Origin of the sequence: Pseudomonas sp. LH1G9 (assembly GCF_002949975.1) — a bacterium.
Lineage (GTDB): Bacteria > Pseudomonadota > Gammaproteobacteria > Pseudomonadales > Pseudomonadaceae > Aquipseudomonas > Aquipseudomonas veronii.
In genome coordinates this window covers 4,822,931-4,938,273 of record NZ_CP026880.1, presented here as the reverse complement: position 1 = coordinate 4,938,273, position 115,343 = coordinate 4,822,931, and the positions used below count along the sequence as shown (strand labels likewise).

At 62.4% G+C, this 115,343-nt stretch carries 98 protein-coding genes and 7 pseudogenes (2 of these 105 running past the window's edge); 49 read left to right on the top strand and 56 right to left on the bottom strand.

The genetic code is table 11. From position 1 onward, the window contains the following. The 4 genes from C5F70_RS22855 to C5F70_RS22840 all read left to right on the top strand — a co-directional run. On the top strand, positions 1 to 376 hold the final stretch of the coding sequence (locus C5F70_RS22855; protein ID WP_104904589.1) for a DUF3999 domain-containing protein. It extends 977 nt beyond the left edge of the window; 376 of the gene's 1,353 nt are visible here — the last part of the coding sequence; its start codon lies off the left edge, out of view; its stop codon occupies positions 374 to 376. A 108-nt stretch (positions 377 to 484) separates the two neighbouring features. Further along, on the top strand, positions 485 to 1,495 hold the full coding sequence (locus C5F70_RS22850) for a class 1 fructose-bisphosphatase (RefSeq protein WP_046490869.1): 1,011 nt from the start codon (positions 485 to 487) through the stop codon (positions 1,493 to 1,495). A 185-nt stretch (positions 1,496 to 1,680) separates the two neighbouring features. After that, entirely contained in the window at positions 1,681 to 1,935 is a 255-nt protein-coding gene (locus C5F70_RS22845; protein WP_104904097.1) for a hypothetical protein, read from the top strand. A 30-nt stretch (positions 1,936 to 1,965) separates the two neighbouring features. Beyond that, on the top strand, positions 1,966 to 2,535 hold the full coding sequence (locus C5F70_RS22840) for a lipocalin family protein (protein ID WP_017849913.1): 570 nt from the start codon (positions 1,966 to 1,968) through the stop codon (positions 2,533 to 2,535). An 84-nt stretch (positions 2,536 to 2,619) separates the two neighbouring features. Here C5F70_RS22840 and C5F70_RS22835 read toward each other — a convergent pair whose 3' ends face one another. Next, a complete protein-coding gene (locus C5F70_RS22835; protein WP_104904096.1) occupies positions 2,620 to 3,984 on the bottom strand; it encodes a formimidoylglutamate deiminase in 1,365 nt (454 codons plus the stop codon). A 108-nt stretch (positions 3,985 to 4,092) separates the two neighbouring features. Here C5F70_RS22835 and hutC point away from each other — a divergent pair, with 108 nt between their 5' ends. The 21 genes and pseudogenes from hutC to C5F70_RS22735 all read left to right on the top strand — a co-directional run bounded on the left by hutC (position 4,093) and on the right by C5F70_RS22735 (position 27,993). Then, a complete protein-coding gene (hutC, locus tag C5F70_RS22830) occupies positions 4,093 to 4,842 on the top strand; it encodes a histidine utilization repressor (protein ID WP_017849911.1) in 750 nt (249 codons plus the stop codon). Next, positions 4,839 to 5,399, top strand: coding sequence for a HutD family protein (locus C5F70_RS22825; protein ID WP_104904095.1), 561 nt, complete (start codon positions 4,839 to 4,841; stop codon positions 5,397 to 5,399). The genes hutC and C5F70_RS22825 overlap by 4 nt, the downstream gene beginning before the upstream one ends. 408 nt (positions 5,400 to 5,807) lie before the next feature. Continuing rightward, positions 5,808 to 7,493: a urocanate hydratase gene (gene hutU, locus C5F70_RS22820; RefSeq protein WP_046384993.1), complete on the top strand. Its 1,686-nt coding sequence runs from the start codon at positions 5,808 to 5,810 to the stop codon at positions 7,491 to 7,493. Positions 7,494 to 7,642: 149 nt separating this feature from the next. Continuing rightward, a complete protein-coding gene (locus C5F70_RS22815; protein ID WP_104904094.1) occupies positions 7,643 to 9,115 on the top strand; it encodes a cytosine permease in 1,473 nt (490 codons plus the stop codon). 68 nt (positions 9,116 to 9,183) lie between these two features. Beyond that, the gene (locus C5F70_RS22810) at positions 9,184 to 10,149 is read left to right on the top strand and encodes an ABC transporter substrate-binding protein (RefSeq protein WP_017849907.1); all 966 of its coding nucleotides are present in this window, start codon (positions 9,184 to 9,186) and stop codon (positions 10,147 to 10,149) included. Positions 10,150 to 10,220: 71 nt separating this feature from the next. Beyond that, on the top strand, positions 10,221 to 11,072 hold the full coding sequence (locus C5F70_RS22805; protein WP_017849906.1) for a proline/glycine betaine ABC transporter permease: 852 nt from the start codon (positions 10,221 to 10,223) through the stop codon (positions 11,070 to 11,072). Then, positions 11,069 to 11,893: a glycine betaine/L-proline ABC transporter ATP-binding protein gene (locus tag C5F70_RS22800; RefSeq protein ID WP_017849905.1), complete on the top strand. Its 825-nt coding sequence runs from the start codon at positions 11,069 to 11,071 to the stop codon at positions 11,891 to 11,893. Before C5F70_RS22805 ends, C5F70_RS22800 begins: the two co-directional genes overlap by 4 nt. 136 nt (positions 11,894 to 12,029) lie before the next feature. Then, positions 12,030 to 13,553 (top strand): histidine ammonia-lyase, encoded by a 1,524-nt coding sequence (gene hutH, locus C5F70_RS22795; protein ID WP_104904588.1) that lies wholly within the window; start codon positions 12,030 to 12,032, stop codon positions 13,551 to 13,553. Between the two features lie 19 nt (positions 13,554 to 13,572). Beyond that, positions 13,573 to 15,111 (top strand): histidine ammonia-lyase, encoded by a 1,539-nt coding sequence (hutH, locus tag C5F70_RS22790; protein WP_017849903.1) that lies wholly within the window; start codon positions 13,573 to 13,575, stop codon positions 15,109 to 15,111. Between the two features lie 144 nt (positions 15,112 to 15,255). Next, a complete protein-coding gene (gene hutI, locus C5F70_RS22785) occupies positions 15,256 to 16,461 on the top strand; it encodes an imidazolonepropionase (protein WP_104904093.1) in 1,206 nt (401 codons plus the stop codon). An 11-nt stretch (positions 16,462 to 16,472) separates the two neighbouring features. After that, positions 16,473 to 17,273 carry an N-formylglutamate deformylase gene (gene hutG, locus C5F70_RS22780; RefSeq protein WP_104904092.1) on the top strand — a complete coding sequence of 267 codons (801 nt, stop codon included), beginning with the start codon at positions 16,473 to 16,475 and terminating at the stop codon, positions 17,271 to 17,273. A 52-nt stretch (positions 17,274 to 17,325) separates the two neighbouring features. After that, positions 17,326 to 17,409, top strand: coding sequence for a hypothetical protein (locus C5F70_RS31235; protein ID WP_232591853.1), 84 nt, complete (start codon positions 17,326 to 17,328; stop codon positions 17,407 to 17,409). Between the two features lie 8 nt (positions 17,410 to 17,417). Then, positions 17,418 to 17,783, top strand: a complete 366-nt coding sequence (locus C5F70_RS22775; RefSeq protein ID WP_104904091.1) for a hypothetical protein — start codon at positions 17,418 to 17,420, stop codon at positions 17,781 to 17,783. Positions 17,784 to 18,120: 337 nt separating this feature from the next. Beyond that, positions 18,121 to 19,092 carry a prolyl aminopeptidase gene (gene pip, locus C5F70_RS22770; protein WP_017849899.1) on the top strand — a complete coding sequence of 324 codons (972 nt, stop codon included), beginning with the start codon at positions 18,121 to 18,123 and terminating at the stop codon, positions 19,090 to 19,092. Further along, on the top strand, positions 19,089 to 19,526 hold the full coding sequence (dtd, locus tag C5F70_RS22765; RefSeq protein WP_017849898.1) for a D-aminoacyl-tRNA deacylase: 438 nt from the start codon (positions 19,089 to 19,091) through the stop codon (positions 19,524 to 19,526). The genes pip and dtd overlap by 4 nt, the downstream gene beginning before the upstream one ends. Positions 19,527 to 19,849: 323 nt before the next feature. Beyond that, a complete protein-coding gene (locus C5F70_RS22760) occupies positions 19,850 to 21,529 on the top strand; it encodes a glucan biosynthesis protein G (RefSeq protein WP_186357264.1) in 1,680 nt (559 codons plus the stop codon). Next, positions 21,522 to 24,130: pseudogene (gene mdoH / locus C5F70_RS22755) on the top strand (glucans biosynthesis glucosyltransferase MdoH). Before C5F70_RS22760 ends, mdoH begins: the two are co-directional and overlap by 8 nt. 150 nt (positions 24,131 to 24,280) lie before the next feature. Then, a complete protein-coding gene (locus C5F70_RS22750) occupies positions 24,281 to 25,081 on the top strand; it encodes a transporter substrate-binding domain-containing protein (RefSeq protein ID WP_046384983.1) in 801 nt (266 codons plus the stop codon). Between the two features lie 220 nt (positions 25,082 to 25,301). Next, positions 25,302 to 26,099 carry a transporter substrate-binding domain-containing protein gene (locus C5F70_RS22745; protein ID WP_017849894.1) on the top strand — a complete coding sequence of 266 codons (798 nt, stop codon included), beginning with the start codon at positions 25,302 to 25,304 and terminating at the stop codon, positions 26,097 to 26,099. Between the two features lie 207 nt (positions 26,100 to 26,306). After that, entirely contained in the window at positions 26,307 to 27,266 is a 960-nt protein-coding gene (locus C5F70_RS22740; protein ID WP_017849893.1) for an amino acid ABC transporter permease, read from the top strand. After that, the gene (locus tag C5F70_RS22735; RefSeq protein WP_017849892.1) at positions 27,259 to 27,993 is read left to right on the top strand and encodes an amino acid ABC transporter ATP-binding protein; all 735 of its coding nucleotides are present in this window, start codon (positions 27,259 to 27,261) and stop codon (positions 27,991 to 27,993) included. The genes C5F70_RS22740 and C5F70_RS22735 overlap by 8 nt, the downstream gene beginning before the upstream one ends. A 3-nt stretch (positions 27,994 to 27,996) precedes the next feature. Here C5F70_RS22735 and C5F70_RS22730 read toward each other — a convergent pair whose 3' ends face one another. The 12 genes and pseudogenes from C5F70_RS22730 to ubiE form a co-directional block, all read right to left on the bottom strand. After that, positions 27,997 to 29,904 (bottom strand): methyl-accepting chemotaxis protein, encoded by a 1,908-nt coding sequence (locus C5F70_RS22730; protein ID WP_104904090.1) that lies wholly within the window; start codon positions 29,902 to 29,904, stop codon positions 27,997 to 27,999. Between the two features lie 142 nt (positions 29,905 to 30,046). Continuing rightward, positions 30,047 to 30,751, bottom strand: coding sequence for a methyl-accepting chemotaxis protein (locus tag C5F70_RS31635; RefSeq protein ID WP_371920079.1), 705 nt, complete (start codon positions 30,749 to 30,751; stop codon positions 30,047 to 30,049). Positions 30,752 to 30,952: 201 nt separating this feature from the next. Beyond that, a pseudogene (locus tag C5F70_RS31630) lies at positions 30,953 to 31,963 on the bottom strand (methyl-accepting chemotaxis protein); the annotation flags it as partial. Positions 31,964 to 32,044: 81 nt separating this feature from the next. Continuing rightward, positions 32,045 to 32,752 (bottom strand): 16S rRNA (uracil(1498)-N(3))-methyltransferase, encoded by a 708-nt coding sequence (locus tag C5F70_RS22720; RefSeq protein WP_046490843.1) that lies wholly within the window; start codon positions 32,750 to 32,752, stop codon positions 32,045 to 32,047. After that, the gene (tatC, locus tag C5F70_RS22715) at positions 32,749 to 33,543 is read right to left on the bottom strand and encodes a twin-arginine translocase subunit TatC (protein ID WP_017849888.1); all 795 of its coding nucleotides are present in this window, start codon (positions 33,541 to 33,543) and stop codon (positions 32,749 to 32,751) included. Before tatC ends, C5F70_RS22720 begins: the two co-directional genes overlap by 4 nt. Next, on the bottom strand, positions 33,540 to 33,950 hold the full coding sequence (gene tatB / locus C5F70_RS22710; protein WP_017849887.1) for a Sec-independent protein translocase protein TatB: 411 nt from the start codon (positions 33,948 to 33,950) through the stop codon (positions 33,540 to 33,542). Before tatB ends, tatC begins: the two co-directional genes overlap by 4 nt. Before the next feature lie 10 nt (positions 33,951 to 33,960). Continuing rightward, positions 33,961 to 34,239: a twin-arginine translocase TatA/TatE family subunit gene (locus C5F70_RS22705; protein WP_017849886.1), complete on the bottom strand. Its 279-nt coding sequence runs from the start codon at positions 34,237 to 34,239 to the stop codon at positions 33,961 to 33,963. A gap of 25 nt (positions 34,240 to 34,264) precedes the next feature. Further along, the gene (locus C5F70_RS22700; RefSeq protein ID WP_017849885.1) at positions 34,265 to 34,597 is read right to left on the bottom strand and encodes a phosphoribosyl-ATP diphosphatase; all 333 of its coding nucleotides are present in this window, start codon (positions 34,595 to 34,597) and stop codon (positions 34,265 to 34,267) included. A gap of 2 nt (positions 34,598 to 34,599) precedes the next feature. Then, the gene (gene hisI, locus C5F70_RS22695; RefSeq protein ID WP_017849884.1) at positions 34,600 to 34,992 is read right to left on the bottom strand and encodes a phosphoribosyl-AMP cyclohydrolase; all 393 of its coding nucleotides are present in this window, start codon (positions 34,990 to 34,992) and stop codon (positions 34,600 to 34,602) included. Positions 34,993 to 35,033: 41 nt separating this feature from the next. Beyond that, positions 35,034 to 36,638 (bottom strand): ubiquinone biosynthesis regulatory protein kinase UbiB, encoded by a 1,605-nt coding sequence (ubiB, locus tag C5F70_RS22690; protein WP_104904089.1) that lies wholly within the window; start codon positions 36,636 to 36,638, stop codon positions 35,034 to 35,036. After that, the gene (locus C5F70_RS22685) at positions 36,635 to 37,258 is read right to left on the bottom strand and encodes an SCP2 domain-containing protein (protein WP_104904088.1); all 624 of its coding nucleotides are present in this window, start codon (positions 37,256 to 37,258) and stop codon (positions 36,635 to 36,637) included. Before C5F70_RS22685 ends, ubiB begins: the two co-directional genes overlap by 4 nt. Further along, positions 37,258 to 38,028: a bifunctional demethylmenaquinone methyltransferase/2-methoxy-6-polyprenyl-1,4-benzoquinol methylase UbiE gene (gene ubiE / locus C5F70_RS22680; RefSeq protein ID WP_017849881.1), complete on the bottom strand. Its 771-nt coding sequence runs from the start codon at positions 38,026 to 38,028 to the stop codon at positions 37,258 to 37,260. The genes C5F70_RS22685 and ubiE overlap by 1 nt, the downstream gene beginning before the upstream one ends. Positions 38,029 to 38,172: 144 nt before the next feature. Between ubiE and C5F70_RS22675 the strand changes: the two genes are divergently transcribed. From C5F70_RS22675 to C5F70_RS22665, 3 genes are all read left to right on the top strand, one after another. Continuing rightward, complete coding sequence (locus C5F70_RS22675) at positions 38,173 to 38,448, top strand: polyhydroxyalkanoic acid system family protein (protein WP_017849879.1); 276 nt, start codon at positions 38,173 to 38,175, stop codon at positions 38,446 to 38,448. 104 nt (positions 38,449 to 38,552) lie between these two features. Then, positions 38,553 to 38,975: a phasin family protein gene (locus C5F70_RS22670; RefSeq protein ID WP_046384976.1), complete on the top strand. Its 423-nt coding sequence runs from the start codon at positions 38,553 to 38,555 to the stop codon at positions 38,973 to 38,975. A gap of 12 nt (positions 38,976 to 38,987) precedes the next feature. Continuing rightward, positions 38,988 to 39,857 carry a phasin family protein gene (locus C5F70_RS22665; RefSeq protein WP_017849877.1) on the top strand — a complete coding sequence of 290 codons (870 nt, stop codon included), beginning with the start codon at positions 38,988 to 38,990 and terminating at the stop codon, positions 39,855 to 39,857. A gap of 113 nt (positions 39,858 to 39,970) precedes the next feature. Here C5F70_RS22665 and C5F70_RS22660 read toward each other — a convergent pair whose 3' ends face one another. The 10 genes from C5F70_RS22660 to C5F70_RS22610 all read right to left on the bottom strand — a co-directional run bounded on the left by C5F70_RS22660 (position 39,971) and on the right by C5F70_RS22610 (position 52,923). Next, positions 39,971 to 40,591 (bottom strand): TetR/AcrR family transcriptional regulator, encoded by a 621-nt coding sequence (locus tag C5F70_RS22660; RefSeq protein ID WP_017849876.1) that lies wholly within the window; start codon positions 40,589 to 40,591, stop codon positions 39,971 to 39,973. A 28-nt stretch (positions 40,592 to 40,619) separates the two neighbouring features. Continuing rightward, positions 40,620 to 42,302 carry a class II poly(R)-hydroxyalkanoic acid synthase gene (gene phaC / locus C5F70_RS22655; protein WP_104904087.1) on the bottom strand — a complete coding sequence of 561 codons (1,683 nt, stop codon included), beginning with the start codon at positions 42,300 to 42,302 and terminating at the stop codon, positions 40,620 to 40,622. Positions 42,303 to 42,390: 88 nt separating this feature from the next. After that, positions 42,391 to 43,236 carry a poly(3-hydroxyalkanoate) depolymerase gene (gene phaZ, locus C5F70_RS22650; protein WP_017849874.1) on the bottom strand — a complete coding sequence of 282 codons (846 nt, stop codon included), beginning with the start codon at positions 43,234 to 43,236 and terminating at the stop codon, positions 42,391 to 42,393. A gap of 163 nt (positions 43,237 to 43,399) precedes the next feature. Beyond that, positions 43,400 to 45,079 (bottom strand): class II poly(R)-hydroxyalkanoic acid synthase, encoded by a 1,680-nt coding sequence (phaC, locus tag C5F70_RS22645; RefSeq protein WP_104904086.1) that lies wholly within the window; start codon positions 45,077 to 45,079, stop codon positions 43,400 to 43,402. Positions 45,080 to 45,328: 249 nt separating this feature from the next. After that, the gene (locus tag C5F70_RS22640; protein WP_046490835.1) at positions 45,329 to 45,706 is read right to left on the bottom strand and encodes a gamma-butyrobetaine hydroxylase-like domain-containing protein; all 378 of its coding nucleotides are present in this window, start codon (positions 45,704 to 45,706) and stop codon (positions 45,329 to 45,331) included. 147 nt (positions 45,707 to 45,853) lie between these two features. Then, positions 45,854 to 47,191, bottom strand: a complete 1,338-nt coding sequence (gene hslU, locus C5F70_RS22635) for an ATP-dependent protease ATPase subunit HslU (protein WP_017849871.1) — start codon at positions 47,189 to 47,191, stop codon at positions 45,854 to 45,856. A 38-nt stretch (positions 47,192 to 47,229) separates the two neighbouring features. Beyond that, the gene (gene hslV, locus C5F70_RS22630; protein ID WP_010563201.1) at positions 47,230 to 47,760 is read right to left on the bottom strand and encodes an ATP-dependent protease subunit HslV; all 531 of its coding nucleotides are present in this window, start codon (positions 47,758 to 47,760) and stop codon (positions 47,230 to 47,232) included. Between the two features lie 272 nt (positions 47,761 to 48,032). Further along, a complete protein-coding gene (locus C5F70_RS22625) occupies positions 48,033 to 48,734 on the bottom strand; it encodes an SPOR domain-containing protein (RefSeq protein ID WP_017849870.1) in 702 nt (233 codons plus the stop codon). Between the two features lies 1 nt (position 48,735). Beyond that, entirely contained in the window at positions 48,736 to 50,472 is a 1,737-nt protein-coding gene (gene argS / locus C5F70_RS22620; protein ID WP_017849869.1) for an arginine--tRNA ligase, read from the bottom strand. A 231-nt stretch (positions 50,473 to 50,703) separates the two neighbouring features. Then, positions 50,704 to 52,923, bottom strand: coding sequence for a primosomal protein N' (locus C5F70_RS22610; protein WP_017849867.1), 2,220 nt, complete (start codon positions 52,921 to 52,923; stop codon positions 50,704 to 50,706). 225 nt (positions 52,924 to 53,148) lie between these two features. Between C5F70_RS22610 and rpmE the strand changes: the two genes are divergently transcribed. From rpmE to C5F70_RS22595, 3 genes and pseudogenes are all read left to right on the top strand, one after another. After that, positions 53,149 to 53,379 carry a 50S ribosomal protein L31 gene (gene rpmE / locus C5F70_RS22605; protein WP_017849866.1) on the top strand — a complete coding sequence of 77 codons (231 nt, stop codon included), beginning with the start codon at positions 53,149 to 53,151 and terminating at the stop codon, positions 53,377 to 53,379. Between the two features lie 14 nt (positions 53,380 to 53,393). Then, positions 53,394 to 53,477, top strand: a pseudogene (locus tag C5F70_RS31230) (thermonuclease family protein); the annotation flags it as partial. Positions 53,478 to 53,732: 255 nt separating this feature from the next. Next, positions 53,733 to 55,001 (top strand): malic enzyme-like NAD(P)-binding protein, encoded by a 1,269-nt coding sequence (locus C5F70_RS22595; protein WP_017849864.1) that lies wholly within the window; start codon positions 53,733 to 53,735, stop codon positions 54,999 to 55,001. A 199-nt stretch (positions 55,002 to 55,200) separates the two neighbouring features. On the opposite strand, the gene C5F70_RS22590 is transcribed toward C5F70_RS22595, so the two are convergent. Continuing rightward, on the bottom strand, positions 55,201 to 57,663 hold the full coding sequence (locus tag C5F70_RS22590) for a penicillin-binding protein 1A (RefSeq protein WP_371920078.1): 2,463 nt from the start codon (positions 57,661 to 57,663) through the stop codon (positions 55,201 to 55,203). A 220-nt stretch (positions 57,664 to 57,883) separates the two neighbouring features. Here C5F70_RS22590 and pilM point away from each other — a divergent pair, with 220 nt between their 5' ends. From pilM to C5F70_RS22530, 11 genes and pseudogenes are all read left to right on the top strand, one after another. Then, complete coding sequence (gene pilM / locus C5F70_RS22585) at positions 57,884 to 58,537, top strand: type IV pilus biogenesis protein PilM (protein ID WP_104904587.1); 654 nt, start codon at positions 57,884 to 57,886, stop codon at positions 58,535 to 58,537. Then, positions 58,534 to 59,088, top strand: a complete 555-nt coding sequence (locus C5F70_RS22580; RefSeq protein ID WP_104904085.1) for a PilN domain-containing protein — start codon at positions 58,534 to 58,536, stop codon at positions 59,086 to 59,088. The genes pilM and C5F70_RS22580 overlap by 4 nt, the downstream gene beginning before the upstream one ends. Next, a complete protein-coding gene (locus C5F70_RS22575; RefSeq protein WP_104904084.1) occupies positions 59,085 to 60,056 on the top strand; it encodes a pilus assembly protein PilP in 972 nt (323 codons plus the stop codon). The genes C5F70_RS22580 and C5F70_RS22575 overlap by 4 nt, the downstream gene beginning before the upstream one ends. A 141-nt stretch (positions 60,057 to 60,197) precedes the next feature. Further along, positions 60,198 to 61,451 (top strand): annotated as a pseudogene (locus tag C5F70_RS22570) (type IV pilus secretin PilQ); the annotation flags it as partial. Positions 61,452 to 61,455: 4 nt separating this feature from the next. Next, positions 61,456 to 61,974 (top strand): shikimate kinase AroK, encoded by a 519-nt coding sequence (gene aroK / locus C5F70_RS22565; protein WP_026140392.1) that lies wholly within the window; start codon positions 61,456 to 61,458, stop codon positions 61,972 to 61,974. A gap of 125 nt (positions 61,975 to 62,099) precedes the next feature. Beyond that, complete coding sequence (gene aroB / locus C5F70_RS22560; RefSeq protein ID WP_017849857.1) at positions 62,100 to 63,200, top strand: 3-dehydroquinate synthase; 1,101 nt, start codon at positions 62,100 to 62,102, stop codon at positions 63,198 to 63,200. A 10-nt stretch (positions 63,201 to 63,210) separates the two neighbouring features. Next, on the top strand, positions 63,211 to 64,773 hold the full coding sequence (locus C5F70_RS22555) for an SPOR domain-containing protein (protein ID WP_046490816.1): 1,563 nt from the start codon (positions 63,211 to 63,213) through the stop codon (positions 64,771 to 64,773). A gap of 351 nt (positions 64,774 to 65,124) precedes the next feature. After that, the gene (gene gltB / locus C5F70_RS22545) at positions 65,125 to 69,570 is read left to right on the top strand and encodes a glutamate synthase large subunit (RefSeq protein WP_046384965.1); all 4,446 of its coding nucleotides are present in this window, start codon (positions 65,125 to 65,127) and stop codon (positions 69,568 to 69,570) included. Positions 69,571 to 69,602: 32 nt separating this feature from the next. Beyond that, positions 69,603 to 71,021: an FAD-dependent oxidoreductase gene (locus C5F70_RS22540; protein WP_017849854.1), complete on the top strand. Its 1,419-nt coding sequence runs from the start codon at positions 69,603 to 69,605 to the stop codon at positions 71,019 to 71,021. A 241-nt stretch (positions 71,022 to 71,262) separates the two neighbouring features. Next, positions 71,263 to 72,330, top strand: coding sequence for a uroporphyrinogen decarboxylase (hemE, locus tag C5F70_RS22535; protein WP_017849853.1), 1,068 nt, complete (start codon positions 71,263 to 71,265; stop codon positions 72,328 to 72,330). 198 nt (positions 72,331 to 72,528) lie between these two features. Beyond that, on the top strand, positions 72,529 to 73,038 hold the full coding sequence (locus tag C5F70_RS22530) for a cytochrome b/b6 domain-containing protein (protein ID WP_104904081.1): 510 nt from the start codon (positions 72,529 to 72,531) through the stop codon (positions 73,036 to 73,038). An 11-nt stretch (positions 73,039 to 73,049) separates the two neighbouring features. Here C5F70_RS22530 and C5F70_RS22525 read toward each other — a convergent pair whose 3' ends face one another. Then, on the bottom strand, positions 73,050 to 74,318 hold the full coding sequence (locus C5F70_RS22525) for an MFS transporter (RefSeq protein WP_104904080.1): 1,269 nt from the start codon (positions 74,316 to 74,318) through the stop codon (positions 73,050 to 73,052). A gap of 124 nt (positions 74,319 to 74,442) precedes the next feature. Between C5F70_RS22525 and C5F70_RS22520 the strand changes: the two genes are divergently transcribed. Next, a complete protein-coding gene (locus C5F70_RS22520; RefSeq protein WP_017849850.1) occupies positions 74,443 to 75,357 on the top strand; it encodes a LysR family transcriptional regulator in 915 nt (304 codons plus the stop codon). Positions 75,358 to 75,465: 108 nt separating this feature from the next. Here the strand turns inward: C5F70_RS22520 and C5F70_RS22515 are convergent, their stop codons facing one another. Genes C5F70_RS22515 through C5F70_RS22420 form a run of 20 tightly spaced genes read right to left on the bottom strand, consistent with a single transcriptional unit; the run spans position 75,466 to position 92,766 of the window. Next, positions 75,466 to 75,861 carry a hypothetical protein gene (locus tag C5F70_RS22515; RefSeq protein WP_104904079.1) on the bottom strand — a complete coding sequence of 132 codons (396 nt, stop codon included), beginning with the start codon at positions 75,859 to 75,861 and terminating at the stop codon, positions 75,466 to 75,468. Positions 75,862 to 75,888: 27 nt separating this feature from the next. Then, positions 75,889 to 77,115, bottom strand: coding sequence for a beta-ketoacyl-ACP synthase (locus tag C5F70_RS22510; protein ID WP_046384962.1), 1,227 nt, complete (start codon positions 77,113 to 77,115; stop codon positions 75,889 to 75,891). Beyond that, on the bottom strand, positions 77,115 to 77,843 hold the full coding sequence (gene fabG, locus C5F70_RS22505; RefSeq protein WP_104904078.1) for a 3-oxoacyl-ACP reductase FabG: 729 nt from the start codon (positions 77,841 to 77,843) through the stop codon (positions 77,115 to 77,117). Before fabG ends, C5F70_RS22510 begins: the two co-directional genes overlap by 1 nt. Beyond that, positions 77,840 to 78,301, bottom strand: coding sequence for a hotdog family protein (locus C5F70_RS22500; protein ID WP_017849846.1), 462 nt, complete (start codon positions 78,299 to 78,301; stop codon positions 77,840 to 77,842). The genes fabG and C5F70_RS22500 overlap by 4 nt, the downstream gene beginning before the upstream one ends. Beyond that, positions 78,298 to 79,464, bottom strand: coding sequence for a beta-ketoacyl-[acyl-carrier-protein] synthase family protein (locus tag C5F70_RS22495; protein ID WP_102617208.1), 1,167 nt, complete (start codon positions 79,462 to 79,464; stop codon positions 78,298 to 78,300). The genes C5F70_RS22500 and C5F70_RS22495 overlap by 4 nt, the downstream gene beginning before the upstream one ends. Then, entirely contained in the window at positions 79,461 to 79,943 is a 483-nt protein-coding gene (locus C5F70_RS22490) for a hypothetical protein (RefSeq protein WP_017849844.1), read from the bottom strand. Before C5F70_RS22490 ends, C5F70_RS22495 begins: the two co-directional genes overlap by 4 nt. Continuing rightward, a complete protein-coding gene (locus C5F70_RS22485; RefSeq protein WP_104904077.1) occupies positions 79,940 to 80,674 on the bottom strand; it encodes a class I SAM-dependent methyltransferase in 735 nt (244 codons plus the stop codon). The genes C5F70_RS22490 and C5F70_RS22485 overlap by 4 nt, the downstream gene beginning before the upstream one ends. Next, complete coding sequence (locus C5F70_RS22480; protein WP_026140390.1) at positions 80,671 to 81,918, bottom strand: NAD(P)/FAD-dependent oxidoreductase; 1,248 nt, start codon at positions 81,916 to 81,918, stop codon at positions 80,671 to 80,673. The genes C5F70_RS22485 and C5F70_RS22480 overlap by 4 nt, the downstream gene beginning before the upstream one ends. A gap of 33 nt (positions 81,919 to 81,951) precedes the next feature. Further along, a complete protein-coding gene (locus C5F70_RS22475) occupies positions 81,952 to 84,282 on the bottom strand; it encodes an MMPL family transporter (RefSeq protein WP_104904076.1) in 2,331 nt (776 codons plus the stop codon). Next, a complete protein-coding gene (locus C5F70_RS22470) occupies positions 84,254 to 84,940 on the bottom strand; it encodes an outer membrane lipoprotein carrier protein LolA (RefSeq protein WP_046490798.1) in 687 nt (228 codons plus the stop codon). Before C5F70_RS22470 ends, C5F70_RS22475 begins: the two co-directional genes overlap by 29 nt. Next, a complete protein-coding gene (locus C5F70_RS22465; RefSeq protein WP_104904075.1) occupies positions 84,934 to 85,362 on the bottom strand; it encodes a thioesterase family protein in 429 nt (142 codons plus the stop codon). Before C5F70_RS22465 ends, C5F70_RS22470 begins: the two co-directional genes overlap by 7 nt. Continuing rightward, positions 85,355 to 86,896 carry a histidine ammonia-lyase gene (gene hutH, locus C5F70_RS22460; protein WP_104904074.1) on the bottom strand — a complete coding sequence of 514 codons (1,542 nt, stop codon included), beginning with the start codon at positions 86,894 to 86,896 and terminating at the stop codon, positions 85,355 to 85,357. The genes C5F70_RS22465 and hutH (C5F70_RS22460) overlap by 8 nt, the downstream gene beginning before the upstream one ends. Continuing rightward, positions 86,880 to 87,815, bottom strand: coding sequence for a glycosyl transferase (locus tag C5F70_RS22455; RefSeq protein WP_017849837.1), 936 nt, complete (start codon positions 87,813 to 87,815; stop codon positions 86,880 to 86,882). The genes hutH (C5F70_RS22460) and C5F70_RS22455 overlap by 17 nt, the downstream gene beginning before the upstream one ends. Continuing rightward, positions 87,812 to 88,546, bottom strand: coding sequence for a glycosyltransferase family 2 protein (locus C5F70_RS22450; RefSeq protein ID WP_079442695.1), 735 nt, complete (start codon positions 88,544 to 88,546; stop codon positions 87,812 to 87,814). Before C5F70_RS22450 ends, C5F70_RS22455 begins: the two co-directional genes overlap by 4 nt. Next, the gene (locus tag C5F70_RS22445; RefSeq protein ID WP_104904073.1) at positions 88,539 to 90,209 is read right to left on the bottom strand and encodes an acyl-CoA synthetase family protein; all 1,671 of its coding nucleotides are present in this window, start codon (positions 90,207 to 90,209) and stop codon (positions 88,539 to 88,541) included. Before C5F70_RS22445 ends, C5F70_RS22450 begins: the two co-directional genes overlap by 8 nt. Continuing rightward, positions 90,206 to 90,751 (bottom strand): membrane protein, encoded by a 546-nt coding sequence (locus C5F70_RS22440; RefSeq protein WP_017849834.1) that lies wholly within the window; start codon positions 90,749 to 90,751, stop codon positions 90,206 to 90,208. Before C5F70_RS22440 ends, C5F70_RS22445 begins: the two co-directional genes overlap by 4 nt. Further along, positions 90,748 to 91,002, bottom strand: a complete 255-nt coding sequence (locus C5F70_RS22435; RefSeq protein WP_017849833.1) for an acyl carrier protein — start codon at positions 91,000 to 91,002, stop codon at positions 90,748 to 90,750. The genes C5F70_RS22440 and C5F70_RS22435 overlap by 4 nt, the downstream gene beginning before the upstream one ends. 9 nt (positions 91,003 to 91,011) lie before the next feature. After that, positions 91,012 to 91,281: a phosphopantetheine-binding protein gene (locus tag C5F70_RS22430; protein ID WP_102617199.1), complete on the bottom strand. Its 270-nt coding sequence runs from the start codon at positions 91,279 to 91,281 to the stop codon at positions 91,012 to 91,014. Beyond that, a complete protein-coding gene (locus tag C5F70_RS22425) occupies positions 91,259 to 92,071 on the bottom strand; it encodes a 1-acyl-sn-glycerol-3-phosphate acyltransferase (protein ID WP_104904072.1) in 813 nt (270 codons plus the stop codon). Before C5F70_RS22425 ends, C5F70_RS22430 begins: the two co-directional genes overlap by 23 nt. Continuing rightward, positions 92,047 to 92,766, bottom strand: a complete 720-nt coding sequence (locus tag C5F70_RS22420) for a beta-ketoacyl synthase chain length factor (RefSeq protein WP_017849830.1) — start codon at positions 92,764 to 92,766, stop codon at positions 92,047 to 92,049. Before C5F70_RS22420 ends, C5F70_RS22425 begins: the two co-directional genes overlap by 25 nt. Positions 92,767 to 93,104: 338 nt before the next feature. On the opposite strand from C5F70_RS22420, the gene C5F70_RS22415 reads away from it, so the two are divergent. Further along, entirely contained in the window at positions 93,105 to 93,875 is a 771-nt protein-coding gene (locus tag C5F70_RS22415) for a ParA family protein (RefSeq protein ID WP_017849829.1), read from the top strand. Positions 93,876 to 93,988: 113 nt separating this feature from the next. Here C5F70_RS22415 and trxC read toward each other — a convergent pair whose 3' ends face one another. Next, complete coding sequence (trxC, locus tag C5F70_RS22410; RefSeq protein WP_104904071.1) at positions 93,989 to 94,423, bottom strand: thioredoxin TrxC; 435 nt, start codon at positions 94,421 to 94,423, stop codon at positions 93,989 to 93,991. A 238-nt stretch (positions 94,424 to 94,661) separates the two neighbouring features. Here trxC and C5F70_RS22405 point away from each other — a divergent pair, with 238 nt between their 5' ends. Together C5F70_RS22405 and C5F70_RS22400 are read left to right on the top strand one after the other, a co-directional pair. Then, the gene (locus C5F70_RS22405) at positions 94,662 to 94,958 is read left to right on the top strand and encodes a type II toxin-antitoxin system HigB family toxin (RefSeq protein ID WP_017849827.1); all 297 of its coding nucleotides are present in this window, start codon (positions 94,662 to 94,664) and stop codon (positions 94,956 to 94,958) included. Beyond that, the gene (locus C5F70_RS22400; RefSeq protein WP_017849826.1) at positions 94,955 to 95,356 is read left to right on the top strand and encodes a type II toxin-antitoxin system HigA family antitoxin; all 402 of its coding nucleotides are present in this window, start codon (positions 94,955 to 94,957) and stop codon (positions 95,354 to 95,356) included. The genes C5F70_RS22405 and C5F70_RS22400 overlap by 4 nt, the downstream gene beginning before the upstream one ends. Before the next feature lie 6 nt (positions 95,357 to 95,362). On the opposite strand, the gene selO is transcribed toward C5F70_RS22400, so the two are convergent. The 5 genes and pseudogenes from selO to C5F70_RS31620 all read right to left on the bottom strand — a co-directional run. After that, positions 95,363 to 96,826 carry a protein adenylyltransferase SelO gene (gene selO, locus C5F70_RS22395; protein ID WP_046490784.1) on the bottom strand — a complete coding sequence of 488 codons (1,464 nt, stop codon included), beginning with the start codon at positions 96,824 to 96,826 and terminating at the stop codon, positions 95,363 to 95,365. A gap of 48 nt (positions 96,827 to 96,874) precedes the next feature. After that, positions 96,875 to 100,258: a mechanosensitive channel MscK gene (mscK, locus tag C5F70_RS22390; RefSeq protein WP_104904070.1), complete on the bottom strand. Its 3,384-nt coding sequence runs from the start codon at positions 100,256 to 100,258 to the stop codon at positions 96,875 to 96,877. A 49-nt stretch (positions 100,259 to 100,307) separates the two neighbouring features. Further along, entirely contained in the window at positions 100,308 to 102,050 is a 1,743-nt protein-coding gene (locus C5F70_RS22385) for a potassium/proton antiporter (protein WP_017849823.1), read from the bottom strand. Between the two features lie 216 nt (positions 102,051 to 102,266). Next, positions 102,267 to 102,866: pseudogene (locus C5F70_RS31625) on the bottom strand (methyl-accepting chemotaxis protein); the annotation flags it as partial. 303 nt (positions 102,867 to 103,169) lie between these two features. Continuing rightward, positions 103,170 to 103,826: pseudogene (locus C5F70_RS31620) on the bottom strand (MCP four helix bundle domain-containing protein); the annotation flags it as partial. Positions 103,827 to 104,168: 342 nt separating this feature from the next. Between C5F70_RS31620 and C5F70_RS22375 the strand changes: the two are divergent. After that, positions 104,169 to 104,399, top strand: coding sequence for a hypothetical protein (locus tag C5F70_RS22375; protein ID WP_017849821.1), 231 nt, complete (start codon positions 104,169 to 104,171; stop codon positions 104,397 to 104,399). Continuing rightward, complete coding sequence (locus C5F70_RS22370; RefSeq protein WP_017849820.1) at positions 104,396 to 104,689, top strand: cell division protein ZapA; 294 nt, start codon at positions 104,396 to 104,398, stop codon at positions 104,687 to 104,689. The genes C5F70_RS22375 and C5F70_RS22370 overlap by 4 nt, the downstream gene beginning before the upstream one ends. Here C5F70_RS22370 and C5F70_RS22365 read toward each other — a convergent pair. Together C5F70_RS22365 and putA are read right to left on the bottom strand one after the other, a co-directional pair. Next, on the bottom strand, positions 104,686 to 106,488 hold the full coding sequence (locus C5F70_RS22365) for an acyl-CoA dehydrogenase (RefSeq protein ID WP_017849819.1): 1,803 nt from the start codon (positions 106,486 to 106,488) through the stop codon (positions 104,686 to 104,688). The two genes, C5F70_RS22370 and C5F70_RS22365, sit on opposite strands and share 4 nt — an antisense overlap. A 165-nt stretch (positions 106,489 to 106,653) precedes the next feature. Further along, the gene (putA, locus tag C5F70_RS22360; RefSeq protein ID WP_017849817.1) at positions 106,654 to 110,607 is read right to left on the bottom strand and encodes a trifunctional transcriptional regulator/proline dehydrogenase/L-glutamate gamma-semialdehyde dehydrogenase; all 3,954 of its coding nucleotides are present in this window, start codon (positions 110,605 to 110,607) and stop codon (positions 106,654 to 106,656) included. A gap of 462 nt (positions 110,608 to 111,069) precedes the next feature. On the opposite strand from putA, the gene putP reads away from it, so the two are divergent. After that, the gene (gene putP, locus C5F70_RS22355; RefSeq protein ID WP_104904069.1) at positions 111,070 to 112,554 is read left to right on the top strand and encodes a sodium/proline symporter PutP; all 1,485 of its coding nucleotides are present in this window, start codon (positions 111,070 to 111,072) and stop codon (positions 112,552 to 112,554) included. An 83-nt stretch (positions 112,555 to 112,637) separates the two neighbouring features. Here putP and C5F70_RS22350 read toward each other — a convergent pair whose 3' ends face one another. From C5F70_RS22350 to C5F70_RS22340, 3 genes and pseudogenes are all read right to left on the bottom strand, one after another. After that, complete coding sequence (locus C5F70_RS22350; RefSeq protein WP_017849815.1) at positions 112,638 to 113,012, bottom strand: hypothetical protein; 375 nt, start codon at positions 113,010 to 113,012, stop codon at positions 112,638 to 112,640. Further along, a pseudogene (locus tag C5F70_RS22345) lies at positions 113,002 to 113,950 on the bottom strand (hypothetical protein). The gene C5F70_RS22350 and the pseudogene C5F70_RS22345 overlap by 11 nt, the downstream one beginning before the upstream one ends. 299 nt (positions 113,951 to 114,249) lie before the next feature. Beyond that, positions 114,250 to 115,343: the 3' portion of an O-acetylhomoserine aminocarboxypropyltransferase/cysteine synthase family protein gene (locus C5F70_RS22340; RefSeq protein WP_104904068.1), read on the bottom strand. It continues 184 nt past the right edge of the window; the window shows 1,094 of its 1,278 coding nt (coding positions 185–1,278); its start codon lies beyond the right edge, outside the window; it ends in the stop codon at positions 114,250 to 114,252.

Sequence of the window (115,343 nt, the reverse complement as noted above, 5' to 3'; positions counted from 1 at the left end):
GTTGCAGGTGGATGAGCGCGGCGGCGGCCTGGGCACCGCCGCGCCGACCCTGCGGGTTGCCGTGCGCGCCACTCAGTTGGTGTTCCTGGCGCGGGGCGAGCCGCCGTTCACCCTGGCGCTGGGGAATGCCTCGGCCAAGGCGGCGAACCTGCCGCTGTCGACCCTGATCCCCGACTACAGCGCCGAGCGCCTCAACACCTTGGGGCAGGCCACGGTGGCGGGGGACGTCAGGGTCACGTCGCCAGCGCTCGTGGCCGCTGTCGACACCGAACCGAACTGGAAAAAACTCGGACTCTGGGCCGTATTGCTGCTCGGTGTGGCGGCGCTGGGGGCCATGGCTTACAGTTTGCTGCGCAAGCCTGCGGCAGCACGTTAAATAACGTCCATGAACTCTATTGGGTTTAAATCCTCTGATAGGAGGAAATACGCCCCGACTCGCGTTAAACTGCGCGGGTTTTTAGCCCCCCATACATCGGAGCCTTCCATGTCCCGCGTTACCCTGAGTCGCTATTTGATCGAGCAGACCCGCAGTAACAACACGCCTGCCGATCTGCGCTTCCTTATCGAAGTGGTGGCGCGTGCTTGCAAGGAAATCAGCCACGCCGTGTCCAAAGGCGCGCTGGGTGGCGTCCTCGGCAGCATGGGCACTGAAAACGTCCAAGGCGAAGTGCAGAAGAAACTCGACGTGATCTCCAACGAGATCCTGCTCGAAGCCAACGAATGGGGCGGTCACCTGGCCGGCATGGCGTCCGAAGAAATGGACAATGCCTACCAGATCCCGGGCAAATACCCGAAAGGCGCCTACCTGCTGGTGTTCGACCCACTGGACGGCTCGTCCAACATCGACATCAACGCCCCGGTCGGCACCATCTTCTCGGTGCTGCGTTGCCCGAACGAACACCTGAGCCAGAACGAAGCCCTGAACGAAAAGGCCTTCCTGCAGCCGGGCACCCAGCAGGTTGCCGCCGGTTATGCGATCTACGGCCCGCAGACCATGCTGGTGCTGACCCTGGGCGACGGCGTCAAAGGCTTCACCCTGGACCGCGAAATGGGCAGCTTCGTGCTGACCCACGAAGACATCGTGATTCCTGCTGCTACCCAGGAATTTGCAATCAACATGTCCAACCAGCGCCACTGGGAAGAACCGGTCAAGCGCTACGTCAGCGAGTTGATGGAAGGCGAAGAAGGCCCGTTGAAGAAAAACTTCAACATGCGCTGGGTCGCGGCGATGGTGGCTGACGTACACCGCATCCTGACCCGCGGTGGCGTGTTCATGTACCCGCGTGACAGCCGCGAGCCGTCCAAGCCGGGCAAGCTGCGCCTGATGTACGAAGCCAACCCGATGTCGTTCCTGGTTGAACAGGCGGGCGGTGTGTCCACCGACGGCCACCAGCGCATCCTCGACATCCAGCCCGAAGGCCTGCACCAGCGCGTGGCGGTGTTCCTGGGTTCGAAGGAAGAAGTCGAGCGCGTGACCGGCTATCACCAGAAGTAAGTGCGGCGAGGGAGCAAGCTCCCTCGGCACGTTCAAGACGTGAAGTCTTGAACGATGAGAAGCCCCGAAACGTTTCAGCGTTTTCGGGGCTTTTTTGTTTTCGTTCGTCGGGAACCAGACACCTGTTTTCCCTTCTAAGCTTCTGGCAGACCCCCAACCTGCCTCGTCCCTCCAGGAGTTATTCCATGTCGTTACGCCGTCTCGCTTTGCTGGCCTTTTGCGTGCTGTTGGCCGCTTGCAGCAGGGTCAATCAGGAAAATTACGCGAAGCTGTCGGCTGGCATGGCCAAGGCCGAAGTGGAGTCGTTGCTGGGTAAGCCGACCGATTGTTCCGGCGCGCTGGGTATGTCCAGCTGCACCTGGGGCGATAAAAACAGCTTTATCAGCGTTCAATATGCCGGTGACAAAGTTCTGATGTTTTCCGGGCAAGGCCTGAAGTAAACCGGGGCGAAAGCCTGCGGGAGAAGAAGAATGATGCGTTTTGTTGTGTTCCTTTGCGCCAGCCTGTTTTTGGCGGGCTGCGCCAGCCATTCTGGCGATGATCTGCAACCCAAGACTGCGGGTAACGTCAACCTCAAGCGTTACCAGGGCACCTGGTATGAATTGGCGCGATTGCCGATGTACTTCCAGCGCAACTGCGCGCAGTCCGAGGCCCGCTACACCTTGTTGCCGGATGGCGATATGTCGGTGTTCAACCGCTGCCTGACCAGCGACTGGAAGTGGGAAGAAGCCAAGGGCACCGCTACGCCGCAAGTGCCGGGCAAGACCGACAAGCTCAGGGTGGAATTCAATAACTGGTTTACCGCGCTGTTGCCGGGCGTCGCCAAGGGCGACTACTGGGTGTTGTATGTCAGCGATGATTACAAGACTGCCCTCGTCGGCAGCCCAAGCCGGCGCTATATGTGGATCTTGTCGCGCACGCCGACGGTCAGCGCCGACACCCGTGAAGACCTGCTGAGCAGGGCACGGCAGCAGGGTTATGACACCACACGTTTGATCTGGCGCACGTCGGACAAGCAGATGGCGAAGACCTCGCAATAACTCTGGATCAGCACAAATCCAATTGTGGGAGGGGGCAAGTCGAATCGTCGCACCGCCCCTCCCACATTTGTTATGGGTTGCCTGTTAACCGAGTAACTCTCTCAACACCTGGGTAAACGCCCGGCTGCTCTCTTCTTCAGCGGCATGCCGCCCGTCGCGCACCACCCACTTGCCGTTGACCAGCACATCGCGCACCTGGCGATCGCCACCGGCGAACAGCCAGCGATTGAGAATCCCGTCTTCGGTCGCCGTCGCCAGGTACGGATCGTTTCCGTCCAGCACCAGCCAATCGGCGCGCTTGCCCACTTCCAGCCGCCCAATCGGTTGCCCCAGCGCCTGGGCGCCGCCGTCCAGTGCGGCATCGAACAGCGTGCGGCCGACCATCGGTTGGTCGTGGCGATACAGGCGATTGCGCCGCTGATCGCGCAGGCGTTGGCCGTATTCCAGCCAGCGCAGTTCTTCCACCACGCTCAGCGACACATGGCTGTCGGAACCAATACCCAGGCGCCCGCCTTGAGCGAGGAAATCCACCGCCGGAAAAATCCCGTCGCCCAGGTTGGCTTCGGTGGTCAGGCACAAACCGGCAATCGCGCGGCTGTTGGCCATGCGCGTCACTTCCTCGGGGTCGGCATGGGTGGCGTGTACCAGGCACCAGCGCTCATCGACGTCGACGTTGTCATACAGCCATTGCAGCGGGCGTTTGCCGCTCCAGGCCAGGCAGTCGTCGACTTCTTTCTGTTGCTCGGCGATGTGGATATGCACCGGGCAGGCCTTGTCGCTGGCAGCCAGCACGTCTGTGATCTGTTGCGGCGTGACGGCGCGCAGGGAGTGGAAGCACAAGCCCAGTTGCTGCGCCGGCTGTGCGGCGAGGATCGGTTTCAGGCGCGCCTGCAGCTCCAGATAATGTTCGCCGCTGTTGATAAACCGCCGCTGGCCTTCATTGGGTGCCTGGCCGCCAAACCCGGAGTGGCTGTAGAGCACCGGCAGCAATGTCAGGCCGATCCCGCTGCTGGCGGCCGCCTGGCTGATCTGCCGCGACAGTTCCGCGCGGTCGGCATATGGCTGGCCGCTGACGTCGTGGTGGACGTAATGAAATTCCGCGACCGAGGTGTAACCGGCCTTGAGCATCTCGATATACAACTGGCGCGCGATGATCTGCAGTTGCTCCGGATTGATCTTGCCGACCATGCGGTACATCAGCTCGCGCCAGGTCCAGAAACTATCGTTCGGGTTGCCGGCCACTTCGGCCAGGCCCGCCATGGCGCGCTGGAATGCATGGGAGTGCAGGTTCGGCATGCCCGCCAACACCGGGCCCCTGAGCCGTTCGGCACCGTCTGCGCTGGCATTGGCCGCGACGTGAGTCAGCAGGCCATCAACGCCGACTTTAAGGCGTACATCGTTGGCCCATCCATCAGGCAGCAGTGCGCGTTCGGCAAAGAAAACGGACATGTTCAGGGCACCCCGGTCGTGTGTTTATTTGTATATACATATACAGACGTTTGCCTGCTCGGTAAACTCCGGCAATCTATGCATCTTTTTCCCCTGCAAGGATTCCCCGTGCCGACTCCGCCCGCCAAGTCTTCACTGGCTGCCCACCTGGACGAAAGTCCGGCGCCCTTGTATGCCCGCGTCAAACAAATGATCAGCCAGCAGATCCTCAGCGGCAACTGGCCGCCCCATTACCGCGTGCCGTCGGAGAGTGAACTGGTCAGCCAGCTGGGTTTCAGCCGCATGACCATCAACCGCGCCCTGCGTGAACTCACCGCCGAAGGGCTGCTGGTACGCATGCAAGGCGTCGGCACGTTCGTCGCCGAGCCCAAGAGCCAGTCGGCGCTGTTTGAAGTGCATAACATTGCCGATGAGATCGCCGCCCGCGGCCATCGGCATACCTGCCAGGTCATCACCCTGGGCGAAGAGGCGGCCGGTTCCGAGCGCGCCGTCGCCCTGGAAATGCGTGAAGGCGGGCGGGTATTCCACTCGCTGATCGTTCACTTTGAAAACGATATCCCGGTGCAAATCGAAGACCGCTTCGTCAACGCCCTGGTCGCGCCGGAATACCTGCAGCAGGATTTCACCCAGCAAACCCCCTACGCCTATTTGAACCAGGTCGCACCGTTGACCGAGGGCGAGCATGTGGTCGAAGCGATCCTCGCCGATGCCGCCGAGTGCAAGTTGCTGCAGATCGAACCGAGCGAGCCGTGCCTGTTGATTCGTCGACGCACCTGGTCCGGTCGCCAGCCGGTGACCGCCGCGCGCTTGATCCACCCCGGTTCCCGCCACAGCCTGGAAGGACGCTTCAGTAAATGAGTGCAGTGACCGTCTGGCGCGCCGCCAATTACGTGCGTATGCCGTGGAAAAACGGCGGCGGCAGCACCGAAGAAATCAGCCGCGATGGCGGCCATGGCCTGGAGGGCTTTGGCTGGCGCCTGTCGATTGCCGATATCGGCGAGTCGGGCGGGTTTTCCTCCTTCACCGGCTATCAACGCGTGATCACGGTGATCAACGGTGCGGGCATGGTCCTGACCGTGGACGGCGAGGAGCAGCGGGGGTTGTTGCCGCTGCAAGCGTTCGCGTTCAAGGGCGACAGCCAGGTGTCGTGTCGCCTGATCAGTGGGCCGATCCGCGATTTCAACCTGATCTATTCACCCCAGCGTTACCATGCGCGGTTGCAGTGGGTCGATGGGGTGCAGCGCTTTTTCAGCACCGCGCAGACGGTGCTGGTGTTCAGCGTGGCCGATGAGGTGACGGTGCTCGGCCAGGTGTTGGGTCATCACGACTGCCTGCAGCTGGACGGTAACGCTGGTTTGCTGGATATCTCCGTCACAGGCCGCTGCTGCATCATCGAATTGACCGCCCGCGGTTAAAAAATGTGGGAGGGGGCTTGCCCCCGATTGCGGTGGGTCAGCTACAGATAAGCTGACTGGTCCACCGCTATCGGGGGCAAGCCCCCTCCCACATTTGTTTCTCCACTGTTCTTGCGATCTGTTTCCGGCCTTCCGCACCACTTTGTTACCGAACGCCCCAGCGTGGCGCAAACTCACAGCGTTGCCGTCAAACCTCCCCCGCTGCAAACCGCCCTCGTAAGAAATTCCATCACGCCTCGAAGCCTTAATTTCCAAGGCTCCCACGCGTTCGCCAAAAAAATCCCCACGACTCACTCATTAAGTTGGCCGTTCGATTGCATATGCTTGTATGTACAAGTAAAGGTGTGTGCGTAAGAGTCGACTTCGCACGCATCCAGTTCGCGCATCGATCGCTGAGGAGTTCTGGTTGTGACCGATTTTTCTAACGCTAAGCCTACAAAATACCGAGACGTCGAAATCCGCGCCGCGCGCGGTAACACGCTCACCGCCAAAAGCTGGCTGACCGAAGCGCCGCTGCGCATGCTGATGAACAACCTTGACCCGCAAGTGGCCGAAAACCCGAAAGAGCTGGTGGTGTACGGCGGCATCGGCCGTGCGGCGCGTAACTGGGAGTGCTATGACCAGATTGTCGAGAGCCTCACCAACCTGAACGATGACGAAACCCTGCTGGTGCAGTCAGGCAAACCGGTCGGTGTGTTCAAGACCCACCGCAATGCCCCGCGTGTGCTGATCGCCAACTCCAACCTGGTGCCGCACTGGGCCAGTTGGGAACACTTCAACGAACTGGATGCCAAGGGCCTAGCCATGTACGGCCAGATGACCGCCGGCAGCTGGATCTACATCGGCAGCCAAGGCATCGTCCAGGGCACCTACGAAACCTTCGTCGAGGCCGGTCGCCAGCATTACGACAGCAACCTCAAAGGCCGTTGGGTACTGACCGCCGGCCTCGGCGGCATGGGCGGCGCGCAGCCGCTGGCCGCGACCCTGGCCGGCGCATGCTCGCTGAACATTGAATGCCAGCAGGTCAGCATCGATTTCCGCCTGAACAGCCGTTATGTCGACGAACAGGCCAGCGACCTCGACGACGCCCTGGCGCGCATCGCCAAGTACACCCAGGAAGGCAAAGCGATCTCCATCGCCCTGCTGGGCAACGCCGCCGAAATCCTGCCGGAACTGGTCAAGCGCGGCGTGCGCCCGGACATGGTCACCGACCAGACCAGCGCCCACGACCCTCTCAACGGCTACCTGCCGGCCGGCTGGACCTGGGACGAATACCGCGCCCGCGCCAAGACCGAACCGGCGGTCGTGATCAAGGCCGCCAAGCAGTCGATGGCCGTTCACGTCAAAGCGATGTTGGACTTTCAGAAACAAGGCATCCCGACCTTCGACTACGGCAACAACATCCGTCAGATGGCGCAAGAAGAGGGCGTGGAAAACGCGTTCGACTTCCCAGGCTTCGTACCGGCCTACATCCGCCCGCTGTTCTGCCGTGGCATCGGCCCGTTCCGCTGGGCTGCGCTGTCGGGCGACCCGCAAGACATCTACAAGACCGACGCCAAAGTCAAAGAGCTGATCCCCGACGACGCGCACCTGCACAACTGGCTGGACATGGCCCGCGAACGCATCAGCTTCCAGGGCCTGCCGGCGCGTATCTGCTGGGTCGGCCTGGGCCAACGCGCCAAGCTGGGCCTGGCGTTCAACGAAATGGTGCGCAGCGGCGAGCTGTCCGCGCCGGTGGTGATCGGCCGCGACCACCTCGACTCCGGCTCGGTGGCCAGCCCCAACCGCGAAACCGAATCGATGCAGGACGGCTCCGACGCCGTGTCCGACTGGCCGCTGCTCAACGCCTTGCTCAACACCGCCAGCGGCGCGACCTGGGTCTCGCTGCACCACGGCGGCGGTGTGGGCATGGGCTTCTCGCAGCACTCGGGGATGGTGATCGTCTGCGACGGCACCGACGAAGCGGCCGAGCGGATTGCCCGCGTGCTGCACAACGACCCGGCCACCGGGGTGATGCGTCATGCCGATGCGGGTTACCAGATCGCGATCGATTGCGCCAAAGAGCAGGGCTTGAACCTGCCGATGATCAAGTAACGACTGGCTCGGTTTCTGTGGGAGCTGGCTTGCCTGCGATTGCATCACCGCGGTCTACCCGAAAGACCGCGTCGCCCGCATCGCAGGCAAGCCAGCTCCCACAGAAGAGCAATCAGTACCCAAAACAATCCATCAGAGGTTGAACACACATGGCTGCAAATGACGCGCGTGCAAGCACCACCCCGTTGATCGAAAGGCGTTCGATCGACTACATCCCGGAAGCGGAAAGACACGGACGTCTGTTTAGCCAGTTCACCCTATGGATGGGCGCCAACCTGCAAATCACTGCGATTGTCACCGGGGCACTGGCCGTGGTGCTGGGCGGTGATGTGTTCTGGTCGTTGATCGGCCTGTTGATCGGCCAACTGCTCGGCGGCAGCGTCATGGCGTTGCACGCGGCGCAAGGGCCCAAGCTTGGCCTGCCGCAGATGATCTCCAGCCGGGTGCAGTTCGGGGTTTATGGCGCGGCCATCCCGATCGTGCTGGTGTGTTTGATGTACCTGGGTTTCACCGCCACCGGCACCGTGCTTTCCGGTCAGGCGCTGGGCCAGTTGTTCGGCGTCAGCGACAGCGTCGGTATCCTTGTCTTTGCCAGTGTCATCGTGCTGGTCACGGTGCTCGGCTACCGCGTGATCCACTTCATCGGCCGGGTTACCAGCGTCATTGGTGTGATTGCCTTTGTCTACCTGTTCAGCCGTCTGATGAGCCAGGCCGACATTGGCGCGCTGCTGCAAATCCGTCACTTCAGTTGGAGCAGCTTCCTGCTCGCGGTGTCGCTCGCAGCCTCCTGGCAAATCGCCTTCGGCCCTTACGTAGCGGACTATTCGCGCTACCTGCCGAGCCAGACGTCCTCGCTGAAAACCTTCCTGGCCGCCGGCGCGGGGTCGGTGATCGGCGCACAGGTGGCGATGGTCCTCGGCGTGTTTGCCGCCGCCCTGTCCAACGGACAATTCGCCGGTCATGAAGTGGCCTACATCGTCGGTTTGGGCGGTACGGGGGCCACCGCCGCGCTGCTGTATTTCAGCATCGCGTTCGGCAAGGTCACCATCTCCACGCTGAACTCCTACGGCAGCTTCATGTGCATTGCCACCATCATCAGCGGCTTCCGGGGGCGCCTGCAGGTCACGCGCTTGCAGCGTCTGGTTTTTGTGCTGGCCATCGTCGGTACGGCGACTCTGATCGCGTTGCTCGGCCAGCACTCGTTCCTCGGTGCGTTCAAGTCTTTCATCCTGTTCCTGCTGGCGTTCTTTACGCCCTGGAGCGCGATCAACCTGGTGGACTACTACTGCATCACTCGCGAGCGTTATGACGTGACGGCGCTGGCCGATCCGGACGGGCGTTATGGGCGTTGGAACCTGCTCGGTATCAGCGTCTATGTGTTCGGTGTGCTGGTGCAATTGCCGTTCATCTCCACCAAGTTCTACACCGGTCCGCTGGTGGCCGCCCTGGGTGATGTGGATATTTCCTGGATCATCGGTCTGATAATTCCCGCAGCTCTGTATTACGTGTGTGCGAAAAAATGGCACAGCGCCGTGCCCGATCAACTGATTCTGCCGGTCGAGCAGGACAGCGTTGTACCTGCCCCAGCCAGCGGCGCCAGTCGCTCTGCGGCGCGGGCCTGATTGGACGTGGACCGGGCAGGATGCCTCTTGACTGCCGTAAGCCAACTCATGATTAGGAGCGTCACACAATGAAATCGAACAAGACCCTGCTGACCACATTGCTGTCCATGGGCTTGCTGGCAAGCGCCGGTGCCCAGGCGGCCGGTTGGTGCGAGTCCGGTAAGCCGGTGAAATTCGCCGGCCTGAACTGGGAAAGCGGCATGTTGCTCACTGACATCCTGCAAACCGTTCTGGAAAAGGGCTACGACTGCAAGACCGACAGCCTGCCGGGCAATTCGATCACCATGGAAAACGCCCTGAGCAGCAATGATATTCAAGTGTTTGCCGAAGAGTGGGTCGGCCGCAGCGAGGTGTGGAACAAGGCCGAGAAGGCCGGCAAGGTCGTCGGTGTCGGCGCGCCGATTGTCGGTGCGATCGAAGGCTGGTATGTGCCGCGTTACGTGATCGAAGGCGATGCCAAGCGCAAGCTGGAAGCCAAGGCGCCGGGCCTGAAAAACATCGCCGACCTGGCCAAGTACGCCGCGGTGTTCAAGGACCAGGAAGAGCCGTCCAAAGGCCGCTTCTATAATTGCCCGGCCGGCTGGACCTGCGAGTTGGACAACAGCGCGATGCTCAAGAGCTACGGCCTGGAGAGCAGCTACACCAACTTCCGTCCTGGCACCGGCCCGGCGCTGGATGCGGCGGTGCTGTCGAGCTACAAGCGCGGCGAGCCGATCCTGTTCTACTACTGGTCGCCAACGCCGCTGATGGGCCAGGTCGACCTGGTCAAGCTGGAAGAAAAACCCGGCGTGGATAAGAGCGTGAGCATCAAGGTCGGCCTGTCCAAGACCTTCCACGAACAGGCACCGGAACTGGTGGCCGTGCTGGAAAAGGTCAACCTGCCGATCGACCTGCTGAACCAGAACCTGGGGCGCATGGCCAAGGAGCGAATCGAGTCGCCGAAACTGGCGAAACTATTCCTCAAGGAACACCCTGAAATCTGGCACGCCTGGGTGAGCGAAGACGCCGCCAAGAAAATCGACGCGGCCTTGTAGGTCATGCGCGCCCGACTACCCTGAGGGGCAGCCGGGCGCCTGGCCACAACCCACTGGATCGAGAGCACGCTATGTTTCCTGAAAGTTTTACGTTTTCCATTGCCAACTGGGTCAACGGTTGGGTGGATTCGCTGGTGACCAACTACGGCGATGTGTTCCGGCACATCTCCGACACCCTGCTATGGGCCATCGTCAACCTCGAGGGCCTGCTGCGCGCCGCGCCCTGGTGGCTGATGCTGGCCATCGTCGGCGCCGTGGCCTGGCACGCCACGCGCAAGGTGGTGACCACCGCGGTGATCGTCGGCCTGTTGTTCCTGGTGGGCGCGGTCGGCCTGTGGGACAAACTGATGCAGACCCTGGCCCTGATGCTGGTCGCTACGCTGATCTCGGTGCTGATCGGCATTCCGCTGGGCATCCTGTCGGCGCGCAGCAATCGCTTGCGTTCGGTGTTGATGCCGCTGCTCGACATCATGCAAACCATGCCCAGCTTCGTGTACCTGATCCCGGTGCTGATGCTGTTCGGCCTGGGCAAGGTGCCGGCGATTTTCGCCACGGTGATCTACGCCGCGCCGCCGCTGATCCGCCTGACCGACCTGGGGATTCGCCAGGTCGACGGCGAAGTCATGGAAGCCATCAACGCCTTCGGCGCCAACCGCTGGCAACAGCTGTTCGGCGTGCAACTGCCGCTGGCGCTGCCGAGCATCATGGCCGGCATCAACCAGACCACCATGATGGCGTTGTCGATGGTGGTGATCGCCTCGATGATCGGCGCCCGCGGCCTGGGCGAAGATGTCCTTGTCGGCATCCAGACCCTCAACGTCGGCCGCGGCCTTGAAGCCGGGCTGGCCATCGTGATTCTCGCCGTGGTCATCGACCGCATCACCCAGGCCTATGGTCGTCCACGGCATGAGGCGAGCAAATGACTACTGTCAGCAAAATCGAAGTGAAAAACGTCTTCAAGATCTTCGGCAACCGCGCCAAGGACGCGCTGGCGCTGATCGGCCAGGGCAAGACCAAGGATCAGGTGCTGGCCGAGACCGGTTGCGTGGTCGGCGTCAACGACCTGTCCCTGAGCATCGGCACCGGCGAGATCTTTGTGATCATGGGCCTGTCGGGTTCGGGGAAATCGACCCTGGTGCGCCACTTCAATCGCCTGATCGACCCCACCAGCGGCGCGATCCTGGTGGACGGCGAAGACATCCTGCAACTGGACATGCAAGCCCTGCGCGAATTCCGTCGACACAAGATCAGCATGGTGTTCCAGAGCTTCGGCCTGCTGCCCCACAAGAACGTGCTCGACAACGTCGCCTACGGCCTGAAAGTGCGCGGCGAAACCAAGCAGGTCTGCACCGAGCGCGCGCTGCACTGGATCGAAACCGTGGGCCTCAAAGGCTACGAAAACAAATACCCGCACCAGCTCTCCGGCGGCATGCGCCAGCGGGTCGGCCTGGCCCGCGCCCTCGCGGCGGACACCGACATCATCCTGATGGACGAAGCCTTCAGCGCCCTTGACCCGCTGATCCGCGCCGAGATGCAGGACCAGTTGCTCGAACTGCAAAAGACCCTGCACAAGACCATCGTGTTCATCACCCACGACCTCGACGAGGCGGTGCGTATCGGCAACCGCATTGCGATCCTCAAGGACGGCAAGCTGATCCAGGTCGGCACGCCGCGGGAGATTTTGCATTCGCCGGCGGATGAGTATGTGGATCGGTTCGTTCAGCGGCGGGCGGCGGTGGTCTGATCCGGATTATGGGGTGGGGCTGCTGGCCTCATCGGGAGCAAGCTCCCTCCCACAGGGGGATGCATTCCAAAGGTGGGAGAGGGCTTGCTCCCGATAGGGCCAGTAACGCTGCACAAGAACTCAAGAAGGTATGAAGATGTCCCAGGCAGCAAAAATCATCATCGCCGACACCCCCCTGCGCTGGCAGGACGTGGTCGCCGTGGCCCGCTTCGGTGCGGTGCTCGAACTCTCGGGCCAGGCCTGGGCGCGCATCGACAATGCCCAGGCCATTGTGCAACGCATCGTCGCCAGCGGTGAGCGCGCCTACGGCGTGAACACCGGCCTGGGCGCGTTGTGCAATGTGCCGCTGGAGGGCGCGCAACTGAGCCAACTGTCGCGCAACACGCTGTTGAGCCACGCCTGTGGCGTCGGCCCGGTGCTCAGCGACGAACAGACCCGCGCGATCATCTGCGCGGCGATCATCAACTACAGCCACGGCAAATCCGGCCTGCATCCGCAGGTGGTGCATGCGCTGCTGGCGCTGCTCAACCACGGCATCACGCCGCAAGTGCCGTCCCAGGGTTCGGTGGGTTACCTGACCCATATGGCCCATGTCGGCGTGGCGTTGCTGGGAATTGGCGACGTGAGCTACCACGGCCGGATCGTCCCGGCGCAACAGGCCCTGAGCGCAGAAGGCTTGCAGCCGGTGGTGCTCGGTGCCAAGGACGGCCTGTGCCTGGTCAACGGCACGCCGTGCATGACCGGCCTAAGCTGCCTGGCCCTGGCCGACGCTCATCAACTGTTGCAATGGGCCGACGTGATCGGCGCCATGAGTTTCGAGGCCCAGCGCGGCCAGATCGATGCCTTCGACGCTGAAATCATCGCCCTCAAACCGCACCCCGGCATGCAGCAGGTCGGTATCAACCTGCGTGCGTTGCTCGACGGCAGTGAAGTGATCGCCAGCAGCCAGGGCATCCGCACCCAGGACGCGCTGAGCATCCGCTCGATCCCGCAGATCCACGGCGCGGCGCGCGACCAGGTGGAACACGCGACCCGCCAGATCGAGACCGAACTCAACAGCGCCACCGACAACCCGCTGCTGCTCGGCACGCCACACAGCTACCGCGTGGTGTCCCAGGCCAACCCGCACGGGCAGTCCGTGGCGCTGGCCGCTGATATGCTGGCGATTGCCATGGCCGAGATCGGCTCGGTCGCCGAACGTCGCCTGGACCGCCTGATCAACCCCCACGTCAGCGGCTTGCCGGCGTTTTTGGTGAGCGACCCGGGGGTCAACTCCGGGATGATGATCGTGCAGTACGTCGCCGCTTCCCTGTGCGCGCAGAACCGCCAGTTGGCGCAGCCGGCGGTGCTCGACAATTTCGTCACCTCGGGCCTGCAGGAAGATCACCTGAGCATGGGCACCAACGCCGCGCTCAAGCTGCACCAACTGTTGGCCAACGTTACCCAGATCCTCGCTATCGAGTACCTGCTGGCAGCCCAGGCCTTCGAGTTTCTCAAGGACCAGCGTTTCGGCGCGGGCACCGACCGCGCCTGGCGCTTGTTGCGTGAACAGGTCGCGCCTTACGCGCAAGACCGCTGGCTGGCGCCAGACATCGCGACCGCCGCCGCGTTGCTCAAACACAGCACTTTGCTGCAGCAGACTTTTCCCGAATTGCACTGAACAATAATTTCCAAGGAGCATGAATGTGACTGCGCTAACTCTGATTCCGGGCCAACTGAGCCTTGCCCAACTGCGGGCCATCTACCAGCAGCCGGTAACGATCAATCTGGATGACAGCGCCACTGCGCAGATCGACGCCAGTGTGGCCTGCGTGGAGCAGATTCTCGCCGAGAACCGCACCGCCTACGGCATCAACACCGGTTTCGGCCTGCTGGCCTCGACCCGCATCGCCAGCGAAGACCTGGAAAACCTCCAGCGTTCCCTGGTGCTGTCCCACGCCGCCGGCGTCGGTGAGCCGATCAGCGATGCGCTGGTGCGGCTGGTCATGGTGCTCAAGGTCAACAGCCTGAGCCGTGGGTTTTCCGGGATTCGCCGCCAGGTGATCGACGCGCTGATCGCGCTGATCAACGCCGAGGTGTACCCGCACATCCCGCTCAAAGGCTCGGTCGGTGCCTCCGGTGACTTGGCGCCCTTGGCCCATATGTCCCTGGTGCTGCTCGGCGAAGGCAAGGCGCGCTACCAAGGCGAATGGCTGGAGGCGACTGCTGCGCTGAAAATCGCCGGTCTCACCCCGCTGACCCTGGCCGCCAAGGAAGGCCTGGCGCTGCTCAACGGCACCCAGGTGTCCACGGCGTATGCGCTGCGGGGCTTGTTCGAGGGCGAGGATCTGTTCGCCGGTGCCCTGGCGTGCGGCAGCCTCACTGTGGAAGCGGTGTTGGGTTCGCGCTCGCCGTTCGATGCGCGCATTCACGCCGCGCGCGGCCAGCGTGGGCAGATCGATTCGGCGGCGGCTTACCGCGACCTGCTGGGCGAAAGCAGCCAGGTGTCGCAGTCGCACCAGAACTGCGACAAGGTGCAAGACCCTTATTCCCTGCGCTGCCAGCCACAAGTCATGGGCGCCTGCCTGACCCAGTTCCGCCAGGCCGCCGAGGTGCTGGTGATCGAGGCCAACGCGGTGTCGGATAACCCGCTGGTATTCGCCGCCGAAGGCGACGTGATCTCCGGCGGCAACTTCCACGCCGAACCGGTGGCCATGGCCGCCGACAACATGGCGCTGGCCATCGCTGAAATCGGCTCGCTGAGCGAGCGGCGTATTTCGTTGATGATGGACAAGCACATGTCGCAACTGCCGCCGTTCCTGGTGGGCAATGGCGGGGTGAACTCCGGTTTCATGATTGCCCAGGTGACCGCTGCGGCACTCGCCAGCGAAAACAAGGCACTCGCCCATCCCCACAGCGTCGACAGCCTGCCGACCTCGGCCAACCAGGAAGACCATGTGTCGATGGCTCCGGCTGCGGGCAAGCGCTTGTGGGAAATGGCTGAAAACGTTCGCGGCATCCTGGCCGTGGAATGGCTGGCGGCGTGCCAGGGCCTGGACCTGCGCGAAGGCCTGAAGACCTCGCCGAAGCTGGAAAAAGCGCGCGCCACCCTGCGCGGCAAAGTGGCGTTCTACGACAAAGACCGCTTCTTCGCCCCGGACATCATCGCCGCCACTGAACTGCTCGCCAGCCGCTGCCTGAATGAACTGGTGCCGGCCAAGTTGCTGCCGAGCCTTTGAAAAACCCTCCGCCCCTGTAGGAGCGAGCTTGCTCGCGAAGAACCCCCAGGCGCCGCGAGCTATCAAGTAGCACGCGTTATCGTTGAGGTTTTTCGCGAGCAAGCTCGCTCCTACAGGCAACAGCGACCACCTTGGGAGGCATTGATGAAAGTCCTTTGGCAACACTGCCACATCGCAACCATGGCCCACGGCAATTACTCGATCATCGAGGATGCCGCCCTGGTCACTGCCGGTTCGCTGATCGAGTGGATCGGCCCGCGCAGCGAAGTGCCGGCTGCGGATTACGCCCAGGTGCATGACCTGCACGGCGCGTGGGTCACCCCCGGGCTGATCGACTGTCACACCCACACGGTGTTCGGCGGTAACCGCAGTGGTGAATTCGAGCAACGCCTTCAAGGCGTCAGCTACGCCGACATCGCCGCCCAGGGCGGCGGTATTGCCAGCACCGTGCGCGCCACCCGCGCCGCCAGCGAGGATGAACTGTTCGAAAGCGCCCACAAGCGCCTGCGCAGTTTGCTGCGCGACGGCGTGACCACGGTGGAGATCAAATCCGGCTACGGCCTCGACCTGGTCAGCGAGCGCAAGTTGCTGCGGGTGATTCGGCGCCTCGGCGACGCGCTGCCGGTCAGCGTGCGCGCCACCTGCCTGGCCGCCCATGCGTTGCCGCCGGAGTACAAGGACCGCGCCGACGCCTACATCGATCACATCTGCAGCGAAATGCTCCCGGCCCTGGCCGCGGAAGGGCTGGTGGACGCGGTGGATGCGTTTTGCGAATACCTGGCGTTCTCGCCGGCGCAGGTGGAGCGTGTGTTCAAGGTCGCGCGGCAACTCGGCCTGCCGGTGAAGCTGCACGCCGAGCAACTGTCGTCGCTGCACGGTTCCAGCCTGGCCGCGCGTTACCAGGCGCTGTCGGCGGATCACCTGGAGTTCATGACCGAAGACGACGCCATCGCCATGGCCGCTGCCGGCACCGTCGCGGTGCTGCTGCCGGGCGCGTTCTACTTCCTGCGCGAAACCCAACTGCCGCCGATGGAGGCCCTGCGCAAGCACGGCGTGAAGATAGCCATCGCCAGCGACCTCAACCCCGGTACTTCACCGGCCTTGTCGGTGCGCCTGATGCTGAACATGGCCTGCACCCTGTTCCGCATGACCCCGGAAGAAGCCCTGGCCGGCGCCACCCAACATGCCGCCACCGCGCTGGGCATAGGCGATACCCATGGCTCGCTGGAAGTGGGCAAGGTCGCCGACTTTGTCGCCTGGCAGATCGATCGTCCCGCCGACCTGGCCTACTGGCTGGGCGGCGAGCTTGAAAAACGCGTCGTGCGCCACGGCGTCGATGTCACTGTTTAAGGAGTCGCACTGTGGATAACGTTCTGAACTTCAAACAAGGCCGCGTGCCGCTGCTGATCAGCATGCCCCACGCCGGCCTGCGCCTGACGCCTGCCGTGCAGGCCGGGCTGATCCCCGAGGCGCAAAGCCTGCCGGACACCGATTGGCATATCCCCACGCTGTATGACTTTGCCGAAGAACTCGGCGCCAGCACCCTGGCGGCGGAGTACTCGCGGTTTGTCATCGACCTGAACCGGCCCTCCGACGACACGCCGCTGTACGCCGGCGCCACCACTGGTTTGTACCCGTCGATCCTGTTCGATGGTGTGCCATTGTTCCGCGAAGGCCTGGCGCCATCCAGGGAGGAGCGCGCCACCTACCTCGAGCAGATCTGGATGCCGTATCACCGCACCCTGCAAGACGAACTGGCGCGGCTCAAGGCTGAATTCGGCTACGCACTGTTGTTCGACGCACATTCGATCCGCTCGGTGATCCCGCACCTGTTCGACGGCAAACTGCCGGACTTCAACCTCGGCACCTTCAACAACGCCGCCTGCGATCCTGGGCTGGCCAGCCAACTGGAAGCCATCTGCGCCGCGCATCCGCAGTACACCCATGTGCTCAACGGACGCTTCAAGGGCGGGCATATCACCCGGCATTACGGCAACCCGGCGCAGAACATTCATGCCGTGCAGTTGGAGTTGTGCCAGAGCACGTACATGGAAGAGTTCGAGCCGTTCCGTTATCGCGAGGATCTGGCGGGGCCGACGCGGGGGGTGTTGAAGCAGTTGTTGGAGGGTTTCCTGGTGTGGGGGCAGAAGCGTTACTGCTGAAGCAGGTGGTCAGTTGGGCATTCGCCCACGATCTCCTGCAACCGTCATTGAGATGACTAAGGTGCGAGTGCTCATCAAATATGCAGAGTTCAACAATATGCCTATGTATATTTTGACGGCGTTTCCAATCCTTTGAGGCAGTCAATGGCTTACGGGTATCTAGAGAGCTTCATGTATGGTGAGGTGGCAGAGGGCGTAGGCGCATGGTTTGTCGACGCTGAATCAAACGTCGCGCCTACGGCGCTTTCGGATATTGTGAGGGGGTATGTTGATAACCGATCACGCTTCGCATCTTTTATGCTCAAAAGAGATATCGGACGCTACCTGAAAGCAAACCTCACCGCTACGGGCCTGAAAAACGCCGCTCCGTTTGACTATGAGCTTTGTTTTTCCGAGCAATATTTTGGCTGTAGTAATCAGCAGTTTTTGCAGCAGGTCTCTCAGTTACTTGATGTAAATCTCAAGCGCACTAAGTGGCGAAACGTAAAACGTTTTTTGAAATGGCGCTGAGATGCCATGTTGATGGTCTTGCTGCTTCTAAGGTCAGACTTCGCCCGCTGCGCGAAGACGGCTTTTTATATGACACACACCTGCAAGCGGCGGGCGTGAACGCTGTGCCGTACCCTGCAAAGGCCTGATCCATCGGCTGCCTGCCTGCGGGCGCAGAGCGAGGTGGAGGAGGGCGACCGGCTCTACAACGGCCTATTGGCTTACCTGGGTAGCGAACTGCTGACACAGGTCTAAGTGCTCAAGGACATGCTCATTGCACAATTCGGGTTTATAGTGCCAGACGGCAGAATAAAAGACGTCCCCCCAGGGATGAACCCGACCCCCTACGGAGCGCGCAATGCAGACTTGGTACCCGCAGATCAAACCCTACGCCCGGCACGATCTGGCCGTCGATGACACCCACACCCTGTATGTCGATGAAAGTGGCTCCCCCGAAGGCTTGCCCGTCGTATTCATCCATGGTGGCCCTGGTTCCGGTTGCGACGCCAACAGCCGCTGCTATTTCGATCCGAACCTGTACCACATCGTCACCTTTGACCAGCGGGGCTGCGGGCGTTCCTCTCCCCGCGCCAGCCTGGAAAACAACACCACCTGGGACCTGGTCGCCGACCTCGAGCGCATTCGCGAGCACCTGGGCATCGACAAATGGGTGTTGTTCGGCGGCTCCTGGGGTTCGACCCTGGCGCTGGCCTACGCGCAAACCCATCCCGAGCGCGTGCATGGCCTGATCGTGCGTGGGATTTTCCTGGCCCGGCCCCAGGACATCCGCTGGTTTTACCAGGAAGGCGCCAGCCGCCTGTTCCCGGATTACTGGCAGGATTACCTCGCACCGATCCCCCAGGACGAGCGCCACGACCTGCTCACCGCATACCACAAGCGCCTGACCGGCAACGACCAGATTGCCCAGATGCACGCCGCCAAGGCCTGGTCCACCTGGGAAGGGCGCATGTTGGGCCTGTGCCCGAACCCGCAGTTGATCGAGCGTTTCGCCGAGCCCCAGCGCGCGCTGTCGATTGCCCGCATCGAGTGCCACTACTTCACCAATAATTCCTTCCTGGAACCCGACCAACTGATTCGCGACATGCACAAGATCGCCCATCTGCCTGGCGTAATCATCCACGGCCGCTACGATATGATCTGTCCGCTGGATAACGCTTGGGAGCTGCATCAGGCCTGGCCGAACAGTGAACTGCAGGTGATCCGCGAGGCGGGCCATGCGGCGTCCGAGCCGGGCATCACCGATGCCTTGGTGCGCGCGACCGGCGAGATGGCGCGTCGTCTGCTGGACTTGCCGCCTGAAGAAGCATGAAGGGCCTGTTGCAACGGGTGCGCGGCGCCCGGGTCGAGGTCGCGGGCGAAATCGTGGGGGCGGTCGACCAGGGTTTGCTGGTGCTGGTGGCCGTCGAACCGGGGGATACTGTCGAGAGCGCCGACAAACTGCTGCACAAGCTGCTTAACTATCGGGTGTTCAGCGACGACGATGGCAAGATGAACTTGTCGCTCAAGGATATCGACGGCGGTTTGCTGCTGGTGTCGCAGTTCACCCTGGCGGCGGATACCAAAAGCGGGCTGCGGCCAAGTTTCTCTACCGCCGCGCCGCCGGCCCTGGGGGCGGCACTTTTTGCGCACTTGCTGTTACAAGCGCAACAATTGCATGGCAAGGTGGCGTCAGGGCGTTTTGGTGCGGATATGCAGGTTCATTTGGTCAATGATGGCCCTGTGACCTTCCTCTTACAGACATGAATGTATTAAAAACGACGTTAATGCCTAAAAACGCAGGGTTTCGCTACAAATACTTCGTTGTCCCTGATGCGTTGTCTCGCGGGCTACTAGATAATCGCGCGCTACGGGGATCAGCGTTGATTGGTCCATTTTTGACTTAGGTAGAGACTTGTCCGACAGCCTCAGGGGAATCATTTTGCCCCAGGGGAGTCGGAACAATGCTCGCCAACCTGGCATATAGATAGCTGGCCGTTGGTTTTTTGATCTGTTTTCGGCGAGGGTTGCTCGTGATTGTTAGTCCCTGTAATGCACCAAAATTGTCTGCCAAACGGTTACGAAACGCACTGGTGACGGGCTCCGCCCTGTTTTGCCTGTTCGGCGCGGGTCAACTGTGGGCATTCAGTCTGGATGATGTGTCGGCCAAGGCAAAAGAGCTGGCCGGGCAGAAATACGAAGCTCCGCGCAGCAATCTGCCGAACGAATTCCGCGAAATGAAGTTCGCTGACTACCAGAAGATTCGTTTCCGCAACGAAAAAGCCGAGTGGGCCGATCAGAACACCCCGTTCAAGCTGTCCTTCTATCACCAGGGTATGCATTTCGATACACCGGTGAAGATCAACGAAGTCACCGCCGACAGCGTCCAGGAAATCAAATACGACCCGACGCGCTTCGATTTCGGCGACGTCAAATTTGATCCCAAGGCCACTGAGCAGCTGGGTTATGCCGGTTTCCGCGTGCTGTTCCCGATCAACAAGGGCGACAAGCAAGACGAAATCATGACCATGCTCGGCGCCAGCTATTTCCGCGTCGTGGGCAAGGACCAAGTGTATGGCCTGTCCGCCCGTGGCATGGCGATCGATACCGCGCTGCCGTCCGGCGAAGAATTCCCGCGTTTCACCGAGTTCTGGATCGAGCGTCCGAAGCCGGGTGACAAGCATCTGGTGATCTTCGCCCTGCTGGATTCGCCGCGCGCCACCGGCGCCTATCGCCTGATCCTGCGCCCTGGCACCGACACCGTGGTCGACGTCAAGTCCCAGATGTTCCTGCGCGACAAGGTCAGCAAGCTGGGCGTTGCCCCGTTGACCTCGATGTTCCTGTTCGGCGCGAACCAGCCGTCCAAGGTCCTCAACTACCGTCGCGAGTTGCATGATTCCAGCGGCCTGTCGATCCACGCCGGCAATGGCGAGTGGATCTGGCGCCCGCTGAACAACCCTAAACACCTGTCGGTCAGCAACTTCACCGTGGAAAACCCACGTGGTTTCGGCCTGCTGCAACGCGGTCGCAACTTCAGCCACTACGAAGACCTGGACGACAACTACGACAAGCGCCCGAGCGCCTGGATCGAGCCTGAAGGCGACTGGGGCAAGGGTTCCGTCGACCTGGTAGAGATCCCGACCGCCGACGAAACCAACGACAACATCGTTGCCTTCTGGAGCCCGGAAAAACTGCCGGAAGTCGGCCAGCCGCTGGATGTTGCCTACCGTCTGCACTGGACCCTGGACGACGCCGCCTTCCATTCGCCGGACAGCGCCTGGGTCAAGCAGACCCTGCGTTCCACCGGCGACGTGAAACAGTCCAACCTGATCCGTCAGCCGGATGGCAGCGTCGCGTACCTGGTGGACTTCGAAGGCCCGGCCCTGAAGAAACTGCTGCCGGACGCCCCGGTGCGCAGCCAGGTGAGCGTGGGTGATAACGCCGAGCTGGTGGAAAACAGCGTGCGTTACAACGAGCACACCAAAGGCTGGCGCCTGACCCTGCGCATGAAGATCAAGGACCCAAGCAAGCCGACCGAAATGCGTGCGGCCCTGGTCCAGGACATCGTGCAGCCTGAGCCCGAGAAGGTCTCGACCCAAGTGCTCAAGGCTGACAAGGTTTTGGCCAAGCAGCACGAGAAACAAGCCAAGAAAGACGCCAAAGACAAGGAAGCCAAGCAGCCAGAAGCTGCCCCAGCCACACCGGAGCCGATCAAGACCGAGCAAGTCCTGACCGAAACCTGGAGCTATCAGTTGCCTGCCGATGAGTAATTCTCAAGTCCAGCCAGAGACTCTGTCCGAGTACCTGGCGCATCTGCCGATGACCGCAGAGCAGCGCGCCGAACTGGCGGGCTGCACATCCTTCAGCGAACTGCACGAACGTTTGTCGTCCAAGGCGTTCGATGCGCCGGTCGACGCCGCCCAGGCGTCGGTTGGCCGCCGGTTGACCCTCAGCACGGCCGAAGAGCTGGAGGACGCCGAAATGCTGGCGCTCGACGCCAGCGGCCGCGTGTGCCTCAAGGCGACGCCGCCGATTCGTCGGACCAAGGTGGTACCGGAGCCGTGGCGCACCAATATCCTGGTGCGCGGCTGGCGCCGGCTGACCGGCCGCACCAACCCGCCGAAGCCGCCGAAAGACGAGCGCGTGTTGCCGGCGGCGCGCTGGCGCACGGTCGGTTCGATCCGTCGCTACATCCTGCTGGTGCTGATGCTCGGCCAGACCATCGTGGCCGGCTGGTACATGAAAGGCATCATGCCGTACCAGGGCTGGTCGCTGGTCGACTTCGACGAGATCCGCAACCAGACCCTGCTGCAGACCGCGACCCAAGTGCTGCCATACGCCCTGCAAACCAGCATCCTGATCATGTTCGGGATCTTGTTCTGCTGGGTGTCGGCCGGTTTCTGGACCGCGTTGATGGGCTTCCTCGAGCTGCTGACCGGCCACGATAAGTACCGGATCTCCGGTAAAAGTGCCGGCCACGAGCCGATTCCGAAGAATGCGCGCACCGCGCTGGTGATGCCGATCTGCAACGAAGACGTGCCCCGCGTATTCGCTGGCCTGCGCGCGACGTTCGAGTCGGTCGCGGCGACCGGTGACCTGGACCGCTTCGACTTCTTCGTGCTCAGCGACAGTAACGACGCCGACATCTGCATCGCCGAACAGCAAGCCTGGCTCGACGTGTGCCGCGAAGCCGGTGGCTTCGGCAAGATCTTCTATCGCCGCCGTCGCCGTCGCGTCAAACGCAAGAGCGGCAACCTCGACGACTTCTGCCGTCGCTGGGGCGGTGACTACAAGTACATGGTCGTTCTCGACGCCGACAGCGTGATGAGCGGCGAATGCCTGACCAGCCTGGTGCGCCTGATGGAAGCCACGCCGGATGCCGGGATCATCCAGACCGCGCCACGGGCGTCGGGCATGGACACCCTGTATGCGCGCATGCAGCAGTTCGCCACCCGCGTGTACGGCCCGCTGTTTACTGCCGGCCTGCACTTCTGGCAGCTGGGTGAATCCCACTATTGGGGTCACAACGCAATCATCCGCATGAAGCCGTTTATCGAGCACTGCGCCCTCGCGCCGTTGCCGGGTAAAGGCGCGTTCGCCGGTGCGATCCTCTCCCACGACTTCGTCGAAGCCGCGCTGATGCGCCGTGCCGGCTGGGGCGTGTGGATTGCCTACGACCTGCCGGGCAGCTACGAAGAACTGCCGCCGAACCTGCTGGATGAACTCAAGCGCGACCGTCGCTGGTGCCACGGCAACCTGATGAACTTCCGCCTGTTCCTGGTCAAGGGCATGCACCCGGTCCACCGTGCGGTGTTCCTCACCGGCGTGATGTCCTACCTGTCGGCCCCGTTGTGGTTCTTCTTCCTGGTGCTGTCGACGGCGTTGCTGGCGGTGAACACCTTGATGGAGCCGCAGTACTTCATGGCGCCGCGCCAGTTGTACCCGCTGTGGCCGCAATGGCATCCGGACAAGGCGGTGGCGCTGTTCTCCACTACTATCGTGCTGCTGTTCCTGCCCAAGTTGCTGAGCGTCATCCTGATCTGGGCCAAGGGCGCGAAAGAGTTCGGTGGCAAGTTCAAGGTGACAATGTCGATGCTGCTGGAGATGCTGTTCTCCATGCTGCTGGCGCCGGTGCGGATGATCTTCCACACCCGCTTCGTCCTCGCCGCGTTCCTCGGCTGGGCCGCGACCTGGAATTCGCCGCAGCGTGACGACGACTCCACCCCCTGGGGTGAAGCGGTCAAGCGCCACGGTCCGCAAACCTTGCTCGGCTTCCTCTGGGCGCTGCTGGTGGTGTGGTTGAACCCGAGCTTCCTGTGGTGGCTGGTCCCGATCGTCGGTTCGTTGATGCTGTCGATCCCGGTGTCGGTGATTTCCAGCCGGGTCAAGCTGGGCCTCAAGTCCCGTGACGAGAGCCTGTTCCTGATCCCTGAGGAATACAATCCGCCGCAGGCGCTGCTGTCGACCGAGAAGTACACCCACGAAAACCGCTGGCACGCCCTCAATGACGGGTTCGTGCGTTCGGTGGTCGACCCGCAGCAGAACGCCCTGGCCTGCGCCCTGGCGACCTCGCGTCACCGTGAGGCGGAGCCGATCGAGTACCTGCGTGGCGAGCGCGTGCGCTATGCGTTGAAAGTCGGCCCGGCCGGCCTCAACAACGCCGAACGCCTGGCCCTGCTCAGTGACCCGGTGGCCCTGGCCCGCCTGCACGAGCAGGTCTGGAGCGAAGGGCATGCCGAGTGGCTGGGCGCCTGGCGTCAGTCCTTCAAGTCCGACCCGCACGCGCCATTGCTGCCGTTGCAACCGTTGTCGTCCCAGGCTCAACCGGCCTGATTCAGACGCCCCCGAGGGTTCTCCTCGGGGGCGCTTGAAGCGCTGGTCCTACAGCGTTTCCCGTCTCTTCCTTTGTGCTCTAACTCCTTGTTATTTCGAAACAAAAGTCCCTGGTTCGAGGCGTATTGCCGTGCCTGTGTCTGAGTTAGCATCGCCCCCCGAAATTTGACTCGAGCACAGGGGGATTCATGATCAAAAGGTATTGTTCGGCATTGCTGATGGGCGCTGTCGCATTGATTCACGGTGCTCTGGTGCAGGCCGGCGCGCTGGACGACGCCGTTCGGCGTGGCGTGCTGAAGGTCGGCACCACGCCCACTTACGTGCCGTTCGAGATGACCGATAAACAGGGGCGTATCGTCGGTTTTGAAGTCGACTTGCTGCATGCGATGAGCCGCGCCCTGGGGGTCGAGCTTGAACTGGTGGCGGTGCCGTACACCGAGTTGCTGTCGGGGCTGATGGCGAGGAAGTTCGATCTGATCGGCAGCGGCATGACCGTCACGCAGGAGCGCAACCTCAAGCTGAATTTCAGCGACTCGTTTATCGTGGTCGGCCAAACGGTGCTGCTGCACCCGCGCCTGGCCGGCAAGGTCGCCAGCATTGAAGACCTGGACGAGGCCGGCTACCGCATCGCCACCACCGAAGGCACTACCGCGCAGGCGGCGGCGCAGCGGTTTCTGGGGGCGGCTCGGCTCAGCAGTTTCGCCACGCCGGAGGAAGGGGTGCGCCAGGTGGTGAGCGGGGTGGCCGATGCGTTTATTCATGATGCGCCTTACAACCTGATCGCCATGACCCGGCCGGAAAACCAGGCATTGCTGGCGCTAGAGCAACCCTTCACCTACGAGCCCCTGGCGTTCGGCCTGAAAAAAGGCGATTACGACAGCCTGAACTGGATCAACCATTTCCTCAACCAAGTGGCCCAGGACGGCACCTACGATCGGCTGTACGACAAGTGGTTCAAGGACACCGACTGGATGGCCGAGGTCGACTGAAAGTCATACCTACTTACACATCAATCAATTGCCCTCGCCCGACAATGAAGTGTCTACGTCTGCGCTTTGCCGCAGTGCTGTAGGGCTATTCCGACATACCTCGACAACTATTACCGGTGAAACCTTTGTACCGGGCAGCGAGTGGGTTAGGATCGCACCCCGAAATGGTGCAGCCCTTTTTGCGCGCCGACTTCATAAGAATCGTTCAGGGGACTTGATGATGAAAAAGTATCTTTCGATGCTGCTGCTCGGCGTCACCGCGCTGGTCGCGGCCAATGTGGCTCAGGCCGGGGCCATCGATGATGCGGTCAAGCGCGGCACGCTGAAAGTCGGCATGGACCCGACCTACATGCCATTCGAAATGACCGACAAGCGTGGTGAAATCATCGGCTTCGAAGTCGACCTCCTCAAGGCCATGGCCAAGTCCATGGGCGTCAAGCTGGAGCTGGTGTCCACCGGCTACGACGGCATCATCCCGGCCTTCCTCACCGGCAAGTTCGATATGATCGGCAGCGGCATGACCCTGACCCAGGAACGCAACCTGCGCCTGAACTTCAGCGAACCGTTCATCGTGGTTGGCCAGACCCTGCTGATTCGCAAGGACCTGGAAGGCACCATCAAGTCCTACAAAGACCTGAACGACGAGAAATACCGCCTGACCTCCAAGCTCGGCACCACCGGCGAGATGGTCGCCAAGAAGCTGATCTCCAAGGCCAAGTACCACGGCTACGACAACGAACAGGAAGGCGTGCTGGACGTGGTCAACGGCAAGGCCGATGCCTTTGTGTATGACGCACCGTACAACGTGGTCGCCGAGAAGAAAGTCGGTAATGGCAAGCTGGTGTTCCTCGAAGAACCCTTCACCTTTGAACCGCTGGCCTTCGGTCTGAAGAAAGGCGATTACGACAGCATCAACTTCATCAACAACTTCCTGCACCAGATCAAGAACGACGGCACCTACGATCGCATCCATGACAAGTGGTTCAAGAGCTCCGAGTGGCTCAAGGACATGGAATAACGCCGGCTCCTATGGCTCCTGCTTTCTGTAGGAGCGAGCTTGCTCGCGAAGGCCGTCAACGATAACGCGGGCTTACTGAATAAACGCGGTGTCTTTGAGTTTTTCGCGAGCAAGCTCGCTCCTACAAAATGCCTTGACTGAATGGCATTAGGGCAAGCCCGCCCGCCACAAAGGCGGGGCTTACCCGACCCTTTTGGATGTTGAGTAATGAAACAGAAAAAAGCCCAATGGCCCTGGCACCTGCTGACCGTGGTCGTGCTGGTCGGCCTGGCGGGCGCCTTGTACTACGCCACGTCGCTGATGTCCTACGAATGGCGCTGGAACCGCGTACCGCAATATTTCGCCTATCAGGCCGAAACATCGCAGCGCGCGGCGGATATCTCCACCGTTGTCGAACTGGTGCGCAAAGGCGATGTGGCCGAAGTCACCCTGCGCAACGACGCGGGCACGGAGCAAAAGCTCAGCGTGGCCGACAACAGCCTGAAAGTGGCGCGCGGCGATGACGTGGCGGAAGGCGATGTAGTGGGCGTGACCCGGCAGTGGGCGCTGGGCCCGTTGATGTGGGGCTTGTGGACCACCTTGTGGCTGTCCTTCGTGTCCGGCGTGCTGGGCTTGGCGATTGGCCTGGCGACGGGCCTGTGCCGGCTGTCCAGCAACCCGACCTTGCGCGATCTGTCGACGATCTACGTCGAACTGGTGCGCGGCACGCCGCTGTTGGTGCAGATATTCATCTTCTATTTCTTTATCGGCACGGTGCTCAACCTGTCCCGGGAGTTTGCCGGGATCGCCGCGCTGTCGCTGTTCACCGGGGCCTATGTGGCGGAAATCGTCCGCGCCGGTGTGCAGTCGATCACCCGTGGCCAGAACGAAGCCGCGCGCTCGTTGGGCTTGAGTGCCAGCCAGTCGATGCGCCATGTGGTGCTGCCGCAGGCGTTCAAGCGCGTGCTGCCGCCCCTGGCCGGGCAGTTTATCAGCCTGGTGAAAGACACTTCGCTGGTGTCGGTGATCGCGATCACCGAGCTGCTCAAGAGCGGCCGCGAAGTCATCACCACTTCGTTTTCGCCGTTTGAAATCCTGTTCTGCGTGGCAGGCCTGTACCTGTTGATCAACCTGCCGCTGTCGAAAATGGCCAGCCGGCTTGAGCGGAGGCTCGCGCAAAGTGATTGAAGTCCGCGATCTGGTAAAAGTCTTCGACACCCGTGGCCATGTGGTGCGCGCGGTGGACCACGTCACCACCCAGGTCGCCAAGGGCGAAGTGCTGGTGGTGATCGGCCCGTCCGGCTCCGGCAAGTCGACCTTCCTGCGCTGCCTCAACGGCCTGGAAGAGTTCGATTCGGGGTCGGTGAGCATCGACGGCCTGCAACTGGCCGATCCGAAAACCGACGTGAACGCCTATCGCCGCGAAGTCGGCATGGTGTTCCAGCACTTCAACCTGTTCCCCCACATGACCGTGCTGGAGAACCTGTGCCTGGCGCAGAAAGTCGTGCGCAAGCGCGGCAAAAAAGAGCGTGAAGCCAAGGCCCTGGCGTTGCTGGAAAAGGTCGGCATCGCGCAAAAGGCCAACGAGTTTCCCTCGCGTCTGTCCGGTGGCCAGCAGCAGCGGGTGGCGATAGCTCGCGCGCTGGCGATGGAGCCCAAGGTGATGCTGTTCGACGAGCCCACCTCGGCCCTCGACCCGGAAATGGTCGGCGAAGTGCTCGACGTCATGAAAACCCTGGCCCTGGAAGGCATGACCATGGTCTGCGTCACTCACGAAATGGGCTTCGCCCGTGAAGTGGCGGACCGGGTGTTGTTCTTCGATCACGGCAAGCTGCTCGAAGACGCGTCCCCGGCCGAGTTCTTCGACGCGCCGAAAGACCCGCGGGCCCAGGCCTTCCTGCGCCAGGTGCTGTGAGCCTCAGAGCCTGAACTTGCCGACCAGTGTCTGCAAATCCAGGCTCAACTGGCTTAACTGAGCGCTCGCCACCGCCGTTTCTTCACTGGCGGTGGCGGTTTGCTCGGACACATCGCGCACCTTCAACACACTGCGATTGATCTCCTCGGCCACCGCGCTTTGTTCCTCGGCGGCGGCGGCAATCTGCGGGTTCATTTCCTGGATGACCGACACCGTGCGCGCAATGGCCGCCAGGGCGTCGCCGGCGTCGCGGGTCAGGCTGACGCTGTTGTCCGTCAGGCTGCGACTGCTGTCCATGATGTCCGCCACCTGCTGGGTGCCGGTATGCAGACGCAAGATCAGTCCTTCAATTTCCTCGGCCGATTCCTGCGTGCGCAGGGCCAGGCTGCGCACTTCATCGGCGACCACCGCGAAACCTTCCCCGGCACTGCCCGCGCGCGCCGCTTCGATGGCGGCGTTCAAGGCCAGCAGGTTGGTCTGCTGGGAGACTGACTTGATCACGTCGAGCACGCTGCCGATCTGTTGGCTCTCCTGCTGCAACGCCAGCATCGCCCGGCTGGACAGTGCCATTTCACTGGCCAGGTGGCCGATCTGCTCCACCGCCTGCGCAACCACTTTGTCGCCGAGGTGGGTCTGTTGGTCGGCTTCGCTCGCCGCGATCGACGCTTGCTCGGCATGCCGGGCGACCTCCTGGGCGGTGGCGAGCATTTCATTCATGGCCGTGGCCACCTGGTCGGTTTCGTCCTTTTGATTGTTGACCCCGGCGCGGGTTTGCTCAGTGACGGTGGATAGCTGCGTAGCCGCGCTGGCGATTTGCCGGGCGCTGTCGCCGATGCCGCTGATCAGGCCACGCAGGTTGCGGATCATCTGCGCCATGCTCTGCTGCAACTGGCCCAGTTCATCGCGGCGCTCCACGGCGGGGTTTTCGCTTAAGTCGCCCGCGGCAATGCGGTTGGCGACGGCCAAGGCCTCGCGCAGCGGCACGGCGATTTGCCGGGCGATCCACCAGGCCGCCAAGGCCCCCAGCAGCAGGGCGGCAAGGGTGACGCTGATCAGCAGGGTTCGGGTGTGCTGCGCTTCCCGGTCGCGTTTGAACGCCTGGCCCTGGCTGACCAGATCGCTTTGCGCCAGCAACTGATTGAGTTGTTGTTCAAAGCGGTTTTGCACGGTCTCGGTGTCGAGTTGTGCCTGCTTGAGCGTGGTCAGCAGCGCACGGTATTGCGCGAGGTCGGTTTTGAGCAGGGTGGCGTCCACGGGCAGGCTGGTGACGGCGACTTGAGCGACGTCCAGGGCGTCGAGGGCCTTGCCCACCGCTTCGGCATAGGCCTGCAACGACTCGGCGGCCCAGGCGGGGCTGCGCGCGCGATCTTCGGCCTGTTCCATGGCCTGGCGCAGATCTTCGATGGCGTCGAGCGCCTGCTGGTCTTGCTGGTCAGGCAGTTCGCTGGACAGTTGCGCGAGGGTGTCGCTGGCTTGCAGGGCGGCTTTTTGCAGCGGCGGCTGGGCGTTTTCCCGCTGTTCGATCAACGGCGGTAATTCCACCAGCACCGCTTTGAAGGCGGCTACCAGGCGTTCGGCTTCCTCGAGACGCTGCAGGTCGATCGGGTCTTTCATGTGTTTTGACAGGTAGTCGAGGTGCTGGTCGATTTTTTCGATCTGCCGCGTCATTTTGCCCAGGCTGGCCGTGTCGGTGAGCGTTCGGTACACGATGCGGTCGGCGCGCATGGCCTCCGCGTCGGCGGCCAGTTGGCCCAGCACCGTCAGGTTGCTGGAGCGGAACAGTGCGGCATTCAAGGCCTGCCAGCCTGACATGGCGATGATGAAACTGAGGACCAGCACCTGGCCAAAACCCAGGGCGAGTTTGAGTCGGACGCTGGCGTTGACCAGCAAGCGGGTCAGCCGAGGAAACATGATGAACCTCCAAATCTGAAAAAGCGCTGCGCAACAAGGCAAACGCTAAAACGATTTGGGGTGAGGGCGGGCTGATAAGCGTGTAGGAAATTTCACAAGATGCTGAAGTGCGGCGACCCGGATGGGTCGCCGCCCAGCCCGGTCAGATGCGGAAACGTCCGACCAGGGTTTGCAGGTAGATGCCCAGGCGCGCCAGTTCGGCGCTGGAGGCGGCGGTCTCTTCACTGGCCGAGGACGTCTGTTCCGACACATCGCGCACGTTCAGCACGCTGCGGTTGATCTCTTCGGCCACGGCGCTTTGTTGCTCGGCGGCAGTGGCGATCTGCGAGTTCATCGCCTGGATCGTCGATACGGTACGGGTGATGTTCGCCAGGGCGCTGCCGGCGCGGCGCGTCAATTCGACGCTGCTGTCGGTCAGCCCACGGCTGTTGTCCATGATGGTCGCCACTTGCTGGGTGCCCGTTTGCAAGCCGACGATCAGCTCTTCGATCTCTTCCGTGGATTTTTGCGTGCGCTGGGCCAGGCTGCGCACTTCATCGGCCACCACCGCGAAGCCGCGCCCGGCTTCACCGGCACGCGCTGCTTCAATCGCGGCGTTCAGCGCCAGCAGGTTGGTTTGCTGGGCCACCGACTTGATCACGTCGAGCACGCTGCCGATCTTGTCGCTTTCGCGCTTGAGATGGCCCATGGCCTCGGTGGAGTTGCCGACTTCGGTGGCCAGGCGTTCGATCTGGGCGATGGCTTCACCGACCACCTTGTCGCCTTCGCGGGCCTGCTGGTCCGCTGCCACGGCGGCTTCGGACGCTTCCTCGGCGTTGCGCGCAACTTCCTGCACGGTCGCGGCCATTTCATTCATGGCCGTGGCGACTTGGTCGGTCTCGATTTTCTGATTGTTGACCCCGGCGCTGGTCTGCTCGGTGACCGACGACAATTGCTCGGCGGCGCTGGCGATCTGGGTGACGCCGTCGCTGATGCCGCCGATCAATTCGCGCAGGCCTACAGTCATGCTTTGCATGGCCCGTTGCAGTTGGCCCAGTTCGTCCTGGCGCGTGGACGTCAGGTCGTGGCTCAGGTCGCCGGAGGCAACGCGCTCGGCCACCTTGAGGGTCTGATTCAGCGGGATGACGATCTGACGCGTGATCGCCCAGGCGGCCACCAGGCCAAAGATCAATGCCAGCACGGTGGCCAGCAGGAGCAGGTACTTGGCCTGGGCGGCATCGGTGTCGCGCACAGCGGTCTGGGAAATCGTCAGTTTATCGCTGCGGTTCAGCAGGACATCGCCTTGCGCGCTCATGGTTTTGAGTGCGACGGCGGTGGCCACCTGGGAATCGCGGAACTGGCTGACGGCGGCGCGATAGGCTTGCAGCGAGACACTGGCCTGCTGCAGGTTGGCCTGGTATTGCTCCTGCAATGAGCCTTGCAGTTCAGTGATCTTCTTCAGCGCGTTGTCGATGGCGTCGAGCGCGGGTTGCTCAGCCTCGACCTTGCCGCTGTAGGTGTAACCGCGGACCTGGAAGCGCGCTTGCTGGATCAGCTTGCTCAGGTCGACCACGCTATTGAACTGGGTGACGCTGTCGCTTTGCAGCAGGGATTTCTCGACTTCAGTCACCTTGAGCACCGCATTGTCGGCGGTATTGCCCAGCTTGCTGCGCGCATCTTCGCGGCTTGCGCCGGCTTGCGCCATATCGCTGAATGCGCGCTTGTATTGCTCCACGGCGGCCAATTGCTCATCGATCAGGGCGATGTCGGCAGGTTGTTCGATCAGCGTGCGGGCGGTCTTCATGCCGCTGTCCAGGCGGTTCAGCAGCTCGCTGACGGCCGCCGTGCCTTGTTCGCCACGGCGCATTTCATAGTCCAGGCGGGCGATACGCAGGTCTTTGGTCAAGACATTGAGGCTGGAGATATACCCCAGTTTGTCGCCGCGGCTGGCCACATCGCCCAGGCCGGTCCAGCCGGTGAAGGTGATCAACAAGGTGAGGAGCAACACCAGGCCAAAGCCTACGCCCAGTTTGTGGTTGACGCTGACATTCCCCAGCTTTTCGGCTAACCAACGATGCATGCTGCGAACTCCCGTGGAACAAGGCTTGGACTTATTCGACGGTTATCGGCAGCGCAGCAAGAATCTGTAGGAATTGGTTGGCTAGAACAGCCGGGCGAGCAGGGCGGTGACGGCGGTTTCCACGCGCAGGATGCGCGCGCCCAGTTGCACCGGTTGCAAGCCGGCCTTGCTCAGCAGGTCTACCTCATAGGGAATCCAGCCGCCTTCCGGGCCGATGGCCAGGGTTACCGGCTCGTCCAGACCGCGCGGGCACGGCGGGTAATCGCCGGGATGGCCGATCAGGCCGAGGGTGCCTGCGGTCATGGCGGGCAGGCGGTCTTCGACGAAGGGCTTGAAGCGTTTTTCGATGACGATTTCCGGCAGCACTGTGTCGCGCGCCTGTTCCAGGCCGAGGATCAATTGCTCGCGAATCGCCTCGGGCTCCAGGAAGGGGGTTTGCCAGAAGCTCTTTTCCACGCGGTAGCTGTTGACCAGCACGACCTTCGGCACGCCCATGGCGGCGACGGTCTGCAGCACCCGGCGCAGCATTTTCGGGCGTGGCAGGGCCAGCAGCAGGGTCAGCGGCAGTTTGGCCGGCGGCGGCAGGTCGAAGGCCACTTGCAGCTCGGCTTCGTGGGCTTCCAGGCGCAGCACTTGGGCATTGCCCATCAGCCCGCCGATACGCCCGACCCGCAGGTTGTCGCCCGCCGTCGCGCGGTGGACGTCCTGCATATGCACCAGGCGCCGGTCACGCAGGACCACCCGGTCGGCCGCGATAAAGTCGGCCTCTTCAAGCAGCAACAGGTTCACGGCTGGGTCGCTGGCGGCTGGTCGTTGTCGTCGGCGGCTTGGTCGTCGGGGTGTTCGCCACGCTTGGTGATCAGGCTGCTGAACAGGATGCCGATCTCGAACAGCATCCACATCGGCACGGCCAGCAGGGTCTGGGAGAAGATGTCCGGCGGGGTCAGGATCATGCCGACCACGAAGCAGCCGATGACCACGTAGGGACGGATCTTCTTCAGGTACTGCACGTTGACCACGCCGATCCACACCAGCAACACCACGGCCACCGGAATTTCGAAGGCCACGCCGAAGGCGAAGAACAGCGTCATCACGAAGTCGAGGTAGCTGGTGATGTCGGTCATCATCTCCACGCCGGCCGGGGTGGCGGCGGCGAAGAATTTGAAGATCAGCGGGAACACCAGGAAGTAAGCGAACGCCATGCCGGTGTAGAACAGCAGGATGCTCGACACCAGCAACGGCACCGCGATGCGCTTCTCATGCTTGTACAGGCCGGGGGCGATGAACCCCCAGATCTGGTGCAGGATCACCGGGATCGCCAGGAACAGCGAGACCATCATCGTCAGCTTCAACGGCGTCAGGAACGGCGACGACACGTCGGTGGCGATCATCGTCGCGCCGGCCGGCAGGTAATGGCGCAGTGGCGTGGAGACGAAGGTGTAGATCTGCTGGGTAAAGGCGAACAGCCCGGCAAAGATCACGAAGATCGCCGCCACGCAACGCAGCAGGCGGGTACGCAGCTCGGTGAGGTGTGAGACCAGTGGCATGTGCTGGTCGTTTTCCGGTTTATCAGCGCTCATGGGGCTCGCGGCGGCAATGTAGGGTCATGGGGAGCGGGCGGCGCGGTTGGCGTCGGCGCTGGCTCGGTTGGAGCGGTCGGGGTAGCGGGCGCTGCTTCAACAACGGGCGTGGGCGCAATGCTGTGTTCGGCCACCGGTGTCACTGGCTTTGCCTGCTCCTGCACCGGCGTCAGAATATTGCGCGCCTCCTGCTCCAACGACAGGATGTGTTCGTTGTGCAGTTGGCGGCGGATTTCGTCGGCGCCGATTTCCCGTTCAACTTCCTGTTTGATGGCGTTGAAACTGCGTTTCAGACGCCCGATCCACAAACCGGCCGTGCGCGCGGCGCCGGGCAGGCGTTCCGGCCCGAGTACCAGCAAGGCCACGAGGCCGACGAGCAGCAGTTCAGAGAAGCTGATACCAAACATTAGTCAGTGCTCACGAGTCTTTGCGGATCGGCTCTTCGACTTTTTCAGCCTGCACGTCGAAGGTGCGACGCTCGGTGATCGGCTGGGTCGCCTGCGGGTGGACCGGTTGGGCCGGCGGCACCGGGTTGGCGGCGGGTTCGGCGGGTTTTTCGTCGTCGTTCATGGCCTTGCGAAAGCCCTTGATCGACTCGCCCACGTCGGTGCCGAGGTTTTTCAGTTTCTTGGTGCCAAATACCAGAACGACCACCACCAAGATGACGATCCAATGTTTCCAGTCAAAAATGCCCATGCTGCAATTCCTCTGTAAAAGTTATTCAGGCGGACGGGCGCGAGGCCTTTTCGGCATGCCCGGACAAGCCGAAGCGACGGTCCAGTTCATCCAGCACGGCCTGCGGATGCTGCCCCAGTTGGGCGAGCATGACCAGGCTGTGGAACCATAGGTCGGCGGTTTCGTAGATCACATCGCTGCAGTCGCCGCTGATCTCGGCATCCTTGGCGGCGATGATGGTCTCGACGGATTCTTCGCCGAGTTTTTCCAGGATCTTGTTCAGGCCCTTGTGGTACAGGCTGGCGACGTAGGAGCTTTCGGCATCCGCGCCTTTGCGCTCTTCCAGCACCTGGGCCACACGGTTCAGGGTATCGCTCATGTTCAGTGTCCTGCCGAATAAATGGCGTGCGGGTCTTTGAGTACCGGCTCCACAACCTTCCACTCGCCGTTCTCGAACACGCGATAGAAGCAACTGTGGCGGCCGGTGTGGCAGGCGATGCCGCCGATCTGCTCGACCTTGAGGATCACCACGTCGGCGTCGCAGTCCAGGCGTATCTCGTGCAGGGTTTGCACGTGCCCGGACTCTTCGCCCTTGCGCCACAGTTTGCCACGCGAACGTGACCAGTAAATGGCGCGCTGCTCAGCGGCGGTGAGGCTCAGGGCCTCGCGGTTCATCCAGGCCATCATCAGCACGCGCCCGGTCTTGTAGTCCTGGGCAATGGCCGGCACCAGGCCGTCACTGTCCCACTTGATCTCATCCAGCCAGTCTTTCATCTTCGACTCCGGCAATTTGCGACAGTGTATAACCGGATTGGCTACCGACGCACGATCAGATAAACACCCACGGCGACTATGATGCCGGCCGGCCAGTGGCCCAGTTGATTCAGCGGCCCGCCGATAGCCAGCATCACCCCGCCGACCAGATGCGCGGCGCCCAGCAGGCGCAGGAACCAGTCGTCCTTGCGCGTGTGCCACGGCGGCGTCGGGTCTTTGGCGTGGGGCTGGGACATGCGTTCCAGCAGGTCGCGGGTCATGTTGGCCAGGTGCGGCAGTTGCTCCACCTGGCTCTGCAGGTTGCCCAGCAGGGTTTTCGGGCTGACCCGCTCGCGCATCCAGCGTTCGAGGAACGGCTGGGCGGTGTTCCACAGGTCGAGGTCGGGGTACAGCTGGCGGCCCAGGCCTTCAATGTTCAGCAGGGTTTTCTGCAGCAGCACCAACTGCGGCTGCACTTCCATATTGAAGCGCCGCGCGGTCTGGAACAGGCGCATCAGCACCTGGCCGAAGGAAATGTCTTTCAGCGGTTTTTCGAAGATCGGCTCGCACACGGTGCGGATCGCCGCTTCGAATTCGTTGAGCTTGGTTTCCGCCGGCACCCAACCCGAATCGATGTGCAACTGCGCCACGCGGCGGTAGTCGCGCTTGAAGAAGGCGAACAGGTTGCGCGCCAGGTAGTCCTGGTCTTCCGGGGTCAGGCTGCCGACGATGCCGCAGTCGATCGCAATGTACTGCGGGCTCCACGGGTTGAGGGTGCTGACGAAGATATTGCCGGGGTGCATGTCGGCATGGAAGAAACTGTCGCGGAACACCTGGGTGAAGAAGATCTCCACGCCGCGCTCGGCGAGCATCTTCATGTTGGTGCGCTGGTCGGCCAGGGTCGCGAGGTCGGTGACCTGCACGCCGTAGATGCGCTCCATCACCAACACTTTCGGGCGGCACCAGTCCCAATACACTTGCGGCACATACAGCAGCGGTGAGCCTTCAAAGTTGCGCTTGAGCTGGCTGGCGTTGGCCGCTTCGCGCAGCAGGTCGAGTTCGTCGTAGATGGTTTTTTCGTAGTCGGCGACCACGTCCACCGGGTGCAACAGGCGCGCGTCGGCGGAGAAGCGTTCGGCGGCGCGGGCGAGAATGAACAGCCACGCCAGGTCTTGGCCGATGATCGGCTTGAGGCCCGGGCGAATCACCTTCACCACCACTTCTTCGCCGGTCTTGAGCTGCGCCGCATGCACTTGCGCCACCGAGGCCGAGGCCAGGGGCTCGACGTCGAAACGGCTGAACACGTCGCTGATCTTCCGGCCCAACTGCTCTTCGATCAGCTTCATCGACTGCTGCGAATCGAACGGCGGCACGCGGTCCTGCAGCAGCATCAGTTCGTCGGCGATGTCTTCGGGCAGCAGGTCGCGACGGGTCGAGAGGATCTGCCCGAACTTGATAAAGATCGGCCCCAGATCCTGCAAGGCCAGGCGCAGGCGCGCGCCACGGCTCAGGTCCAGCGGCTTGCGCGGGAACCAGCGCCACGGCAACACATAGCGCACGGCAAGCAGGAACCACGGCAACGGCAGGGCGAACAGCAGGTCATCAAGGCGGTAGCGGATTACGACGCGCTGGATACGGAACAAACGGCGGACGGCGAGCAGCTTCATGCGTTATCGCTTGGATCAAGGGAACGGCTCAGGCGCTCGAAGCGGGCCTCAAGGCGTTCCAGGTCGATTTTGGCCTTGTCGAGTTCACGAAAGCGCGCTTGCGCTTCCCGTTGTCCGACCAGGGTGCGCGATTCTTCGCTCAGGTATTCGGCGAGGTTCTGGTTGAGGCTGGCGAACCCCTGCTGGTACCAGCGCGTGCGACTGCGCAGGTGGCCGCTGATCAACTGGGTGGGCACGGGGCCGATCCAGCGCGACAGTTCGTATTCCCAGTCCAGTTCCAGGTCCTGCAGCACGGCGGCCAGGTCCATCAGCACCGCGCTGTCGCCTTCCAGCGCCACTTCGGGGCCGTGGAGGATGGCGGTCTTGTTGCGGCTCAGCGCCAGGTGCAACAGGCTCGAGGCCGGCGCACGCAGGGTGCAGTCGGCCTCGGCGGCCCAATGGGTCGCGAGCAACAGGCCTTCGTCGCTGGGCAGGATAAACAGCTGCAAGGCGGGGTTCGTGCAGTCGACGGCGATGATCTTGCCGTTCAAGTGCGCCAGCCGCGCCAAGGCGGTGCTGTCCAGGCGCAGCACGCGGTTGACGCCGTGTTCGACGCTGGCGAGCAGGCCTTGGAACAGCATCAGGGCTTGATGCCGCGGTGCAGGGCGACGATGCCCGAGGTCATGTTGTGGTAGGTCACGCGGTCGAAACCGGCGTCCACCATCATCGACTTCAGGGTTTCCTGGTCGGGGTGCATGCGGATCGATTCGGCCAGGTAGCGATAGCTCTCGGCGTCGTTGGTGATCAGCTTGCCCATCAACGGCATGAAGGCGAACGAGTAGGTGTCGTAGACCTTGGACATCAGCGCGTTGGTCGGCTTGGAGAACTCCAGCACCAACAGCCGGCCACCGGGCTTGAGCACGCGCAGCATCGAGCGGATCGCGTCTTCCTTGTGGGTCACGTTGCGCAGGCCGAAGGCGATGGTCACGCAGTCGAAATGGTTGTCGGGGAACGGCAGCTTTTCCGCATCGGCCTGGACGAATTCGATATTGCCGGCCACGCCTTTGTCGAGCAGGCGATCGCGGCCGACCTTGAGCATCGAGCCGTTGATATCCGCCAGCACCACCTGGCCGGTCGGGCCGACCAGCTTGGAGAACTTGGCCGCCAGGTCGCCCGTGCCGCCAGCGATGTCCAGCACACGGTTGCCGGTACGCACGCCCGACAATTCGATGGTGAAGCGCTTCCACAGGCGGTGCATGCCGCCGGACAGCACGTCGTTCATCAGGTCGTACTTGGCCGCAACGGAGTGGAACACTTCAGCGACTTTCTGCGCTTTCTGGCTTTCCGGGACGTTCTTGAAGCCGAAGTGAGTGGTGGGTTCGGCATCGCTGCCTTTGCGCTGATCAGTCATATCGCTGTCACCAAAAGAGAATGCGGGACATGATAATCCCCAAGGCCTGCTTTGTCTTGGCAAGGCTGAAGGTAAGATAGGTGCTCACCGAGACCTTTTGCCGCATGGCAGGTGTTCAAGTCGTTATAAAGAGGAGTCGTTGCAATGGCCCGTATCACTGTTGAACGTGCACACACCCTGGGTAAAGAAGGCGCACGGGCGAAGGCCGAGAAGCTGGCACAGAAACTCCAGGATCAATATGGCCTGGAGCCTTCGTGGTCTGGCGATACGTTGAACCTCAAGCGTTCGGGGGTTAAAGGCACGGTGCAGGTTGCCGCTGATCTGTTGCGTATCGATGTGGAACTGGGCCTGCTGATGTCGGCCATGAGTGGCACCATCAAGACTGAAATCGAGAAAGCCCTGGATAAAGCCTTGGCCTGATCCGACTGTTGTTAGGGTGCCGATTCTAATTTTTCTGCCTACTTTGTGCCCAAGCCCTCAACTTCTGCGGGCCGTTCCTCCACCCTTTTTGCGTGAGGTGTTCCATGGCCAAAGTTACCCTGAAGAAAAAAATCGACGCCCCGAGCCACGCCCTGGACGAGGTTAAAACCTATGCCCGCAAGATCTGGCTGGCAGGCCTGGGCGCCTATGCCAGGGTCGGAAACGAGGGTGGCGCGTACTTCAAAGAGCTGGTAAAGACCGGGCAACATGTTGAAAGTAAAGGTAAAAAAGTTGCGGTTGAACAACTTGATGCTGCCAACAGTCAGATTGACCAAGTAAAGAGTAATCTCTCCAGCGTCAAAGGCCGGGTTGAAGTTCAACTGGATAAAGTTGAAAAAGCTTTTGACACTCGTGTTGCAAGTGCCTTGAATCGAATCGGCATTGCGTCTAAACATGACGTGGAGACACTCTCTGCTAAGCTCGAAGAGCTGACGGCATTGCTCGAACGTGTCGCGCGTAAACACTAAGGAGACATCGGGATGGCTGTTAAAAAGACTACTCAGAAAGAAGGCAGCTCGTGGGTCGGGAAAGTTGAAGAATATTCCCGCAAGATCTGGCTGGCTGGTTTAGGCGTTTACTCGAAGATCGACAGTGACGGCAGCAAACTCTTCGAGACGTTGGTTAAAGACGGCGAGAAGGCCGAGAAGTTGACCAAAAGCACCGTGGGTAAAAAAGTCGATGCGGCCAAGGCCAGCGCCGGTTCCGCCAAGTCGAGCATTTCCGAGACTTGGAACAAGTTGGAAGAAACTTTCGACAAGCGCCTTAACAGTGCGATTTCGCGACTGGGCGTACCCAGCCGTGCTGAAGTGAAAGCACTGCACAGCAAGGTCGAGACCCTGACCAAACAAATCGAAAAACTCACCGGTGCCAAAGTCGCCCCGGTGAAGGCTGCTGCGTCCAAGCCTGCCGCTAAAACCGCTGCCGCCAAACCGGCTGCGAAAACGGCCGCCAAGCCACTGGTCAAAGCCGCCGCCAAGCCGGCTGCCAAACCTGCGGCCAAAGCGCCAGCCAAAGCCGTGGCTAAACCTGCGGCCAAGCCAGCGGCGAAAGTTGCAGCGGCCAAACCTGCGGCCAAACCTGCCGCTAAACCAGTGGCCGCTAAAGCCGCTGCCAAGCCTGCTGCCAAACCCGCCGCTAAAGCGGTCGCCGCCAAACCTGCAGCGGCCAAACCTGCCGCCGCGAAGAAGCCGGTCGCCGCGAAAAAGCCCGCAGCAGCGAAGCCGGCCGTGGCCGCCAAGCCTGCGCCTGCGGCACTCGCCGCTTCCAGCGCCAACTCGGCAGCCGCGCCGACCGCTGCGCCTGCACCGACTGCCGCATCGGTAACCCCGACGCCATCCAGTCAGTCCTGATCTTTTCGGGGCACCTGAAAAAACGCCCGGCCTGTGAAGGTCGGGCGTTTTTATGATCGGTCAGTCCATTCGATTGCCGCACGGTTCTCGCGCAGTGCCTGTAAGGCACACGTTTAACCCGGATCGTCCATATAGCGCAGCGCCAGGCGCTCCGTGGTTTCCCGCGCCGCTGGCAACAGGTGCGGCGCGACCAGCATCATGATCTGGTAGACCACCACCTGCACCTCGCCTTCACGGTCGAGAATGCGTTGGTAGTCCAGGGAAAACAGCAGGGTCATGGTGATCTGCTCCACCAACTGGCCCAGCGCCTGGGTGCTGCTGACCAACTGCCCCGCCGCCTGCAGCCGTGCGAGTAATGACGCCAGGGTGCGCTTGAGCGCCGTGAGCAGGTGGCGAATGCCCCTTGCCAGTTTCGGCAGGCGTCCCGCCAGGTTCGACAGGTCCTGGAACAGGAACCGGTAATGGGCCATGCGCTCGACGATCAGGTGCAGGAACAGCCAGTAATCCTGGGCCTCCAGTTGCGCGCCCGGCGGTGGGTCGAGCAGGGGCGCCAGCTCACTCTGGAAACGCTCGAACAGCCCGAGCACCAGCGGTTCCTTGCCATGGAAGTGGTAGTAGAGATTGCCGGGGCTGATCCCCATTTCATTGGCCACCTCCATGGTCGACACGTTCGGTTCGCCCTTGTGGTTGAACAACAGCAGGGCACATTCAAGGATACGGTCGCGGGTTTTCATCCGGTCTTCTTAAATAGGATCGTTGAGCTCAGCGGACCCGCACGTATGTGCCTGGCGCTGCTTCCATCGGTGGGTAATTCTGGTTGCCCAGGGCGGTGAGGGTTTCGCGTTGTACGCCCGAGCGCGCTTGAATCCACGCCAGCCACTCGGGCCACCAGCTGCCTTCGACGTGGCTGGCGTCGTAGTACCAGGCGCGTGGGTCGCTGCTCAGCTTGAGGTTCTCGACGTAGTTGGCCTTGGGGTTGCCCGGCGGGTTGAGGATGCTCTGGATATGCCCGCTGTTGGACAGCACGAAGCGCCGCTCGCCGCCCAGCAACTGCGTGGAGCGGTACACCGCGTCCCATGGCGTGATGTGGTCGTTGATCCCGGCCACGCTGAAGCTGTCCACCGTGACCTTCTGCAAGTCGATGGGCGTGCCGCACACTTCCAGGCCACCGGGATGGCTCAGCGGGTTGTGTTTGAAGAAGTCCAGCAGGTCGCCATGCAGGGCGGCGGGTAGGCGCGTGTTGTCGTTGTTCCAGTACAGGATGTCGAAGGCCGGCGGTTCCTTGCCCAGCAGGTAGTTATTGATCCAGTAGTTCCAGATCAGGTCGTTGGGGCGCATCCAGGCAAATACCTTGGCCATGTCGCGACCGTCCAGCACGCCTTGCTGGTAGGAGCGGCGCTTGGCGGCTTCCAGGGTTTGCTCGTCGGCGAACAGGGTGGCGGGGCTGTCGATCTGGCTGTCGAGCAGGCTCACCAGATAGCTGGCGCTGGCGACGCGGCGCAACTGGCGCTTGGCTTGCAGGTGGCCTTGCAGCGCGGCGATGGTCAGGCCGCCGGCACAGGCGCCCATCAGGTTGACCTCGCGGGCGCCGGTGATTGCGCGGCAGACGTTGAGTGCTTCCTCCAGCGCGGCCACGTAGGTGGACAGGCCCCATTCGCGGTGGCGCACATCCGGGTTGCGCCAGCTGACGATGAAGGTCTGCAGGCTGTTTTTCAGGGCGTACTGCACGAAGCTGTTGGCCGGGCTCAGGTCGAAGATGTAGTACTTGTTGATTTGCGGCGGCACGATCAACAGGGGCTTGGCGTACTGCTTTTCGCTCATGGGCTTGTACTGGATCAGCTCCAGCAGTTCATTGCGAAACACCACCGAGCCTGGCGTGGTGGCGACGGTCTTGCCCACTTCAAAGGCGTGCTTGCTGACCTGGCGCGGCAGGCCGTTGTTGTGCAGCATGTCTTCGAACAGGTTGCTCACGCCGCGCACCACGCTGTTACCGCCGGAGTTGAGCAGTTCCTTGATGGCCAACGGGTTGAGCAAGGTGTTGGAGGGCGATACCGCATCGTTGATCAGGGTGAACGCGAAGTGCGCGCGGGCGCGGTCATCGGCGCTCAGGGTGCTGTCATCGATCCAGCTGCGGGTTTGCTTCTGCCAGCTCAGGTACGCCTGCAGGCTGCGTCGGTACAGCGGGTTGAGGGCCCAGGTCGGGTCGATGAAGCGGCTGTCGTGGGGGTTGGGTTCATGCACGGTTTCGCCCAGCAGCACGCGCCCCAATTGACCGCCCAGGGCCAGGGCATGACGAGCGGTATGCACCGGGTTGCGCAAGCCGTGGGCGGCGACGCTGCGCAGGGTCGACAGCAAGTCCCGGCCGCGCAGGCCGGTGATCGCATTTTGCGCATTGATGAACACGGCAGGGGTGGGCGCCGGGTTCGTCACGGGTCGTTCTCGCATGAGCCAACACTCCTTCGTCAAGTCATCAACAGGCACGCCAATTCAGAACCATAGTCGGTTCTCGGCAAGTTGCGCGGCGGTGTGGTCCTTACACCGCCGGACGGGGATGAATCACCGCGCGCAGGCGCTCCTCCTCGAGAAATTTCATGATGATCGGCGCCACGGCTTCGGCGCGAGTGATCAGGAACAGGTGGCCATCATCGATGATGTGCAGTTGTGCGTTGGGAATGCGCCAGGCGAGCATCCGCATGTTGATCAGCGGGATCAGCGGGTCGTCGTCCCCGGCCAGCACCAGGGTCGGCTGACGGATCTTGTGCAGCCAGTGGATGCTGGTCCAGCCCAGCCCGGCGAACAGTTGCCAGTAGTAACCCAGCTTGCCGGCCGAGCGCACTTTGCTCGCGTGTTCGGCGGCCAGGTTCGAATCGCGGCGGAACGAACCGCCATAAATCATCGGTGCAATACGCACCACGTGAGACGGCTGGATATAGCGCCGCGGGCTCGCCATCAGCCACAGCACTTTCGGCTTGCCCGGCACCATCACCGCACCGGCGGCGGTCGCGGCGAGAATCAGCTTCTTGCAGCGCTCCGGGTAGTCGTAGGCAAACTGCTGCGCCAACGCGCCGCCCCAGGACACGCCCACCGCATTCACCTGGCCGTAGTCCAGGTAATCGAGCATCCGCGCGGTGAGCTTGGCCAGGCCGGGAAAGCGATACGGCCGCTTGGGTGTCGACGAGCCGCCCACGCCCGGCACATCGAAGGCGATCACTTCCAGGTCCGGGTCCAGGGCCTGGACGAACGGAAACACCAGCTCGAGGTTGGCGCCGATGCCGTTGAAGATCAGCAGTGGCGTCAAGTGCGACTTGCCCGGGCGTACCGCCGTGCGGATGGTCTGGCCATCCAGGTCGATGGTGCGGAAGATGAACGGTTGCGGCATGCTCAAGCCCTGTGAAGTATTGCAGTCCGAGTGAGGTCAGTGTGGGACGGGGCTTGCTCCCGATGACGTTCGGTCAGTCAATGGATCTGGTGACTGATACACCGCTATCGGAAGCAAGCTCCCTCCCACATTTGATCTCATTTCAATCCCGAAAAAGTGTGCTCTAGCGTTCATGCACATAGGTACCCGGTGCCGCTTCGGCTGCGGCGTAGGTTTTATTGCCTAATGTCGTCGGTGCCTTCTTCAACTTGCCCGCCCGCTCCGCCTGCCACGCCTGCCAATGCAACCACCACGAGTCGGTGTGCTTGGTCGCATTTTCCTGCCATTCCAGCGGCTTGCCCGCCAGGCCGTCGCTGGTCTGGTAGCGCGCCTTGGGGTTGCCCGGCGGGTTGAGGATGCTCTGGATATGCCCGCTGCTCGACAGCACAAACTCCACCTTGCCGCCAAACAGCTGCGCCGACTTGTAGCAGGACTGCCACGGCGTGATGTGGTCGTTGGTGCCGGCCAATGAGTAGATATCGGCTGTGACCTGCTTGAGGTCGATCGGCGTGCCGCACACTTCCAGGGCATTGGCGCGCACCAGCGGGTTGTTCTTGAACAGTTCGATCAGGTCGCCGTGGAATGCCGCCGGCAAGCGCGTGGTGTCGTTGTTCCAGAACAGGATGTCGAACACCGGCGGCTCGTTGCCCAGCAGGTAGTTGTTGACCCAGTAGTTCCAGATCAGGTCGTTGGGGCGCATCCAGGCAAACACCTTGGCCATGTCGCGGCCTTCCAGCACGCCGGCCTGGTAGGAGTGGCGCTTGGCCGCTTCCAGCGTCTGCTCGTCGACGAACAGCGCCACCTGGGTGTCCAGGGTGGTGTCCAGCACGCTCACCAGCAGGGTCAGGGCGTTGACCTTCTTCTCCCCCAGCGCCGCGTAGTGGCCGAGCAGGGCGGTGCAGGTGATGCCGCCGGAGCAGGCGCCGAGCATGTTGATGTCTTGACTGCCGGTAATCACGGTGACCACATCGACCGCTTCCTTGAGCGCCTCGATATAGGTCGACAGGCCCCACTCGCGCTGGGCCTTGGTCGGGTTGCGCCAGCTGACGATAAACGTCTGCTGGCCGTTGCGCAGGCAGAAGCGCGCCAGGCTCTTATCCGGGCTCAGGTCGAAGACATAGAATTTGTTGATCTGCGGCGGCACCACCAGCAGCGGGCGTTCGTGGACCTGTTCGGTGATCGGCTTGTACTGGATCAGCTCCAGCACGTCATTGCGAAACACCACCGAACCTTCGCTGGTGCCCAGGGACTTGCCGACCTCAAACGCGCCCATGTTGACCTGGCTCGGCATGCCGCCGTTGTGAACCATGTCCTTGGCCAGGTGGGACAGGCCGTCGAGCAGGCTTTTGCCGCCGGTTTCAAAGAAGCGCTTGACCGCCGCCGGGTTGGCCGCCGTGTTGGAGGGGGCCATGGCTTCGGTCATCAGGTTGATCACGAAGTGACCGCGGCTGATGTCCTGTTCCGACAGGTTGCTGTCACCGATCCAGTCGTGCAGTTCCTTGCGCCACGCCAGGTAGGTTTGCAGGTAACGCTTGTAGAGTGGGTTCTGGCTCCAGGCCGGGTCGTGAAAGCGACGGTCATCGCTTTCGGGCACCAGCGCGGACTTGCCGAACATCACATTTTTCAATTCGACGCCAAAGTGGGCAACATGCTTGACGCTGTGCAACGGTTGTCTGATGGCTTGGCTCAGCACCATCTTCGCCGAGGCCAATAAGTCCTTTTTACGTAACGCGATGATCGGGTTCAGCCCCAAGGTGTTTTCCGAGGCCTGGCGTTTCAAGTCATCGTTATTCTTGTTACTCATCTACGACGCTCCATTGTCCGAAAGACGAGTACCGGGTACCGCTGCGCACCACGTTTCGATACACAACACAAGCCAGGTACTGCGACTCGGGTGACCGTTGATACCGCATCGTCAAATGCAGGGAACTTGCCAGTTCCATTGGTTACCCGAGTTTAATTTTTTTCGCAAGCGGGCCAATCGTTGGCCACAGGAGTGGGCATTCAAGCAGATGGAATTAGAAAATGCCCTCTAAAGCGCAAGAAGCCTGGACTAGAGCATCAGCCGCACGACTGACTGATCCGGGTCGCGGGTTTTTCCGGCTGCTTTGAGTTCGGCGAGGTAATCGGCCCACAGCGCGTCCTGACGCACGGCCAGTTGGTAGAGGTAGTCCCAGGTGAACAATCCGCTGTCGTGTCCGTCGTCGAAGATCAATTTCAGTGCGTATTGACCGGCCGGTTCGATCTTGCTCAAGCGCACGTTGAGCTTGCCGAATTGCAGGATCGGTTTGCCGTGGCCCTGGACTTCGGCGGAAGGCGAATGTACCCGCAGGAATTCGGCGGGCAACTGGTAGGCCTCGTCGGGCCCGTAGGTGAGGCCGAGGGTGTTGGAGGTTTTGTGCAGGTTTACAGCAGTAGGAAATTTCGACATTGATGAGATCCTGAATAAACCGGCTTCAAAATGTGGGAGGGGGCTTGCTCCCGATGGCGGTGTGTCAGTCAGCATACATCTGTCTGACCGACCGCTATCGGGGGCAAGCCCCCTCCCACATTGAAGCAAAGCAGTGCTGTGTGAGGCTTACAGGATATAGCGAGACAGATCTTCGTTCTGCGCCAATTCGCCCAAGTGGCTGTTGACGTAGGCGGCGTCGATCTGGATGGCTTCGCCATTCTGCGCACCGGCCAGGTCGCCGGCGCTGAACGACACTTCCTCGAGCAGGCGCTCCAGCAAGGTGTGCAGGCGACGGGCGCCGATGTTCTCGGTCTTCTCGTTGACCTGCCAGGCGATTTCCGCCAGGCGCTTGATGCCGTCCGGCAGGAACTCGATGGCGAGGCCTTCGGTTTTCAGCAGCTCGCGGTATTGCTCGGTGAGCGAGGCATGCGGCTCGCTGAGGATGCGTTCGAAGTCGCCCGGGGTCAGCGCCTTGAGCTCCACGCGAATCGGCAGGCGGCCTTGCAGCTCCGGCACCAGGTCGCTTGGCTTGCTCAGGTGGAACGCACCGGAGGCGATAAACAGGATGTGGTCGGTCTTGACCATGCCCAGCTTGGTGTTGACGGTGCAGCCTTCGATCAGCGGCAGCAGGTCGCGCTGTACGCCCTCGCGGGACACGTCGACGCCACCGGAGTTACCGCGCTTGGCCACCTTGTCGATCTCATCGATAAACACGATGCCATGCTGCTCGACTGCTTCCAGAGCCTTGGCCTTGAGTTCTTCCTCGTTCACCAGGCGCCCGGCTTCTTCGTCGCGCACCAGTTTCAGCGCTTCCTTGACCTTGAGCTTGCGGCTTTTCTTCTTGCCCTTGCCCATGTTGGCGAACAGGTTCTGCAACTGGCTGGTCATTTCTTCCATGCCGGGCGGCGCGGAGATGTCGACGCCGGACATTTCGGCGACTTCGATCTCGATTTCCTTGTCGTCCAGCTGGCCTTCACGCAGGCGTTTGCGGAACAGCTGGCGGGTGTTGGAGTCCGAGGCTGGCGCGGCTTCTTCGTTGAAACCCATGCGCGCCGGTGGCAGCAGGGCGTCGAGGATACGTTCTTCGGCGGCGTCTTCGGCGCGGTGGCTGACCTTGGTCATTTCCTGTTCGCGCAGCAGCTTCAAGGCAGCGTCGGCCAGGTCACGAATGATCGACTCGACGTCGCGGCCCACGTAGCCGACTTCGGTGAACTTGGTCGCTTCGACCTTGATGAACGGGGCATTGGCCAACTTGGCCAGGCGCCGGGCGATTTCGGTTTTACCGACGCCGGTCGGGCCGATCATCAGGATGTTCTTGGGCGTTACTTCAACGCGCAGTTCTTCCGGCAGTTGCATCCGGCGCCAGCGGTTACGCAGCGCGATGGCAACGGCGCGCTTGGCATCGTCCTGGCCGATGATATGGCGATTGAGTTCATGGACGATTTCGCGGGGAGTCATGGACATAATGTTTGGCGGTCCTCAAGCGGGAATAAGCCTACGGCTTACTCGGCGAGGTCCTGCTCCTCAATGGTGAAGTTGTGGTTGGTGAACACGCAGATATCGCCAGCGATACCCAGGGCGGTTTCGACGATTTCGCGGGCCGACAGGTCGGTTTTCTTCAACAGTGCGCTGGCTGCCGCTTGGGCATAGCCACCGCCGGAGCCCATGGCGATCAGGCCGTGTTCAGGCTCAACCACATCGCCGTTACCGGTGATGATCAGCGACGCGTCTTTGTTGGCGACGGCCAGCATGGCTTCGAGGCGGCTGAGGGAGCGGTCGGTGCGCCATTCTTTGGCGAGTTCGACGGCGGCGCGAACCAGGTGGCCCTGGTGTTTTTCCAACTGGCCTTCGAAACGCTCGAACAGGGTGAAGGCGTCTGCGGTGGCGCCGGCAAAGCCTGCGAGCACCTGGCCGTGGTACAGGCGACGCACTTTCTTCGCGTTGCCTTTCATCACGGTATTGCCAAGGGAAACCTGGCCGTCGCCGCCCATGACGACTTTGCCGTGGCGACGTACTGAAACGATGGTGGTCAAGGGGAGAGTCTCCACGCAGCGGGGCGAAAATGCCCTGGTGGGAACTGATATGGGGGTAGCGGGGATGATTTCAACCTTGGGAGGTTGGTACGGACGAATGGTGTCTATTGGTCTGACACCCTCTCGAGAACCGCCCAAAACCAATGTGGGAGGGGGCTTGCCCCCGATCGCGGTGTATCAGTCGCCGAAAATATTGACTGATCTATCGCTATCGGGGGCAAGTCGAATCGTCGCACCGCCCCTCCCACATTTTGATTGGTGTTGGCTTTAGGTCAGCGGCTCTGGCGCTGTTGTAACAACAGGTTGCTAAAGCCCGCGCCGGCCAATTGTTTCTGCGCCACGGTCAGTTGCTCGCGGTTGCTGAACGGGCCCACCAACACGCGATACCACGTCGCCTCCTTCACCGTGCCGGACTCCACCGTGACCGCCTGGCCCAGCAGGATGATCTGTGCACGCACGCGATCGGCGTCCGCCTGTTTCGGGAACGAGCCCGCCTGCAGGAAGAACTTGGTCACCGGCGCGGCCTTGGTGGTCGCAACCGGCGGCGGTGGCGGCGGGGTGATCCCGGCCAGCGCGGCCTGGGCCCGTGCCGTGTCGATTTTGGCCGCTTCCGCCGGGGTGACCGGCGTGGTCGGTACTTGCGGCGTCGGCAGGGTTTTCTCCGGCACGGCGTCGGGCGGCACGATCACTTCCGATTCCGGCAGCAGGGTGTAGAAGTCGTACTTGGGCTTCACCGGCGCGGTCGGGCTTGGCGCGGTCTTGTTGGCCTCGGCCATTTTCGTGGCTTTTTGCTGCTCCTGTTTGACCCGTTTGACGTCATCGCCCTGGCCGGGGTCCAGCTTCATCAGAAATACGATAAACGCGCCGACCGTGAGGCCGATGGCCATCCACAACCAGCCCGGAATGGGCTTCTTCGCCGGTGCCTGGTAGCGGCTGGCGCCGCGCTTGGGTGCAGGTTTTTTCTTGGCAGCCAACTTACATACGCTCCAGAGTTTCCAGGCCCAACAGTTCCAGGCCTTGCTTGAGGGTCCGTCCAGCCAGTGCGGCGAGGCGCAGGCGACTCTGCTTATGGGCTTCGTCGTCGGCGGTGAGGATCGGGCAGTTCTCGTAGAAGCTGGAGAACAGCCCGGCGACTTCGTACAGGTAGGTGCAGAGGATGTGCGGCGTGCCTTTCTCACCGACGCTGTTCAGCACTTCGCCGAACTGCGCCAGCTTGGCGCCCAGTTCCTGTTCCTGGGGCGCTTGCAATACGATCTGCCCTTGCACTTCGCTGAAGTCCTTGCCCAGCTTGCGGAACACCCCGGCCACGCGGGTGTAGGCGTACAGCAGGTACGGCGCGGTGTTGCCTTCGAAGTTGAGCATCAGCTCGAAGTTGAAGCTGTAGTCGCTGGTGCGGTGCTTGGACAGGTCGGCGTATTTCACCGCGCCAATGCCCACCACGCGGGCAATGTTGCGCAGGTCGGCGTCCGCCAGCTCTGGGTTCTTTTCCTTCACCAGGTTGTAGGCACGTTCCTGGGCTTCGTTCAGCAGGTCGATCAGTTTTACGGTGCCGCCGTCGCGGGTCTTGAACGGGCGGCCGTCGGCGCCGTTCATGGTGCCGAAGCCCATGTGTTCCATGTGCATCGGGTGCGTGACGAAACCGGCGCGGCGCGCCACTTCGAACACCTGCTGGAAGTGCAGGGCCTGGCGCTGGTCGACGAAATACAACGCGCGATCCGCCTTGAGCACGCCGCTGCGGTAGCGCACGGCGGCCAGGTCGGTGGTGGCGTAGAGGTAGCCGCCATCGGCCTTGACGATGATCACCGGCAGCGGCTCGCCCTCGGCGGTCTTGAATTCTTCGAGGAACACGCACTGCGCGCCGTTGCTTTCCACCAGCAGGCCTTTGGCCTTGAGGTCGTTGACCACGTTGATCAGGTCGTCGTTGTAGGCGCTTTCGCCCATGACGTCGGCCATGGTCAACTTGACGTTGAGCAGTTCGTAGATGTGCTGGCAGTGGGCCAGCGAGATATCGCGGAAACGCGACCACAGCTCCAGGCATTCCTTGTCGCCGGCTTGCAGCTTGACCACCAGGCCGCGGGCGCGGTCGGCGAACGCTTCGGATTCGTCGAAACGCTTCTTCGCGGCGCGGTAGAAGTTTTCCAGGTCCGACAGCTCGTTGCTGGTGATCGGGTTTTCCTGCAGGTAGGCCATCAGCATGCCGAACTGGGTGCCCCAGTCACCGACGTGGTTCTGACGGATCACGGTGTCGCCGAGAAACTCCAGCACCCGCGCCACGCCGTCGCCGATGATGGTCGAGCGCAGGTGGCCGACGTGCATCTCTTTGGCCAGGTTGGGCGCCGACAGGTCGATGGCCACGCGCTCGGCAGGGCCGGCCTTGCGCACGCCGATTTTGGCATCGGCCAGCGCCGCGTCCAGGCGCGAAGCCAGGGCCTCGGTGTTCTGGAAGACATTGATAAAGCCCGGGCCGGCGATTTCGGCCTTGCTCACCTGCGGGTCGGCCGGCAGCGCGGCGATGATTTTCTCCGCCAGGTCGCGCGGCTTCATGCCGGCCGGCTTGGCCAGCATCATCGCGATGTTGCTGGCGAAGTCACCGTGGGTCTTGTCGCGGGTGTTTTCCACCTGGATCGCCGGCGTCAGGCCTTCAGGCAACACACCTTCGTTGACGAGTTGGGTGAGGGCTTGTTGGATCAGCTGGCGAATGGTGTCTTTCATGGTGTTCTCTTTCGACCGCAAGCGGTGGCGCGCGATGCGCAGGTGGAAAAACTGGGCATTATCCGTGGCGAGGGCGGGCTTGCCAACCGTTCCAGACCTGCGGGGCTTTTTAAGGGCATCCTGCCCACTTGTAGGAGCGAGCTTGCTCGCGAAAATCGTCAACGATAACGCGGATATTCGGGTTTACGCGGCGCTCTCGGGGTTTTCGCGAGCAAGCTCGCTCCTACAGGGCTAGTACAAATCGACCGGGTCCACATCCAACGACCATCGCACCTGGCGACCGCTGGGCATTTGCTCCAGCGCAAGTAACCAGCTACTTAACAGCCGATGCAGCGGTGCGCGGGACGTTGCCTGCAAGAGTAGCTGAGCGCGGTAGCGTCCGGCGCGGCGTTCCATGGGCGCGGGCACCGGGCCGAGCAATTCGATGCCGCTCAGGCCCAACTCGCCGAGCAGGCGCTCGGCGGCGCTGCAGGCTTCATCGAGAAAACCTTCCGCCTGCCCCGGCTTGTGCGCCTCGGCGCGCAGCAGCGCGAGGTGGGCAAAAGGCGGCAGGCCGGCGGCGCGGCGTTCGCTCAAGGCCTGCTCGGCAAACGCGAAATAACCTTGTTCGGTCAGTTGGATCAGCAGCGGATGGTCGGCCAGGTGGGTCTGGATGATCACCTTGCCCGGCTCCTCGGCGCGCCCGGCACGGCCGGCGACCTGCACGATCAACTGCGCCATGCGCTCGCTGGCGCGGAAGTCGCCGGAGAACAAGCCGCCGTCGGCATCCAGGATCGACACCAGGGTCACCCGTGGGAAGTGATGCCCCTTGGCCAGCATCTGCGTGCCTACCAGGATGCACGGCTGGCCCTTCTGGATGGTGGCGAACAGCTGGTTCATCGCGTCCTTGCGCGAGGTGCTGTCGCGATCGACCCGCAGTACCGGGTAGTCCGGGAACAGAATGCCCAGGCGTTCTTCGGCGCGTTCGGTGCCCGCGCCGACCGGTCGCAGGTCGACTTTGCCGCATTGCGGGCAATGGCGCGGTACTCGTTCCACATGGCCGCAGTGATGGCAGCGCAACTCGCCATGGCGCTGGTGTACGGTCATGCGCGCATCGCAGCGTTCGCATTCGGACATCCAGCCGCAGTCATGGCACAGCAAGGTCGGCGCGAAGCCGCGACGGTTGAGAAACACCAGGACTTGCTGGCCGGCGGCGAGGGTCTGGCCGATGGCTTGTTGCATCGGCCCGGAAATACCGCTGTCCAATGGCCGGCTTTTTACATCCAGGCGTAGGAAGCGCGGTTGCTTGGCGCCGCCTGCGCGCTCATTCAGGCGCAGCAGGCCATAGCGGCCGGTGTAGGCGTTATGCAGGCTTTCCAGGGACGGCGTGGCCGAACCCAGCACGATCGGAATGTCTTCCTGACGCGCCCGCACCAGGGCCAGGTCGCGGGCGTGGTAGCGCAGGCCTTCCTGCTGTTTGTACGAACCGTCGTGTTCTTCGTCGATGATGATCAGCCCGGGGTTTTTCATCGGGGTGAACAGCGCCGAGCGGGTGCCGATAATAATGTCGGCCTCGCCGTCCCGCGCCGCCAGCCACGACTCCAGGCGCTCACGGTCGTTGACCGCCGAATGCACCAGGGCGATGCGTGCGTTGAAACGCTGCTCGAAACGCGCCAGGGTTTGCGGGCCGAGGTTGATCTCGGGGATCAGCACCAGCGCCTGTTTGCCCGCTTGCAGGGTTTCGCGGATCAACTGCAGATAGACTTCGGTCTTGCCGCTGCCGGTCACGCCGGCCAGCAGGAACGCGTGAAAGCAGTCAAAACCTGCGCGAATGGCTTCATAGGCCGCACGTTGCTCGGGGTTCAGCGGCAATTCCGGTTGGGCCAGCCAGTGTTCATGGCGCGGGTCCGGGGCGTGCTTGCGGATCTCGACCTGCACCAGGCCTTTGGCGAGCAGCAGGTCGAGGCTGTCTTTGCTCAGCATCAGCTTGCTCAAGAGCTGATGGGCCACGCCATGGGGATGCTGCGCCAGTGTCGCCAGGGCGTCACGCTGACGCGGGGCGCGGGCGATGCGCGGGTCGTCGAGACGGGCGCCGGGCACCGTCGACCAGAAGCGTTCCTGGCGCGCTTCGGCCAGTTCGCCCTGGCGCAGCAGCACCGGCAGCGCCCAGCTCAAGGTGTCGCCCAGGCTGTGCTGGTAATACTGGGCGGTCCACAGGCACAGCTTGAACAACGCCGGCGGCAGCGGCGGCGTGGTGTCGAGGATGGCCACGGCCGGCTTGAGCTTTTCCGCCGGCACTTCACTGTGATCGGCCACCTCCACCAGGATGCCGATCATTTCCCTGCGCCCGAACGGCACCCGCACCCGCATGCCTGGCTGCAACTGCGCCCGCAGCACGCCGGCCGGGGCCCGGTAGTCGAACAGGCGGCGCAGGGGCGAGGGCAGGGCTAGGCGCAAAATGGCGTCGGGCACGCAGGGGTTCTCTATAAAGGAGGGTGATGACGAAGGGCGGGAGCCTAGCAGACGAGGGATGCGTTGGGTATGCCGCGGTTTTCGGATGAAAGGGGCTTTGGTGTGCTGAATCGATGCAGAGCGGCGCTTGCGCGTTTAAAAAGGTCTGGTAGAATCCGCGGCCTAATTACGTGCGGTATTCGACAATGGTGTCGAGTGGCGGCACGCTAGCCTGAGGAAGTCACCATGAAAGCCGGTATCCATCCAGCGTACGAAACCATCGAAGTCACCTGCAGCTGCGGCAACAAGTTCGAAACCCGTTCGAACCTGTGCAAGCCACTGGGCACTGACGTATGCAACGAGTGCCACCCGTTCTACACCGGTAAGCAGAAAACTCTGGACACTGGCGGCCGTGTACAGCGCTTCGCAGATCGCTTTGGTGCTTTCGGCAAGAAGCCTGCTACTCCAGCAGAGTAAGGCTCAAAGGCCCTATGGGCTTTTGCCAGCTGTTGAAAAAGGCGTCCCTTGCGGGCGCCTTTTTTGTGCCCGCGATTTGGCTGGCGGCAGCCCAGGCCGGCCTCGGTCATCAGGCTTTGCTCGGCTAAGCAGGCACTCCAGCGCAGTTGCAGTGGTTGAAATCGACACTCGAGGAAAAATTGTAGACATTTTTCAAGTCGATTGTGAACAGTTGAGCCCTTGTGTCCCGTGGCTCTTGGCCGAAAGTCGTAGTGTACGGCGCTTGACACCGGTGACTGCCCAGTCTTGTAGGGGCTTTACGACACGAGTATCCTCGGCGGTCCGTCGACCAACAGTAAAAGCGGAATGCCGATATGTCTGATTTGAAAACTGCCGCTCTCGAATATCATGCCCTTCCTCGTCCAGGAAAGCTGAGTGTAGAGCTCACCAAAGCCACTGCCACCGCTCGCGACCTGTCGCTGGCCTACAGCCCTGGCGTTGCCGAGCCCGTCCGTGAAATCGCCCGTGACCCTGAGTTGGCGTACAAATACACCGGCAAAGGCAACCTGGTTGCAGTGATTTCCGATGGCACCGCGATTCTTGGCCTGGGTAACCTCGGCCCATTGGCTTCCAAGCCAGTCATGGAAGGTAAAGGCGTGCTGTTCAAGCGCTTTGCCGGCATCGATGTGTTCGACATCGAAGTCGATTCCGAGAGCCCGCAGGCTTTCATCGACACCGTCAAGCGCATTTCCATCACCTTCGGTGGCATCAACCTGGAAGACATCAAGGCACCTGAGTGCTTCGAGATCGAAAAGGCTCTGATCGAACAGTGCGACATTCCGGTATTCCACGATGACCAGCACGGCACCGCGATCGTTACCGCGGCCGGCATGATCAACGCCCTGGAAATCGCTGGCAAAACCCTGGCTGACGCCAAGATCGTCTGCCTGGGCGCTGGCGCTGCGGCCATCTCGTGCATGAAGCTGATCGTCAGCATGGGCGCCAAGCTGGAAAACATCTACATGGTCGACAGCAAGGGCGTGATCCAGTCCGAGCGTACCGACCTGAACCAGTACAAGGCGATGTTTGCGCATCCGTCCTCCAAGCGCACCCTGGCTGAGGCCCTCGACGGTGCCGACGTATTCGTCGGCCTGTCCGGTCCGAACCTGCTGAGCGCTGAAGGCCTGAAGGCCATGGCAGCCAACCCGATCGTGTTCGCCTGCTCCAACCCGGACCCAGAAATCGCGCCGGAACTGGCACACGCCACCCGCGACGACGTGATCATGGCGACCGGCCGTTCGGACTACCCGAACCAGGTCAACAACGTGCTGGGCTTCCCGTTCATCTTCCGCGGTGCCCTGGACGTTCGTGCCAAGCGCATCAACGAAGAAATGAAAGTGGCGGCCGCCAACGCCCTGCGTGAACTGGCCAAGCTGCCGGTGCCTCAGGACGTGTGCGATGCCTACGGTGGCGCCAAGCTGGAATTCGGTCGTGAGTACATCATTCCGAAACCAATGGACAAGCGCCTGATCACCGTGATCTCCGACGCCGTGGCCAAAGCTGCGATCGAGACCGGTGTGGCCACCCTGCCGTATCCGAAAAACTACCCGCTGCAAAGCGTGGATGATGTGTTCAACGGCTAAGCCGTTGTAGCGCACCAACCAAAAGCCCCGGCTCTTGCGAGTCGGGGCTTTTTGCTGTCTGGCTATAAACCCAAGGCCTGCGCAGAACCAAATGTGGGAGGGGGCTTGCCCCCGATGGCGGACTGTCAGTCAATGAACCTGGTGCCTGACACACCGCCATCGGGAGCAAGCTCCCTCCCACAGGGTTGACCGCATTGGTTTAGAACAGATCGATCGGTGCCGCCTCATCCGCCGGCAGCGGGCTGCCCGGCGCCACGCCATTGCCCAGCTCGTTGATCGACGGCGGAGTGTCCTCGCTCTTGAACAGCTCGAAGTACGCATTCGGCGTGCTCGGCGATGCTGCGCGGCCACTGACCGGGTCGATCCGCAGGCTGAGGATGCCTTCCGGTTCCGGCTGGGTATGCAGCGGCTTGTCCTTCAAGGCGGCGCCCATGTAGCTCATCCAGATCGGCAGCGCGACGGTACCGCCGAACTCGCGGCGGCCGAGGCTTTCCGGCTGGTCGTAGCCGGTCCATACGGTGGTCACGTAGTCGGCGTTGTAGCCGGAGAACCAGGCGTCCTTGGATTCGTTGGTGGTACCGGTCTTGCCCGCGATGTCCGCGCGGCCCAGGGCCAGTGCACGGCGGCCGGTGCCTTTCTTGATCACGTCTTCCAGGATGCTGTTGAGGATGTAGGTGGTGCGGCCATCCACCACGCGTTCGGCCACTGCCGGCGCCTGCGGTTCAGGCGCGGCGCTCGGGTTCGCCGCCGGCGTGACGCCTGGGGTCGGCTCGATGGTGATACCGCCGTTGCTCGGTGCGGCCAGGCCATCGCTGGCGGCCACGCCGTTGACCACATCACCCGGCACCCGTGGCGGGTTGGCGGTGAACAGGGTGTCGCCATTGCGGCTTTCGATCTTGTCGATCAGGTACGGCGTGATCTTGTAGCCGCCGTTGGCAAACGTGCTCCAGCCGGTGGCGATTTCCATCGGCGTGAGAGTCGCCGTCCCCAGGGCCAGGGACAGGTTCGGCGGCAGGTCCGCCTTGTTGAAGCCAAAGCGGGTGATGTAGTCGATGGTCTTGCCCACGCCCATCGCCTGCAGCAAGCGGATCGACACCAGGTTACGCGACTTGTACAGCGCCTCGCGGATGCGGATCGGGCCGAGGAAGGTGTTGGTGTCGTTCTTCGGACGCCAGACCTTGTCCAGGTACTCGTCGACAAACACGATCGGTGCATCGTTGACCAGGCTGGCGGCGGTGTAGCCGTTGTCCAGGGCGGCACTGTAGACGAACGGCTTGAAGCTCGAACCCGGCTGGCGCTTGGCCTGGGTGGCACGGTTGTAGTTGCTCTGCTCGAACGCGAAGCCGCCGACCAGGGCACGGATCGCGCCGTTCTGCGGGTCGAGGGAGACCAGAGCGCCTTGGGCGACCGGCACCTGGCTGAATTTCAGGCTGTCGTCCTTCTGGCGTTGCACGCGGATCAAATCACCCACCTGCGCCACGTCCGACGGCTGCTTGGGCATCGGCCCCATGCTGTTGGTGTTCAGGAATGGGCGCGCCCATTTCATGCTGTCCCACGCCACATGCGCTTCGCCGGTGCGGGTCAGTACCTGCACGCCGTCCTTCTTCACCTGGGTGACGATGGCCGGTTCCAGGCCGCTGATCGTGCGCTGTTTGCCGAGTTCGGTGGTCCAGGCGCTCAGGGTCTTGCCCGGCAGGCGCGATTCGGGGCCGCGGTAGCCATGGCGCTGGTCGTAGGTGATCAGGCCTTCATGCACCGCGTTGTTGGCGATTTCCTGCAAGTCGCTCGGAACGGTCGTGGTCACACGGAAGCCTTCGGTGTAGGCCTCGCTGCCATAACGGCCGACCATCTCAGCCCGTGCCATCTCCGCGATATAAGGGGCGTTCACTTCCGGGGTCGGTACGTGGTAGCTGGCGTTCAGCGGCTCGGCCACTGCGCTTTCATAGGCGCTCTGGCTGATTTTGCCCAGCTTGTACATGCGCCCCAGAATCCAGTCGCGCCGCTCTTTGCTGCGTGCCGGGTTGGCCAGCGGGTTGAAGCGCGAGGGCGCCTTGGGCAGGCCGGCAATCATGGCCATCTGCGCCAGGCTGGCGTCGCGAATCGACTTGCCGTAGTAGACCTGGGACGCGGCTTCGATGCCGTAGGCGCGGTTGCCCAGGTAGATTTTATTGACGTACAGCTCAAGGATCTCGTCCTTGGTCAGCTGCCGCTCGATCTGCAGTGCCAGCAGGATCTCGGTGGCTTTGCGTGAAAAGCTGCGTTCGCTGGTGAGGAAGAAGTTCTTCGCCACCTGCATGGTGATCGTGCTGCCGCCGGATTGAATGTGTCCGCTTTTTACCAATTGCGTGGCGGCCCGCACCAGGCTGCTGGGGTCGACGCCATAGTGGTTGGCGAAATTATCGTCCTCGGCCGACAGCAGGGCGTTGATGAAGTTGGGTGGTATATCCGCGAAACGAATCGGGGTACGGCGCATTTCGCCGAACTCTGCGATCAGTTTTTCATCGCTGCTATAGACCCGCAAAGGAATCTGCAACTGAATGCTTCTCAGGGCCTCTACGGAGGGCAATCCCGGACTAAGGTAGAGGTAGGCGCCGCTGAGGACGAGCAGCAGCCCGCAAACGATGGCGACAATGGAGTACCCGAAAAACTTCAGCAGACGAATCAAGGCTTTTGGATTTCCAGAGAAAAGAATGGGTTAGGCGCCGGGGCATGCATGGCAAACGATGAATCGACCCTGGCTGCAGATAAAAAGCGGGAAAAAACGCTGGGCATTAAAGCATTTTCGGCTTGGGGCGTCATTCGCGCCTCGCAAACAAGGCGACCGAATGCACGCTGCCACGCGCCAATCAGGCGGTATGACAGGGAAAGTTTTAGGGAGTTTTATGGAAAAGGGATTTTTCAGGCGAAAAGTCGATACCGTCCTGGGTGTCGACATCCAGGACACCGGCATCCGGTTGATCGAACTCGGCCACTCGCCCGCCGGTTACAGCGTGCAAAGCTACGCCACACAGGCGCTACCGCCCCAGGCGGTAGTCGACAGCAGCGTGCTCGACCTCGACGGCGTGGGGCAGACGTTGTCCCAGGCATTGGCCCGCTCGCGCACCTCGGCCCGCCAAGCGGCCGTGGCTGTGGCGGGAGCTTCGGTGATTACCCGGGTGATCGAGTTGGACGCGGGGCTCAGTGAGGAAGAAATGACCTGGATGATCCAGATGGAGGCCGACCAGTACATCCCTTATCCGCTGGATGAGATGGCCCTGGATTTCCAGGTTCGCGGGCCGTCGGCCCAGAACCTGGCGCGGGTTGATGTATTGCTCGCGGCGTGCCATAAGGCCCAGGTAGAGGCTCGGGTCGCGGTTTTGACCCTGGCTGGGCTGGTGCCGAAGGTGGTGGATGTGGAAGCATTTGCATTCGCACGCGCTTGCAGTCAGGATTTCGCCAGCTTCACGCCGGGCCATCGAGTCGATGGCGCACAATGGGCCGCGGATGCCCGCGGGATGGGAATTGCTTGCGGGTTGGCCCTGAGGAGTTTCGCTTGAAGACACTAATCAACCTTTTGCCCTGGCGCCAGGCGCTGGCGGAACGGCGGCGCAAATTCTTTCTGGGGTTGCTGCTGGCGTTTGCCTGCGTGGCGTTCGCAACCGTGTGGTTGGCCGATCAGGTGATCGACCGGGCGATCGATCGACAAGTGACGCGCAATAGCCACCTGGACAAGGACGCCGCCGTCCTCGACTCGCGCATCAAGACCATCGATGACCTGCAGGAACAAAGCCAGCAATTGGCGGAGCGCATGAAGGTCGTGCAGGACTTGAGCGAAGCCCGCTCGGCCGGTGCCCAGCTCTTGGATCAGTTGGCCCGCGCGGTGCCAGACGGCGTGCATTTGCACGAGGTCGTGGCGAAGGGCGATACGGTCAGCATCCGTGGCAGCGCCGATTCCAGCCAGGACATCGCCCAACTGATGCGCCGCCTGCAAGCCTCCGAAGGCGCCCATGCCACTCGGCTGCAACATGTGCGGATGGAAGATGGCCAGGGCAGCAACGAGTTTCAATTGATGGTGCGCCAGGGAGAGTCCGCCGAGGCTCAACCGTGAGCCTGCCCAGGCTCGACTTTTCCGCTCTCACCCACAACGCTGCGAAATGGCCCTTGCCCGCCAAGGTCGTGCTCGGCTGCGCGCTCGCCGGCCTGGTGCTGTGGGTGGGCGATGGGACGTACCTGAGCCCCTCGCGGCAACGGTTGCAGGCGGTCGAGGCGCAGGGCGTCGTCTTGCAGCGACAGGTGGCCCAGAAGGCTGGCCTTGCCGCCAGCCTGGAGGCGCGCAGCCAGCAGCTTCAGGCGATGCAGGCGCGTTTTGCCGGGCTGATGCAGCAGTTGCCCGGTGCGTTCGGGGTACCCGCATTGCTCGAAGATATCGCCCGGCTGGGGGCGGTCAATGGGGTGCTCGTCGACGCTATCGTGGTGTTGGATGAGCAGCCCCGGCCACTCTATATTGAGCAGCCGTTACGCCTGGGCGTCACCGGGGCTTATCACGACCTGGCGATGTTTGTGAGCGCTTTGGGCGGCTTACCGCGCATCGTCACGGTGCATGATGTGGCGCTTCGGGCTGATGGGGCAGGGTTGCGCCTGGAGTTGGTGGCCAAGACCTATCGCAATCCGTCGTCGGGCGGTCAGTCGACCCCGGCCGTCGAGCCGGGGCCGCGCTTTGTCTATGACGCGCTGGCCTTGCGTGATCCGTTCCAGCCGCGCGCCTTGCAGGTCGGTCACGTACCCGGCCGGCCCGCGCTCGCACCGGACCTCGGGCGTGCCCGCGGTGCCCTGGAAGGCATCGCCGTCGACCAGTTCGAAATGGTCGGCACGCTGTCCCGAGGCGCGCAGACCTTCGCTCTGCTGCGTGCCGCTGCCAGCGTCCACAGGCTGGCGGTCGGCGATTACCTGGGGCCGGACCACGGTCGGGTCACGGCTATTGATGAGGGCCATGTGGAATTGCTCGAATTGTTTCCCGATGAACAGGGCGCGTGGCTGGAACGCCCGCGGACCCTCGTGCTGAACGTCAACTCATAACGGAATCAAACAATGAAAAGGACTTTCTCGTCCTTCGGTGTGGCGCTATGGATAGCGTTCACGGCACCGATGGCTGCTGCTGTGCCCAATCGTGTGGATCTGATCCAGCTGCCGCCTCCCGGCGGTGCGGCATCAGGTACCTATACCGGCGACAAGCTGAACCTCAATTTCCAGAACATCGAGCTGCGCGCCGTGTTGCAGCAGATTGCCGATGTGGCGGGCCTGAATCTGGTCGCCAGCGACGATGTGCAAGGTTCGATCACCCTGCGGCTCAAGGACGTGCCTTGGGACCAGGCGCTGGACCTGGTGTTGCAAAGCAAGGGGCTGGACCAGCGGATAAAGGCCGGGGTGCTGTTGGTGGCGCCCGCCGACGAGTTGGCCGCGCGCGAGCTGCTGACGCTGGAGTCGCGCAAGCAGATGGCTGAACTGGCGCCATTGCGGCGCGAACTGTTGCAGGTCAATTACGCCAAGGCTGCGGACCTGGCCAAGTTGTTCCAATCGGTGACCGGCCTGGAAGGCGCCACCGACGAACGCGGCTCGGTGGCGGTGGATGACCGCACCAACAACATCATCGCCTACCAGACCGGCGAACGCCTGGAAGAGCTGCGACGCATCGTGGCGCAGCTGGATATTCCGGTGCGCCAGGTGATGATCGAGGCGCGGATTGTTGAGGCCAATGTCGACTACGACAAAAGCCTGGGCGTGCGCTGGGGAGGGCGGATCAATCGCGGCAACTGGGGCGCCGGCGGTGTCGAGAAACCTCCGGAGCCAGGCACCGAGCCTGTGGAAAACCCGTCCGGCTCGCCCTTTGTCGACTTGGGGGCGCTCACCAACACTTCTGGCCTGGGTGTCGCGTTTATCACCGACAACCTGCTGCTGGACCTGGAACTGACCGCGATGGAAAAAACCGGCAACGGCGAGATTGTCTCGCAGCCCAAGGTGGTCACGTCCGACAAGGAGCCCGCGCGCATCCTCAAGGGCACCGAGATTCCCTACCAGGAGTCCAGCTCCAGCGGCGCCACCTCGGTGTCGTTCAAGGAGGCTTCGCTGTCCCTGGAAGTCACCCCGCAAATCACCCCCGACGACCGCGTGATCATGGAGGTCAAAGTCACCAAGGATGAGCCGGATTACCTGAACAAGCTCAACGACGTACCGCCGATCAAGAAAAACGAGGTCAACGCCAAGGTGCTGGTCAGGGACGGCGAGACCATCGTCATCGGCGGAGTTTTCTCCAATACCCAAAGCAAAGTGCTAGATAAAGTGCCATTTTTGGGCGATGTGCCGTATCTTGGCCGCCTTTTCCGGCGCGATGTGCTGGCAGAAAAAAAATCCGAGCTGCTGGTATTCCTGACTCCGCGTATTATGAATAACCAGGCGATTGCTGTGAGTCGTTGATTCTGTGCGAAATTTGATTCTTGTAGGACCGATGGGGGCTGGAAAAAGCACCATCGGCCGTTTGCTGGCCAAAGAGCTGCGCCTGCCATTCAAAGACTCCGATAAGGAAATTGAAGTGCGCTCGGGTGCCAATATCCCGTGGATCTTCGATAAGGAAGGCGAACTGGGCTTTCGTGACCGTGAGCAGGCGATGATTGCCGAGCTGTGCGCTTGCGATGGCGTGGTCCTGGCGACCGGCGGCGGTGCCGTGATGCGCGAGGAGAACCGCCGGGCATTGCATGCCGGTGGTCGGGTGGTCTATCTGCATGCGTCGGTCGAGCAGCAGGTGGGGCGCACCGCGCGTGATCGCAATCGCCCACTGCTGCGCACCGCCGACCCGGCGAAGACCCTGCGGGATCTGCTGGCGCTGCGCGATCCGCTGTATCGGGAAATCGCCGATCTGGTGGTGGAAACCGATGAGCGGCCACCTCGGATGGTGGTGCTCGACATTCTCGAGCGCCTGCAACGGCTGCCACCCCGTTAAAGCCAGGCCCGAAATGCGCTATTCTCGGCGGCGCGTCATCACCCTGCGGGGTGTGGCGTAGAGCCATCAGGCGACGTCGGATCACGACGTTGCCGGTCGTTAATACATCTTCAACGCGGGGACACATGCAGACACTTAAGGTCGATCTAGGCGAGCGCAGCTACCCGATCCATATTGGCGAAGGTCTGCTCGACCAGCCCGAGTTGCTCGCACCGCATATTGCCGGGCGGCAAGTGGCGATCATCTCCAACGAAACGGTCGCGCCGCTGTATCTTGAGCGTCTGAGCCGCAGCCTGGCGGCGTACTCGGTTATCTCCGTGGTGCTGCCCGACGGCGAAGCCCACAAGAACTGGGAAACCCTGCAACTGATCTTCGATGGCCTGCTGACCGCACGCCATGACCGGCGCACCACCGTGGTCGCCCTCGGTGGCGGCGTGATTGGTGACATGGCCGGTTTTGCGGCCGCCTGTTACCAGCGCGGCGTGGATTTCATCCAGGTGCCGACCACCTTGCTGTCCCAGGTCGATTCGTCGGTGGGCGGCAAGACCGGCATCAACCATCCGCTGGGCAAAAACATGGTGGGCGCGTTCTACCAGCCCCAGGCTGTGCTGATCGACACCGCGACCCTCAACACCTTGCCCCCGCGCGAGCTGTCGGCGGGCCTGGCGGAAGTCATCAAGTACGGGCTGATCTGCGACGAGCCGTTCCTGACCTGGCTGGAAGAACATGTCGACGCCCTGCGCGCGCTGGACCAGGTGGCGCTGACCGAAGCGATCTCCCGTTCCTGTGCGGCCAAGGCGCTGGTGGTGAATGCCGACGAACGGGAGTCCGGTGTACGGGCCACCTTGAACCTGGGCCACACCTTCGGCCATGCGATCGAAACGCACATGGGCTATGGTGTGTGGTTGCATGGGGAAGCCGTAGCGGCTGGCACAGTGATGGCATTGGAGATGTCGCAACGCCTGGGCTGGATCAGCGCCCAGGAGCGGGATCGGGGCATCCGCCTGTTCCAGCGCGCCGGGTTGCCGGTGATCCCGCCCGAGGAAATGAGCGAGGCGGATTTCCTCGAACATATGGCGATAGACAAGAAAGTGATCGACGGTCGACTGCGACTGGTGCTGCTGCGCCGCATGGGCGAAGCGGTGGTGACCGACGATTATCCGAAAGAGATTCTACAGGCCACGCTGGGAGCGGATTACCGCGCCCTGGCCCAGCTTAAAGGTTAATAAGAGCCCGATGACTAGTTTGCATGCCGACGAGGCGTTCCTCGGCCATTACCAGTTAAGCCACGACCCCTTCGCTCCACGGGTGCCTGGTTTCAAATTCTTCCCTGCGCAGCGCAAGTCGGTGCTCGGGCAGTTGCATCACCTCGCGCGCTACAGCCAGCTGTTGCTGGTCGTCACCGGCCCGCTGGGCAGCGGCAAGACCCTGCTGCGCCAGGCGCTGGTCGCCAGCACTAACAAGCAATCGGTGCAAAGCGTAGTGGTGTCGGCGCGTGGCGCCGGCGATGCTGCGGGCGTGCTGCGTCAGGTGGCCCAGGCCCTGGACGTTGCCAGCGCTGAGCCGAATGCGATTCTCAAGCAAGTGGTGCAACTGGGCCTGACCGGCCAGGAAGTCTACCTGCTGGTGGACGACGCCGAGCAGCTTGACGAGTCGGCCCTCGAAGCGCTGCTGGCGCTGGCAGCGGGTACGCCGGAAGGTCGTCCGCATGTGTTCCTGTTCGGTGAATCGTCCCTGATCGCCGCTCTGGAGCAGATCAGCGGCGAGCAGGAGCTGTTCCACGTCATCGAATTGCAGCCGTATGAAGAGGAAGAAACCCGTGAATACCTGGCACAACGCCTCGAAGGCGCCGGGCAGGGCATCGAACTTTTCTCCGCTCAGCAGATCTCTGATATTCATGAAAGCTCCGACGGCTGGCCTGGCACCATCAACCAGGTTGCCCGCGATGCGATGATTGAAGCCATGATTGCCAGCCGCTCTGCGGTCAAGCGTCCAAAGATGGGGTTCACTATGCCTAAAAAGCACGTATTGGCTATTTCCGCCGTTGTCGTGGTCGCTGTCGCCGCCGCCTGGTTGATCCCGGGTCGCAGCAAGGCACCGACGCCTGCCGGCGCGCCAACCGAACAGGCGCAGTTACCACTGGGTAAACCCACGCCGAATGTCGAGTTCGCCAACTCCGGCCAACCGACCAACCTGCCGATGGTCGGTCAGCCTGTCATGCGCGGCCCGCTCGCCGAAGCGGCCGGCGGTATCTCCGAAGGCGACGACGGCGTGCCAGTGGAAGGCTCCAGCAGCACACCGCCGACCGTGACCACCACCGCGCCGCCAGTGGGCGTGCCTGCCGGTCAACCGGCGGCAAAACCAACGCCTGTGCCTGTACCTGCGCCTACGGTCGCGACCGCCAAACCGGCGCCCGTCGCCAAGCCGGTCGCGCCAGCGCCTGTCGCCAAGCCAGCTCCGGCCGCCAAACCGGCGGAAAAACCGGTGACTGTCGCCAAGGCCGGCGCCACCGGCAGCAGCTGGTACACCAGCCAGCCCAGCGGTAACTTCGTGGTGCAGATCCTCGGCACCAGCTCTGAAGCCAATGCTCAAGCCTTCGTCAAAGAGCAGGGCGGCGAGTACCGTTATTTCAAGAAGGTGCTCAACGGCAAGCCGCTTTACGTGATCACTTACGGCAGCTTCTCCAGCCGTGCCGCCGCCGATACCGCTATCAAAGCCTTGCCAGCGAAGGTTCAGGCTGGTAAACCTTGGCCTCGCACTGTTGCCAGCGTTCAACAAGAACTGGCAGCAACTCGCTGAAGATTCGGCGGCCTTACCCAGGCCGCCCTCCCGGCACCTCAAAAAAAACCGCAAGTGCGTGCAGCCCTCAAGGCCGCGCGCATTGTGGTGTCTGCGTCACAGTGGCTTTTGAGTCGTAGCGGTCAAAATTAAAAAAGTTTTGACTAGCACAGCATATCGCTTTAAACCTTTCATAAATGCGACATAGATTTGCGACATCTCGTCGCTAAATTTGTGAGCGTCTGTGTCGGTGTGTACAATGACCTCCCTTTTGCCCCTGCAAAGCCGGCGAACGTTCGGCGTGGAAGGTAACTGGTTGAATTGAAAAGAAATTTGCCTCGATATAAGAGGCAGCCTGGTGAGAAAGTGTCTATGAAAGCAGGTCTGTACCAACCCGATGAATTCAAGGATAACTGCGGTTTCGGCCTGATTGCCCATATGCAGGGCGAACCCAGTCATACCCTTTTGCAAACGGCCATCGAGGCCCTGACCTGCATGACCCACCGCGGTGGGATCAACGCCGACGGCAAGACCGGTGACGGTTGTGGCTTGCTCATTCAAAAGCCCGACCTGTTCCTGCGCGCCATCGCCAAACAGCATTTCGCGGTCGAGCTGCCCAAGCAGTACGCCGTGGGCATGGTGTTTTTCAACCAGGACCCGGTCAAAGCCGAAGCCGCTCGCGAGAACATGAACCGCGAAATTCTCGCGGCTGGCCTGCAACTCGTCGGCTGGCGCAAAGTGCCGATCGACACCAGTGTGCTCGGCCGCCTGGCCCTGGAGCGCCTGCCGCAGATCGAACAAGTGTTCATCGCGGGCGACGGCCTGAGCGACCAGGACATGGCGATCAAGCTGTTCACCTCGCGTCGTCGCTCGTCCGTGTCGAATGCCGCCGACACCGACCACTACATCTGCAGCTTTTCGCACAAGACCATCATTTATAAAGGCCTGATGATGCCGGCGGACTTGACCGCCTTCTATCCGGACTTGAGCGATGAGCGCCTGCAAACCGCGATCTGCGTGTTCCACCAGCGCTTCTCCACCAACACCCTGCCGAAATGGCCGCTGGCCCAGCCATTCCGCTTCCTCGCCCACAACGGCGAGATCAACACCATCACCGGCAACCGCAACTGGGCCGTGGCCCGTCGCACCAAGTTCGCCAACGATTTGATGGACCTGGAAGAGCTCGGCCCGCTGGTCAACCGCGTCGGCTCCGACTCCTCCAGCATGGACAACATGCTCGAACTGATGGTCACCGGCGGCATCGACCTGTTCCGTGGCGTGCGGATGATCATTCCGCCTGCGTGGCAGAACGTCGAGACCATGGACCCCGATCTGCGGGCGTTCTATGAGTACAACTCGATGCACATGGAACCGTGGGACGGCCCGGCCGGCGTGGTCATGACCGACGGCCGCTACGCGGTGTGCCTGCTCGACCGTAACGGTCTGCGCCCGGCGCGTTGGGTCACCACCACCAACGGTTTCATCACCCTCGCGTCGGAAATCGGCGTGTGGAACTACCAGCCGGAAGATGTGATCGCCAAAGGCCGCGTCGGTCCTGGCCAGATCCTCGCCGTGGACACCGAAACCGGGCAGATCCTCGACACCGATGCGATCGACAACCGCTTGAAGTCCCGTCACCCGTACAAGCAATGGCTGCGCAAGAATGCCCTGCGCATCCAGGCGACCATGGAAGACAACGACCACGGTTCGGCGTTCTACGACATCGACCAGCTCAAGCAGTACATGAAGATGTATCAGGTCACGTTCGAAGAGCGCGACCAGGTGCTGCGTCCGCTCGGCGAGCAAGGCTACGAGGCGGTCGGCTCGATGGGCGACGACACGCCGATGGCCGTGCTGTCCCAGCGCGTTCGCACGCCATACGACTATTTCCGCCAGCAGTTCGCCCAGGTGACCAACCCACCGATCGACCCGCTGCGTGAAGCCATCGTGATGTCCCTGGAAGTGTGTCTCGGCGCCGAGCGCAACATCTTCCAGGAATCGCCTGAGCACGCCTCCCGCGTGATCCTCAGCTCGCCGGTCATTTCCCCGGCCAAGTGGCGTTCGCTGATGACCCTGGAGCGTCCGGGCTTCGACCGCCAGATCATCGACCTGAACTACGACGAGAGCCTCGGCCTTGAAGCCGCGGTGCGCAATGTCGCGGACCAGGCCGAAGAAGCCGTGCGCGCCGGGCGTACCCAGATCGTGCTGACCGACCGTCACATCGCACCGGGCAAGCTGCCGATCCACGCCTCCCTGGCCACCGGCGCGGTCCATCACCGCCTGACCGAAAAAGGCCTGCGCTGCGACTCCAACATCCTCGTGGAAACTGCCACCGCCCGCGACCCGCACCACTTCGCGGTGCTGATCGGTTTCGGCGCTTCGGCGGTGTACCCGTTCCTCGCCTACGAAGTGCTCGGTGACCTGATCCGTACCGGTGAAGTGCTGGGCGACCTCTACGAGGTGTTCAAGAACTACCGTAAAGGCATCACCAAGGGCCTGCTGAAGATCCTGTCGAAGATGGGCATCTCCACCGTCACTTCCTACCGTGGCGCGCAGTTGTTCGAGGCCATTGGCCTGTCGGAAGAAGTCTGCGAGCTGAGCTTCCGTGGCGTACCGAGCCGCATCAAGGGTGCGCGTTTCGTCGACATCGAAGCCGAGCAGAAAGCCCTGGCGGCCGAAGCCTGGAGTGCGCGCAAGCCGATCCAGCAAGGCGGCCTGCTCAAGTTCGTACACGGTGGCGAGTATCACGCCTACAACCCGGACGTGGTCAGCACCCTGCAAGCCGCCGTGCAGCAGGGCGACTACGCCAAGTTCAAGGAATACACCGCGCTGGTGGATAACCGCCCGGTGTCGATGATCCGCGACCTGTTCAAGGTGAAAACCCTGGATACGCCGCTGGCCCTCAGCGAAATCGAACCGCTCGAGTCGGTCCTCAAGCGCTTCGACTCCGCCGGTATTTCCCTGGGCGCCTTGTCGCCCGAGGCGCACGAAGCCCTGGCCGAAGCCATGAACCGCCTGGGTGCGCGTTCCAACTCCGGCGAAGGCGGCGAAGACCCGGCGCGCTATGGCACCATCAAGAGCTCGAAAATCAAGCAAGTGGCGACTGGCCGTTTCGGTGTAACCCCGGAATACCTGGTCAACGCCGAAGTGCTGCAGATCAAAGTCGCCCAGGGCGCCAAGCCCGGTGAAGGCGGCCAGCTGCCAGGCGGCAAGGTCAACGGTCTGATCGCCAAGCTGCGTTATGCGGTGCCGGGCGTGACCCTGATTTCGCCGCCGCCGCACCACGACATCTACTCGATCGAAGACTTGTCGCAGCTGATTTTCGACCTCAAACAAGTCAACCCGCAGGCCCTGGTCTCGGTGAAACTGGTCGCCGAAGCCGGCGTGGGCACCATCGCCGCCGGTGTGGCCAAGGCTTATGCCGACCTGATCACCATCTCCGGCTACGACGGCGGCACCGGCGCTTCGCCGCTGACCTCGATCAAGTACGCCGGGGCACCGTGGGAGCTGGGCCTGGCCGAGACGCACCAGACCCTGCGCGGCAACGACCTGCGCGGCAAAGTCCGGGTGCAAACCGACGGCGGCCTGAAAACCGGCCTCGACGTGATCAAGGCCGCGATCCTCGGCGCCGAAAGCTTCGGCTTCGGCACCGCGCCGATGATCGCCCTGGGCTGCAAATACCTGCGCATCTGCCACCTGAACAACTGCGCCACCGGCGTCGCCACTCAGAACGAGAAGCTGCGCAAGGATCACTACATCGGCACCGTCGACATGGTGGTGAATTTCTTCACCTACGTCGCCGAAGAAACCCGTGAGTGGCTGGCCAAGCTGGGCGTGCGCTCCCTCGAAGAGCTGATCGGCCGCACCGATCTGCTGGACATCCTCGAAGGCCAGACCGCCAAGCAACAACACCTGGACCTGACGCCGCTGTTGGGCAGCGATCACATCCCGGCCGACAAGCCGCAATTCTGCCAGGTGGACCGCAACCCACCGTTCGACAAGGGCCTGCTGGCCGAGAAGATGGTCGAGATGGCCGCTTCGTCGATCAACGACGCCAGCGGCGGCGAATTCAGCCTGGACATTTGCAACTGCGACCGTTCCATCGGCGCACGCATCTCCGGCGAAATCGCGCGCAAGCACGGCAACCAGGGCATGGCCAAGGCGCCGATCACCTTCCGCTTCACGGGCACCGCGGGCCAGAGCTTCGGCGTATGGAACGCCGGTGGCCTGCACATGTACCTGGAAGGTGACGCCAACGACTACGTGGGCAAGGGCATGACCGGCGGCAAGCTGGTGATCGTTCCGCCTAAAGGCAGCGTCTACAAGACCCAGGACAGTGCCATCATCGGCAACACCTGCTTGTACGGCGCCACCGGCGGCAAGCTGTTCGCCGCGGGGACCGCTGGTGAGCGTTTCGCCGTGCGTAACTCCGGTGCCCACACCGTGGTGGAAGGCACTGGCGATCACTGCTGCGAGTACATGACCGGGGGCTTTGTCGCGGTACTGGGCAAGACCGGTTACAACTTCGGTTCGGGCATGACCGGCGGTTTCGCCTACGTGCTCGACCAGGACAACACCTTCGTCGACCGGGTCAACCACGAGTTGGTCGAGATCCAGCGGATCAGCGGCGAAGCGATGGAATCCCACCGTAACCACTTGCAGCACGTGCTGGACGAGTACGTCGAGGAAACCGGCAGCGAATGGGGTCGTAACCTCGCCGAGAACCTTGATGATTTCCTGCGTCGTTTCTGGCTGGTCAAGCCCAAGGCTGCCAACCTGAAATCGTTGCTTTCCAGCATCCGTGCCAACCCGCAGTGATATGCGCCTGAAGAGTTTGATGAGGTTTTAACATGGCTGAACGTCTGAATAACGACTTCCAGTTCATCGATGTCGGGCGCAAAGATCCGAAGAAGAAACTGTTGCGTCAACGCAAGAAAGAGTTCGTGGAAATCTACGAACCCTTCAAACCCCAGCAGTCGGCCGACCAGGCCCACCGCTGCCTGGGGTGCGGTAACCCGTATTGCGAATGGAAGTGTCCGGTACACAACTTCATTCCCAACTGGCTGAAACTGGTGGCCGAGGGCAACATCCTCGCCGCCGCCGAGCTGTCGCACCAGACCAACACCCTGCCGGAAGTCTGCGGCCGGGTGTGCCCGCAGGACCGTCTGTGCGAGGGTGCCTGCACCCTCAACGACGGTTTTGGCGCGGTGACCATCGGTTCGGTGGAGAAGTACATCACTGACACCGCCTTCGCCATGGGCTGGCGCCCGGACATGTCCAAGGTCAAGCCGAACGGCAAGCGCGTCGCGATCATCGGCGCGGGCCCGGCGGGCCTGGGCTGTGCCGACGTGCTGGTGCGTGGCGGCGTGACCCCGGTGGTGTTCGACAAGAACCCGGAAATCGGCGGCCTGCTGACCTTCGGCATCCCCGAGTTCAAGCTGGAAAAAACCGTGCTGAGCAATCGTCGTGAAGTGTTCACTGGCATGGGCATCGAGTTCCGCCTGAACACCGAAGTCGGCAAAGACGTGACCATGGAACAACTGCTCGCCGAATACGATGCGGTGTTCATGGGCATGGGCACCTACACCTACATGAAGGGCGGCTTTGCCGGCGAGGACCTGCCGGGCGTGTACGACGCGCTCGACTTCCTGATCGCCAACGTCAACCGCAACCTGGGCTTTGAAAAGTCGCCGGAAGACTTCATCGACATGAAAGGCAAGAAGGTCGTGGTGCTGGGCGGTGGCGACACCGCGATGGACTGCAACCGCACCTCGATCCGCCAGGGCGCCAAGTCGGTGACCTGTGCGTATCGTCGTGACGAAGCGAACATGCCAGGCTCGCGCAAAGAGGTGAAGAACGCCAAGGAAGAAGGCGTGAAATTCCTCTACAACCGCCAGCCGATCGCGATTGTCGGTGAAGACCGCGTCGAAGGCGTGAAGGTGGTCGAGACCCGTCTCGGCGAACCGGACGCCCGTGGCCGTCGCAGCCCCGAGCCGATCCCGGGTTCCGAAGAGATCATCCCGGCCGACGCCGTGGTCATCGCCTTCGGCTTCCGCCCAAGCCCGGCGCCGTGGTTCGAGCAGTTCCAGATCCAGACCGACAGCCAGGGCCGCGTCGTCGCCCCGGAACAAGGCCAGTACAAGCACCAGACCAGCAACCCGAAGATCTTCGCTGGTGGCGACATGGTGCGCGGCTCTGACCTGGTAGTGACGGCGATCTTCGAAGGCCGCAACGCCGCCGAAGGTATCCTGGACTACCTGCAGGTCTGACCCATTTCATCTTTGAAATGTGGCCAAAATGTGGGAGGGGGCTTGCCCCCGATAGCGGTAGTCCAGTTAAAGATACTGAGACTGACACACTGCAATCGGGGGCAAGCCCCCTCCCACATTTGGTTTTGATGTGCCCAAGAGATTGTCGTAAATCAACCCGATAGATAAAAGGCACGGCTCATCCCGTGCCTTTTGCGTCGCGCTCTGAGAAAATGCCCGTACTTTTTTTGCGGATGCCGACATGACTGCCCTCAAGAACGACCGTTTCCTTCGTGCCCTGCTCAAGCAGCCCGTAGACGTCACCCCTGTGTGGATGATGCGTCAAGCCGGTCGCTACCTGCCGGAATACCGCGCCAGCCGCGCCCAGGCCGGCGATTTCATGAGCCTGTGCATGAACCCGGAGTTCGCCTGCGAAGTCACCCTGCAGCCGTTGGACCGCTACCCGGAGCTGGATGCGGCCATCCTCTTCTCCGATATCCTCACCATTCCTGACGCCATGGGCCAAGGCCTGTACTTCGAGACCGGCGAAGGCCCGCGTTTCAAGAAAGTCATCAGCACCCTGGCCGACATCGAAGCGCTGCCGATCCCGGACCCGCACAAAGACCTCGGTTACGTGATGGACGCCGTCAGCACCATCCGCCGCGAGCTCAATGGCCGCGTGCCGCTGATCGGCTTCTCCGGCAGCCCCTGGACCCTGGCCACCTACATGGTCGAAGGCGGCTCGTCGAAAGACTTCCGCAAGACCAAGGCCATGCTCTACGACAACCCGCAGGCCATGCACCTGCTGCTGGACAAGCTGGCGCAGTCGGTCACCTCGTACCTCAACGGCCAGATCATGGCCGGCGCGCAAGCGGTGCAGATCTTCGACACCTGGGGCGGCAACCTGTCGGCGGCGGCGTACCAGGAGTTCTCCCTGGCCTACATGCGCAAGATCGTCAGCGGCCTGATCCGCGAACACGAAGGCCGTAAAGTGCCGGTGATCCTGTTCACCAAGGGCGGCGGCCTGTGGCTGGAAAGCATCGCCGATGCCGGCGCGGATGCCCTGGGCCTGGACTGGACCTGCGACATCGGCGACGCCCGCCGTCGCGTCGGCAACCAGGTTGCGCTGCAAGGCAACATGGACCCGACCGTGCTGTACGCCAAGCCAGAAGCCATCTGCACCGAAGTCGGGCGCATCCTGGCCAGCTACGGCAAGGGCAGCGGGCATGTGTTCAACCTGGGTCACGGCATTACGCCGGAAGTGAACCCGGAACATGCCGGCGCGTTCTTGCGCGCGGTGCATGAGTTGTCGGCGCAGTATCACGAGTAACCAGCGTCCCCGCCTGAATCGAGCCCCCGTCTGCCCGGCAGGCGGGGGCTCGTTGCGCTTCAGCTCTTGTTAAGTCCTGCCTTGGTAGTCTGTGGTCTTTAGGACTTCTCCTACGGCTGCCGTTGTCCGCCCAAGAAAAAATCCTGCCCAACTTTTCCACTCGCCAGTGATTGGCGTCCGTTGTCAGGTGATCGCTGGATGAATACCGCTGACTATTCAACGTGCCAGAAACTGCTGCATTGGGTTTCGGCCGTCATCATCGTGTGGGCGCTATTGTCAGGTTCTGTCGTGGCGATATTCGCCGTGCCGGCCTCGGTCAAAGCGTGGGTGTTTTTTTTCAATGTGTCATTGACCACCCTGTACATCCCGGTGTTTGTCGTGCGGGTTTATTGCTCCTTTACCCACGGCCTGGATTTTTCCGTCAGGCGTTCACCACGGGAATACCTGGCGCTATGGGTGCATAAGACCATGTATGTGGTGTTGGCAATGGTGCTGGCAACAGGGGTACTGATGATGGATCGCCCGATCAACCTCTTTAACCTGGTCTCCTTCGCACCGTTTCACAGTGACCCGGCCAGCATCGTCTGGTACTCCCGCGTGCATGTGCTGTCCTGCGTGGCCTTGTTGCTGATGCTGGTGATGCACATCGGTGCCGTGGTTATGCACGAGCGCCGGGGCAAGCGGGTGATGGTGCGGATGTCGTTCTAGGGCGCTGCGCCTCAAGCCGAGGCCAGCGGCGGCAACTTCGCCAACTTCAACGCCACCAGCAACGCGCCGAGCAACAGCGCGACGATAAACCCGCCAATCCCGTTCCACCCGGCCAAATGCCAGAAGAACCCCCCCGTGGTGCCGGCGACGCTTGACCCCGCGTAGTAGCAGAACAGGTACAGCGACGACGCTTGCCCCTTGGCTTTCACCGCGCGACGGCCGATCCAGCTGCTGGCCACCGAGTGCGCGCCGAAGAAGCCGAAGGTGAACACCAGCATGCCGGGTATCACCAGCCACAACGGAGTGAACAGGGTCAGGCCGATGCCGCCAAGCATCGACACGATGGTGGCCCACAGCACACGGCGGCGGCCGAGGCGGTCGGCCAGCGCGCCGATTTTCGCCGAGCTGTAGATGCCCGAGAGGTACACCAGCGACAACAGGCCGACCACGGCCTGGCTCAGGTCATACGGGTCGGCCAGCAGGCGATAGCCGATGTAGTTGAACATCGTCACAAACGCGCCCATCAGCAGGAAGGCTTCGAGGAACAACCACGGCAGGCCCGCGTCCTTGAAGTGCATGACGAAGCCGTCCACCAGGCTGCGCGGCTTGAGGCTGCTGGCGCGGAAGTTGCGCGATTCGGGGAGGATTTTCCAGAACACCGTCGCGGCGATCAGGGCCAGGGCGCCGATGATCAGCACGGCGGTGTGCCAGCTGACGAAGTCGATCAATACGCCGATGATCAGGCGCCCGCTCATGCCGCCGATGGCGTTACCGCCGATGTACAGGCCCATGGCCAGGCCGATGTGCTGCGGGTGGATCTCTTCGCTCAGGTAGGTCATCGCCACGGCGGCCAGGCCACTCAGCGACAGCCCCAGCAGCGCGCGCATCAGCAGAATCCCTTCCCAGCTCGGCATCAGGCCGCTGGCGATGGTGGACAGGGCGGCACAGAACAACGCGGCGACCATCACCGGCTTGCGCCCCAGGGTGTCGGAAATCGGCCCGGTGATCAGCAGGCCCAGGGCGAGCATCGCCGTGGACACCGACAGCACCAGGCTGCTTTGCGCCGCGTTGATGGAAAATTCGTGGGACAACGCCGGCATCATCGGCTGCACGCAATACAGCAGGGCAAACGTCGCGAAGCCGCCGCAGAACAGCGCCAGCACGGTCCGCATGAACATCGGTGTGCCTTTTTCGATGTACGTGTCAGTGAGCGGCTCCACCCTCTTATCCAGGGCAATCGGCGGGACTTCTTGAGCGAATGGAGCGACAGCAGATTTCACGGGGACCTCGGGGAGGAAAAGCCTGCCAGGACCGGCAATGCAAAAAAGAATATAGCTGCCTAATGATTCTTTCCAATATATTGTTCGACCTGTTTGATAGCTTTAACGACCTAATGAGGCTGCTATGGAATTACGTCACCTGCGGTACTTCATCGCCGTCGCCGAAGAGCTGCATTTTGGCCGGGCCGCGCAGGTGCTGGGCATCTCGCAACCGCCTCTGAGCCAGCAGATCCAGGCGCTGGAGCACGAGGTGGGCGCGCGTTTGTTCGAGCGGACCAACCGTCGGGTCGAACTGAGCGAAGCCGGGCGCTTGTTCCTGCACGAGGCGCGACTGGTGCTGGCGCAAGTCGATAAGGCCGCGGATGTGGCACGCCGGGCGCAGTTGGGTGAGCTGGGCGAACTGAAGATCGGCTTCACGTCGTCGGCGCCGTTCAATTCGAGCATCCCCCAGGCGATCTTTGCGTTTCGCCAGGCGTTCCCGGCGGTCCACCTGAGTTTGCAGGAAATGAGCAGCACCGAGGTGGCCGAGTCGCTGGTGGATGAGTCGATCCAGGTCGGCTTGATGCGGCCGCTGCCGTTGCCAGACTCGCTGAGTGTGGTGGAGTTGATGCGCGAACCTCTGGTGGCGGTGCTCAACGCCGATCATCCCTTGGTGCAAGGCAGCGAGCGGGGCTTGCACCTGGCGCAGTTGGCCGAGGAGCCGTTCGTGTTTTTCCCGCGCAGCTACGGCAGCGGCCTCTACGCGCAACTGCTCAACCTGGCCCGCGACGCCGGCTTCAGCCCGCGCTTTGCCCAGGAAGCCGGGGAGGCGATGACGATCATCGGGTTGGTCGCGGCGGGGTTGGGCGTGTCGGTGCTGCCGGCGTCCTACCAGCGCATCCGCATCGATGGCGTGGTCTATCGCACCCTGCTCGACCAGGAGGCGGTGACGGCGGTATGGCTGGTGCAGCGCAAGGGCGCGCAAACGCCGATGGCGCAGGCGTTCGTGGAGTTGTTGACGCGTAAGGCGGCGGTTCGCAGCGCGCTTGGGGGGCGGTGAGTTCAGCTGTGTTTTGCCAGCGCTTGCAGAGCCAGGCAGGACGCGGCGATGACAAGCTCACCGGTTTGTGAAGAGGGCGCCGAACGGCGCCCTTTGTCGTTTCCGGGGTTACTGCATCCCCGCTGAACGCAACCCCGCCATGATGTCCCGATCCAGCATGCTCACCCAACGGTTGTAGTTGCGATGGATCTTGCCGTCCTTGTAGCCCAGGTCGCGGCTGTCGCGGTAGGTGATCGCGTAGCTGTTGCGGGTGTAGCGGATGTCGATGGTGGCGTAGAACTGATTGCGCACGGTGATCTCGGCCTGCACCAGTTGCGGGCTCAGGCGTTGCACGGTCCATTCGCGTTTTTGCAGGGCGGTGACGATCACCTGTTTGACTTGTTCTTCGCTGACCTGGGCACCCGCCGGCAAGTCGTGCTGGGTGTTGAGCACCGGTTTGCTGGTGCAACCGGCGCCGGTCAGCAGGGCCAGGGTGATCAGGGTGGCGCGTAGCAAGGAAGACATTCCGTTTTCTCCAATCGATGTAAAAAGTCAGGACCAGCGGCGGAAGATCAACGAGGTGTTGACGCCGCCGAAGGCAAAGTTGTTGTTCATCACGTAGTCGTGGTGCATCTCGCGAAACTCACCTTGCAGGTAATCCAGCTCGCCGCACTGCGGGTCGACGGAATCCAGGTTGAAGGTGTGTACGTACTGGTCGCGGTTCATCATCTCGATGCTGAACCACGACTCCAGCGCCCCGCACGCGCCCAGGGTGTGGCCGAGGAAGCTCTTCTGCGAACTGATGGGCATGCGGCTGCCGAACAGGCTGTTGGTGGCCAGGGTTTCGGCGATGTCGCCCTGGTCGGTGGCGGTGCCATGGCCGTTCACGTAGCCGATGACCGAGGGCTCAAGCCCGGCGTCTTCCAGGGCCAGCTCCATGGCGCGGCGCATGGTTTTCTGTTCCGGGCGCGTGGTGTGCTGGCCGTCGGCGTTGCTGCCGAAACCGACAATTTCGGCGTGGATATGCGCGCCACGGGCCAGGGCGTGTTCCAGTTCTTCGAGTACCAGCATGCCGCCGCCTTCGCCGATCACCAGGCCGTCGCGGCCGCTGTCGTAGGGGCGCGGGCTGGTCTGTGGCGCATCGTTCTTCAGACTGGTGGCGTAGAGTGCGTCAAACACCATGGCTTCGGTGGGGCACAGCTCTTCGGCGCCGCCGGCAAGCATCAGCGGCAGGCGTCCGAACTTGATCGCCTCATAGGCATAGCCGATGCCCTGGCTGCCGCTGGTGCAAGCGCTGGACGTGGGAATCAAGCGCCCGGTGAGGCCAAAGAAGATGCTGATATTCGCCGCCGTAGTGTGGGGCATCATGCGGACATAGGAGTTGGCGTTCAGCCCCTCGGCCACCGAGTTGAGCAGCATGTTGCCGAACGCCTTGATCTCGTCGGTGCTGCCGGTGGACGAGCCGCAGGCCACGCCCATGCGCCCGTCCTTGATCGACTCGTCACCGAGCAAGCCGGCGTCTTTCAGCGCCTGCTCCGCCGCCCACACCGCCAGGCGCGATACGCGGCCCATGCTGCGCAGTTGCTTGCGGGTCCAGTGCGCGGGCACGACGAAGTCGTCGATCGGCCCGGCCAGGCGCGTGTTCAATTCGCTGAAACGGTCCCACTCGTCCATGCGCCGGATGCCGCTGCGGTTGGCGCGAAAGTTGGCGGCGATGGTGTTCCAGTCGCTGCCCAGGGAGGTGATGCCGGCCATGCCGGTTACGACCACGCGCTTCATCAACACAGACCTCCGTTCACGGCCAAGACCTGGCGGGTGATATAGCTGGCTTCGGCCGACATCAGGAAATTCACCGCGCCGGCCACTTCTTCCGGCGTGCCCATGCGCTGCGCCGGGATCATTTTCATCAGTTCTTCGACCGGCACGTTTTCATCGAGCATCGCGGTGTCGATCAAGCCCGGTGCGACGCAGTTGACGGTGATCTTGCGCTTGCCCAGCTCGATGGCCAGGGCCTTGGCCGCGCCGATCAGGCCGGCCTTGGAGGCGCTGTAGTTGACCTGGCCGCGATTGCCGATCAGCCCGGACACCGAGGTGATGCACACGATACGCCCGGCCGCGCGACGACGGATCATCGGCATCATCACCGGGTGCAGCACGTTGTAGAAACCGTCGAGGTTGGTACGCATCACCACGTCCCAGTCGTCTTCCGACAAGGCCGGGAACGCGCCGTCGCGGGTCAGGCCGGCGTTGAGCACCACACCGTAATACGCGCCGTGTCGTTCCACGTCGGCTTCGAGGATTGCCTTGCACTCGGCCCGCTCGGAGACGTCGAATTGCAGCACCCGCGCCTTGCGGCCCAGGGCTTCGATCTCGACCTGCACCGCGTCGGCCTCTGCTCGACCGCTGCGGCAATGCAACACGATGTCGTGCCCGGCCTGCGCCAGGCGCAGGGCAATGGCGCGGCCGATGCCACGGCTGGAGCCGGTGACCAGTACGGATTCAGTCATGGCGTTTCGTCCTTCGATTCATCTAAATAGGTGGCCGCCTGGGGCGGTCGAAATACGTTCAAGCGGGCGCTGGCGTGGATACCGTCGCCGGTCAGGTGGCATTCGAACACACCCATGCCGTTGTCGTCTTCCAGGGAGCGCAGGCCGTGGATGGTCAACTCGGCACCGGCCGGGAAGTGCTCCACGTTGCACTCGAACTTACGCGTGCCCAACAGGAAGCCCAGCTCCACCGCCTGGCCGTTCTGGCGCGCGCGGCAACCGGCATAGGCGGCAACGCTTTGCGCCATCAGCTCGATGCCGACCCAGGCCGGCAGGCTGCCGTCGGGGCGGTTGAACAAGCCACCGGGCTTGACGGTGAGGCGGGTGTGAATCTGCTCTTCGTCGAACGACAGCACCTGGTCGATCAGGATCATGTCGCCCGCGTGGGGCAGCAGTGCGGCGAGTGGCCAATCGATCATGGGGCCTCTGCGATAATCAGGCTGACATTATTGCCGCCGAAGGCAAACGAGTTGCTCATCAGGCAGCGTTTTTTCAAGGTGTCACCTCGGCGTGCCCACTGCAAGGCGGGCAGCGCCGGGTCGGCCTGGCCGTCCCATACGTGGGGCGGCAGCCGGCCGTGGGCCAGGCTCAGCCAGCAGAACGCTGCTTCCAGTGCGCCGGCCGCGCCCAGGGTGTGGCCGCTCATCGGTTTGGTCGATGAACAGGCCACGCCGTCGGGGAACAGGTTGGCGACGGCCAGGCTTTCCATGGCGTCGTTGTGTTGGGTGGCGGTGCCGTGCAGGTTCAGGTAGCCGATCTGCTCCGGCTTCAAGCGTGCGCTGGCCAGGGCCTTGCGCATCGCCAGCAACGCGCCTTTGCCAGTGGGCTCCGGCGCGGAAATATGGTGTGCATCGCAACTCGCGCCACTGCCCAGCAGCGCGATGGGGGCGGGCTCGCGAGTCATCAAAAACAACACCGCCGCTTCGCCGATGTTGATGCCGTTGCGGTTCACCGAAAACGGGTTGCAACGCTCGCTCGAGACCGCTTCCAGCGCGGTAAAGCCGTTAAGCGTCAGCTTGCACAGGCTGTCGACGCCGCCGCAGATCACCGCATCGCACAGGCCCAGCTCCAGCAGGCGCCGGGCACTCATCAACGCGCGGGCACTGGAGGTGCAGGCGGTGGAAATCACATAGGCCGGGCCGCTCAGTTGCAGCCAGTCGGCGAGGAAGTTCGCCGGGGCGCTGAGTTCCTGTTGCTGGTAGTCGTAGTCGTCGGGGAACCGATGATCGCTCAGGTAACGGGCGATGCCGCGACTGGCTTCGTCGATGCCCGAGGTGCTGGTGCCGAGCACAATGCCGACCCGCGCCGCGCCGTAGCGTTGGATCGCCTGGCGGATCTCGCTGTCGATCTGCAACGCGGCTTCGAGCAGCAACTGGTTATTGCGGCTGCTTTGCTGGCCCAGCTCGGGCGGGATGGTCGCCAGTGCGCCCGGTACGCCGGCAACCGGCAACACCCGCTCCGGCACCCAACCGCTTTCGGCGCGCATGCCGGAGCAGTCGCCGGCAAACAGGCTGCGGCTGACGTCGGCCTGGCCGCGCCCGAGAGCGCAGATCACGCCGAGGGCATTCAGATACGCGGTCATCGCGCCATTCCCAGCGGGGTGATGCGATAGCTCAGCGGTTGCCCGTGCATGTTCACGCTGAACACCTCGGATGACTGATAGACGATTTGCCAATGGCCGGGCAGGGTGCGTGTCAGGTCCATCGCTTGGGCGTTCGGGTACAGCGCGCGGAGGTCATCCGCCGAAGTCAGTGCAAACAGCAACGCGGCGAACAGCTCGCGCGCCTGGGGATTGGGCGGCAGCAACCCGTCGGCCTGCCACTGGCCGTCGATCAGCTTCTGCCGGGCCTGGGGGATGCCCAGCGGGTCCATCATCGACCAGCGGATCGCGTTGCCTTCGTGCTGGATCACCAGCAACCAGTCCTGGCTCTGGCCGTCCGCCAGGCGCTGCACATGCAGTTGCATTGGTAGGGCCAGGGCCGGGTTTTTTGCCGGCAAGGGCGGTTGGCTGGCGCAGGCGCTCAGCAGCAACAGGCAGCCGATCAGCAGCGCACGCATCATGGCGCCGCGCTCGCCAGGGGTTTGCGTGCCACGCAGTTGACCAGGGTTTCTTCGCGCAGGCCCACCGGCGGAGCCTTGCGCAGGCCCCAGCGTTCCAGCAGGCCGAAATCGCTGGCCCGGCTCCACCACAGGTATGGGTAGGAGACGTTCTGCGCGCCGAATTCAAAGCCCTGCTCGTGCAGCATCTGCAGGTACTCTTCGGCGCTTTTCTGCACCTGCATGGGGTGGCGGAACAGCCAGCGAATCACCCAGGTGTCGATATAGGCTTCGGTGGACTCGGCAAACAGCAGATAGCCGCCGGGCTTGAGCACCCGGTAGAACTCTTTCAATGCACGGTGCTGCTCAACCAGATGATGGAAGGTCTGGTGGCAGAACAGGATATCGACGCTGGCGTCGGCGACGTCGAGGGTGGCGCAGTCGCTGCCGATCAGCTCGACGTCCAGCCCTTGGTGCGCGGCTTCCGCCTTGCTCAGCTCAAGGCTGTGCGGGTCGGCGTCCAGCCCGATCAGGCGGGACGGCGCAAACACTTGCTGCAACAGCTTGAAGGATTTGCCCTGGCCGCAGCCGGCGTCCAGCAGTACCGGCGCCACCGGCAGCGGTTCGCTGAACAGGCTGCGCAGGTCGTTGATCGCCACGCGCAACACATGGTGCTGCCAGGTGTGGCTGCGCAGGAACCAGAAGCCGAACTTGGTTTCTTCGACGTAGTTCTTACTCAAGTACTGACTGCTCACACGGCATCCCCTGCACAAATTTCCGACAACATCCGCAACCGCCGCTTGGGCTCGCTGACAAACGGGTTGCGCTCGTCCCAGGCGTAGCCGGCGAGGATCGAACTGATCATCCGGCGAATCTCCGGCGAGCTGCCGGCGTGAAAAATAACATCCTGGAACGTCCCGGCGTACCAGCCTTCGACGTAGCAGCGGAAGGTGTCGACGCCGCGCTTCAACGGCTCGGCAAACTCGCGCTGCCAGTCCACGGTTTCGCCGTTGAGCTGACGATGCAGCACACCCGCGGCCATGCTCGCCGAACGCATGGCGATGGTCACGCCCGAGGAAAACACTGGGTCGAGGAATTCTGCCGCGTTGCCCAGCAGCGCAAAGCCCGGGCCGTGCAAGGTTTTGACGTTGGCCGAGTAGCCGCCGATGGTGCGCGCGGGGGTGTCCCATACGGCGTTCTGCAGCACGCTGCTGAGGCTTGGGGTTTCGTCGATGAACCCGCGCAGGCACGCATCCAGGTCGTTGTCGCGGCCGGCAAAATGTTCCTTGGCCGCCACTACGCCCACGGAGCAGCGGCCGTTGCTGAACGGGATGGTCCAGAACCAGATGTCGCGCTGGGTCGGGTGGGTCGTCACGAGGATCTTGGTGCGGTCGAAGCCTGGGTGTTCGATGCGGTCCTCGACATGGCTGAACACCGCCTGGCGCAACGGGAAATCCGACGGCGCTTCCAGGTCCAGCAGGCGCGGCAGGACGCGACCGTAGCCGCTGGCGTCGAGCACGAACTTGGCTTTGATGTGGTACTCGCTGCCGTTCTCCCGGCGCACATGCAGGTAGTGGGTTTCACCGCTGAAATCCACGCCGACGATGGTTTCGCCGTAACGGATGTCGACGCCTTGCAGCGCCGCCTGATCGGCCAGCAACTTGTCGAACTCGCCGCGCTGCACCTGGAAGGTGGTCGGTTTGCCGTGGCTGAACGTATCGCCGAAATCAAACGCACTGTAGCGCTCGCCCCAGGCGAATGCGGCACCGGTTTTCACCTGGAAACCCGCCGCCTGCACGGCGTCGAGCATGCCGGCCTCTTCGATAAAGTCGATGCAGTGCGACAGCAGGCTTTCACCGATCGAAAAGCGTGGGAAATGCTGGCGCTCGATAATCAATACATCATGCCCTTTACGCTTTAACAGCGCGGCAGCGATGGCACCGGACGGGCCGGCACCGATCACCACCACCTGGCGACGTTCCATTTCAACTATGGGCACGAGGGCTCCTTGCCGCTTTGGCGATAATCACATTCATGAGGCGTGCTTCTGTCGGCCGGCCCAGGGCGCCAGCATAAAGCTGAAGGCCAGGCCCAGGCTGACCGACAGGCCGAAATTACTCACCGCGGGTGTACTCGACAGCGCCAGCAGGCCGAACGACAACCAGGTCGTCAGTGCCGCCAGCAGTGTTCCTAATAAGCTGACCGCAGGCCCGCCGATCTGTTCACGCATCAGGATCGCGTAGTCGACGCTGATGGCGGTGACCAGCAGCAGGCCGAACAGGCTGAACAGCGTCAGCGGCTGGCCCAGCCAACCGAGGCTGGCCAGGCTGCACAGCGCGGCCAGCAACGGCAGGGCGACGATGCGCAGCGCGCCGCCAAAGCCGAAGGGCACGATCAACAACAGCACGATCAGCCCGCACGACATCAACTTCAATTCAGCCGCGCTGATCTGCGTGGCGGCGAACACCCGGTTCAACTCCCCCAGGCGATCCACCAGTTGCACCCCCGGCAAATCCACGGCCTGCACCTGCAGCAGCGCCGGGTCGCTCAAGCCTTGCAGGCTGATCATGGCTGCCACACTGCCGTCGACCGGGCCCAGCCACAGCGTGCGCCAGGGTTCGGCCAGTGGCCCGAGCAGTGCAGCGTCGATGTCTTGGGTAGGCAGCGCTTGCAGTTGAGCGACTTCGGCTTGCAGCGCGCCGACGGGCACGCCGAGGTCGAGCAGCGGTTGCCAGTGCGCGGGAAGTGCATTCAGCGCCTCGCGCAGCTGTTGTTGCTCGGCGGGCAGGTTGACCAGCTGGTTCAGTGCCAGATAACCCTGGAGTTTGTCCATATTCACCAGCTGTTCCAGGCGCTGGCCCAGGGCGGCCTGGCGTTCCAGCAACTGCTGCTGATTGTCGGCGCGCACCAGGAAGAACTGGCTGGTGGGTTGGAACCCGGTGATCCGCGCCACGGCCTGGGCTTCCTGCAGCAATTGCGGCGGGGCGCCGATCCACTGGCGCAGATCGTTTTTACTGTTCAACTGCCACAAGCCGCCGGCGCAAAACAGCAGCACCCACACCAGCAGCACCGCGCTCGGCACGCGCTTGATCAACCCGGAACGCATCAGCCACAGGCGCTCGGCGATGTGCAACGGCCATTGCGCCGGGCGCAGGTCGACACCCTGGAGCAGCGCCGGCAACAGGCACACGGCCGACAGGTACGCACCGACCAGGCCGGCAGCGGAGAATACGGCGATCTGGGTCAGCGCCGGGAACGGCGTCCAGGCCAGCGCCAGGTAACCGATGCAACTGGTCGCCAGGCTCAGGCTCAGGCCCGGCAGGGTCAGGCGCAACGCCGGCCAACTGCGCCACGGCTGCAGGCTCCAGCTTTTCGACAAATAGTGCAGCGGGTAGTCCACTGCCACGCCGATCAGGCTGGAGCCGAGCACCAGCGTCATCACATGCATATGCCCGAACAGCGCCACACAGGCCACCGCGCCGAACAGCATGCCCACCAGCACCGGCACGAAGGCCAGCAGCACGCGCCAGCGGCGGAACGCCAGGAGCAACAGCAGCAGAATGCCGAGGGTGGCGCCGCCGCCGACCCAGGTGATTTCGCGGCTGGCTTGCTGTTGCCCGCTGGCAGCGTAGAGCAAACCGCTGGCCGCGAGCAGTTGCGCGCCGTGCTCGGTGGCTTGGGCGCGACTGGCCTGGAGCAGGTCCGCGACCTGCAGCGGCAGTTTCATATCGAAGGCATTGCCGGTGGTGCGCGCACGCAACAGCACCCAACTCTTGCCGTCGGCATCGGCGATCAATGCGCCGCTGCCGATATCCAATTGCACCGCGCCGCTCTGCGGCTGGCTGTTCTGAATGCGTCCGGTCAGGCCCAGCCAGTCGTCCTGGCTCGGCACCAGGCTGAACCCGGTGAACGGGTCGAACAGCGCTTGCACGCGCTGCTGGATGAAGGCGTCGGGGTGGTCGATCAGTTGCTCGCGGTCCTTGGCCGCGAGCATCGACAAACGCCCGCGCAACAATTGCGCGCGCAGTGCCGGCAGGTCGGCTTGCAGGCTCCATTGGACCTTTTCAAACAGGCCGCTGGCTTGCCAGCGCGCGCCCAGTTGCTCGGCCACGTTGACCGCTTGCTGGCGGTCGGCGTGCCCCACGAGGACCAGGATTTCGCGGTTCAACGGTTCCTGCATGCGCTGTTCGGCTTGCAGTTCGAGGGCGTCCGGCGTGTTGCCCGGCACCAGTTCCATGAGGTTGGCCGACAACGGCGCGCCATCGCGCCATTGCCAGCCGGCCAGGGCCAGCACGGCCACCAGCAGGGTCAGGAACAGGCGCGGCAATAAACGCTCACTGGGCAAAGTCGTGTTGCTCCGCATCGCTCAGGGGAAGGTCGGCGCTGCTGTCCTGCATGCGCAGCACGGTGCTGTCGCCCTGGGTTTCCAGCAGTTCGATGCTGTGGACCAGCGTGCCGCCGTCGATATTGATCTGCTTGAACACTTGCTTGAGCAGCAGCGAGCGCGGGGTCAGCGTCAACTGCCACTGCTCGGCTTCGCCCTGCAGTTGCAGGTCGAAGTCACGCTGCAAGCCGCTGCTGTCGCCCTGCAGCACGGCGAGGAACAGGCGGTTCTGCTCGGCCCCGGCGCTCTTGTTCGGCAGCGTCTGCCAGCCGTTGGCGTCACGCCGCGCAATGCCTTGGGTACTGATGCGGTAATCCTGTTGCAGCGGGGTTTTGAGCAGCCACAGCAGGCCGTGGTCTTTGGCCAGGACGAAGGTGCCTTTGCTGACCAAGGGCTGCGGCAGGGCGCGCAGGTGTTTTTCCTGGATGAAGCTGCCGTGGATTACGCTGGGTTTGGCCAACTGATCGCTCAGTTGCTGTAAGTCGAACCCATGGGCCGCCGCCGAAAAACCAAACAACGCGAACACTGTAGGAGCGAGCTTGCTCGCGAAAAACCTGAGGGCGCCGCGGGGTGTCAGGTGGCCAGCGTTATCGTTGACGATCTTCGCGAGCAAGCTCGCTCCTACAGGGGTCAGCATTTCAGGGCCCTTTCGATCGCGTCGATGAAGACGGTAGGGGACGCCAGTTGCATCTCGCGGCTGGCGATTTGTACCGCTACTTGTACCGTGCAGGCACGGGTCAAACGCTCGCCGCTGGTACGGTCGGTGATCAGGTAGTTGACCTTCAAACGGTTCTCCCACTCCACCAGGCTGGCGCGCACGTTGAGCGTCTGGCCGAAGGTGGCGCCGCGCACATAGCGCAGTTGCATGTCGATCACCGGCCAGGCGTAGCCCGACTCGAGCATCGCTGTGTAGTTATGGCCGATCTTGTCGAGCAGGGCGCAGCGGGCGATTTCCAGGTACTTCACGTAGTGCCCGTGCCAGACCACGTTCATGGTGTCGATGTCGAAAAACGGCACGAGGATTTCAGTGTCGCAATGCAACACGCCCGGGCTACGCATGCAGCCTCCAGTGTTGCTCGGCGATGCGTTGCAGGCACAGGCGCAGCTCGCCTTCGAGGGCGCGGTCTTCGATCACCGGCGGGAAGTCCTTGGCCAGCTCGCTGTGCATCGCTGCCAACGCCGGCGGCAATGGGCGCGCCTCGGCGGCCTGGGCGCGCAGCCACACGCCCTGGTTGGCGGCGAGCAGGGTGGCGGCGGCGACCTGTTCGGTCAGCTCCAGCACACGGATCGCATCGCGGGCGGCGATGGTGCCCATGCTCACTTTGTCCTGGTTGTGGCACTCGGTGGAGCGTGAAAACACGCTGGCCGGCATGGTGTTCTTCAGCGCTTCGGCGGTCCAGGCGCTGGTGCCGATCTGCACTGCCTTGAAGCCGTGGTTGATCATTGCGCGGTCGGCCGGGGCGCCGGACAGGTTGCTCGGCAGGCCGTGGCTGTAACGCACGTCCACCAGCAGGGCGAGCTGGCGGTCGAGCAGGTCGGCGACGTTGGCCACCAGGGTCTTGAGGCTGTCCATGGCGAAGGCGATGTGCCCGCCGTAGAAGTGCCCGCCGTGCAGCACGCGCTCTGCTTCGGCGTCGATGATCGGGTTGTCGTTGGCGCTGTTGAGTTCGATCTCGATGAACGAGCGCAGCCAGTTCAGGCTGTCGGCCAGCACGCCGAGAACATGGGGCGCGCAACGCAGCGAGTAGCGGTCCTGCAAACGGTGCAGCGGCGCAGTCGGCGCATCGATGGCGAGGTCCTGGCGCAACCACGCGGCGACTTGCATCTGCCCAGGGTGCGGTTTGGCGGCGAACAAGCGCTCGTCGAAGTGTTCCGGGTTGCCTTGCAGCGCCACCACGTTCAGCGCGGTGATGCGCGTGGCCAATTGCAGCAGGTAATCGGCGCGGGCGAAGGCCAGGCAGGCGAGGCCGGTCATCACGGCGGTGCCGTTCATCAGTGCGAGGGCTTCCTTGGGCCGCAGGACCAGCGGCTCCCAGCCCAGTTCGCGGTGGACGTCGATGGCCTGGCGGCGTTCGCCGCGGAACAGCACGTCGCGTTCGCCGGAGAGCGTCGCGGCCACGTAGGACAGCGGCGTCAGGTCGCCGCTGGCGCCCACCGAGCCTTCTTCCGGGATCAGCGGCAGCACGTCGTGTTCGAGGAACGCGTGCAGGCGTTCGAGCAGTTCCACGCGCACCCCGGACACGCCGTGGCACAGCGACTGCAAACGCGCCGCGAGCACAGCGCGGGTGGCTTGCGCGTCGAGCAACTTGCCCAGGCCGCAACCGTGGAAGGTGTACAGGTGCCGCGGCAGGGCTTCGACGTGCTGCAACGGCACCGCCACCACGCACGAGTCGCCATAGCCGGTGGTCACGCCGTAGATCACGCCTTCCTTGTCCAGCAGCGAGTCGAGGAACTGCGCGCCCTTGGCGATGCGCTGGCGATACGCGGCATCATCCTGCAAGTGCGTGGGCGCCTGACGATTGGCCAGGGCCAATACGTCTTCAATGCGCAAAGCGCGTTCGCCAAACGTTACCGGCTCAAGATGCGTCGTCATCGGTCTTCCAGAAAGGGTAAAAGTTGAACCATTGTTGGGGCGCTTCCAGGCAGAACTGGCCCAGGCGTGCGGCGTAGCGTGCGGTCCACAGGGCGATGACCTGCTCGCGGGTGCTGCGTTTCCATTCGATCAGTTGGGCAAACGGTTCGATGCTCAGGCGATAGCGGCCCTGGTGCTTGAGGCACATCAGCAGGTTGACCGGGCATTTCAGCAGCCCGGCCAGCAGCCACGGGCCCTGGGGGAAGGCGGCGTCATGGCCGAGGAAGTCCACGCGCACCGTGCGCCCGCCGTGCAGTGGCACGCGGTCGCCGGCAATCGCCAGCCATTCGCCGTCATCCAGGCGCTGGCTGAGCAGCAGCATGGTGGCCGGGTCCAGCTCGCTGACCTGGATCAGGCGCAAATGGGTCGCGCCGGCTTCGCCCAGCAGGCGGTTGAAGCGTTCGGCGTGCTTGGTGTGGACCAGCACGTTCATGGTGACTTTTTCGCCGATCTCCGCGAGCGCGCGGCACACTTCGAGGTTGCCCAGGTGCGCGCCCACCAGCATCTGCCCGCGCTCGCCGCGCAGTTGCCCACGCAATTGCGCCGGGTCGTGGATTTCGATCTGCTCGATGCGCAGCTTGCCGTTCCATACGTCGAGCTTGTCCAGCAGCGCATCGGCAAATGCCATGAACTGGCCGAAGACTTTGCGCAGGGTCGGGCGCAGCTCATCGCGGCCGCTCCATTGCGCCAGGCGCTGCTGGTATTGCCAGGTGCTCTGGCGCGCGGTACGGCCGAACAGGAAGAAGTACAGCACGATGCCGTACAGCAGCGGGCTCAACAGCCGGCGCCCGAGCAGCCTGGCGGCGACTGCGGTGAGTTTCATCAGCCAGAAACTGCCACGCTCTTCGCGGTCGGCCCAGTGTTTGCTGCTGTCGCTCATGCCTGCCACCGTCGCCACAGAATCATCGGTGCGCGCACCAACATGCCGAAGAACAGCCGGGTGTGCATGGCCGAGATACGCACGTTGTCGCGGAACAGGCGGAAGTGCGACAGGCCGTCGGCGGGGTAATGCACCTTCGTCGGCAGCCAGCGCATCGGCTGGTTGCGCCAGGCCAGGCGCACCAGGATGTCCGAGTCGAAATCCATGTGGGTGCCGATGTAGGCCGAGTCCATCAGCGCCAGGGTCGGCCCCAGCGGGTACACGCGAAAGCCGCACATCGAATCGCGAATCTGCAGCGACAGGGTGTTGATCCACACCCACACGTGGGTCAGGTAGCGTGCGTACAGGCGGCCCTTGGGCACGCTGTCGTCGTATTCGGGGTAGCCGCAGATCACCGCCGTGGGGTGTCGGCGCGAGGTGTCGATGAAGCTCTCGACTTCGCGCAGGTCATGTTGGCCGTCGGCGTCCACTTGCAGGGCATGGGTGAAGCCCAGGCGCGCCGCTTCGCGAAAGCCGGCCATCACCGCGCTGCCCTTGCCTTGGTTATTCGGCAGGGTGAGCAGGCTGACGTTGTCGAGGGTCGCCAATTGCGCCAGCACCGCCGCGCACGCCGGGCTGCTGCCATCGTCCACCAACAGGCATGGCAGGCCGCTGTCGAGCAGGCTGTGGACCACGGCCGGCACGGCGGTTTCATGGTTGTAGACCGGGATCAGGGCGCAGGGGTTATGCATGCGCAGGCTCCAGTTGAATCCGGCCACTGGAGCAGGCTGCGACGCCGTTGCGGTAGGCGAAATACAGCTTGCTGCGTTGCGGGTCGAAGCGCAGGTGCAGTTCGACGTGGTCGCCGGGGCGCACCAGTTGCTGGAACTTGAGCACTTCCATGCCGGCAAAGGTCGCTGGCAGGTCGAGCAGTTGCTGGCCGAGGGTGAACGCCCACTCGACCTGCACCACGCCCGGCAGCACCGGCGTCACCGGGAAGTGGCCGCTGAAGTAGGCCAGGTCCGGCGGGATGCTCAGTTGCAAGGTCCATTCGCCATCGGCTTCGACTTGCTCCAGCACCTCAGGGGCTTTCGGCCGGGGCGCCAGCAGCAGCGCTTCGATCTCGGCCTGGGGCAGCTTGCCTTGGCTGTTCAGCGGCAACTGTCGCAGTAAACGCCAGCGACGCGGCAAGGCCAGGGCTTCGCAGTGTTGGCTCAAGTGTTGGCGCAGGGTTTGCGTGACGGTACGCCGGCCCTGGTTGCGCAGGGCATGCAGGCCGTCGGTGCTCAGCACCACGAGGGCGCCGAGGCTGGCGCGGTTTTCCTGGACCACGCCCAGGCGCGTTTCGGCGACCCAGGGGTGCGCCATCAGGGCCTGTTCGAGCATGGGCAGGGAGATACGTTTTTCTTCCAGTTTGACGATGCGATCCAGGCGCCCGAGCAGCTCGAAGCGGCCGTCGGCATGCAGGCGGGCGGCGTCGGCGGTCTGTTCGATATGCCCGGCGGGCAGGTACGGCGAGGCAATACGCAGGGCACCGTCGGCGTCCTGGCTCAGTTCTACCCCGGCGAACGGCTGCCACGGCTGCGCGCCTTGGCGCCAGGCAATGCCGCCGGTTTCCGAGCTGCCGAGGATTTCCGTCGGCCATTGTTGCAAGCGTTCGTACAGGCTGGCGGCCGCGTCGAGGGGCAGGGCGCCGCCGGAGGAGAACACCCGCGACACTCGGCTCAGGGCCGGCCAGTCGAGGTTGTCGCCCATCCGCTTGAGCAGCGCCGGGCTGGCGACCCAGGCGAACCGTGGGTGCTCGCGGCTGGCGCGCTGCAAATCCTCCGGGAAGGCCAGTTGGCGGCGCACGAAGCTGCGGCCGGCGCACAACGGCCACAGCACGCGGAATAACAAGCCGTAGATGTGTTGGGTGGCGACGCTGCCGATGATGCAGGCGTCGTTGAGGTCCGCGCCCCACAGCGTTTCCAGGGCCTGCACCTCGTTGGCCAGCTGGCGCAGGGTCTTGTCGATGCGCTTGGGTTCGCCGCTGGAGCCGGAGGTACACAGGCTCAATTGGCACGCATCCAGGTCGAGGGCGGCCGGGCTCAACGGCGCCTGATACAACGCCTCCAGGTCTGCGGCGTCGGTCAGCCAGGTGTCGACGGCGTCGGCCCAGCGTTGGCGAGTCTGCGGTTGCAGGTCGGCGGGCAGCAACACGCCGACCCCGGCGCGCCAGGCCCCCAGCAGGGCGATCGCCAGCAGGCCGGCGTCTTCCAGATGCACCGCCACGCGCTGGATACCGCGCGCGTGCAGGCCTGCCGCCAGGCGCAGGGATTGCTCCCACAGCTGGGCGTGATTCATCGCAGGCTCGGTGGTGACCAAGCGCTGTTCCAACGGCTCAAGCAGCAGGTGCTCAAGTTTCAACCCATTCATACGCGGCCTCGAACCCTTTGTCGTACCAGCCATTCCACGGCAAACAACAGCCCCATCAGCCCGTAGGCGATCAGGCCGTTGTACAACGTCCACCAGCTCAGCGGCGCCCACAGGGTGAGGGCGGCGGCCAGCAGGCCATTACACAGAAAAAACACGCTCCACACCACGGTGACCTGGCGCGTATACACAATGGCTTTCGGCGGCAGTTGCGGGTCGGTCATGCGTGCCAGGCGCTCGACCATCGGCGGGCCGTATTTCAGGCTCAAGCCGAACAGCGCCAACATGAACGCGCTGACCAGGCTCGGGTACCAGCGCAGCAGGTGCGGGTTGTCGAACCAGGCCAGGGCCAAGCAGAACAGGATGATCGCCACCGCCATCCAGCGGCTGCCGGGGCGCCGCGCACCCGTGAGCGCGCGCAGCAACCACAGGCTGCCGAGCAGCAGGCCGAATTGCCACGGTGCAAAGTGCTCGGTGCCGTAATACACCGCGAAAGGGTACAGCAACCCCGCCAGCAACAGGCCAAGGCCGATCAGCCGGCTCATGCGGCCGGTTGGACCAGACGGTACACCGCCTCAACCACGTCGTTCACGGTACGCACAGCCTTGAACTCTTCGGCGGCGATTTTTTTGCCGGTCTGGCGTTTGATGTGGTCGATCAGGTCCACGGCGTCGATGCTGTCGATTTCCAGGTCCTGGTACAGGTTGGCTTCGAGGGTGATGCGTTCAGGTTCCAGTTCAAACAGTTCCACCAAGGCAGCGCGCAGGGTGTTGAAAATATCGTCACGAGTTTGCATGGTACGGTCTCAAGCTGCCTGTTTGGCCGTGACGAACGCCGCAAGGCTGGCCACGTTGGTGAAGTGATTGCGGGTGTCCTTGGCGTCGGCATCGATCTTGATGCCGTACTTTTTCTGGATCGCCAGGCCCAGTTCCAGGGCGTCGACTGAGTCCAGGCCGAGGCCTTCGCCAAACAGGGTTTGGTCGCTGTTGATGTCGTCGACGCTGATGTCTTCCAGGCCCAGGGCCTCGATGATCAGCGTCTTTATGTCGTGCTCAAGGCTGTTTGAGTTGCTCATCTTCGGCGAGCTCCTTAATAAAATAGTGATGCAGGTAATCGTTGAGCTTGCGTGAGGCCTGGGGCGCGGGGCCGAGTGCGGCGAACGCTTGTGGTTCTATATCGGCACCCACCCGTAAACTGAAGTGAAAGCGGCGTTTGGGAATGCGATACCAGGGTTCGGCCTTGGTCAGGGTGGTGGGGCTGACCTTGATTACCACGGGGGTGATGATTGTCGCACCACGCAACGCAATCGCGGCGCCGCCGCGATGAAAGGCAGGCGCCGCGCCGGGTGTGGTGCGGGTGCCTTCTGGAAAGATGATCAGGGTCTGACCTTCGCGCAGCGCATCGGCGGCGGCGTCGAGCATGTCCGCGCTGCCGTCATTGCTGATGTAGCCGGCATCGCGCACCGGCCCACGGGTGAACGGGTTTTGAAACAGGCTCTGCTTGACCACGCAGTTGGTCTGGCGCATCAGGCCGATCAGGAACACCACGTCGATCAGTGACGGGTGGTTGGCGACGATCATCTGGCCGGGGCGCCCGAGTTTGTCGGCACCGTCGACGCTGAACGTGAGAATGCCCAGGCGCTGCATCCACCGAATGAACAACCAGAACAGGCGACTGATGGTATGCCGCGCGCGCCGTTGGTGCTGGCTGGCAGTCCCCGGCAGGCAATTGAGCAACGGAAACACCAGTAAGCGCAGGCACAGCCCGCCGACGCCAAACAGCGCGAAGCTGGCGGCGGTGGCGAACAGGCGCCAGTAGTAGGCGTCCCGTGGCTTGTCGTTCAGGGCTTGCGTTGCCAGTTCCATACGCGGTTCTTCCAGGCGTGTTGGCAGGCGCCCTGTTCGGTCAACAGGGTGCGTAGCAGGTTCAGGGCATGAGGCCACTGGGTGTGAGTGTGTTGGACAGTGCCGGTGTGCAGTTCCAGTTGCCACTCGTCGCCCGGCGTCAGTAACAGGCCGAGGGCGTAGGGGAAGGGCACGTCGTGGATCCAGTTGGCGTAGGCCTCGGGTGGCTGTTCCTCGCTGATCACCAGCAATACCGCCGGGGCGCCTTCATTGAGCAGGGCCGCTGCTTCGAGCATGCCGTGTTCCAGGCCATCGCCGGCGGCGGCGAGGGCGGTCATTTCGCTGGTTTCATTGCGCAGGATCGACCACAGGCCAATCACCGCGTTATGCACCGACAGGCTGAACTGGGTCGGCGACAGCGGCTGGTCGTTGGCCAGGTCGCTGAGGATGTCGAGGGTGCGCGGGGTTTCGCCGTGGCGGGAAACGAACACCAGCGGCAGGTCTTGCAGGCCCTCGGCCAGCGGCCAGCCCACGCTGAAAGCCATGCGCGCCAGACGGCTCAGGCGGCGGCGCTGCATGGCCGGTAAAAACGAGACGTCGGGGGAGGCTTCGCTGGCGGGTAGCAACACTGGCGCCTGGCACCAGGCGCGCCAGTCGTCCGCACTTTCGAGGCCCGGAGCCCAGGCGCGCCATTGGCTGATATTGAAATTGATCACTGAGAAGATATCCCGCCCCTGCGGGCTTCCATGCGCGGCCACTGGCCCCGAATACCGGGACAGGGAGCAGCAGCCGAGTGGCGCGCATTATCCCGGTGCTGTGGGGTTCTAGCAAACTTTGGTAAATATTTGTTCACGGCCGATTACAATTTGCTGGGGGAAGATTTACAGATTGTCCTTCACTGAGAACCGAGCTGGATTGTCGGACTGTTCCTTTTCATTTGTACGTTAGATGCTAGCCCGGACCATTAATGCAGCAGTGCATGGATGAACGAGGTAGCTAACCGGCGCTTTTGCCCTCTACACTCGGGCATTCATTGGTACACGGAGGTTTTTCCATGCGGCGCGTGGTGTTCAATCAAAAAGGCGGGGTTGGCAAGTCCAGCATCGCCTGCAACCTGGCGGCGGTCAGCGCCAGTGAAGGTTATCGAACCCTGTTGGTGGACCTCGATGCACAAGCCAACTCTACTCAGTACCTCACCGGGCTGACCGGCGACGATATACCGATGGGTATTGCCGAGTTCTTCAAGCAAACCCTGTCTTCCGGGCCGTTCGCCAAGAAAAACCGGGTGGATATCTACGAAACGCCCTTCGACAACCTGCACGTGATCACCGCCACCGCTGAGCTGGCGGATTTGCAGCCCAAGCTCGAAGCCAAGCACAAGATCAACAAGCTGCGAAAGCTGCTGGATGAACTGAGCGAAGACTACGACCGGATTTACCTGGATACCCCGCCAGCGTTGAATTTTTATGCGGTTTCGGCGCTGATTGCTGCTGATCGTGTGTTGATCCCCTTCGATTGCGACAGTTTCTCGCGCCAGGCGCTGTATGGCCTGCTGGCGGAAATCGAAGAATTGAAGGAAGACCACAACGAAGGCCTGGAAGTCGAAGGCATCGTGGTCAACCAGTTCCAGGCGCGGGCGAGCTTGCCGCAGCAGATGCTCGATGAGTTGATTGCCGAAGGCTTGCCGGTGCTGCCGGTGTACCTGGCGAGTTCGGTACGCATGCGTGAGTCGCACCAGCAGAACAAGCCGCTGATCCACCTGGACCCACGGCACAAGCTGACGCAGCAGTTTGTGGAGTTGCATAACCTGCTGGAAAACGCCTGACCTAAAGCACCACACAAAACCGATGTGGGAAGGGACTTGCTCCCGATGACGGTGGGTCAGGCGCAACATAAGCTGATTGATACACCGTCATCGGGAGCGAGCTCCCTCCCACACTAGACCCCTTGGCTGCGCAACCAGCTCATCAACTGCGGCAACGGAAACGCCCCACTCTGACGCGCCACTTCGCGGCCGTTCTTGAACAGAATCAAACTGGGAATCGAGCGAATCCCCAACTGCGCCGACAACTGCTGATTGGCCTCGCTGTCGAGCTTGGCCAGCCGGCACTTGCCTTCCAGCTGCGCGGCGGCCTGCTCGAAGATGGGCGCGAACGACTTGCACGGCCCGCACCAATCGGCCCACACATCCACCAGCAACGGCAGGTCGCCCTTGATCTGGCTGGTGTAGTCGCCCTGTTTCAGTTCAAAAGGTTTGTTCAGCAGCACCGGCTGCTTGCAGCGCCCGCACTTCGGCGCATCGCCCAGGCGTTCGCCGGGGATGCGATTGAGGCCGTTGCAGTGCGGGCAGGGAATGACGAGAGGGTTGGGCATGGTGGCGCTCCTTTGAGACTGGCCAATAGATCCTATTTGGAGTCAGGTCTGGGGTTTATCAAGGCGTGGGAGCGGTGACTCATCCGTTCACAGTTTCTGCCATGTCGATGTGAAGCCGCTTATCTAGGCTGTTGGAGCGCGTTCTGTTTCCCGCCATCTGTCTGTTTGCGGTTATAGCAAATTGCGATAGTTTGAGTTCGGGTTTAACCTTCATAGCAAGATGCGATAAGGATGTTGCATGCGAGTGATTAGTGAGAAAAGGATCTGGGAAGCAAAGGAAAAGTGGCCGCGCTCAGCGAGTGCTTTGGATGAGTGGTACCGACGGATAAAGCGCAATAGCCCAGGAGATTTCGCGTCAATGAAAGGCATTTTTCCTGCGACGGATAAAGTCGGGCAGTTCCATGTGTTCGACATCGGTGGCAATAAACTGAGGTTAATTGCTTTCGTGCGGTACCCAGCACAACGAATTTACATCAAGCATCTGCTGGATCACCGCGAATACGAACAAGACAAGTGGAAGGAGACAATCAGATGAGCGCACTCATTCAGCTCGCCGCTGAACATTGGCAATTTGTTTCACCATTACTGCGCAAGCCAAAAAACGAGGCGGATTACGATGCATTGGTTGCTGCCCTCGACGAGTTGCTGGATTTGGTCGGGGAGGACGAATCAAATCCGCTTATGAGTTTGGTGGATATTCTCAGTGACTGGATCGAAGCCTACGATCACGAGCATCGTCCGATGCCCATCGTCAGTGGTGTTGACGTGTTGCGCGCGATGATGCGCGAACACGGCTTGAATCAAAGTGATCTGCCAGGCTTAGGCACACAGTCAGTCGTTTCCGAGATTCTGAGCGGTAAGCGTAAGCTCAATCTGCGACAGATTAAATGGTTGGCCGAACGCTTTGGGGTTTCCGTGGAGACGTTCATCTAGCCGACTCTACGAAGAACAACTGATCTCCAAATGCTTGCCCCAATCCGGCGGCCGCTGCGCGTACTGCTCCATCCCGGCCTGCTCCTCGAACGGTTTGCGCAACACCTCGTGCAGCCGCCGCACTTCGCTGTAATCCCCCGACTCGGCGGCGCTGATGGCGTTCTGTGCGAGGTAGTTGCGCAGGATGTACAGCGGGTTGACCGCATGCATCCGTGCTCGGCGCTGTTCTTCGCTGTACTCGCCATCGCGCGCCACGCGGGCCTTGTACGCGTCTGCCCAGGCATCGAAGCCGTTCCTGTCGACAAACTCGTCACGCAACCGCGCCACTGCGAGCGCCGCCGGTTCATCGCCCAGGCGGCGGAAGAACAGCGTGTAGTCCACGCCGCTGTTCTGCATCAATTGCAGCAGGCGCTCCAGCAGTTTCTGGTCATCGTCTTCGGCGCTGGTCAGCCCCAGGCGGCGGCGCATCAGGTCCAGGTAGTGCGCCTGGTACAGCGGCAGGTACAGGCCGAGGGTTTCCTTCAAGGCGTCGACGCTGATAAACGGTGTGAGCGCCTGCGCCAGCGCGCTGAGGTTCCACTGCCCGATCGGCACCTGATTGCTGAAGGAGTAGCGCCCTTCATGATCGGAATGGTTGCAGACGAAGTGCGCGTCAAAATCGTCGAGAAACGCAAACGGCCCGAAATCGAAGGTGATGCCGAGGATCGACATGTTGTCGGTGTTCATCACCCCATGGCAGAAGCCATAGGCCTGCCATTTGGCGATCAGTGCGGCGTTGCGTTCGACGACTTCGCGGAACATTGCCAGGTACGGTTCGGGCTGTTCCCGGCACTCGGGGAAGTGCAGCTTCAACACGTGTTCGGCCAGTGCCGCCTGCTGCTCGGGCTTCTGGGTGTAGTAGAAGTATTCGAAATGGCCGAAGCGGACATGGCTACGGGCCAGGCGCAACACCATCGCCCCGCGTTCCTGCTTCTCGCGCCAAACCGGCGTGCTTGAGCCGATCACACACAGCGCCCGGCTGCTAGGGATGTTCAATGCGTGCAGGGCTTCTGATGCCAGAAACTCCCGAATCGAAGAGCGCAGCACGGCGCGACCATCGCCCATCCGCGAGTACGGCGTCTGCCCGGCGCCCTTGAGGTGCAAGTCCCAGTGTTCGCCGGCGCGGTTATACACCTCGCCGAGCAGCAAGCCACGGCCATCGCCCAACTGCGGGTTGTAGGAGCCGAACTGATGCCCGGAATACACCATCGCCCGCGGTTCGGCTTCGGCCCACAGCTTGTGGCCGCCGAACAGTTCGGCGAACACTGGCGTTTCGGCCACGGCCGGGTCGAGGTCGAGCAGGGCCATGGCGGCGTCGCTCGCCACGACCAGGCGCGGTTCGTCGAGGGGCTCGGGCAGGACGTGGGTTGAGAACGCGTCGCCCAGGCGTGCGAAGCGATTGTCGAAGGTCAGTTCGTCGAGGGCTTTCACCGGCCATCTCCAGCAGAATGTCCGAGCATTCTGCTGGGGATAGGCGTTTTAGTCGAGCTTGGAGGGTGGCGGCTCGGGGGCGTCCACCACTTTGCCCGGCGGCGGTTCCGGTGCGTCGTGCGTCTCGGCCGGGTTGGCGATGGTGCGTTTTTCGTCTTCTACCGGCACCAGCTTGTACTCCTGGCCGTGCAGATTCTTCAGGTAAACCTCCATCTGCCGGAACGAGATGTTGATGTGGTTGTTCTTGAACTCGCGGTTGATAAAACGGTTCACCTCGTCGATCACCGGGTTGCGGTCACCGAGGTCGCGCACGTGCATGCGCAGTTCGTGGTCGAGGGTGCTTTCGCCGAAGTTGAGGAAGTACACGTGGGGTTCGGGTTCTTTCAGCACCCGCGGGTTTTCGCGCGCGGCCTGGAGCAACAGGGCTTTCACCAGATCGAGGTCGGAGCCGTAGTCCACGCCGAGCTTGAGGGTGACCCGGGTGATGGTGTCGGTCAGCGACCAGTTGATCAGTTGCCCGGTGATGAACGTCTTGTTCGGGACAATGATGTCCTTGCGGTCGAAGTCGGTGATGGTGGTGGCGCGGATGCGGATCTTGCTCACCGTGCCCGACAGGTTGCCGATGGTGATGGTGTCGCCGATCCGCACCGGGCGCTCGAACAGGATCATGATGCCGGAGATAAAGTTGGCGAAGATCTCCTGCATGCCGAAGCCCAGGCCCACCGACAGCGCCGCCACCAGCCATTGCAACTTGTCCCAGCTCACGCCGAGGGTCGATAGGGTCGCCACAAACCCCACGCCGGCAATCACGTAGGACAGCAACGTGGTGGTGGCGTAGGCGCTGCCCTGGGCCAGGTCCAGCTTGGACAGCACCAGCACTTCCAGCAAGCCGGGCAGGTTGCGCGCCAGGGCGAAGGTGATGCCGATGATGATCAGCGCGCCGAGCATGTCGCCGATGCTGATCGGCACCATGCTGATATTGGCCCCGGTGCCGCTGGTGTATTCGTAGAGGGTGACGTTGTCGAGGTAGGAGAACACCGAGATCAGGTCCGACCACACCCAGTACAGCGCCGCGATGAAGCCGCCGAGCAGGGCCAGGCGGATCAGGCGCATGGATTGTTCGTTGACCTGTTCGATGTCCAGGGTCGGCTCTTCGATCACCGCTTCGCCTTCGCCGGCTTCCTTGGCGGCCTGGCGTTTTGCCAATGCCCGCGAATAGGCCAGGCGCCGGGCGGCGACGCCCAGGCCGCGGGCGAATGTGGCTTCGATCACCAGCCAGAACATCAACAGGTACAGGGTGTTGATCAACCGGTCGCTGAGCTTCAGCGCGGTGTAGTAATAGCCGAAGCACACGGCGATAAACAGTGCGATGGGCAGCGCGGTAAACAACAGACCCGCGGTTTTGCGGAACAGTGAGGCTTTCTCGTGGGTCGTGCTGTGCAACAGCAGGCGACCCAGCAGCCAGGCCATCAGCGCATAGCAGGTCAGCACCACGCCGATACCCAGCACGTCGTCGGCCAGGGCTGCCGGCTGGTGCTCGGCAATGGCCACCACGGCCACCAGCGCCAGCACCACCAGCCCGAGCTTGCGTACCCAACCTTGCAGGAATGCGACCTGCGGTCGTTCCCAGCGGAAGTGCAATTCGGCGACGCCGCCTGGCGCGAGGATTCGGTAGGCGGTGTAGAACACCAACCACGCCTGGGCGATCTGCAACAGCGCGGCACCCAGGTTGGCGTTTTGCCCGCGGGCGTCGATCTGCAACGCATAACCGCATAACGCCAGGCCCAAGGCCACGGGCATGGCCAGCAGGATATTCACCAGGATCGCCTGGGGCGTGTGCCATTGGCTGTCACGCTTGAAGTGGCCGATGTCCATGTGAACCTTTTTCAGCCGCGCGTACAAGGCATTGCGCCGCCACAACAGTGCGCCGATCAACAGCAGCAACGGCAAGAACAGCAGCGGGCGCTGGGTCAGGCCGTCGTACAGTTCGCTGACGCTGGAGGCCCAGGGCAGGGAGGTGACTTGCTTGCTCAGGTGATCCGGGACGGTTTCCAGCCACTCGGTGTCCAGCGGCTTGTTGCTGGGAATCCAGAACATCTGCTCATCGAGGGTCGCACGCAGGGTGGTGGCGGTGCTCAGCAGTTGTTTCTGGTTCAGTTGCAGGGTGATCGATTCATTGAGCAGCGCGCTCAGCTCGCGGCTCAGGCGCTCGAGCAGGTCGCTGCGGGTGATCGCCAGTTCCAGCAGAGTGCGCCGCAATTGCGGGGTGACCTCATCCGGCGGCTGGTTGGCCAGCAGGTTATCCACATAGGTGCTGGGCGAGCTGATCAGTTCGCGCTGCTGGTTGACCTCGAACTGGTACAGGCGAATGTTGGCGATGTCGTCGGCGAGGTTGCGGTCGACCGTGAGGCGCGGCAAGGCCTGTTTCTGTTTGTACAGAATCTTCGACAGCAGCAGGCTGCCCTTGAGCACGTTGATCTGTTCGTCCAGCGCCGAGTCGCTCTGGGTCACGGTGTCCAGTTGCTGCTTGGTCTGCAGGTTCTTCTGGGTCAGGTCGTTGAGGCGGTCGGTGCTTTTGAGCAGGTAGTCGGACAGCTTCAGGTTGGCCGCGCTTTCCGTGGCCAACAGGCTGCTGCTGCCGGCTTTCTGCGCTTCGATGGACTGTTGGGTCACCGTCTGCTGGGACTGGGCCAGGCGTTTCTGGTTGATCAGGGTTTGCAGGTCCTGGATCTCTTGTTCCAAGCGCGCGGTTTTTTCCACCACCAGGTCATGCTGGCTGTTGCCCAGGTCTTGCAGTTGGCTGTTGCCGGCCAGTTCCTGGCGGCGCAGTGGGATCAGTGCATTCAGTGACGCCAGTTCGGCGTTCAACTGGTTGCGCTGGTCGGCGCTGAGGGTTTTGCCATTGTCCTTGCCGGTCTTGAGGGTCGCGTTGATCTGCTGGATGCGTGTCTGGCTGCTGCTGATTTCGGTCTGCGCGCGTTCGGGGCGGGTCTGGGCGGCGATGGTCAGGCTGTTGGCGTCGGCCAGGTCTTTTTGCAGGTCGCCTTGCTGGGTGGTGCGCTGCACCAGCAGTTGTTCCAGTTGCGGCACCGGCAACGTGGCGTAGCGCTGGGCCACCGGGACGACTTTGGTGGCCTTGAGCCGGGTCAGTTCGCGCTGGTTTTCGCTGGTCTGGCGTGGGGCGTCTTGCAACTGGCGCTTGAGATCGGCCAGGCGCTGCTCGTAATCCTGCTTGTTGCCCAGGTGGGTCAGCGTCTGCTGCAGGATCGCCTGCAGCGCCTTCATGTCGGCGTCGGGCAGCTTGCGGTCGGGCAGCTTGTCCAGGGTTTGCTGGATAGCGTCGGCGCTGGGCGGGTCGGCGGCGTATACGCTGCCGACACAAAGGGTCAGGCCCAGCAGGGCAGTGGCGAGAAAAGTGCGCAGGGTTGGCATAGAGACCGGTCGAGCAAGGTGAAGAATCGGGGCAGTATTGCCCCGCAGTTTAGAGGAAGAGTCCGGGGCCCGGGCGACTTCCTTCGGGGAATCTGACGCCGACTTTGCCAATCTTGTTCCCGTCCATGACTGCGACGGTCCAGATCGTGTTGTTCCACTCCACCTGGTCGCCGACCACCGGCGCGCCGCCGACTTTCTGGGTGATGAAGTGGCTCAATGGCATGTCCGGGTCGATGCCTTCGAGCTGCAGGCCGTACAGCGCCGAGACCGCGCCCAGCTGGGCGTCGCCTTCGAGGACGAAGTCGCCGAAGAAGCGCAAATCCAAACCGCGTTGCGGCGCCTGGCTGAACAGTTTGCCCAGGGCCGGCAGGTTGTGTTCGTGACCGATCACGCAGAGCAGATCGTCGGCTTCCAGCACCGTACTACCCGACGGATGGAGCAGTTGCTGGCCACGGAACAGCGCCGCGATACGCGTGCCTTCGGGCATTTTCAGCTCGCGCAGGGCTGCGCCGATGCACCATTTTTCCGCACCCAGGCGGTAGACGAACAGTTCCCATTCACTGGTGACGTGAACTTCCAGGGCTGCGCGGGAAATCGGTGCCGGCTCCGGTGGCACGGTCACTTTCAGCAGCTTGGCCACCCACGGCAGGCTGGTGCCTTGCACCAGCAGCGAGACCAGCACGATAAAGAACGCCAGGTTGAAGTACAGCTGTGCATGGGGCAGGCCGGCCATCAGCGGGAACACCGCAAGAATGATCGGCACCGCGCCGCGCAGGCCGACCCAGGCGATAAAGGCTTTTTCGCGGCCGTGGAACGCCTTGAACGGCAGCAGGCCGACCATCACCGACAGCGGCCGCGCAAACAGGATCATCCACAGCGCCAGGCCCAGGGCGGGCAGCGCAATCGGCAGCAGGTCGTGGGGCGTGACCAGCAGGCCGAGTACCAGGAACATGCCGATCTGGGCGAGCCAGGCCATGCCGTCGAGCATATGCAAAATGCCATGACGGCTGCGCACCGGGCGGTTGCCGATCACCAGCCCGCACAGGTACACGGCGAGGAAGCCGCTGCCGTGCAGGGCGTTGGTCAGGGCGAAGACGAACAGGCCGCCGGCGATCACCAGGATCGGGTACAGGCCGTTGGCCAGGTTGATGCGGTTGACCATCTGCAGCATCAGCCAGCCGCCGCCGAGGCCGATGAGGCCGCCGATGCCGAACTCGCGCACCAGGTGCAACAGCAGGTTCCAGTGCAGGCCGGTCTGGCCGCTGGCGAGCATGTCGATCAGGGTGACGGTGAGGAACACCGCCATCGGGTCGTTGCTGCCGGATTCGATTTCCAGGCTGGCGGAGACCCGTTCGTTGAGCCCCTTGCCGCCGAGCAGCGAGAACACCGCGGCGGCGTCGGTGGAGCCGACAATCGCGCCGATCAGCAAGCCTTGAATGATGTTGAGGTCAAACAGCCAGGCCGCGGCCATGCCAGTGAGGCCGGTGGTAATCAACACCCCCACAGTGGCCAGCGACAACGCCGGCCAGAGTGCCACGCGAAAACTCGCCACCCGGGTGCGCAAGCCGCCGTCGAGCAGGATCACGGCCAGGGCGAGGTTGCCCACCAGGTAGGCGGTCGGGTAGTTATCGAAGATGATGCCGCCGCCGTCGACGCCGGCGACCATGCCCACGGCCAGGATGATCACCAGGATCGGAATGCCCAGGCGGGACGAAAGAGAGCTCACCAGAATGCTCGCACTCACCAGCAACGCGCCGATCAAGAACAGGCTGTTGATGGTGGTCGCATTCAAAGGCAGTACTCCATGGGCAAAATAAGACGGACGCATTCTGACCATGCAGTCTGCGTGCCAGCGATTCTAACCTGTTGAATTGCCGCGCTGTCAAAAAGGTTTTAGCGACGGGCGCCGATCTAAATGTGGGAGGGGGCTTGCCCCCGATAGCTGAGTGTCAGCCAGCACATCTGATTCTGATACACCGAAATCGGGGGCAAGCCCCCTCCCACATTCTTAGAGGCGAAACCGCCCGACCATCCCGTTCAAGTCCACCGCCAGGCGCGACAACTCGCTGCTCGCGGCACTGGTCTGGCCGGCGCCGGTTGCCGATTGCACCGACAGATCACGAATGTTCACCAGGTTGCGGTCCACTTCCCGTGCCACCTGCGCTTGTTCCTCCGCCGCGCTGGCGATCACCAGGTTGCGTTCATTGATCTCGACAATCGCCGTGTTGATCGTATCCAGCGACATCCCCGCGCCTTTGGCGATGTTCAGCGTCGATTCCGCGCGCTCGGTGCTGTTGCGCATCGAATCCACGGCATGCTCGGTGCCGGCCTGGATACTGCCGATCATCCGTTCGATCTCGCTGGTCGACTGCTGGGTGCGATGGGCCAGCGCACGCACTTCGTCGGCCACTACGGCAAAGCCACGGCCGGCTTCCCCGGCACGCGCCGCTTCAATCGCCGCGTTCAGGGCCAGCAGGTTGGTCTGGTCGGCGAGGCCGCGAATCACGTCGAGCACCTTGCCGATGTCGCGCGACTCATTGGCCAGGTCGCCGATCAGCGTCGCGGTGGCTTGTACGTCGCCGCTCATGCGCTCGATGGCGCTGACGGTTTCCTGCACCAGGTCGCGGCCGTCACCGGCGGAGGTGGTGGCGTTGCGCGAGGCCTCGGAGGTGCTCACCGCATTGCGCGCGACTTCCTCGACGGCGCTGGTCATCTCGTTGACCGCGGTGGCGGCCTGTTCGATTTCGTTGTTTTGTTGGGTCAGGCCACGGGCGCTTTCGTCGGTCACGGCGTTGAGCTCTTCGGCGGCAGAAGCCAACTGAGTGGCCGAGCCGGCGATGCGTTGCAGGGTGTCGCGCAGCTTGTCCTGCATCTTGGCCATGGCGGCTAGCAGGCGGCCGGCTTCGTCGTCGCCATCGACCTTGATCGGGCGTGTCAGGTTGCCTTCGGCGATTTCTTCAGCCGCGTCCAGGGCCTGGGCGATCGGCAGGGTGATGCTGCGGGTCAGCAGCCAGGCGAACAACAGGGTCAGCGTCGTGGCGATGACCAGCAGCCCAACCACCAGGTCGAAGGCCAGGTTGTATTGGTCTTTGGCCTGCTGATTGGTGGCCAGGGCCATCTTGTTATTGATGTCCGCCAGGCGCGCCAGCACGGCGTTGATCTGCTCGGCGTTGCTCAGCAACTCGCTGTTGAGCAACTCGCGCAGCTCGTCGACCTGATTGGCCCGCGACATGCTCTTCATGCGCTCTTCGATCTGATGGTACTGGGCTAGCAGGCGCACGTATTCGTCGTAGGCCGCGCGTTCTTCGCTGCTGTCGATGAGTTTTTCGTAGATGCCCTGGGCGGTCCGAATCTGCTGGTTGCGCTGTTCGATGGTTTCCAGGGTTTTTTGCTGCGCGTCCGGCCTGCGGTTGGTCAGCAAGCGGTATGACAGCACCCGCAGGCGCAATGTCAGCTGGGTGAACTCATCGAGGGCGCGAATACTCGGGACGCTGGACAGCGTGATGTCTTCTGCCGCCGCGCGGATTTTGCTCATTTGGTTCAGGGCGAACACACCGAGAAACAACATGAGTGCGCCAATCATCGCGAAGCCTAGGAACGCGCGCGGCGCGATATTCATATTACGAAGAGACATGCGGGAGTCCTGGGGAGAAGCGCGATCCATGCGGCTATGAGACAGGGTGAGTATTACCTATCGGCAGTACGACTAAAGTCTATAGTGGCGTGTGTTTTTATCGCATCGGACGAGGGGCCGGGCCGATTCAGGAACCAGATGGGGGAAATGCAGTCACTAAGGCTCGAAAGTGCGGCCCGGCCCTTAACAATCGGGCTGCGCGCCGGGGATAACCCTGGCATCCGAGGTGAATTTTCTTTATCGTCACCGCCCTTTTAAAAAGCCCAGGAAATCAAAATGTTAGAAGCATCCCTCAGCCAACTGGAACAACTGGTCAGCGACCTGGTACAGCAGAATCAAGACCTGTTGGGCACCAATGAATCCCTCAAGGCGCAATTGGCCCGCGCCAAGGATGAGAATGACAGCCTGCAATTGAACCTGATGGAACAGGAAGAAAAGAACGGCGCCACCGCTGCGCGTATCCAGGCGTTGGTTGAGCGTGTGAGCGCAGGGCCTGTCAGCGCATGAACGAAGGGATAAAGGTCGTTTCGATTCTCGGAGAGGATTACTCGATCAAGGCTCCGGCCGGGGAAGATCAAACCCTGATGCACGCCGTGACCCTGCTCAAGGCCTCCCTGGCCACCACCAAGAAAAAGTACCCGACCCTGATCGGTGACAAGCTATTGGTACTGGCCGCGCTGAACCTGTGCGCCGAGCAGATCGAAATGCAACAGCGTCACCAGCAGGAACTCGACCGTTACCAAGAGCAAGTCAGCGCCACGGTCGAGGTGATTTCCAAGGCTATCGGACAGCCTTAGAACCACTCATCCTGCATGCCGAGGCACGTATCGTCGCGGGCCTCCAGTATTGCCAGTTCATGATGGCAGCCCGGTACTTCCCAGGTCAGGAAGTAGCGGGCCGCCTGGAGCTTGCCTTTATAGAACGCGGTGTCCGCCGCATTGCCCTTGGCCAGGCCTTCTTCGGCGCGAATCGCCTGCTCCAGCCAGCGCCAGCCAATCACTGTGTGCCCGAACACCTTCAGGTACAGCGCCGAATTCGCCAGGCTGCTGTTGACCTTGCCTTGGGCGAGATCCGTCAGCAGGCCGATCGTCACGCTTTGCAGGCGTGCCACCAACTGTTCCAGCGGTTCTCTCATGGCCTTCAGCGATGGATATTGCTGCGCCCGTGCGCCTGTTTCGGCGATCAACCGAATCAGTTGCTTCAGGCCTGCGCCGCCGTTCTGCGCGAGCTTGCGCCCCAGCAGGTCCAGGGACTGGATACCGTGGGTGCCTTCATGGATCGGGTTGAGGCGGTTGTCGCGGTAATACTGTTCCACCGGGTATTCGCGGGTGTAGCCGTGGCCGCCGAGGATCTGGATCGCCAGCTCGTTGGCCTTGAGGCAGAACTCCGAGGGCCAGGATTTGACGATCGGCGTCAGCAGGTCGAGCAGTTCGTGAGCGCGCTTGCGCTCGACGTCGGTTGCCAGGGTGGTGGTGTCGTCGAACAGGCGCGCGGCAAACAGGCCGAGGTCGAAGGCGCCTTCGACGTAGGCTTTCTGGGTCAGCAACATGCGCTTGATATCGGCGTGCTGGATGATCGACACCGGCGCGGTACTCGGGTCTTTGCTGTCCGGCAGGCGGCCTTGCGGGCGTTCGCGGGCGTATTCCAGGGAATACAGGTAGCCGGCGTAACCGAGCATCACCGCGCCCATGCCGACGCCGATGCGCGCTTCGTTCATCATCTGGAACATGCAGCTCAGGCCCTGATGCGGTTTGCCCACCAGATAGCCGACACAGTGCCCGTTATCGCCGAAATTCAGCGCCGTGGACGTGGTGCCGCGCCAACCCATCTTGTGAAACAGCCCGGCCAGCAGCACATCGTTGCGCTCACCCAGGCTGCCATCGTCGTTGACCAGGAATTTGGGCACGATAAACAGCGAAATGCCCTTCACCCCGGCCGGCGCGTCCGGCAGTTTGGCCAGCACCATATGCACGATGTTTTCCGACAGCGGGTGGTCGCCGCCGGAGATAAAGATCTTGTTGCCCTTGAGCCGATAGCTGCCATCCGGTGCAGGCTCTGCGCGGGTACGAATGTCCGACAGCGACGAGCCGGCATGCGGCTCGGTCAGGGCCATGGTGCCGAAGAAGCGCCCCTCGATCATCGGCTGCAGGAAGCGTTGCTTCTGCTCCTCGGTGCCGAAACTTTCGATCAGGTTGGCGGCGCCCATGGTCAGGAACGGGTAGGACGTTGACGCCGCGTTGGCCGCCTGGAAGTGCGCGAAGCAGGCTTGGGACAGCAATGTCGGCAACTGCATGCCGCCGGCTTCGAAACTGCGCGCGGCATTGAGGAAGCCGGCTTCGAGGAAGGCGTCCACGGCCGGTTTGACTTCCGGGATCAGGATGGCCTTGCCGTCCTCGTAGCGCGGTTCGTTTTCGTCGTTTTTGCGGTTATGCGGTGCGAAGTACTTTTCGGCAATGGTGCGGGCGGTACTGATGGCCGCGTCGAAGGTTTCGCGATTATGTTCGGCAAACCGCTCGCGCTGGGTCAGGCCCTCGGCATCGAGGACTTCGTACAGCTCGAAAGCCAGATTGCGGGAACTGAGGAGCGTCTCGGACATGGCGGCTTACCTGTGTGGGAAGGAGCCTGAGTCTAAGTGCGCGAATAGAGGCTGGATAGCAAGATTGATCTGGGTGATGGAGGGGCAGAACGCGGACGAGGAATTGAAATACAGCCAAATGTGGGAGGGGCAAGCCCCTCCCACATGTTTACCGCGTTTCGGCAGTTAGCCGATGGTCATCAGGCTGGCGTTACCGCCCGCCGCTGCGGTGTTGACGCTCAGCGCACGCTCGATCACCAGACGCTCCAGGGCAATTGCTGTCTCGCCTTGGGACAAACCATGTACCCCGACAATCGCCCCGCCACGCTGGGCCACTTGCTGGCAAACCGCGCGCAGTTGATCGGAATCGCCGTGGTGCAGGACAGCGTCGAACAGCACATCGTCCTTGGTCCAGTCGGCCACGCGCTTGATCTTCGCCTGAATCTCTTTCGGCAGGCGTGGGAACAAGGCTTTGGTCAGCTCGGTTTCCGGCCATACCGCCGAACCGCCGACGGCTAATACCGCCGCCAGTTGGGTCAGCAGGTCACCTTCTACTTCTGCCAGGCACAGTACGTGCTCGCGGGGCAGGATGGCGTAGCTGTTGCGCTCGCCGGTCGGGCCGGCCAACAGGCGGGTGATACCGCTTTGCGATTGCGTGGCGAACCGGCTGCACAGGGCGCTCAGGTCGCTGAGCGTGTGGCTGTCGGCCCAGGCTTTCAAGGCGGTCAGCGGTTGGCTCATGGCGTCGCGTAGGCGCACGTCCGGTGCGGACAATGCATCGCCGCGAACGAAGGACTGCTCGATCGCATCGGTAGGACGCGTCGACAGCAGGCGGTACAGGTACAGCGGACCACCGGCTTTCGGGCCGGTGCCCGACAAACCTTCGCCGCCAAACGGCTGCACGCCGACCACCGCCCCGACAATGTTGCGGTTGACGTAGACGTTGCCGGCATGAACGTTGTCGATCACCTTGGCGATGGTCTCGTCGATGCGCGTGTGTACGCCCAGGGTCAGGCCGTAGCCGGAAGCGTTGATCTGGCCGATCAACTGGTCGATCTCCTTGCGCTTGTAGCGCACCACGTGCAGCACCGGGCCGAAGATCTCCCGTTGCAGCTCGTCGAAGCTTTCCAGTTCGATCAGGGTGGGCATCACGAAGGTGCCGCGCTTGATCTCTTCGCCGTCGGCGATCGCCACTTGGTACACCGCACGGCCTTTGTCGCGCATGGCCTGGATGTGTTTCTCGATGCCAGCCTTGGCTTCGGCGTCGATCACCGGGCCGATATCCACCGACAGGCGCTCCGGGTTGCCCAAACGGCATTCAGCCATGGCGCCCTTGAGCATTTCGATGACGCGGTCTGCAGAATCTTCCTGCAGGCACAGTACACGCAGGGCCGAGCAACGCTGGCCGGCGCTGTCGAAGGCCGACGACACCACGTCGATGACCACTTGTTCGGTCAGGGCCGAGGAGTCGACGATCATCGCGTTCTGGCCACCGGTTTCGGCGATCAGCGGGATCGGTCGGCCCTGGGCATCCAGGCGCCCGGCGACATTGCGTTGCAGCAGGCGCGCGACTTCGGTGGAACCGGTGAACATCACGCCTTTGACGCGATCATCGCCGACCAGGCGCGCACCAACGGTTTCGCCCTGGCCCGGCAGCAGTTGCAGCACGCCTTCCGGAATACCGGCTTCGAGCAGGATACGTACCGCTTGTGCGGCCACCAGCGGGGTTTGCTCGGCAGGCTTGGCCAATACCGGGTTACCGGCGGCCAGTGCGGCGGCGACTTGCCCACTGAAAATCGCCAGCGGGAAGTTCCACGGGCTGATGCAGACCACCGGGCCCAATGGGCGGTGGGCGTCGTTGGTGAAATCGTGACGCGCCTGCACCGCGTAGTAACGCAGGAAGTCCACGGCTTCGCGCACTTCGGCGATGGCGTTGGCGAAGGTCTTGCCGGCTTCGCGGGCCAGCAGGCCCATCAGCGGCTGGATCTCGCCTTCCATCAGGTCGGCGGCGCGTTCAAGGATCGCGGCGCGCTCGGCGGGCGGAGTCGCCTGCCAGATCGGGCCGGCGTTGATGGCGCACTGGATCGCGTTGTCGACGTCATCGACGGTCGCTTCCTGTACGTGGCCGACCACATCACGCAGGTCGGACGGGTTCAGCACCGGCGTCGCAGCTTCATTACTGGCGGCGCAACCCAACATCGGCGCGGCTTTCCAGTGATTGTGCGCGGTGGCCAGCAGGGCGCAGGACAGCGACGCCAAACGGTGTTCGTTGGCCAGGTCGATACCGGCCGAGTTGGCGCGGTCGCTGCCGTACAGATCGCGTGGCAATGGAATACGCGGGTGCGGCAGGCCGAAGCCGCCTTCCAGCGTCGCCATTTGCTCGATGCTAGCCACTGGATCGGCCACCAGCTCCTGGATCGAGATGGACTGGTCGGCGATACGGTTGACGAACGAGGTGTTGGCGCCGTTTTCCAACAGGCGACGTACCAGGTAGGCCAGCAGGGTTTCGTGGGTGCCGACCGGGGCGTACACGCGGCACGGACGGTTCAGCTTGCCCTCGGCCACTTTGCCGACGACCTGTTCGTAGAGCGGTTCGCCCATGCCGTGCAGGCACTGGAACTCGTACTGGCCGGGGTAATAGTTCTGACCGGCGATATGGTAGATAGCCGACAGGGTGTGGGCGTTATGCGTGGCGAACTGCGGGTAGATGACTTCCGGCACCGACAGCAGTTTGCGTGCGCAGGCGATGTAGGACACGTCGGTGTACACCTTGCGGGTATAGACCGGGTAGCCTTCCAGGCCTTCGACTTGGGCGCGCTTGATTTCGCTGTCCCAGTACGCGCCTTTTACCAGGCGGATCATCAGGCGGTGGCGGCTGCGGCGCGCCAGGTCGATGACGTAGTCGATCACATACGGGCAGCGCTTCTGGTAGGCCTGGATCACGAAACCGATGCCGTTCCAGCCGCTCAGTTGCGGCTCGAAGCACAGGCGTTCGAGCAGATCCAGGGACAGTTCCAGGCGGTCGGCTTCTTCGGCATCGATGTTCAGGCCGATGTCGTATTGCTTGGCCAGCAGGGTCAGGGACAGCAAGCGCGGGTACAGCTCGTCCATCACCCGTTCGTACTGGGCACGGCTGTAACGTGGGTGCAGGGCCGACAGCTTGATGGAAATGCCCGGGCCTTCATAAATCCCGCGGCCGTTCGAGGCTTTGCCGATGGAATGAATGGCTTGTTCGTAAGAGGCGAGGTACTTCTGCGCATCGTGTTCGGTGAGTGCGGCCTCACCGAGCATGTCGTAGGAATAGCGGAAACCCTTGGCTTCGAACTTGCTCGCATTGGCCAGGGCTTCGGCGATGGTTTCGCCGGTGACGAACTGCTCGCCCATCAGGCGCATGGCCATGTCGACGCCCTTGCGGATCATCGGCTCGCCGCTCTTGCCGATGATGCGGCTCAGGGATGAGGTCAGGCCCGCTTCGTTGTGGGTGGCGACCAGTTTGCCGGTCAGCAACAGGCCCCAGGTAGCCGCGTTGACGAACAGCGACGGGCTGTTGCCCAGGTGCGGTTGCCAGTTGCCGGTGCTGATCTTGTCGCGGATCAGTGCGTCGCGGGTGCCTTTGTCGGGGATGCGCAGCAGCGCTTCGGCCAGGCACATCAGTGCCACGCCTTCCTGGGATGACAGGGAGAATTCCTGCAGCAAACCCTGGACGATGCCGGCACGGCCGCCGGCGCTCTTCTGATTGCGCAGTTTTTCTGCAATCGACGCGGCCAGCTTATTCGTGGCTTCGGCCATCTGGGCCGGCAGGCGAGCCTGTTCGATCAGCATCGGCACCACTTCCGGCTCCGGGCGGCGGTAAGCGGCGGTGATCGAGGCGCGCAGTACGGATTGCGGCAGGATGCTCTCGGCGAACTCGAGGAAGCACTGATGGGCGTGGTCGGCCTGGACCTCGCCGGCGTCGTCGGCCTCCTTGCTGCTCAAGCCATTGAGCTCGGTCAGGGTTGCACCACCCTCGAGTTTCTCCAGGTAATTGAAAATCGCCTGCTTGATCAGCCAGTGCGGCGTGCGATCAATGGAGGTCGCGGCCGCCTTCAGGCGCTCGCGGGTCGGGTCGTCGAGTTTGACCCCAAGGGTGGTTGTAGCCATTTTCTTATCCTCATGGGTGCCACTACCGAGTGGCATCAGTTGGCGGCAAGATTAGCTTCGGTCTGGAAGAGGTGCAACCGGGTGCAACCCTTTTTATGCATGAAATTTTCGAGGTTCAATCGGAAAAAATCCCGGCCTCGACCGATTCTGCTTCTAGTTGGTGCATTTGCTTCTGAGTTCGGCTGTTCTTGCTCCGAAAAGGAGCAAAAACGGGGTGTTTTGAGCAAAATACATCAAGGTGCAACTTATTCGCGAGAAACTGGTTGCACCTTATTTGCTTTGTTGAATAGCATTCGCAGCCAAGGTGCAACCACCCGCATGGTGTGGTTCATCGGCTGACGGCTTTCCTGGGGAAACGTCAGTCATAAATGCGCGTGATGCAGCTACGTTTACTCACTGGATCAGTGGGTGGCCGTCTGACAGACCGCCGCTACATAAAAACAAAGCCAGGGCGTCACTTCTATGAGCGTTAGTAATCCAACCCTGATCACGTTCGTGATCTACATCGCAGCAATGGTGCTGATCGGCTTCATGGCCTATCGCTCCACCAACAACCTTTCCGATTACATCCTGGGCGGTCGCAGCCTCGGTAGCGTGGTGACTGCCTTGTCAGCCGGTGCTTCCGACATGAGCGGCTGGTTGTTGATGGGCCTGCCGGGCGCGATCTACATGTCCGGCCTGTCGGAAAGCTGGATCGCCGTCGGCCTGATCGTCGGTGCGTACCTCAACTGGCTGTTCGTGGCCGGTCGCCTGCGCGTGCAGACCGAGCACAACGGTGACGCCCTGACGCTGCCGGATTACTTTTCCAGCCGTTTCGAAGATAAAAGCGGCCTGCTGCGGATCATCTCCGCAGTAGTGATCCTGGTGTTCTTCACCATCTATTGCGCTTCCGGCATCGTGGCCGGTGCCCGTCTGTTCGAAAGCACCTTCGGCATGTCCTACGAGACTGCGCTGTGGGCCGGCGCGGCGGCGACGATTGCCTACACCTTCGTCGGTGGTTTCCTGGCTGTGAGCTGGACTGACACCGTACAAGCCACCCTGATGATCTTCGCGCTGATCCTGACGCCGATCATCGTGTTGCTGGCCACCGGCGGTATCGATACCACGTTCCTGGCGATCGAAGCGAAGAACCCCGACAACTTCAACATGCTGAAAAACACCAGCTTCATCGGCATCATCTCGCTGATGGGCTGGGGCCTGGGTTACTTCGGCCAGCCGCACATCCTCGCGCGCTTCATGGCGGCGGATTCGGTGAAGTCGATCGCCAAGGCGCGTCGCATCTCCATGACCTGGATGATCCTGTGCCTGGGCGGCACCGTGGCCGTGGGCTTCTTCGGCATCGCCTACTTCTCGGCGCACCCGGAAGTGGCCGGCCCCGTGACCGAGAACCACGAGCGCGTGTTTATCGAGCTGGCCAAGCTGCTGTTCAACCCATGGATTGCTGGCGTTCTGCTGTCGGCGATTCTGGCGGCGGTCATGAGCACCTTGAGCTGCCAATTGCTGGTGTGCTCCAGCGCCCTGACCGAGGACTTCTACAAGACCTTCCTGCGCAAGAACGCTTCCCAGGTTGAGCTGGTGTGGGTCGGTCGCGCCATGGTGCTGCTGGTGGCGTTGATCGCCATCGGCCTGGCCGCCAACCCGAATAACCGCGTATTGGGCCTGGTGAGCTACGCCTGGGCCGGCTTCGGCGCCGCGTTCGGCCCTGTGGTGCTGATCTCGGTGATCTGGAAGCAGATGACCCGTAACGGCGCACTGGCTGGCATTCTGGTCGGCGCGATCACCGTGATCGTGTGGAAGCATTTCGAATTGCTGGGCCTGTACGAAATCATCCCAGGCTTCATCTTCGCCAGCCTGGCGATCTACATCGTCAGCAAGCTGGGCGCGCCGACTGCGGGTATGGTTGAGCGCTTTGATGCTGCGGAGAAAGACTACAACCTCAACAAATAAAACCTCGGGCGTTATGCGCCTGATGTGTTGAAGAAAACGGCTCGCTATCTTTTGGATAGCGGGCCGTTTTTTTCCTCAACTGGTCAGTCAAAGTAAATGACGATCAGACCTATCAATCCGGCTGCGCCAATAAGCGCCGTGCCATGAAGCATGAGCTTTGTGCTGCGCGGAAAGGCTTGTACCTGCGGGAGGTCAATGACTCCCCGTCTTGCATTTAGCCTGGGTAGTGCGACGGCCACATACACTGCGCAAAGCCTCATCATCCTTTCGCGCGGTGAGTTTCCCCAGTAGCTGCTGTGGAAGGCGACTAGGCGGCACTTGTTCAAGAGCGCTTCCATGGGTTCAAGTTTTCGGTAACACAAGAAGAGCCCGATGATGGTGGTGGTGATGACTGCGGATGCAGAGCTGATGGCAATCAAGGAAGTAGCAGGGAGGTTCAAGAAGTCATCAATACTCATACAAAAGCTCTCCTACCTTCTCGCCGCCTTCCCCACCTAAGTACCCACCGGCCGCACCTCCGGCTCCCCCGGCGAATAGCATGCAAGCTAAGGATACCGGACCAGTGGTGGGGGCCAATATGGCAAAGCATAGGAGTGATCCGGCAGCGCCGCCCACCACGCCGCCTGACACACCTAACGTCAGTTTCCCAAGTTCCACATATTTTGCTCTTCTGCATTGTTCTTCCCTCCCGGTAGAACACGCCTCCTTGATCTCCAACGCCGTCGCAGTCGTACTCAACGCAATGCCCAGCGGCGTGCCCTTTTTCAGCAGTTTTGCTGTCTTCGAAACTCGCGCAATCGTTTCGCTGTACCTCTTTATCTCTCCGCTGTGCAAATAGCTCTTGGTCGAGATTCCCAGCATTTTTTTTGATCGAACCTTCATTGCGTAGCCCTGTGCCATAACGCGCAAAACTACGCATTTGCGCGTCCAGTTTGACAAACAGGGTTTGGCGTCGAGCGAGGAACTCATCTCGCGCAGCACCGCCTCCCCGGCGCAGGAATTGTTTGTGCAGTGCATCAATTTCTTCGAGGGTCTTTGCAATGTTTTGCAAGTGTCGACTCCAGGCATCACCCGCAGTGCCTATCCCCAGCGAAGCGTAGCCCAGCAACTTTTTCAGCAAGTTATAGTTGTGCAGTGCAAAAGCATCCCCGCCTTCGGCCATCACGCTATGCCGAATATCCCAGGCGGCTCGCATCAAGTGTGACTCTTGCGGGGTGCAGATCGCAGTGGTTTCGTCACCGATGATCACTAACTGCCCTGGCAGTACGACAACATTGCGAATGTGGGTATTGAGGGTGTCGAACTTGGCTTCGGCGTATGGGCTCAAGCGCAAACTTGCCTTGAGCTCCACCGAGGTTTGTTGGCGGTCATTGATGAAGGCATAGGGCTGAGGCATTAGCGACTCCCCAACCATGGTGATCGGTTCGAAGGGCGGTCATTGCTTGCCATGGAAACAGTCCTTTTTGAATGAGCATGGCTGCGCAATTTAAAGAGCGGTTCGAGCGGTGTCGTGGTTTTGGCGGGGGATTTTTCGGTGGTTTTTTGCTTTTGGGAAAAGGGCTACTGAGTTGAGCCAGGTTTCCGACAGAGGCGTGAATTTTCACTGCCTTTACGCCGACGACCTTGCGGCACAAGGTCGCCTGCTTCACGCGCCATGCAGATGTTAGCCATGGCGCGCGGGTCGCTTATCTGGCCTCAGGCGTGCGTTGCAGCCAGCGCCTGTTGCAGATCCTCGATCAAATCTTCAATCGCCTCGATCCCCACCGACAGGCGAATCATCTCCGGCTTCACGCCGGCCTTGGCCTGTTCCTGCTCGTTCATCTGGCGATGGGTGGTGGACGCCGGGTGGCAGGCCAGGGATTTGGCGTCGCCGATGTTCACCAGGCGTTTGAAGATTTGCAGGGCGTCGTAGAAGCGTACACCGGCTTCGTAACCGCCCTTCAGACCAAACGACAGGATCGCCGACGGTTTGCCCTGCATGTATTTCTGCGCGAGTGCGTGGTGCGGATGATCGGGCAGCCCGGCGTAGCTGACCCATTCGACTTCGGCGTGATCTTGCAGGAACTGCGCGACCTTCAAGGCATTCTCGGTGTGGCGTTCCATGCGCAGGGCCAGGGTTTCCAGGCCTTGCAGCAGCAGGAAGGCGTTCATCGGCGCCAGCGCTGCGCCGGTGTTGCGCAGCGGTACGGTGCGGGCGCGTGCGATGAAGGCGGCGGAGCCGAATTTTTCGGTGTAGACCACGCCGTGGTAAGCCGGTTCGGGCTGGTTGAGGCCGGGGAATTTTTCCGCGTATTTCGCCCACGGGAACGTGCCGCTGTCGACAATCACACCGCCCAGGGAGTTGCCATGGCCGCCGACGTATTTGGTCACCGAATGCACCACGATATCGGCACCGAACTGGATCGGTTTGCACAGGATCGGCGTGGCCACGGTGTTGTCCACCATCAGCGGTACGCCACGGGCGTGGGCCACGTCGGCGAGGGCTTGCAGGTCGATGATGTTGCCCGCCGGGTTGCCGATGCTCTCGCAGTAGACCAGTTTGGTGTTGTCGTCGATCAGTTCGGCGATGGCGGCGGCGGAATCGTCGCGGGCGAAGCGCACATCGACGCCAAAGCTCGGCAGCAGGTGGGCGAACAGGGTGTAGGTGCCGCCATAGAGCTGCGGCGTGGTGACGATGTTGTCACCGGCGCGGGTCAGGGTCTGGATCGCATAGTGGATCGCTGCGCTGCCGGCGGACACGGCCAGCGCGGCGATACCGCCTTCGAGCGCGGCCATGCGTTGCTCCAGCA

Bases quoted from the DNA above. Each gene is read 5' to 3' on its own strand.
- C5F70_RS22850 (WP_046490869.1), top strand. From the start codon at position 485: ATGTCCCGCGTTACCCTGAGTCGCTATTTGATCGAGCAGACCCGCAGT.
- C5F70_RS22845 (WP_104904097.1), top strand. From the start codon at position 1,681: ATGTCGTTACGCCGTCTCGCTTTGCTGGCCTTTTGCGTGCTGTTGGCC.
- C5F70_RS22840 (WP_017849913.1), top strand. From the start codon at position 1,966: ATGATGCGTTTTGTTGTGTTCCTTTGCGCCAGCCTGTTTTTGGCGGGC.
- C5F70_RS22835 (WP_104904096.1), bottom strand. From the start codon at position 3,984: ATGTCCGTTTTCTTTGCCGAACGCGCACTGCTGCCTGATGGATGGGCC.
- C5F70_RS22825 (WP_104904095.1), top strand. From the start codon at position 4,839: ATGAGTGCAGTGACCGTCTGGCGCGCCGCCAATTACGTGCGTATGCCG.
- C5F70_RS22815 (WP_104904094.1), top strand. From the start codon at position 7,643: ATGGCTGCAAATGACGCGCGTGCAAGCACCACCCCGTTGATCGAAAGG.
- C5F70_RS22810 (WP_017849907.1), top strand. From the start codon at position 9,184: ATGAAATCGAACAAGACCCTGCTGACCACATTGCTGTCCATGGGCTTG.
- C5F70_RS22805 (WP_017849906.1), top strand. From the start codon at position 10,221: ATGTTTCCTGAAAGTTTTACGTTTTCCATTGCCAACTGGGTCAACGGT.
- C5F70_RS22800 (WP_017849905.1), top strand. From the start codon at position 11,069: ATGACTACTGTCAGCAAAATCGAAGTGAAAAACGTCTTCAAGATCTTC.
- hutH (WP_104904588.1), top strand. From the start codon at position 12,030: ATGTCCCAGGCAGCAAAAATCATCATCGCCGACACCCCCCTGCGCTGG.
- hutH (WP_017849903.1), top strand. From the start codon at position 13,573: ATGAATGTGACTGCGCTAACTCTGATTCCGGGCCAACTGAGCCTTGCC.
- hutI (WP_104904093.1), top strand. From the start codon at position 15,256: ATGAAAGTCCTTTGGCAACACTGCCACATCGCAACCATGGCCCACGGC.
- C5F70_RS31235 (WP_232591853.1), top strand. From the start codon at position 17,326: ATGACTAAGGTGCGAGTGCTCATCAAATATGCAGAGTTCAACAATATG.
- C5F70_RS22775 (WP_104904091.1), top strand. From the start codon at position 17,418: ATGGCTTACGGGTATCTAGAGAGCTTCATGTATGGTGAGGTGGCAGAG.
- pip (WP_017849899.1), top strand. From the start codon at position 18,121: ATGCAGACTTGGTACCCGCAGATCAAACCCTACGCCCGGCACGATCTG.
- dtd (WP_017849898.1), top strand. From the start codon at position 19,089: ATGAAGGGCCTGTTGCAACGGGTGCGCGGCGCCCGGGTCGAGGTCGCG.
- C5F70_RS22750 (WP_046384983.1), top strand. From the start codon at position 24,281: ATGATCAAAAGGTATTGTTCGGCATTGCTGATGGGCGCTGTCGCATTG.
- C5F70_RS22745 (WP_017849894.1), top strand. From the start codon at position 25,302: ATGAAAAAGTATCTTTCGATGCTGCTGCTCGGCGTCACCGCGCTGGTC.
- C5F70_RS22740 (WP_017849893.1), top strand. From the start codon at position 26,307: ATGAAACAGAAAAAAGCCCAATGGCCCTGGCACCTGCTGACCGTGGTC.
- C5F70_RS22730 (WP_104904090.1), bottom strand. From the start codon at position 29,904: ATGTTTCCTCGGCTGACCCGCTTGCTGGTCAACGCCAGCGTCCGACTC.
- C5F70_RS31635 (WP_371920079.1), bottom strand. From the start codon at position 30,751: ATGGCCGCGACCGTGCAGGAAGTTGCGCGCAACGCCGAGGAAGCGTCC.
- tatC (WP_017849888.1), bottom strand. From the start codon at position 33,543: ATGAGCGCTGATAAACCGGAAAACGACCAGCACATGCCACTGGTCTCA.
- tatB (WP_017849887.1), bottom strand. From the start codon at position 33,950: ATGTTTGGTATCAGCTTCTCTGAACTGCTGCTCGTCGGCCTCGTGGCC.
- C5F70_RS22705 (WP_017849886.1), bottom strand. From the start codon at position 34,239: ATGGGCATTTTTGACTGGAAACATTGGATCGTCATCTTGGTGGTGGTC.
- C5F70_RS22700 (WP_017849885.1), bottom strand. From the start codon at position 34,597: ATGAGCGATACCCTGAACCGTGTGGCCCAGGTGCTGGAAGAGCGCAAA.
- hisI (WP_017849884.1), bottom strand. From the start codon at position 34,992: ATGAAAGACTGGCTGGATGAGATCAAGTGGGACAGTGACGGCCTGGTG.
- ubiB (WP_104904089.1), bottom strand. From the start codon at position 36,638: ATGAAGCTGCTCGCCGTCCGCCGTTTGTTCCGTATCCAGCGCGTCGTA.
- C5F70_RS22685 (WP_104904088.1), bottom strand. From the start codon at position 37,258: ATGCTGTTCCAAGGCCTGCTCGCCAGCGTCGAACACGGCGTCAACCGC.
- ubiE (WP_017849881.1), bottom strand. From the start codon at position 38,028: ATGACTGATCAGCGCAAAGGCAGCGATGCCGAACCCACCACTCACTTC.
- C5F70_RS22675 (WP_017849879.1), top strand. From the start codon at position 38,173: ATGGCCCGTATCACTGTTGAACGTGCACACACCCTGGGTAAAGAAGGC.
- C5F70_RS22670 (WP_046384976.1), top strand. From the start codon at position 38,553: ATGGCCAAAGTTACCCTGAAGAAAAAAATCGACGCCCCGAGCCACGCC.
- C5F70_RS22665 (WP_017849877.1), top strand. From the start codon at position 38,988: ATGGCTGTTAAAAAGACTACTCAGAAAGAAGGCAGCTCGTGGGTCGGG.
- C5F70_RS22660 (WP_017849876.1), bottom strand. From the start codon at position 40,591: ATGAAAACCCGCGACCGTATCCTTGAATGTGCCCTGCTGTTGTTCAAC.
- phaC (WP_104904087.1), bottom strand. From the start codon at position 42,302: ATGCGAGAACGACCCGTGACGAACCCGGCGCCCACCCCTGCCGTGTTC.
- phaZ (WP_017849874.1), bottom strand. From the start codon at position 43,236: ATGCCGCAACCGTTCATCTTCCGCACCATCGACCTGGATGGCCAGACC.
- phaC (WP_104904086.1), bottom strand. From the start codon at position 45,079: ATGAGTAACAAGAATAACGATGACTTGAAACGCCAGGCCTCGGAAAAC.
- C5F70_RS22640 (WP_046490835.1), bottom strand. From the start codon at position 45,706: ATGTCGAAATTTCCTACTGCTGTAAACCTGCACAAAACCTCCAACACC.
- hslU (WP_017849871.1), bottom strand. From the start codon at position 47,191: ATGTCCATGACTCCCCGCGAAATCGTCCATGAACTCAATCGCCATATC.
- argS (WP_017849869.1), bottom strand. From the start codon at position 50,472: ATGAAAGACACCATTCGCCAGCTGATCCAACAAGCCCTCACCCAACTC.
- rpmE (WP_017849866.1), top strand. From the start codon at position 53,149: ATGAAAGCCGGTATCCATCCAGCGTACGAAACCATCGAAGTCACCTGC.
- C5F70_RS22595 (WP_017849864.1), top strand. From the start codon at position 53,733: ATGTCTGATTTGAAAACTGCCGCTCTCGAATATCATGCCCTTCCTCGT.
- pilM (WP_104904587.1), top strand. From the start codon at position 57,884: ATGGAAAAGGGATTTTTCAGGCGAAAAGTCGATACCGTCCTGGGTGTC.
- aroB (WP_017849857.1), top strand. From the start codon at position 62,100: ATGCAGACACTTAAGGTCGATCTAGGCGAGCGCAGCTACCCGATCCAT.
- C5F70_RS22555 (WP_046490816.1), top strand. From the start codon at position 63,211: ATGACTAGTTTGCATGCCGACGAGGCGTTCCTCGGCCATTACCAGTTA.
- gltB (WP_046384965.1), top strand. From the start codon at position 65,125: ATGAAAGCAGGTCTGTACCAACCCGATGAATTCAAGGATAACTGCGGT.
- C5F70_RS22540 (WP_017849854.1), top strand. From the start codon at position 69,603: ATGGCTGAACGTCTGAATAACGACTTCCAGTTCATCGATGTCGGGCGC.
- hemE (WP_017849853.1), top strand. From the start codon at position 71,263: ATGACTGCCCTCAAGAACGACCGTTTCCTTCGTGCCCTGCTCAAGCAG.
- C5F70_RS22530 (WP_104904081.1), top strand. From the start codon at position 72,529: ATGAATACCGCTGACTATTCAACGTGCCAGAAACTGCTGCATTGGGTT.
- C5F70_RS22520 (WP_017849850.1), top strand. From the start codon at position 74,443: ATGGAATTACGTCACCTGCGGTACTTCATCGCCGTCGCCGAAGAGCTG.
- C5F70_RS22515 (WP_104904079.1), bottom strand. From the start codon at position 75,861: ATGTCTTCCTTGCTACGCGCCACCCTGATCACCCTGGCCCTGCTGACC.
- C5F70_RS22510 (WP_046384962.1), bottom strand. From the start codon at position 77,115: ATGAAGCGCGTGGTCGTAACCGGCATGGCCGGCATCACCTCCCTGGGC.
- fabG (WP_104904078.1), bottom strand. From the start codon at position 77,843: ATGACTGAATCCGTACTGGTCACCGGCTCCAGCCGTGGCATCGGCCGC.
- C5F70_RS22500 (WP_017849846.1), bottom strand. From the start codon at position 78,301: ATGATCGATTGGCCACTCGCCGCACTGCTGCCCCACGCGGGCGACATG.
- C5F70_RS22495 (WP_102617208.1), bottom strand. From the start codon at position 79,464: ATGACCGCGTATCTGAATGCCCTCGGCGTGATCTGCGCTCTCGGGCGC.
- C5F70_RS22490 (WP_017849844.1), bottom strand. From the start codon at position 79,943: ATGATGCGTGCGCTGCTGATCGGCTGCCTGTTGCTGCTGAGCGCCTGC.
- C5F70_RS22475 (WP_104904076.1), bottom strand. From the start codon at position 84,282: ATGCGGAGCAACACGACTTTGCCCAGTGAGCGTTTATTGCCGCGCCTG.
- C5F70_RS22470 (WP_046490798.1), bottom strand. From the start codon at position 84,940: ATGCTGACCCCTGTAGGAGCGAGCTTGCTCGCGAAGATCGTCAACGAT.
- C5F70_RS22465 (WP_104904075.1), bottom strand. From the start codon at position 85,362: ATGCGTAGCCCGGGCGTGTTGCATTGCGACACTGAAATCCTCGTGCCG.
- hutH (WP_104904074.1), bottom strand. From the start codon at position 86,896: ATGACGACGCATCTTGAGCCGGTAACGTTTGGCGAACGCGCTTTGCGC.
- C5F70_RS22455 (WP_017849837.1), bottom strand. From the start codon at position 87,815: ATGAGCGACAGCAGCAAACACTGGGCCGACCGCGAAGAGCGTGGCAGT.
- C5F70_RS22450 (WP_079442695.1), bottom strand. From the start codon at position 88,546: ATGCATAACCCCTGCGCCCTGATCCCGGTCTACAACCATGAAACCGCC.
- C5F70_RS22445 (WP_104904073.1), bottom strand. From the start codon at position 90,209: ATGAATGGGTTGAAACTTGAGCACCTGCTGCTTGAGCCGTTGGAACAG.
- C5F70_RS22440 (WP_017849834.1), bottom strand. From the start codon at position 90,751: ATGAGCCGGCTGATCGGCCTTGGCCTGTTGCTGGCGGGGTTGCTGTAC.
- C5F70_RS22435 (WP_017849833.1), bottom strand. From the start codon at position 91,002: ATGCAAACTCGTGACGATATTTTCAACACCCTGCGCGCTGCCTTGGTG.
- C5F70_RS22430 (WP_102617199.1), bottom strand. From the start codon at position 91,281: ATGAGCAACTCAAACAGCCTTGAGCACGACATAAAGACGCTGATCATC.
- C5F70_RS22425 (WP_104904072.1), bottom strand. From the start codon at position 92,071: ATGGAACTGGCAACGCAAGCCCTGAACGACAAGCCACGGGACGCCTAC.
- C5F70_RS22415 (WP_017849829.1), top strand. From the start codon at position 93,105: ATGCGGCGCGTGGTGTTCAATCAAAAAGGCGGGGTTGGCAAGTCCAGC.
- trxC (WP_104904071.1), bottom strand. From the start codon at position 94,423: ATGCCCAACCCTCTCGTCATTCCCTGCCCGCACTGCAACGGCCTCAAT.
- C5F70_RS22405 (WP_017849827.1), top strand. From the start codon at position 94,662: ATGCGAGTGATTAGTGAGAAAAGGATCTGGGAAGCAAAGGAAAAGTGG.
- C5F70_RS22400 (WP_017849826.1), top strand. From the start codon at position 94,955: ATGAGCGCACTCATTCAGCTCGCCGCTGAACATTGGCAATTTGTTTCA.
- mscK (WP_104904070.1), bottom strand. From the start codon at position 100,258: ATGCCAACCCTGCGCACTTTTCTCGCCACTGCCCTGCTGGGCCTGACC.
- C5F70_RS22375 (WP_017849821.1), top strand. From the start codon at position 104,169: ATGTTAGAAGCATCCCTCAGCCAACTGGAACAACTGGTCAGCGACCTG.
- C5F70_RS22370 (WP_017849820.1), top strand. From the start codon at position 104,396: ATGAACGAAGGGATAAAGGTCGTTTCGATTCTCGGAGAGGATTACTCG.
- C5F70_RS22365 (WP_017849819.1), bottom strand. From the start codon at position 106,488: ATGTCCGAGACGCTCCTCAGTTCCCGCAATCTGGCTTTCGAGCTGTAC.
- putA (WP_017849817.1), bottom strand. From the start codon at position 110,607: ATGGCTACAACCACCCTTGGGGTCAAACTCGACGACCCGACCCGCGAG.
- putP (WP_104904069.1), top strand. From the start codon at position 111,070: ATGAGCGTTAGTAATCCAACCCTGATCACGTTCGTGATCTACATCGCA.
- C5F70_RS22350 (WP_017849815.1), bottom strand. From the start codon at position 113,012: ATGAGTATTGATGACTTCTTGAACCTCCCTGCTACTTCCTTGATTGCC.